The sequence below is a fragment of the Sphingobium sp. TKS genome (assembly GCF_001563265.1).
Taxonomy (GTDB): domain Bacteria; phylum Pseudomonadota; class Alphaproteobacteria; order Sphingomonadales; family Sphingomonadaceae; genus Sphingobium.
Window position 1 is genome coordinate 3959603 of the sequence record NZ_CP005083.1, and the last position, 111618, is coordinate 4071220.

Below are 111618 nucleotides of genomic sequence, written 5' to 3' on the forward strand. Positions count from 1 at the left end.
GGTGATGAAACCGATCTCGCCCGGCCCCAATTCGGCCAGTTGCTCGATCTTCGGCCGGAAACAGCCGACGCGGTCGATCAGATGCTCGGTCCCGCCGATCATGAACTTGATGTTCTGGCCCTTCTTGATGACGCCGTTCATGACGCGCACCAGAATCACGACGCCCAGATAGGGGTCGTACCAGCTATCGACCAGCATCGCCTCCAGCGGCGCCTCGCGGTCGCCCTTGGGCGCGGGAATCTTGGCGACCACCGCTTCCAATATGTCGTCGATGCCGATGCCCGACTTGGCGCTCGCCAACACCGCTTCCGACGCGTCGAGGCCGATCACTTCCTCGATCTCCGCCTTCACCTTTTCCGGTTCGGCGGCGGGCAGGTCGATCTTGTTGATGACGGGCACGATCTCATGGTCATGCTCGATCGACTGATAGACATTGGCCAGCGTCTGCGCTTCCACGCCCTGCGCCGCGTCGACCACCAGCAGCGCGCCCTCGCAGGCGGCCAGCGAGCGGCTCACCTCATAGGCGAAGTCGACATGGCCCGGCGTGTCCATCAGGTTCAGCTCATAGGTCTCGCCATTTTTCGCGACATAGTCGAGACGCACGGTCTGCGCCTTGATGGTGATGCCGCGCTCCTTCTCGATATCCATATTGTCGAGAACCTGGGCGCTCATCTCCCGGTCGGTGAGGCCTCCGGTGCGCTGGATCAGGCGGTCGGCCAGCGTCGACTTGCCATGGTCGATATGGGCGATGATCGAGAAATTACGGATGTGCGAGAGATCGGTCATGGCCCGCGCCGATAGCAGCCATTTGCGGGCGTGTCAGCAGGCACTCGCATCGGTCGCCCTTTGAAGGCGATAGCGGTGATAACCATTCGCATTACTTGCGCGCCCACGCGGTTGTGCTAGAGCTTGGGTCAAATATCGGGGCGCCACAAAAGCAAAACGACTTCAGCAACTTTCAGGGGTGCATGACAATGCGTGTATTCGCGAAATTCGTCGCTGCCGCAGCCGGCCTGGCTGTCGCGGCTTCTCCGGCGATGGCCGCCGACAAGGGCTCGTCCGCCCGGCAGCAGCAGGCCAAGAAAACCGCCGAAATTCCTCATTGCACCCGGCGCCTCGGCACGGTGGCGATCGTCGAGCCGGACAACCAGTGGTGGCGTGAGCTGAACCTGGGCAGCCCGGAGGCGATCCTCAAGGTGTTCATCCAGCAGTCGGGCTGCTTCGGCATCGTCAACCGTGGCCGCGCCATGGCCAGCCGCAACCTGGAGCGCGCCATGGCGGACTCCGGCGAATTGCAGGCGGGATCGAACCTGGGCAAGGGCCAGGTGAAGGCGGCGGATTATTATCTGCAGCCCGACATCGTTTCCTCGAACAAGAATTCGGGCGGCAATGCGCTGGGCGGCATGCTCGGCGGCTTCCTGGGCGGCCGGACCTTCGGCGCGCTCGCCGGCGGCATCTCGGTCAAGAAGAGCGAGGCCAATGTCACGCTCTCGATCGTCAACGCCCGCACGACCGAGGAAGAGGCGCTGACCGAGGGCTATGCCCGCAAATCGGACCTCAGCTTCGGCGGCGGTGGCGGCGCAGGCTGGTGGGGCGGTTTCGCGGCGGCTGGCGGCGGCGGCTATCAGAACACCGAAATCGGCCAGGTGATCGTGCTGGCCTATCTCGACGCCTATACCAAGTTGGTGACGCAACTCGGCGGCCTGCCCACCAACGCGGCAGCGGCGGCGCCCCGCGCGCAGTAACGAGCGGGATTGCACGGAAAGGGCGCTGCCGGAGCTGCCGGCGGCGCTTTTTTTGCGCTCGGCTTTCGCTTACGACTCCACAGCGGGCCCGCGTTGGGCCATTTCCGGACATTTTCGAAGTTCGTCATCCCCGCCTTCGCGGGAATGACGAAACAGGAAGCGTCCCCTATCCACCCAAATTCGGACGAGCCGACGGCTTCAAGCAAAAAGCAGGCGAGTCTCATCCCCCGTCTGCTGCAAAAACCCAACCGGCCCGCCAATCTCCACGCCCGCGGGCAAGCTCTCCACCGTCATCCCGCACAAGGCCAGCCCGCTCTGACAGGCGAGGATGACAACCCCCAAAGCCAAGGCTTCCTCAATCACCATCGCCAGCGAAGGCAGCCCCGCCGCCCGATGCGCCTCATCCTGCGGCGCCCCAATCGGCGTCCGCAGCAATCCCACCGCATCCAGTTGCAGGAAAAGCGCCGCCTTGCCGCCCAACGCAGCCTGCGCCGCCGCCATCACCAGCGACCCGCGCAGCCGCTCCGCATCCGCCGTCGCGACGACGATCCTCAGCTCGCGCATAGTTCCACGGCGCAACCCGGACAGGCCGGATCCTTCGGCACCGCCACAGTTCGAAAGCGCATCGACAGCAGATCGGCCAACAGCAGCCGCCCCGCCATATCCTCGCCAAAGGGCACCAGCGCCCGGATCACTTCCAGCGCCGCCAGGCTGCCCATTACGCCGGTCAGCGCCCCGATCACGCCCGTCTCCGAGCAGTTCCGCTCCGGCGCATCCTCCGGGGATCCGACCAGGCAGCGATAGCAAGGCTTGCCCGCTTCCCACCCGCGATAGGTGGCGAGCTGCCCCTCGAACGGCCCGACCGCCGCCGACACCAGCGGAACCCTCAACCTCTGCGTGCAATCCGCCACCGCCAGCCGCGTCGCGAAACTGTCGCAGCCGTCCAGCACCACATCCGCCTCGCGCAGCATCAGCGCGGCATTGTCCGCATCGATCCGCGCATTGATGGGGATCAGCTTCACATCGGGATTGAGCCGCGCCACCGCCGCCATCGCGCCCTCGGCCTTGGGCGCGCCGATATCCTCGGTCCCGAACAGCACCTGCCGCTGCAAATTGGAGAGGGCGACCGCATCGTCATCGATCACCCGGATCGTGCCGACACCCGCCGCCGCAAGATAGAGGATCGCCGGACTGCCTATGCCCCCGGCCCCGATCACCGCCACATCCGCCGACAGCAACCGAGCCTGTCCCGCCCCGCCGATCTCCTTCAGCACGATATGGCGGGCATAGCGTTCAAGCTGCTCGTCGGTGAGCGGGGATGGGGTCATGATTATTTCACTCCCGTCGACCCGAAACCACCGGAACCCCTGACGGTCTCGTCCAGTTCCTCGACTTCGGCAAAGGTGGCGATCTGCACCGGCGCCGCCACCAGTTGCGCGATCCGGTCGCCCCGCGAGATCACAAAGGGTTCGCCGCCCAGGTTGATCAATATGACCTTCAATTCGCCGCGATAATCGGCGTCGATCGTACCCGGCGTATTGGGCAGGCTGATCCCATGCTTGAGCGCCAGGCCCGAGCGAGGCCGCACCTGCACTTCATAGCCTTCCGGAATCGCCATAGCGAAACCCGTCGCCACCGCATGACGCCCGCCGGGCACCAGGATGACGTCCTCCGCCGCCACCACATCCATCCCCGCCGCATGCGCCGTCGCATAGGCAGGCGCAGGCAGCCCCTCGCCATGGGGCAGGCGCTTCAGACGGATTTCAATCGGAGCGAGAGGAGAGGGCATCAGCGACCTTTTCTATCAAACGAGTGGCAACAGCGTCCTTGGGCAGATTTTCCCAACTTTCGACGCCGTCCTTGGAAATAATATGCACGCTGTTGGAATCGCCGCCCATCACGTCACCAGACACATCATTGGCAACGATCCAGTCAGCCCCCTTACGCGCCAGCTTGGCCTGCGCATGCTCAGCAACCTTCTGCGTCTCGGCGGCAAAGCCCACCAGCAAGGCCGGGCGCTTGGCATGCTTTCCCAGCGTGGCGAGAATGTCCGGATTCTCGACCAGGGAAAGCGGAGCAGGCTTGCCCGAGCCATCCTTTTTGAGCTTCTGATCCGCCGCATCCGCCGTGCGCCAGTCCGCCACCGCCGCCACCATGATCGCCGCATCGACGGGCAGGGCGGCTTCCACCGCCGCCAGCATCTCCCGCGCCGTCTCGACATCGACGCGATCCACGCCGGAGGGTGTGGGCAAATGCACCGGCCCCGCGACCAACGTCACCCGCGCCCCGGCCCGCGCCGCCGCCGCCGCAATGGCAAAGCCCTGCTTGCCCGAGGACCGATTGGCGATATAGCGCACCGGATCGATCGGCTCATGCGTCGGCCCGGCCGTCACCAGCACATGCCGCCCGGTCAGCGGCGCATCCGCCGTTTCAAAATCCGGTTGGCCCGCCAGAGGATCCGCGGCCAGCGGCAAGGCCAGCAACCGCGCCACCTCCGCCGCGATCGCCTCCGGCTCGGGGAGGCGCCCCTTGCCGAACTCGCCGCATGCCATTTCGCCGCTGTCCGGTTCCATGATGTGCACGCCATCGGTCTTGAGCTGAGCAACGTTCCGCCGGGTGGCTGCATGATGCCACATCCGCACATTCATCGCGGGCACGGCCAGCACCGGCTTGTCGGTCGCGAGCAGCAACGTCGTCGCCAGATTATCGGCAATACCTGCCGCCATCTTGGCAAGGATATTCGCCGTCGCGGGGGCCACCACCACCAGATCGGCCTGGCGGCTGAGCTGGATATGCCCGATCTCGCGCTCTTCCTTGAGGTCGAACATGTCGCCATAGACATGATCCTCGGTCAGCACGCCCAGCGAGAGCGGCGTCACGAACTGGGCCGCGCTCTCGGTCAGCACCGCGCGCACGGCCAAGCCCCGCTTGCGCAGCAGTCGCACCAGCTCCAGCGACTTGTAAGCCGCGATGCCGCCGGAAATGATAAGAAGGATGCGCTTGGTCATGACAGGCCCATCATTTGGGCAAGCGGGACGCCCTTGTCCAGCCCGCACCTTGAGCTTGCCTGGTCATTCCCGCGAAAGCGAGAGTCCATCTCCGGACGTTTCCACATATTTCAACCTTCAGGAGGTCGATTTCCCAATGGGGAGGACGATAAAGGGTGGAAGACGCAACCAGCTACCCGCTAGAGTATCCGTGATGGTCAAGCGAGTGATTTGCGCCAGATGCGATCTGCCTTGAGCAGGGCATTTGCGGTGACGATGAGCTTTCTCATGACGGCAGTGATGGCGAGTTTTGGTGGTTTTCCGCCGGCGATGAGTTGTCGATATTTTGCCTTGAGATTGGGGTTGAAGCGGGCAGCGACGAGGGCAGGCATATAGAGGGCTTTGCGGACGTTTGCGCGGCCGCCTCGAATGAAGCTCTTGCCTTTCCACTGGCCGGACTGTCTGGCGACAGGAGCGAGACCGGCGAGTGATGCGGCCTGTTTGTTATCAAGGCTGCCGAGTTCGGGCATGATGGCGATGAGTTGATTGGCGGTCAGCGTTCCGAGGCCATCGATGCTGGTGAGGATGTTATGGCGGCGGACCAGAGCCGGATCAGCAGCGATGATCTGGGCGATTTCAGCATCGAGTGCTTCGATATGGCGTGCGATCTGGTCGAGGCGCTGCCTGCACTGGCGCTTCAGGAAAGGAATGGTGAGTTTCTGATCTCGGTTCTTGAGTGCAGTACGATCCCGAACTAGTCCGTCGCGGGCATTGATGAGTTCGGCCAGCAGCACCTGATTTGCACATGGCGCTGGCCTGATGGGAGGTTGCACGGTGGCTGCCATGCGGGCCAGCAGGGCGGCATCGATGCGGTCGGTCTTGGCGAGGGTGCCGGTGGCCTGAGCAAAGCGCCTGGCTCGTTCGGGATTGAGCCTGACGCAGGGTATGTGAGCGAGCGCCTGTTCTATTGCACGATGGTAAGTTCCCGTTGCTTCATAGGCGATTTGCGCGACTGTCCATTGTTCGAGCCATGCGATCAGCGCCTTGTGGCCCTTGGTGGTATTGGGGAACTGCCGGGCAGCTGAGGCAGGGTGGGCATGGCAATCGAGTGTTGCTTTGGAGATGTCGATGCCAAGGGTTTGTGGTAGATCATTGCTCATCTTTTCCGTGTCCCATGCTTGTCATCCGGGCCACAAAGCCCCGGTATCCGTTCGGGCCTGAAGGAAAAGAAAGGGGCGATCCGGGACTGTCAGGAATTTCGTGTGCGACGAGGCATAATGGGGAACAAGGAGACCCGGTATGTCACGACGCAAAGAACCCTCGATACCGAACGACATTCTCGATCAGCTGCTTGCCGGCACTGACGCGGCCGCGGCGCTCAGCCAGGGCGGCCTGCTCGATACATTGAAGAAGGCATTTGCCGAACGGGCGCTCAATGCGGAGATGGATCACCATCTTGGCCAGGAGGAGCAAGGGAACAACAGCCGGAACGGCTATGGCCGCAAGACGGTGACGACCGACGGGGGACGGATCGAGATCGAGGTGCCGCGTGATCGGGCCGGCAGTTTCGATCCGCAGCTGATCGCCAAGTACCAGCGACGCTTCCCTGGCTTTGATGACAAGATCATCTCGATGTACGCGCGTGGCATGAGTACCCGGGAGATCACCGGGCATCTGCGCGATCTGTACGGGATCGACGCCTCGCCCGATCTGATCAGCACGATCACCGACGCGGTGCTGGAAGAGGTTGCAGCCTGGCAGCAACGCCCGCTGGACCCAGCCTATCCGCTGGTTTTCTTCGATGCGATCCGGGTCAAGATCCGCGACGAAGGCATGGTCCGCAACAAGGCGATCCATATTGCCCTGGGCGTCATGGCCGACGGCACCAAGGTGGTCCTGGGGCTATGGCTGGAACAGAATGAAGGCGCCAAGTTCTGGCTGCGCGTCATGAACGAACTACGCAACCGCGGCGTCGAGGATATCATGCTGGCCGTCGTTGACGGTCTGAAGGGCTTCCCCGACGCCATCACCGCCGTCTTCCCCGAAGCGATGGTCCAGACCTGCATCGTCCATCTGCTGCGCAACTCGATGGATTTCGTGGCATGGAAAGACCGTAAGGCGCTCGGAACGGCCCTGAAGGCCATCTACCGTGCTGTCGATGCCGCGGCCGCCGAGGAAGCGCTGACGGCCTTCGAAGCGAGCTTCTGGGGGCAGCGCTATCCTGCCATCGGCCAGAGCTGGCGTCGGGCATGGCCCGAGGTCATCCCATTTTTCGCCTTCCCCGACGAAGTCAGGCGGATCGTCTACACCACCAATGCCATCGAGGCCTTGAACTCCAAGCTTCGTCGCGCTGTTCGTGCGCGGGGCCATTTCCCCAATGATGAGGCGGCCACCAAGCTGCTCTATCTGATCTTGAACCGATCGGAAAAAGAGTGGAAAATGCCGCCGCGCGAGTGGAACATGGCGAAGGCGCAATTTGCCGTTCTCTTCGGCGAACGCTTCATCAGGGCCATGACGGCCTGATGGTCAACCGCCTCGCCGCACACGAAATTCCTGACAGCCCCGGGCGATCCAACTCTAACCCGGTCCCTGATCGACCGGCATCGATGCGCGATCCGTCCCCTTCCACCCGTTCCGGGGTGGCCACCCCGGAACGGGCATCTCATCCTGACCCAAACGGACAACAATGTCATAAGACAAGCATCGTGCGCAAAAGTGGGAACCGGCTTTGCGCAAAAAACGATGCGACAACAAAAGCTTAGAGCGCGCGACCTGCATCCGATTTAACGCAGCGCGCTCTAGACTTGGCTCGGCGCCGCCTCGCTCGACACCGCCTTCTCCCGACGCCGCCGCCACCAGTCCAGGATCGCCTCCCCAGCCGGCCGCTCGACCAGACGGTTGATCAGCGTGCCCAAACCCAGCGCCACCGCAAAGGCCGTCGCAAAACCCGCCCAGGGGCTGTACCCCGCCTCGGCCATTTTCAGCATCACGACAAAGCCGACATGCTGGTGAATGAGGTAGAAGGAATAGCTGATCCCACCCATCCAGACGAGCGGCCGGAGGCTAAAAAAACGCAGCCGCCCCGCGATCAGCGCCGCAAAGACGCCCAGCAGGACAACGCCCGCCAGGGTGATGTCCGGGCTGTCGACCGTCGCGATCGAGAGCAGAGCCAGCGCGGCATAGGGCGCCTGTTGCCGCCAGCTTCGCTGCCCCGCCCAAACGCGATAGGACAACATGCCGATGATGAAAAAGGGCACATAGCGCAACACCAGCAGCATCACGATCCGCTCGGGCATGCCCGGCCACAGCGCATAGAGCCAACGCAGCGCGAGCCAGGCCAGCAGCACCAGCTCCAGCCGCTTGACGCCCGCCCATTTCCAGATCGCCACCATGCAGAAATAGAAGGCTATCTCGACCGTTAGCGTCCAATAGGCGCCATCGACCTCGGGCAAGAAGGCAAAACCCTGCAACATGGTGATATTGGCCAGGATCGCGCCCGGCCCGATCAGCAGTTGCGACACCCGCGCCAGATATTCGATCCCCAGCGTCAGCAGCATCGCGACCAGATAGGCGGGATAGAGCCGGGCAAAGCGGTTGATCACGAAATCGGCGGCGGTCCGGATTCGGTCGAGCGTGAAGAAGATCGCAAAGCCGGAAATGGTGAAGAACAGCAGCACCCGGTAATTGCCGCCCAGGAAGCTGAAGGGCACATGGGCCGCCTGCGGAAACAGTTCATGGAAGCGGGTGGAATAATGAAAAACCAGCACGCACAGGGCGCCCAGACCGCGCAACGCGTCCAGTTCCGTCAAGCGGCCAGTGGAAAGGCGCGACCCCGTCATGTCCTCGCCATAGCAACGGAACAGCAATCTTTCCGTTAATATCGTGGTTAACCGCATGGCCCGGCTGTATTTTCGGAAAGCGTGACGAATTCGGACGTAAGCGCCCCTTGGCGTTCGACAGGGCCAGGCCGGCCCCGAGCTAAGGCTGTCCCGCTTCCGCCGCGCGTTTCAGCCCCTGCAATTGCTCGGTCAGAACCCTGTCGACGAGCGGAGCGATCTTGGACGCGCCCATGCGCATATAACCGCCGACGACATAGCTCATTCCGACCCGCACGCCTTTCTCCGTCGGCGCGATGTCGAAAGTGAGCGTCCCGGTTACCGCCTCCGCCTGCAACGGCCCCAGCGCCCCGGAAAGGCGCAATTGCTTGTCCGGCGCCGCATAGATCACCCGGCCATGCTCGACGCTTCCGGCCTTCCCATCCTTGCCCGGCACCTTTTCGCAGAAGCAGCCGCCCGCAACGGGGTCCAGGCTCAGATTGGCGGGATCGCCGCTATAGCTGTGCTGTCCGTTCCACCAGCGGGCCGGTTGCCCCAACAATCGATAGACAGTCGCCGCATCGGCGGAGACATCGACACTATTCTCCGCCACGAAACCGACATCGCTGCTGCCCGTAACAGCGCAATGGGCCGGCGCGACCATCGCCGCACCAGCCCATGCCAAAATCATGATCTTGCGCATCGCCTTCCCTCCCTTGCAGGAGGGTAAATTAGCTCAGGCGCCCTTGCCGTCCAAGATGGCCGCGATCGCAACCGTCACATCGTCCATGTCGGCCATGCCGTCGACCCGCGACACGATGCCGCGCGCTTCGTAGATGGGCAGGATCGGCGCGGTCTTGGCGCGATATTCGGCCATGCGGGTCCGCACGGTTTCCTCATTGTCGTCCGGGCGGCGCTTGAACTCATGGCCACCGCATTTGTCGCAGCTACCCTCGACCTTCGGCGTCTTGAACGTGTCGTGATAGCCCTCGCCGCAGGTCGCGCAGGTGAAGCGCCCGGTGATACGCTCAACCAGCGCGTCCTCGTTCACGTCCAGCTCGATCACATGGTCGAGCGTCCGATTGCGGTCCGCCAATATGCCGTCGAGCGAATAGGCCTGCGCCTCCGTCCGCGGATAGCCGTCGAAGATCACGCCGGTTTCCGGCGACAGCGCATCGAGGGCTTCACCGATGATGCCCGACACGATCTCATCCGACACCAGTTCGCCGGCTTCCATCACGGCCTTGGCCTTAAGGCCGATGGGCGTCCCGGCCTTCACCGCCGCGCGCAGCATGTCGCCCGTCGATAGCTGCACCATGCCCCGGCTGTCCACCAGACGCGTCGCCTGCGTTCCCTTGCCGGCGCCCGGAGGGCCGAGCAGAATGATATTCATGTCGCGCATTCTCCCCTGTTCTTCGCGCTTTTCACGTGCTGCGCCCCTTCAGCGCATACGCCCCTTCAGCTTCGCCTTCTTGATCAGATCCCCATATTGATGGGCAAGCAGATGGCTCTGAATCTGCGTAACCGTGTCGACCGTAACATTGACGACGATCAACAGGCTAGTCCCACCAAGGTAGAAGGGAATTCCCGCCCGGGCGATGACGAATTCCGGCACCAGGCAGATGAAAGCCAGATAGGCCGCGCCGATCACCGTGATCCGGGTCAGCACATAGTCCAGATAATTTTCGGTGTTCTTGCCCGGACGGATGCCGGGAATGAAGCCGCCATTGCGCTTGAGATTATCGGCCGTCTCTTCCGGATTGAACACCACGGCGGTGTAGAAGAAGCAGAAGAAGACGATGCCGAGGCCATAGAGGCCCATATAAACCGGGCTGCCGTGCGACAGATACTGGTTCAGCGTCAGCACGAAATCGCCCAGCTTGCTTTCGCCCGCCACCGTCCGGCCCGCAAATTGCGAGACGGTGAGCGGCATCAGCAGCAGCGAACTGGCAAAAATCGGCGGGATCACGCCGGCGGTGTTGACCTTGAGCGGCAGATGGCTGCGGTCCGCCTGCATCAGCCCCTGGCGCGTCTGGCGCTTGGGATATTGGATCAGCACCCGGCGCTGCGCCCGCTCCATGAAGCAGATGAACGCAATCAGACCAAAGCCCAGCACGATCACCAGGAAGATCAGCAGGCCGGAAATCGCGCCCGTGCTGCTCGACTTGAACAGGTTGCTGAGCGTCACCGGCAACTGGGCGACGATGCCCGCCATGATGATGAGGCTGACGCCGTTACCAATGCCGCGCGAGGTGATCTGCTCACCCAGCCACATCAGGAACATGGTGCCGCCGATCAGCGAGATCACCGCCGCGACCCGGAACAGGATGCCCGGATCGACCACCGCCTGTACGCCCGACTGCGCGCCGAAGCTCTCAAGGCCGACGGCAATGAAATAGCCCTGCACCGCTGTCAGGCCGACCGTCCCGTAGCGGGTGTACTGATTGAGCTTCTTGCGCCCGCTTTCGCCTTCCTTCTTGATCGCCGCGAGCTGCGGCGAGAGGGAGGCGGCGAGCTGCACCACGATCGAGGCCGTGATGTACGGCATCACGCCGAGCGCGATCAGGCTCATGCGCGAGAGCGAACCGCCCGAGAAGGTGTTGAAGATGTCGAGGATGCCGCCATTGGTCTGCTTGTAGAGCTGCGACAAGGCGGTCGGATCGACGCCCGGCAGCGGCACGAAGCTCAGGAAGCGGAAGACGATCAGCGCGCCCAGCGTGAACCACAGGCGCTTCTTGAGGTCGGTCGCCTGGCTGAACTTCGCCAGGCTGAGATTGGATGCGAGCTGGTCGGCTCTCGATGCCATCGTGGCTGCCCTTCAAAACATCTTGCCGGGATTTGGATGCCCGGAGCGGAATCGCTAACCCCTTAGCGGGGTGATGGGGCGCTGTCGAACCGGGAATCGCCGCCGATGCGACAAAAACTTGCCCCGAAACACATGACCCCGCCTACCCATATCGGGCAGCGGGGTCACGCTTGCAAGCCTTGGCAGGCCGGATCAGGCCTTCGCTGCGGCCTTCTTGGCGGCGAGGGTAGTGCCCTTCTTCGCCTTAGCCTTCTCAGCCGCCGGAACGACCTCGATCACGTCGACCTTGCCGCCGGTCTTCTCGACCGCTTCAACCGCGCCCTTCGACGCGCCGGCGACCAGGAAGCTGACCTTGGCGGTCAGATCACCCTTGGCGAGCAGGCGCACGCCGTCCTTGCCACCGCGGGCAAGGGCAGCGGCCTTCAGCGCCGCATGGTCGATGGTGGCGTTGGCGTCGAGCTTGCCGGCGTCGATCGCCTTCTGCACCGCGCCCAGGTTCACGATCGCGTAATCCTTGGCGAAGATGTTGTTGAAGCCGCGCTTCGGCAGACGCATGTGGAGCGGCATCTGGCCACCCTCGAAGCCGTTGATGGCGACGCCTGAACGTGCCTTGGCACCCTTCTGGCCGCGACCGGCGGTCTTGCCCTTGCCCGAGCCGATACCACGGCCGACGCGCATCCGGCCCTTGCGGGCACCGGCATTGTCGTTGAGTTCGTTAAGCTTCGTCATCTGTGCACTCGCTTTCGCTATGTTCGCGCAAGTCCCGCCACATGATTTTTCGCGGCGGGACAACAAAGAGGGCGCGCCATTAGCGCCCTTTCCCAAAAAACGAAAGAGAGGTTTCCCCCTCTCCCGCCTTATCTCGATGAACCGAAGGGTTTAGCCTTCGACCACTGCCACCATATGGGGCAGCTTCTTGATGGCGCCGCGGACTTCCGCAGTGTCTTCCAGCTCTACCACGCGGTGCATCTTGCCAAGGCCCAGACCGATCAGAATCTTCTTCTGGTCGGCGGGACGGCGGATCGGTGAACCGATCTGCTTGATCTTGATCTTCGCCATGTCGTCTTACTCCGCAATCGCTTCGGCATCAGCCTGCGCGACTTCGGCCGAGGCGCCGCCGCGACGGAGAAGGTCAGCGACCTTCTTGCCGCGACGCTGCGCCACCGACTTCGGGCTGGTCTGTTCGCCCAGCGCCGCGAAGGTCGCACGGATCATGTTATAGGGGTTGGACGTGCCGTTCGACTTGGTCACGACGTCAGCGACGCCGAGGCTCTCGAACACGGCGCGCATCGGACCGCCTGCGATGATGCCGGTACCGGCAGGCGCCGAACGGACCGTCACCTTGCCCGCACCGAAATGGCCGAGGCCATCATGATGCAGCGTGCGGCCTTCCTTCAGCGGAACGCGAACCATCGCCTTCTTGGCCGAAGCGGTCGCCTTGCTGATGGCTTCGGGCACTTCGCGCGCCTTGCCATGGCCGAAGCCCGCGCGGCCCTTGCCGTCACCGACCACGACCAGAGCGGCGAAACCGAAGCGCTTACCGCCCTTGACGGTCTTCGAGACGCGGTTGATGTGAACCAGCTTCTCGATCAGCTCTTCGCCCTGCTCCTCGTCGCGGTTGCCGCGACGGTCATCACGACGGCCACGGCCGCCGCGCTCGCCACGGTTGCGATCGCCGCCGCGACCACGGCCACGGCCGGGACCGCGACCTTCGGTCGGTGCAGCCTCGACGCCCTCGGTGGGGGCGCCGGCTTCAATGGTGTTTTCGTCAGCCATGATCAGAACTCCAGCCCGGCTTCACGGGCCGCATCGGCCAGCGCCTTGACGCGGCCATGGAAGAGGAAGCCTCCACGGTCGAACACGACCTTGGTGACGCCGGCAGCGGTTGCCGCAGCGGCAACGCGCTTGCCGACTTCGGCTGCGGCTTCGGAAGAGGCGCCGGTCTTGCCCAGAGCCTTGGCCCCGATATCCTTGTCCAGGGTCGACGCGGCGGCCAGGGTCTTGCCCTGCGCATCGTCAATGACCTGGGCGTAGATGTGACGGCCCGAACGGTGGACGCTGAGGCGGGGCTTGTGGCCAGAAACCGCCTTGAGCGCTGTGCGAACGCGGCGACGACGCCGCGCGAAGAGGGAAAGCTTTGCCATCTTACTTCTTCTTCCCTTCCTTGCGGAAGATGAACTCGCCGGCGTATTTGATGCCCTTGCCCTTATAGGGTTCGGGCTTGCGCCAGCGACGGATCTCGGCGGCGACCTGACCGACCTTCTGCTTGTCGATGCCGCTGATCTCGACCGTGGTGTTATCCGGGGTCTTGATCTCGATCCCTTCCGGAATCTCGAAATCGACGTCGTGGCTGTAGCCGAGCTGCAACTTCAGGGTCTTGCCCTGCGAATTGGCGCGGTAGCCGACACCGGTGATCAGCAGCTTCTTGGAGAAGCCCTCGGTCACGCCAGTGACAAGGTTCTGGATCAGCGTGCGCTGCATGCCCCAGAAGGCGCGCGCCGCTTTGGTGTCGTTGGCCGGCTTCACCAAAATGCTGCCGTCCTCGATCGTGTAGCTGATCTCGTCGCGCAACTGCAACGCCAGGGTGCCCTTGGGCCCCTTGACCGACAACTGCCCGCCTTCGATCGACGCCGTCACGCCCGAAGGCACGGCGATCGGCTTCTTACCCGTGCGGCTCATCAGAACACCTCCGCCAGCACTTCGCCGCCGACATTCTGCTCGCGCGCTTCGGCGTCGGACAGAACGCCACGGGGCGTCGAGACAATGGTGATGCCCAGGCCATTGCGCACCACCGGCAGTTCCTTCGAACCCGAATAGACGCGGCGGCCAGGCTTGGACACGCGGGCGACATGCTTGATCGCCGGCTGGCCCTCGAAATATTTCAGCTCGATGCGCAGGCCGGGGTGCTTGCCGAGGGCTTCCTCGGAATAGCCACGGATGTAACCTTCGCGCTGGAGCACGTCGAGCACGCGGGCGCGCAGCTTCGAAGCGGGGGACACAACGCTGTCCTTCTTCGCCTGCTGCCCGTTGCGGATGCGGGTGAGCATATCACCCAGGGGATCGGTCAATGCCATCTCAAATGATCCTTACCAGCTCGACTTGGTGACGCCGGGGATCAGGCCCTTGTTGGCCAGATCACGCAGCTGCACGCGGCAGAGACGGAATTTGCGGTAGTAGGCCCGGGGACGGCCCGTCAGCTCGCAGCGGTTACGCACGCGGGTCGGGTTGCCGTTGCGGGGGATCTCCGCCATCTTCAGACGCGCGATCAGACGATCGCCGTCATCAGCGGTCGTATCATTCGCGATCGCCTTGAGCTTCGCATAGCGGCCGGCATATTTCTTCACCAGCTTCTTGCGGCGCTCGTTCTTGTTGATCGAACTCAGTTTCGCCATGACTTAAGTTCTCTTCCTTAGCTTAAGCGTTGGGAGAGAAGCGGGGCCAGATTAGGCCGCCTGCTTCTCTTCGAGCGGGAAGGGGAAGCCGAAGAGGCGCAGCAGTTCGCGCGCTTCCTCGTCCGTCTTCGCCGTGGTGGTCACGATGATGTCCATGCCGCGCACCTTGTCGATGCGGTCATAGTTGATCTCCGGGAAGATCAACTGCTCCTTGATGCCGAAGGCATAGTTGCCACGGCCATCGAAGCTCTTCGGATTGAGACCACGGAAGTCGCGCACGCGGGGCAGAGCGATGTTGATCAGACGATCAAGAAACTCGTACATGCGCTCGCGGCGCAGCGTGACCTTGGCGCCGATGGGCATGCCTTCACGCAGCTTGAACTGCGCGATCGACTTGCGAGCCTTGGTGATGACCGGCTTCTGGCCAGCGATCAGTTCCATTTCCTCGGCGGCCTGCGTGACCTTTTTCTTGTCCTGGGTCGCTTCGCCCACGCCCATGTTGAGCGTGATCTTCTCGATCTTCGGAACCTGCATGACGTTCTTGTAACCGAACTTCTCGGTCATCGCCTTGGCGATTTCGGCGTCATACTGCGCCTTCGAGCGCGGCGTATATTTGTCGCTCATTACAGCACCTCACCGGACTTGACGGCGACGCGGACCTTCTTGCCGTCGCGATCCTCGAAACGGACGCGGGTCGGCTTGCCATCCTTGTCAGCGACAGCGACGTTCGAAATGTGAAGCGGCGCCGGCTTACGCTCGATGCCGCCCTGCGGGTTCGCCTGGTCGGGCTTGCGGTGACGCGCATGCACATTGATGCCTTCGACGAGAACCTTGTCCTCCTTCGGCAGCACCTGCAGGACGGCGCCGGTGCGGCCCTTGTCCTTGCCGGCCAGGATGACGACCTTGTCGCCCTTCTTGATCTTCGCAGCGCTCATTACAGCACCTCGGGGGCAAGCGAGATGATCTTCATGTGCTTCTTGGCGCGCAGTTCGCGAACGACCGGGCCAAAGATACGGGTGCCGATCGGCTCCTCGTTCTTGTTGATGAGCACAGCGGCATTGCCGTCGAAGCGAATCACGCTGCCATCAGCGCGACGCACGTCCTTGGCGGTGCGCACGATGACGGCGCGATGCACGTCACCCTTCTTCACCTTGCCACGAGGCGCAGCTTCCTTGATCGAGACGACGATGATGTCGCCCACGCTCGCGAAGCGCCGCTTCGAGCCGCCCAGCACCTTGATGCACTGGACGCGCTTGGCGCCGCTGTTGTCAGCGACGTCAAGATTGGATTGCATCTGGATCATGGATCCGGTTCCTTCTTATTTGGCCTACCGGAATGATTCCCGGCGGTTCCGAATTTCGTGCCTGGACCCTTGAGTCTCTACGCGAAGCGCGGGCCTGTACCCTTTCCTTGAGGAAAAGGCCAGCCCCGCGTTGCGCATATGACTCAAAGAGTCAGTGAGCCTTCCCTCAGGCTGCCGTTTCCGGCGACTTGTGGGTGTCCACGCGCTCGATGACCTTCCAGGTCTTGAGCTTGGAAATCGGAGCGGTCTCTTCGATGCGGACCGTTTCGCCTTCCTTGTAGACATTGCCCTCATCATGGGCATGGTACTTCTTCGAACGGCGGATGATCTTGCCGTAGAGCGCATGCTTCACCTTGCGCTCCACGCGAACCACCACCGTCTTGTCGGTCTTGTCGGAAACCACCGTTCCCGTCAGCACGCGCTTGGGCATCGTGTGTTTCCTTTACTTCGCGGCCGAGCGGTTACGCTCGGTCTGCAGGGTCTTGATCTGCGCAATCGACCGGCGGACTTCCTTGACCCGGCTGGGCTTTTCCAGCTGGTTGGTGGCCGCCTGGAAACGCAGGTTGAACTGCTCGCGCTTCAGGTTGTTGAGTTCGGTCGACAGCTCGTCGTCCGTCTTGGTCTTCAGGTCTGCGACATTCGCCATGTGCTTAACCCTCCAGATGCGAGGTGTCGCCGAGGCGGGCAACGACCTTGGTCTTGATGGGCAGCTTCATCGCGGCGCGCGAGAAGGCCTCTGCTGCGAGCGGGCCGGGAACGCCGTCCAGTTCGAACAGGATGCGGCCCGGCTTGACGCGGGCGGCCCAATATTCGACCGAACCCTTGCCCTTGCCCTGACGGACTTCGGCGGGTTTCTTCGACACGGGAACGTCGGGAAACACGCGGATCCACAAACGGCCCTGCCGGCGGATGTGGCGGGTGATCGCACGACGAGCCGCTTCGATCTGACGCGCGGTGATCCGTTCAGGCTCCAGAGCCTTGAGACCATAGGAGCCAAAGTTCAGAGCGGCGCCACCCTTGGCATCGCCCTTGATCCGGCCCTTGAAGGTCTTGCGGAACTTCATTTTCTTCGGTTGCAGCATGACGCTATACCTACCTTATTCTCAGCGCGCCGGGCGCACGCCGGAGGTCTGAGCCTCCAGCATCAGCCGGTCGGTGGCCATCGGATCATGACCCAGGATCTCACCCTTGAAGATCCAGACCTTGATGCCGCAAACGCCATAAGCGGTGTGGGCTTCGGCTTCGGCATAGTCGACGTTCGCACGCAGCGTGTGCAGCGGAACGCGGCCTTCGCGATACCATTCGACGCGGGCGATCTCCGCGCCGCCCAGACGGCCGCCGCAGGTGATCTTGATGCCTTCGGCGCCCAGACGCAGAGCCGACTGCACCGCGCGCTTCATCGCGCGGCGGAACGCCACGCGGCGCTCCAACTGATCGGCAATGCCCTGCGCCACCAGCTTCGAATCGACTTCCGGCTTGCGAATTTCGACGATGTTCAGCGACACGTCCGAAGACGTGAGCGCGCCCAGCTTCTTGCGCAGCTTCTCAATGTCCGCGCCCTTCTTGCCGATGATGACACCGGGACGGGCAGCGTAGATCGACACGCGGCACAGCTTGGCGGGACGCTCGATCACCACCTTCGAAATCGCGGCCTGCGGCAGCGACTTCATGATGAACTTGCGGATCTTGAGATCTTCCAGCAGCAGACGGCCATAGTCGGCGCCTTCGGCATACCAACGGCTGTCCCAGGTACGGTTGATCTGAAGACGCAGACCGATCGGATTGCTCTTGTGACCCATGTGCTTACGCCTCCGCTTCTTCGCCAGCTTCACGCACGACAATGCGCACGCGGCTGAAGGGCTTGAGGATCCGGGTCGACTTGCCGCGGCCGCGGGCGTGGAAGCGCTTCAGGGTGAAGCTCTTGCCCACCGATGCTTCCGCGACGACCAGCGCGTCGACGTCCAGATTGTGATTATTTTCCGCATTGGCGATGGCCGAAGCCAGCACCTTGCGCACGTCGACCGCCATCGCCTTCTTGGAGAAGGCGAGGATGTTCAGCGCGTCCTCGACCTTGCGGCCGCGGATGAGCGTGGCGACCAGGTTCAGCTTCTGGGCCGAACCACGGATCTGCGTGCCAACGGCCAGCGCCTCATTGTCGGCGACGCGACGGGGAGCCTTTTCCTTGCTCATTAGCGCTTGCCCTTCTTGTCGGCGGCGTGGCCGGGGAAGTAGCGGGTCGGGGCGAATTCGCCCAGCTTGTGACCCACCATTTCCTCGTTCACCGAGACCGGCACATGCTTGCGGCCATTATAGACGTTGAACGTCAGGCCAACGAACTGCGGCAGGATGGTGGAACGGCGCGACCAAGTCTTGATCGGACCCGAACGGCCACCGGCGTCCTGCGCGGTTTCCGCCTTCTTCAGAAGGCTGAGGTCCACGAACGGACCTTTCCAGACGGAACGAGCCATCTCGCTTACCTCTTCTTCTTCGCGTGGCGGCTACGGATGATGAACTTGTCCGTCGCCTTGTTGTGGCGGGTGCGCGCACCCTTGGTCGGCTTGCCCCAGGGCGTGACCGGATGACGGCCGCCCGAGGTCCGGCCTTCACCACCGCCATGCGGGTGATCGACCGGGTTCTTCGCCACACCGCGCGTCAGCGGACGCTTGCCGAGCCAGCGGTTACGACCGGCCTTGGCGAGATTGGTGTTGGCATTGTCCGGGTTCGACACGGCACCGACGGTGCCCATGCAGTCCGAACGGATATAGCGCTGCTCGCCCGAGGACAGGCGGACCATCACCATGCCACGATCGCGACCGACCAACTGGGCATAGGTGCCCGCCGAACGGCAGAGCTGACCGCCCTTGCCGGGCTTCATCTCGATATTGTGGATGATGGTGCCGACCGGCATCTGGCCGAGTTCCATCGCATTGCCCGGCTTCACGTCGGTCTTCTTGCCCGCGATGACCTTGTCACCGGGGGCCAGACGCTGCGGCGCCAGGATATAGGCCTGGGTGCCGTCGGGATAGTTGACCAGCGCGATGAAGGCGGTGCGGTTGGGGTCATATTCCAGACGCTCGACCGTGCCCTCAACGTCCCACAAGCGACGCTTGAAGTCGATGATGCGGTAGCGCTGCTTGTGACCGCCGGCGATGCCGCGCGAGGTCACATGGCCCTTGTTGTTGCGGCCGCCGGTCTTGCGCTTGCCTTCGGTCAGCGCCTTGACGGGCTTGCCTTTGTGCAGGCCGCTGCGGTCGACGAGGATCAGGCCGCGCTGGGCCGGGCTCGTCGGGTTATATGTCTTCAGCGCCATGGTCAGCGCACTCCTTCGGTGATGTCGATCGATTGGCCATCAGCCAGGCGAACGATCGCCTTCTTCACGTCCGAGCGGGTGTAGGGCTTGCCCTTCCACTTCTTGGTCTTGCCCTTGGCGACCAGCGTGTTCACGCTCTTGACGCTCACCCCCCAGATCGCCTCGACGGCGGCCTTGATCTCCGGCTTGGACGCGTCATTGGCGACCTTGAAGACCACGGCGTTGTTCTCGGAGAGAAGGGTCGACTTCTCGGTGATCACCGGCGCGACAACGACGTCATAATGACGGTTGTCCACGGTCGCGGCTTCTTTCTTAGCCATTGAAACGGGCCTCCAGCTTTTCGACCGCGGCGCGGGTCAGCACCAGCGAGTCGGCCTTCAGGATGTCGTAAACGTTGGCGCCGACGGCCGGCAGCAGGTTCACGCCGATGATGTTGGCCGAAGCCTTCGCGAAGCTGACATTCACCGCGTCGCCGTCGATGAACAGCGCCTTGTTGAGGTTCAGCTTGGCAAGGTGCGCGACCAGAGCCTTGGTCTTGCCTTCCGCCACATCGAGATTGTCGAGAACGATCAGCGAACCGCTCTTAACCTTCGACGACAGGGCCATTTTCAGGCCGAGCGCACGAACCTTCTTGTTGAGGTCGTGACCGAAGGTGCGGGCGCGGGCGCCGTGAGCCTTACCACCGCCGATAAAGACGGGAGCGCGGCGATCGCCGTGACGAGCCGTACCGCCGCCCTTCTGGCGACCGAACTTCTTGCCGGTGCGGGCAACGTCCGAACGCTCACGGGTGGCGCGGGTCGGAGCCCGGCGCTTTTCGAGCTGCCAGGTGACGACGCGGTGCAGAATGTCGGTGCGGGGCTCGATACCGAACACGGCATCGTTCAGCTCCACATCACCAGCGGTCTGCGCGTCGAGGGTCTGTACCTTGACCTTCATGGATTAGCCCTCCTGGCCTTCGGTCGCTTCGGGAGCAGCCGCTTCAGGAGCAGGCGTCTCAGCCGGAGCAGAGTTGCTGTTGGCGGCAGCCTTGAGGCTCGCCGGATAGGGCGCATCAGCCGGACGCTTCACCTTGACGGCGTCGCTGACAGTCAGCCAGGTACCCTTGGCGCCCGGAACGCTGCCCTTGACGAACAGCAGGCCGCGCTCGACGTCCGTGCGGACGATTTCGAGATTCTGCTGGGTCCGTTCGCGATCACCCATGTGACCCGCCATCTTCTTGTTCTTGAAGACGCGGCCCGGATCCTGACGGTTACCGGTCGAACCATGGGCACGGTGGCTGATGGACACGCCGTGGGTGGCGCGCATGCCGCCGAAGCCCCAGCGCTTCATGGCGCCGGCAAAACCCTTACCCTGGGTGTGACCGGCAACGTCGACCAACTGGCCGGCAATGAAGTGATCGGCCGCGATCTCGGCGCCGACATCGAGGAGCGCATCCTCGGCGACACGGAATTCGACCAGACGCGCCTTCGGCTCCACTTCCGCCTTGGCGAAGTGGCCGCGCTGCGGCTTGGCGACATTCTTGACCTTCGCGACGCCCGCACCGAGCTGAACCGCGACATAACCGTCACGATCGACTTCCTTGCGGGCCACGACCTGATTGCCCTCAAGGGCCAGAACCGTAACCGGAATATGACGTCCATCCTCCTGGAACAGACGGGTCATCCCGACTTTCTTAGCGATCACGCCTGTGCGCATCACTGATTACTCCCATAGAGGCCCGCCTTAGCAGCGGGCGTATCCAACGAAAAAACCGCTCAGGATCTCTCCTTCGCGGCCCAACCCAAATATTAGATCACCCCGTCCGGGTTGGATGCCACCCCCTGCTCGGGAATAGCGACGGGGGACCAGAACCACGCGCCTTTCCGGTTCACCGGAAGGGCCGTGCGGTATCCCTTGTGTCGTTTGAGCTTCCGGATCTCCGGAATGCCCGATACCCTGTCCTCCTTTCGGAAAGCAGGGACTTGTTGGCTTTAGGCCAACTTGATTTCGACGTTCACGCCGGCAGCCAGGTCCAGCTTCATCAGCGCGTCGACCGTCTGCGGCGTCGGCTGCACAATGTCAAGCATGCGCTTGTAGGTGCGGACCTCGAACTGCTCGCGCGACTTCTTGTCGATGTGCGGACCACGGTTGACCGTGAACTTTTCGATGCGCGTCGGAAGGGGAATCGGACCGCGAATAAGGGCGCCGGTGCGGCGGGCGGTGTCGGCGATGTCGCCGGTCGCCTGATCAAGCACGCGATGATCGAACGCCTTGAGGCGAATGCGGATGTTGCTGTCCATTGTTCCTGTACCGATGCGAAAGAGCCAAAAACTTAGAGCATTTTCAAAAATCAGCCGGAGCAGCCAATGACTTGTGAAAATGCGCCAACAAAAATTTACCGCCCCGTTTCTGGCCCTTCTAGCTCATAGGAGCCGGAGAAAGGCGATCCGGGGCGGTTAAAATCCTCAGCGGCGCGAATCAGACGATTCGCGCCGCTGCGGTCCTATATTACTTCGAGATCGTGCCGACAACCCCTGCGCCGACGGTCCGGCCGCCTTCGCGGATCGCGAAGCGCAGACCCTGGTCCATCGCGATCGGAGCGATCAGCTTGACGCCGAGCTTCACATTGTCGCCCGGCATGACCATCTCGGTGCCCTCGGGCAGGATCACTTCGCCGGTCACGTCGGTGGTGCGGAAGTAGAACTGCGGACGATAGTTCGCAAAGAACGGGGTGTGACGGCCGCCTTCTTCCTTCGACAAAACGTAGACTTCGGCGTCGAACTCGGTGTGCGGGGTGATGGTGCCGGGCTTGGCCAGAACCTGACCGCGCTCGACTTCTTCACGGCCCACGCCACGGATCAGCGCACCGATATTGTCGCCCGCCCGACCTTCGTCGAGCAGCTTGCGGAACATTTCGACGCCGGTGACGGTGGTCTTGCGGGTGTCCTTGATGCCGACGATTTCGACTTCTTCACCAACCTTGACGATGCCGGTTTCGACACGGCCGGTCACGACGGTGCCGCGGCCCGAGATCGAGAACACGTCTTCGATCGGCATCAGGAAGGGCTTGTCGATCGGACGCTCCGGCTGCGGGATGAAGGTGTCGACCGCTTCCATCAGCTTCAGAACGGCCTGCTTGCCGATTTCGTCGTTCGTGCCGTCCAGCGCCTTCACGGCCGAGCCGGGGATGACGGGGATGTTGTCGCCGTCGAAGTCGTAAGACGACAGCAGCTCGCGGATTTCCAGCTCGACGAGCTCAAGGATTTCCGGATCGTCAACGAGGTCGACCTTGTTCATGAATACGACGAGCTGCGGCACGCCGACCTGGCGGGCGAGCAGGATGTGCTCGCGGGTCTGCGGCATCGGGCCGTCGGTGGCCGAAACGACGAGGATGGCGCCGTCCATCTGGGCCGCACCGGTGATCATGTTCTTGACGTAGTCGGCGTGACCCGGGCAGTCGACGTGCGCGTAGTGACGGGCTTCGGTCTCATATTCGACGTGGGCGGTCGAAATGGTGATGCCGCGCTCGCGCTCTTCGGGAGCCTTGTCGATGTTGGCATAGTCAACGAAGGTCGCGCCGCCGGTTTCAGCGAGCACCTTGGTGATCGCTGCGGTCAGCGAGGTCTTGCCATGGTCGACGTGACCGATGGTGCCGATGTTGCAGTGCGGCTTGGTCCGCTCAAACTTAGCCTTAGCCATTTTATCCTACCTTCTAATCAAATCAGCTTTTGTCTGACCGCTCGGCCGCGCCTCGCGAAGGCGCGTCCATAGCAGCAAATTCACAGATTACCAGCCCCTAACCGAGCCGTTTGCACGGCCCGGCCAGAGAAAAATCATCAGGCCATCTTCGCCTTGACTTCGTCCGCCACATTCTGCGGCACTTCGTCATAGTGCGAGAAGATCATCGAATAGTTCGCGCGCCCCTGGGTGAAGGAACGCAGCGAGTTCACATAGCCGAACATGTTGGCCAGCGGGACCATCGCCTCGACGACCTGCGCGTTGCCGCGGGTGTCGGTGCCCTGGATCTGACCGCGACGGCTGTTCATGTCGCCAATGACGTCGCCCAGATATTCTTCCGGGGTGACGACTTCGACCTTCATGACCGGCTCGAGCAACGTGATACCTGCCTTCTGCGCCGCTTCACGCATCGCCGCGCGACCGGTGATTTCGAACGCCAACGCCGACGAGTCGACGTCATGATAGGCGCCGTCATACAGGTTGATTTCGAAGTCGATGATCGGGAAGCCGATCAGCGAGCCGGTGGCCGCGGTTTCGCGCATGCCCTTTTCGATCGCGGGGATATATTCCTTGGGAATATTGCCGCCCTTGATCTCGTCCTTGAAGATGATGCCCGCGCCGCGTTCGCCCGGCGTCAGCTTCACCTTGATGCGGCCGAACTGGCCGGTGCCGCCCGACTGCTTCTTGTGGGTATAGTCGACGTCGACGGCCTTCTTGAGATATTCGCGATAGGCCACCTGCGGCGCGCCGACATTCGCCTCGACCTTGAACTCGCGCTTCATGCGGTCGACCAGGATTTCAAGGTGGAGTTCGCCCATGCCCTTGATGATGGTCTGGCCCGATTCGTGATCGGTCGTGACGCGGAAGGACGGATCTTCGGCGGCCAGGCGGTTGAGCGCGACGCCCATCTTTTCCTGGTCGGCCTTGGTCTTGGGCTCCACCGACAGCTCGATCACCGGCTCGGGGAATTCCATCCGCTCCAGAATGATCGGCTGGCGCTCCGCGCAAAGCGTATCGCCGGTGGTGGTTTCCTTCATGCCGGCCAGCGCGACGATGTCACCGGCATAGGCGGCATCGATGTCCTCACGCGAATTCGCGTGCATGAGGAGCATACGGCCGATCTTTTCCTTCTTGTCCTTGACCGAGTTCAGATAAGTGCCCTTCGTCAACGTGCCCGAATAGACGCGCAGGAAGGTCAGCGAACCGACGAACGGATCGTTCATGATCTTGAACGCCAGGCCCGAGAAGGGCGCGTCGTCCGCAGTCGCGCGGCTGTCGGGCTGTTCGGTGTCGGGATTGATGCCCTGCACGTCTTCGATGTCGAGCGGCGAAGGCAGATAGTCCACGACCGCGTCGAGCAGCGGCTGCACGCCCTTGTTCTTGAACGCCGAACCGCACAGGACCGGCACGAACGACTGGTTCAGCGTACCCTTGCGGATCAGCTTCTTGAGCGTCGCGGTGTCGGGCAGATTGCCTTCGAGATAGGCTTCCATCGCCTCGTCGTCCTGTTCGACGGCGAGTTCGATCAGCTTTTCGCGATATTCGGCGGCCTTGTCGGCGAGATCGGCCGGAATTTCCTCATAGGAGAATTCCGCGCCCAGATTCTCATCCTTCCAGATGATCGCGCGATTCTCGACCAGATCGACCAGACCCTTGAACTCCGATTCCGCGCCGATGGGCAGATAGAGGACGGCCGGGGTCGCGCCCAGGCGATCGATGATCGTCTGCACGCAATAATAGAAATTGGCGCCGGTGCGGTCGAGCTTGTTGATGAAGCACATCCGCGGCACCTTATACTTGTCCGCCTGGCGCCACACGGTTTCCGACTGCGGCTCAACGCCCGCAACGCCATCGAACGCGGCGACCGCGCCGTCCAGCACGCGCAGCGAACGTTCGACTTCGATGGTGAAGTCGACGTGGCCGGGAGTGTCGATGATGTTCAGGCGATGCTCGGGGCCCTTGCCCTCTTCGGCCTTCCACACGCAGGTCGTCGCAGCCGACGTGATGGTGATGCCACGCTCCTGCTCCTGCTCCATCCAGTCCATGGTGGCGGCGCCGTCATGGACTTCGCCGATCTTGTAGGACTTGCCGGTATAATAAAGGATGCGCTCGGTCGTGGTGGTCTTGCCGGCGTCGATATGCGCCATGATACCGAAATTGCGATAGCGTTCGAGCGGATGGCTGCGGGCCATGATGCTTCTCCGTTGCCGGCACGCCGGCGGTGAGTGAATGAGTCTTGCGGCTGGCCCCTAAACCAATCCGTCCGCCATGGGTAGCCCCACGGCGAACGGACCGATCTTCAAAACCAAAGGAGGGAGCGGACACCGGAGCGCCCGCAAACCCGTTACCAGCGGTAGTGCGAGAAGGCGCGGTTCGCTTCCGCCATGCGGTGCGTGTCTTCGCGCTTCTTGACCGCATTGCCGCGGTTGTTGGCGGCGTCCAACAGCTCACCCGACAGACGGGCGGCCATGGTGGTTTCGCTGCGGTTGCGCGACGCGGTGATCAGCCAGCGGATGGCCAGCGCCTGGGCGCGCTCGGGGCGCACTTCGACGGGAACCTGATAGGTCGCACCACCGACGCGGCGGCTACGGACCTCAATGCCGGGCTTCACATTGTTCAGCGCATCATGGAACATGCCGATCGGGTCCTTCTTGGACTTCGTTTCGACGGTTTCGAGCGCACCGTAAACGATGGACTCGGCGACGGCCTTCTTGCCGTCCTGCATGATGCTGTTCATGAACTTCGACAGCACGATATCACCGAACTTGGGATCGGGCAGGATAACGCGCTTTTCGGGGCGACGACGACGTGACATATTCTAGTCTCCCTTACTTCGGACGCTTCGCGCCGTACTTCGAACGGCTCTGCTTACGGTCCTTGACGCCCTGGGTATCCAGAACGCCGCGCAGCACGTGATAGCGCACACCGGGAAGGTCGCGCACGCGGCCGCCGCGGATCAGCACAACGCTGTGCTCCTGAAGGTTGTGGCCTTCACCCGGAATATAGGTGATGACTTCGCGCTGGTTGACCAGACGCACCTTCGCCACCTTGCGGAGAGCCGAGTTCGGCTTCTTCGGGGTCGTCGTGTAAACACGGGTGCAAACGCCGCGCTTTTGCGGGTTCGCTTCCATTGCAGGGACCTTCGACTTGGTCTTCTGCAGCTCGCGGCCCTTGCGGACCAGCTGGTTGATTGTTGGCATGAAGCCCTTCACCTTTTTCAGTTACTTTACCGCATGCATTCCCGCGTTCTCACCATCCGGAACGACCCGCCTCAAACGAATCGCCTCCAAATAGCAAAGACCCCGGCGGAAACCCGCCCGGAGCCGCAAGAGCACCGGCAATGTTCAGCTCTGATGCCCCCAGAACCGGATTTGGCGCGAACGAATCCGTCCATTCCGGGCCTTTGGGCAGGCGCGCCTATAGCCATGCCGGCCCCATGGGTCAAGGACGAGGCAGAGAGGCGTTGTTCCGCCTCCAGCCCGATATGGTGAAGGTGCCATTAGGAAATTGATAAGAACAGCCAATCTATCCTGACGCGATGCCGCCCTGGACAGGCGCATATGGACAGCGATGTGACCCAGCTTTCGACGATTACCGGCGAATTTCAAAATCCGGACATGGAAGCCGCTTTCCAGGCGGACCGCCTGCCCGAGTCGCAGCGCCATGCCCGAATGTTGTTCCTGCTTTCCGCATTGCTCAACCTGCTGTTCCTGCTGAGCGACTGGCGCTTCGCGGGGACGCCGCATTTCTGGGTCGCCGTGCCCGCCCGCGTCGCTGTCATACTCTGGTCGCTGGCCTGCCTGTCCTTCAGCCGCCATATGGTGAATTTCCGCGCAGTGGAGCGCATCTGCTTCGCCTGGCAGGTGGCGACCGCGATCGGCGTCGCCTTCCTCGTCTCCTCGCGCAGCGACATCGCCATCTTCGTGCTGGTGATGCTGCCGCTGATCTTCTACCTCGTCGTCCCCACCAGCTTTCGCGGCAATGTCGGCGGCGGCCTGGGCTGCGGGGTGGCGCTGCTGATCGGCTATATGGCGCCTGCCCCGCTGTCCCCGACCGCGCCGGGCATGGTCATGGCGGTCCTGATCCTGCATTGCGGCATGTGGATCGCGATCGCGCGCACCAACCGCCTGCAGCGCAAGGCATGGACAGCTAGCCAGATGGCGCAAAACGCCCGCGCCGCGCTTGCCAGCAACGGCGAGACGCTGGAGCGGATGTTCATGAGCGTGCCCATTCCCCTGCTCGTCACCCGGCCGGACGGCACGGTGGTGCGGTTCAACGATGCCGCCGCCCGCGCTTTCGGCACGGAGGACGACATATCGCGCGTCCACATGCTGGGCGAAGGCTCCACCGCCGTTTCGGGAACATGGGGAAGCCTGCGCGACTGCATCGCAAAGGGGCAGGAGATCGACAATTGCGAATGCCGCATCGTCTCCCGCGACAGCGCGGTCCATGACGTCCTGCTTTCCTCCCGCCCGATCGTGATACGCGGCGAGGATTGCATCCTCTCCAGCATCGTCGACATCACCGCCCGCAAGGAGGCCGAGCGCCACCTGGCCCATCTCGCCATGACCGACGCGCTGACCGGCCTTGCCAACCGATCGCACTTCATGGCGACGCTGACCCAGGCGGCCGGCGCCACCAGCCGCACCGGCGGACAGATGGCGGTGGTGCTGATCGACGTCGACGAATTCAAGCGGATCAACGACAGCGCCGGCCATGACGCCGGCGACGCGCTGCTCGGCGCCGTGGCCGATCGGCTGCGCGAAGCCGTGCGCCCCGGCGATCTGGTCGCGCGCATGGGCGGCGACGAATTCGCCGTGCTGCTCACCCGCCTGCGCACGGCAACGGACCTCGACACCATTCTCGCCCGCATGACCGACCAGCTCCACCGCCCGCTAAGCCACGGCACGCGCGACATAGACTGCCGCGTCTCCATGGGCGTCGCGCTCTTCCCGGAGCATGCCGGCGACATGGCCGACCTTATGAAACATGCCGACATCGCGCTGTATGAGGCGAAGAATGGCGGCCGCGGGCGAGCCTGCCTTTTCGAACCGCATCTGCTCGAACGCTGGCAGCGCGAGGCGCGGATGCTGGAGCGGGCCCGCGACGCGCTGATCCACGCGCCGCCCGCGCCCTGGTATCAGCCCAAGGTCGACCTGACGACGGGCAAGGTCATCGGTTTCGAGGCGCTGCTGCGCTGTGTCAGGCCCGACGGGTCGATCATCATGCCGGGCGAGATCGCCGCCGCCTTCGAACATTCAGAACTGGGCCGCGTCATCACCGAACGCATGCTGACGCAGGTGCTGGCCGATTGCCGCCGCTGGCAGGACGAGGGCTTGGATTTCGGCCATGTCGCGATCAACGTGCCGGGCGTCGAACTGCATGACGGCAGCTTTCCCGACCGGCTGCTGGAGCAGATGGCCGCCGCCGGCGTGCCGCCACACCGGATCGAGCTGGAGGTCACGGAATCGGTGTTCCTTGGCCGCAACGCCGAAGTGGTGGAGCGCAGTCTTCATCGCCTGAGCGCCGCCGGCCTCTCCATCGCGCTCGACGATTTCGGCACCGGCTATGCCTCGCTCTCGCACCTCAAACAATTTCCGATCGACATCATCAAGATCGACCGGCGCTTCATCCACGACGTGGAAACGGACCCCGACGACGCGGCCATCGTGCGCACGGTGCTCAACCTCGCCTACAGCCTGGGCATCCGAACCGTGGCCGAGGGCGTGGAAAATCCGCGCCAGTTGGACTATCTGCGCGCCGGCGGATGCCATTACGGCCAGGGCTTCCATTTCGGCTCCGCCACACCGGCTTGCCATGTGCCCCCTATGCTTGGTTGGAATCCCGCCTACGAAACCCTTGGTCCGGCGTAGAAAAATTTTCGGCGTCCTGGAACCGCAAGGCCGGTTCCACGTTTCAGCCCGTTCATCGTTCGACTCGTCACGAGTCCGCCCTCCCGGATTCGCGCGACTCGCTTCCTTTTGTTAGCGCCCCGTTCACTAAAAAAATACGCGGGGTCGCAATTGTCGCAACAGAGCAAGACGGGGGCAGCCGCCCTCTGGGCCAGGATGACTGCCCAGTGTTCGAAGCTGTGCCCGGAGCGGGAGATTTTCCTGCGCTCGGGCGGCCAGGTGAAGTTCATCCGCATTTCGCGCAAAGCGCAGCTTGTCGCCGCGGGCCTTGTCTCGTCCGCGCTGATCGGTTGGGCAGGCCTCACTCTGTCCATGGCCGCCAGCAGCGCGAGGATCGAGCAGGACCGCGCCGCCCTGACCGCGCAGGGCAAGGCCGTCGCCAGCACCGCCAGCCAGGTCGCAACCTACCGCAAGTCCGTCGACCAGCTCGTCCATGAGCTGGAAGAACGGCAGGATTTCATGGACGACCTCTACCGCACCCATTTCGGCAAGGAGGATGCAGCCCCCGCCCAGGATGTGGTCGGCAAGGCCGATGCCGGGACCAGAGCGCACAAGCTCGACACCAGGATCAGCAGCGCGCCCGAAGCTGCACCGCTGCTCCAGCTCGATGCGCGGCAACGGCGCTTCGCCGCCCTGCTGACCGGCGCGGTCCAGCAGCGCGCCGACAAGGCCGCCGCCGCGATCCGCAGCTTCGGCCTCAATCCCGACAGCCTCGCCCGCAACGCTGCCCGCGCACAGGGCGGCCCCTTCGTCCCGTGGGAAGGGCAGGACGCGATGCCCGGCGAGTTCGAAAAGCTGGCCAAGGCGCTGTCCCGCATGGAATTTCTCGAAGCCAGCCTGCTCGCCATCCCCTCCGGCAAACCGACCGCGACGCCGATGCTGAGCAGCAGCTATGGCTATCGCAGCGATCCGTTCAACGGCCATGCCGCCTTCCATGCGGGCCTCGATTTCCCCGGCAGCATGGGCCAGCCGATCCTGGCCGCCGCATCGGGCAAGGTCAGCTTCGTCGGCCAGCGCAGCGGCTATGGCAATGTGGTGGAGGTCACGCACGGCAATGGCCTGATGACCCGCTACGCCCATCTGTCAGCCTTCGATGCCCGCGTCGGCCAGCCCGTCACGCGGGGCGAAAAGATCGCCCGCATGGGCTCGACCGGCCGCTCCACCGGTCCGCATCTCCATTTCGAGGTGCGCGTGAACGGCAATCCCATCAACCCCCGCCGCTTCCTCGAGGCCCGCAAAGATGTTCTCCAGATCCAGCAAATCGCCACGGCGCGCCTCGCAGATGTCGGCAACCGGGGCTAAGAACACCCCCTTCTCCCTGATCGGCAGCGACGTGACGATCAGCGGCAACCTGACCGCCAGCGTCGACCTGCATATCGACGGCACGGTCGAAGGCGACATAAGCTGCGCCGCCCTGGTGCAGGGGCCGGACAGCCGCATCACCGGCCATGTCGCGGCGCAAAGCGCGCGGCTTGCGGGCCTGGTCGACGGATCGATCACGGCAGAGGAATTGGTGGTGGAAAGCAGCGCCCGCATCACCGGCGACGTGATCTATGACAATATCTCGATCGCACCGGGCAGCCGCATCGAAGGGCGCTTCACGCACAAGCAAAATGGGCCGGTCACTGTGGGCGAACTCAAGCTGATCGCCAACGACAGCGCCGGCTGAGGATTGCCCGGTCCTACGACCGCATTTGGCCAAAACCCGAACTTCCGATCTCAAAAACACATCGGGCGGAGCCTGCATCCAGACTCTGCCCGACAAGCGTAAAACTGAAACCAAAGCCTTATTTCGGCGCCAGCACCATCAGCATCTGGCGGCCTTCCATGCGCGGATAGGCTTCAACCTTGGCGATCTCGCCCACATTTTCCGCCACGCGCTGGAGAAGCTGCATGCCGAGCTGCTGGTGCGACAATTCGCGGCCACGGAAACGAAGGGTAATCTTCACCTTGTCGCCATCGCCAATGAAGTCATGGACCTTCTTCATCTTCGTATCATAGTCATGATCGTCGATGTTCGGACGCATCTTGATCTCTTTGAGTTCCTGCGTCTTCTGGGTCTTGCGGGCGATATTCGCCTTTTTCTGGGCCTCGTACTTATACTTGCCGATGTCGAGGAACTTGCAAACCGGCGGATCGGCGGTGGGCGACACTTCGACCAGGTCCAGGCCCAGTTCGTAAGCGCGCTCCATGGCCTCCTGCGTAAACATCACGCCCAGATTTTCGCCTTCGTCATCGATCACGCGCACCTTGGGCACGGTGATGAACTCATTGTAACGGGGACCGGACTTAGGCGGCGGCGCCATCGGGCGGCGCATCATTGGGGGACGTATAGCAGCTTCTCCTACGGTAGTTGATAGAACGACTCTGGCGGCGCTTTAACGCAAAGCCGAAAGGGTCGGCAAGTCCGCAGTTGCGGATTCACCGACCCCATGTGGCATCGCTGCCTCACTGCATATCGGGTGCTCGGCTCTCTTTTGCAAGACGGGCGATCACATCCTCGATGGAAAGGATACTCTGCCCCTCCTTGCCCAACTCGCGCAGCGCCACCGTGCCCTCATCGGCCTCGCGTCGGCCGACGACCAGCAAATTCGGCACTTTTGCGAGGCTATGCTCACGCACCTTGTAATTGATCTTCTCATTGCGAACGTCGGTTTCCGCCCGGATTCCAGCTGCCCGCAGCTTCTCGACCACTGCCTGCGCATAGCTATCTGCGTCCGACACGATGGTCGCCACCACCGCCTGAACCGGCGCCAGCCAGAGCGGGAATTTGCCCGCATAATGTTCGATCAATATGCCGATGAAGCGCTCATAGGAGCCGAAAATCGCCCGATGGAGCATCACCGGCCGGTGCCGCTCGCCATCTTCGGCCACATAGGAAGCGTCGAGTCGTTCGGGCAACACGCGGTCGGACTGGATGGTGCCCACCTGCCAGGTGCGGCCGATCGCGTCGGTCAGATGCCATTCCAGCTTGGGCGCGTAGAAGGCGCCTTCGCCCGGCAGCTCTTCCCAGCCATATTCCGGCGTGTTCAGCCCCGCCGCCGCAACGGCGTTGCGCAGCTCTTCCTCGGCCTTGTCCCACATTTCCTCAGTGCCGAAGCGCTTGTCTGGGCGAAGCGCCAGCTTGATCGAATAAGTGAAACCGAAATCCTTGTAGATGCGGTCGGCCAGCGCACAGAAGGCGCGGACTTCCTCCACGATCTGGTCTTCGCGGCAGAAGATATGCGCATCATCCTGCGTGAACTGACGCACGCGCATCAGCCCATGCAGCGCGCCATGCGGCTCGTTGCGATGGCAGCAGCCATTTTCGTAGAAACGCAGCGGCAGATCGCGATAGCTTTTGATCCCCTGCTTGAAGATCAGGATGTGCGCCGGACAGTTCATGGGCTTCAAGGCCATCCAGTCGGCATCGTCCGACACCAGCGGGCCTTCGTCGGCAACATTGGGCACTTCGTCGGGGATGACGAACATATTTTCGCGATATTTGCCCCAGTGGCCGGACTGCTCCCATTGGCGCGCGTCCATCACCTGCGGCGTCTTGACCTCGCGATAGCCCGCCGCATCGATAGCGCGGCGCATATAGGCCTCCAGCTCACGCCAGATCAGATAGCCCTTGGGATGCCAGAAGGCCGACCCATGCGCTTCCTGCTGGAGGTGGAACAGGTCCATCTCCGCGCCCAGCTTGCGATGGTCGCGCTTGCCCGCTTCCTCCAACCGCGTCAGGTGGGCGTCGAGTTGCTTCTTGTTGAGCCAGCCGGTGCCATAGACACGCGAAAGCATGGCATTTTTCTGGTCGCCGCGCCAATAGGCGCCGGACACGCGGGTCAGCTTGAACGCCGCCGGATCGAGCTTGCCCGTTGAGGCCAGATGCGGCCCCCGGCACATGTCGAGCCATTCATTGCCCGACCAATAGACCGTCAGTTCCTCGCCTTCGGGCAGTTCGGCGGCCCATTCGGCCTTGAACGTCTCGCCTTCGGCCTTCCAGCGGGCGATCAGCTCCTCGCGCTTCCACACTTCGCGGCGCAGCGGCTTGTCGGCGGCGATGATCTCGCGCATCTTCGCTTCGACAAGCGGGAGGTCTTCCTCGGTGAAAGGGCGGTCCTTCGGCGCGAAATCATAATAAAAGCCATCGTCGGTCGAAGGGCCAAAAGTGATCTGCGTCCCCGGAAACAGCGCCTGCACCGCTTCCGCTAGCACATGCGCGAAGTCATGCCGCGCCAGTTCCAGCGCGTCGGCCTCATCCCGCGACGTCACCAGCGCCAGTTGCGCGTCACCCTCCAGCGGCCGCATGATATCGCGCAGCTCGCCATCGACTCGCGCGGCGATGGCGGCCTTGGCCAGACCCGGCCCGATCGCCGCCGCAATGTCCGCCGGGGTAGTGCCGGGCGCGACTTCACGCACGGAACCATCGGGCAGGGTGATCTTGAGCATGGCGGACACGGGTGGTCTTTCTTTTGGAAGGAGAGATTGCGCGCGGCCCAAAAAGCCGCGCCTTCCCCATAAATGGGCCGCCCGCCCTGTCAATAGAAGCCCTCTTGCCAGCCCGTCCCATTCAAGGCATGTTTCATGTGTTGATATATCATTATTTCAACAGGAGGGATGCAAATGGCTTTGAGCTTCGCAACACCCCAATCGGGCGCAGAGGACAGGCTCCTGTCCGACATGAATAGCACGCCGCTGATCGATGTGATGCTGGTGCTGCTGATCATGTTCATCATCACCATTCCGATCCAGACGCACGCCGTCGGCGTCGACCTGCCGCAAACGCCCAAAGAGCTGCCCCGACTCCCATCGACACCGTCAAGAACAAGGTCGGCATAGACGAGAGCGGCGTCATCCGCTGGAACGGAGCAGCCGTCGACCGGCTCACGCTGCGCCAATATCTCGCCGCTTCGCTCCGCCTGCCCGTGGAGCCGGAACTTCAGTTCCAGCCCGATGCCGCCGCCCGCTACGTCATGGTGGATGAAGTGCTGGCCGACATCCGCCGCGCCGGGTCAAGAAGCTCGGTTTCATCGGCAACGAACGCTACGCCCGCTTCTGACCGGCCAAAGTCGCAAGCATTTCAGCATAATAGCTACCAAAGCGCTCCCGATCCCTCTTGACCGAAAGCCGCGGGCATAGTCTTCTCCTGCCGGGGCTACAGGGGGTTATCATGGATCAGGAACGCATTGGCGGCGACGGCTTCGCCTTTGAGGGGAATTGGCGCGACTATGCGCCGATCGCCTTCTCCAACCTGCTGCTGACGATCGTGACGCTGGGTATCTATCGCTTCTGGGCGACGACGCGGACGCGGCGCTATCTCTGGGCGAACACGCGCTTCATCGACGATCGGCTGGAATGGACCGGCACGGGCAAGGAATTGTTCCTGGGCTTCCTGATGGTGCTGGTATTGATCGGCATTCCCTTCCTCTTCCTGCAATTTGGCGCGCAAGCGCTCATTCTCCAAGGGCATGAGGGCATCGCCGCGATCCTGACGCTCGCAGCCTTTGTGACGATCTTCTACATGGTCGGTCTCGCCCGCTTCCGCGCACTGCGCTATCGCCTGAGCCGCACCTGGTGGCACGGCATTCGCGGCGGCAGCGACGACCAGGGCTTTGGCTACGGCATTTCCTATATGTGGAAGAGCTTTGTCGGCACATTGGCAGCGGGACTGATGATCCCCTGGTCGATGATGTCGCTGTGGAACGAGCGCTGGAACAAGATGAGCTTCGGCCCGCATATGTTCGAGGCAGCGGGCGATCATGGCCCGACCTTCAGGCGCTTCCTGCTTTTCTATCTCTTTCCCATCGTGGCCGTCATCGTCGGCGCCATCCTTGCCTTTGTCGCCATCCCGCTCGACGGCATGCAGCCGGGCGGGAACGCCGGGAAGGTCGCGGGCATGTTCCTGGGCATATTGTTCTTCGTGGTGGCGATCTATGCCGGTCTGGGCCTGATCGCGCTCGCCTTCTATGCCAGCTTCTTCCGGGAAGCGGTGGAGGGTCTGTCGCTCACCGGCCTCAACTTCCATTTCTATGCCCGAACCAAGGACTGGTTCCTGCTGTTCCTGGGCGACATCGCGCTGGTCATCTGCACGCTCGGCATCGGGTCGATCTTCCTGCAATATCGCCACTGGAAGTTCTTCGTGACCCATATGGGCGCGACCGGGACCATCTACACCGACGAACTGACCCAATCGCAGACGAAGACCAGCCGCCATGGCGAAGGCCTGCTCGACGCGCTCGACGTGGGGGCTTTCTGACCGATATGTCGGACTTCCGGCTCTGGCATTATGACGGCGTGACGGCGGTTCGGCGGAGCGTGCTGCTCCGTCCCGCCGGCACGGGCTTCGTGCTGGAGGAGCCGGAAAGCGGCTGGGTCGGCGCGCCGACCGACTGGAGCGATCTGACCGTCATCGGCGCCCAGGGCGACCGCCCGGCCTATGGCCACGGCGCGATTCCCGGCTGGCGCATGGGGTTTTCGGGCGAAGCACCCCCCGGCATCGCCGCGCATCTGCCCAAGGGGGAGCGCTATGGCCGCTGGATCGACCGCTTCGGCCTCTGGCCGGCGGCGGGTGTCTTCACGGCGGTCGCTGCCCTGGTCGTCTGGGGCGCGCTGGAAGCGCCCGGCATCATCGCCCCGCTCGTCCCGCAAAGCTGGGAAAACCGCATGGGCGACTCGATGGTGGGCGATTTCGGCGGCCGCTTCTTTCATATTCTTCAGCCATATCGGCGTGAATCTTACTTATGGCGGGATCGGTAGCCTCTGAGGCCAATTCACGGGCCGTCTTTGCTCGCCGAGCAAAATAAGCGCGGTCTTGATCGTCGAACATAATTCCTCCTTCCTGCTAGGTGATTCCATCAAAGGATGGCAGGTCGAGTCAAGGCCGACGACTTATGACAAGATTCAGCGTTCGATCTCACCGCGATCTGCAGGGCGGATCGGTTTCGAGATGGTCTTTTGGTGCCCCAGCTCGCGGCCTATGCCGTCGGCAAGCGCAGCAAGACGATCAAGCGCCGGAGCGCCGGGATCGTGCCGTATAGGCCCAGTCGGCCCCAAGCTGCGATTTTGGCCAAGTCGGAGAACGTTTTGGGAACGTGGCATTCGGTATTGACGATGGAAATCATAGAAGTCCCGATCCGCCGGCTCCTAGCCGAAATTCAGGCGATGCCCAATCCGGGGGTCATGCGGACGGGCGATCCCAGCGGCGCAGCGCCATGCCGATCAGCGTCACCGCACCGGCGCCCAGCATCAGCAGCGGCACCGCGACATGCGGGGGCACCGGATGCAGCGTGAAGACGAGCCCCGTCGCCGCCGCGGGCGGATGGACCGCACGGGCCGCCATCATCAGCAGCAGGCCGAGCGTGGCGGCGATGATCGCGACCAGCACCGAAGCGCCGAACATCCAGCCGGCCAGCGAACCGACGAACGCGGTCGCGGCATGCCCCGCCATGATCGGCCAGGGCCGCGCCGAGGGAGCCGAGGGGGTCGTGGCAATCAACGCGACCGAATTGACCAGCGGCATCCACATCGCAACGATCGCGAAATGATAAGCGAGCCCACCGAACAGCGCGAGGGTGGCGAGAAAGACCGAGCCTGCCAGCCCGATCCGCCGCCACGACATCGCATCGGTCGTCGCCCACTTCATCCTGCATTCCCCAAGTGGCGTGTCGTTTGAGGTGAAGATCGCCTGTATCCGAGCGCTAGACAAGGATTTTCTGCCGCAAGCGGCACCTGCGGTCGCGCAGACTGCTGGATCTGGACGGATCAGACCGCGAAGCCGCTGTTTCCTTGCCCAGGGGCGGCGTTTTTCAGCGCAGCGGACAGATCTGTCCAGCCGCTTTCGTTCAGTTTGAGCGTGGATCGCGATCATGCGCATAGCGGTGGCGCTCGCAATCGGCGGATAGCGGCGAGGATGGCGCGTACCATCGTGCCGGTGACAGCGACCTCGGCCAGCTGGAAGGTGATGGTGCGGGCGTGACGGACCACACGTGCCCCGATCTTGATCAGCTTCAGTTGCAGGCTGGTCAACGACCAGTCGGCCATGGCCTCGGGCAGCTCGATGCAGCGCAAGAAGGTGGCCAGGTTGTACGCCAGGGCGTGCAGTTGCAGCCGCACCTCATTGTCGCGGAACTTCCGGCACGACAGCCGCGTCCAGCGAAAGGCGTATTTGCCCTCTTTGATGTGCTGCTCGGCGGTGCCGCGCTGGTTGTAGAACCGCACCACCCAGTCCGGCTCCATCGGCAGGTTGGTGACGATGAAGCCGACACGCGGGAACAGTTCGCCCGGATGCCATTCGATCTTGGCGATCACCCGGCGTTCCTTGTCCCAGGACGCCGCCTGATACTCGAATTCCTCGAAGAACCGCTTGACCTTGGTCAGTGACGGCCGCCCGACAGGGCGCGTTAGCCGATGCGCGATCTTGTCCTTGAGGACCGCGTTTGCGGGCAGCCGGATGGCGTAGAAGAACCGCGCTTCTTCCAATCGCTCATAGATCGCCGGGATCGCGTAGGCAGCATCGGCCCGGAAGAACCTGCCACCAAGGTCGCGCTCCGCGTAGCGCGCAATGACGGGGTCGAGAACATCACGCCAGCCATCGGCGCTGTGGACGTTGCCATGGCGCAGGGCGCAGCGTTCCAGCATCCCGAACTGGTTGAACAGAAAGTTGGGGTGATAGCAGCTACAGTCGAAATGGCCATTCCAGGCGGACCCTTCCTGGTCGCCATGGGTCGGGCTGACCGAGCTGTCCATGTCCAGAACGATGTACTTCAGCCCGTTACGGTCATGGAACCGGTCGATCCATTGCCCGTTCAGGTCGGCCAGCGCGGCACGGTTCCCGGCCAGAGCCAGCGTCTCGGTCTCGAACCGTCCCATCTGCGATGCCGAGGCCGCTTGTGCATCGACCGCTCTGCCGCCGACAACTTGGCGCATGACCGGATCGCAGGCGAGACGGTTGGCGTCGTTGACATCCTCGTATCCGGCCAGCCGCCCAAAGACTGATTGCCGGAACAGGCCGTCGAGCCGATGGACCGTGTTCTTGCCAGAGCGAGTATCGCGCAGCGCCGCTGACGCCAAATCGGACAACCCGAGCGCGTCATCAAGCTCGCGCATCACCAGAAGGCCGCCGTCGGAACTGAGCTGCGTGCCGCGAAATTCCAGCCGCACGCGAGGGTCGAAATCCACCCGATCTGCCCGTTGCAAGCCCGCACCCTCTGGGTGATCCATGAAACGCGCCCCTCGCAGCCTTCAACACCATGTTTTATATAGGAAATATAATGGTCAGGACAGCGAAATCAGCGCCTTACTTGGGAAATGTGGGCTTCTGTCACACCCCCGCAGGCGACGCCGCGCTCAAGGCTCTGGCGGCGCAGCTTGATCCGCAGCATGAAGCCCGCGAAATCGCGCTCGCCAATATCCCGATGGTGAACGCGGTGACTTTGCCCGGCGGGCGGATCATCCTGTTCGACGGCTTGGTTCAGCAGGCCAAATCCCCCGATGAAGTGGCCGGTGTCCTTGGCCATGAACTGGGTCATGTCCGCCACCGCGACACGATGACGGGGCTTATCCGTCAGCTTGGCCTCAGCGTCGTGCTGGGCGGCGCAGGGGGCAATGCGGGCGGCTATCTGAACGGCGTGCTGTCGCTCAGCTATGGCCGGGGCGCGGAAAGTGCGGCGGACGGCGTCGCCATCGACCGGATGCGGGAGGCGCGGATTTCCCCTGCCGCCACCGCTGCCTTTTTCGAACGCCTCGGCGGCCAGGAGGGTGAAGGGACGGAAACGCAAGCCATGACCTGGCTTTCCTCCCACCCGCTCTCCGCCGCCCGCCGCCGCCGCTTCGCCGCCGCCGTCAAGCCGGGCGCATCCTACCGGCCTGCACTGGACCGGGCGGAATGGCAGGCGCTACGAACCTCCTGCGCGAGCGACCCGAAGGTCGCCAAATTCTGGGGCAAAGCTTTCTAAGGTGGAGGAATGGCCAAAGTTGGTCTTTCCGGACATTTTCGAAGTTCGTCATCCCCGCGAAGGCGGGGATCCATCTCCTGGCCTAACCGCTTGATGCAACGCTAGGAGATGGATTCCCGCCTTCGCGGGAATCACAAAACAGGAAGCGTCCACTCTCCACCCCTATCCGCCATTCGGGACGATCAGATATTTCTCTCCGGTGCGGCGGGCGTTGTAGGTCAGGACCGCGTCCCGGCTGAGCGCTTGCCTGAGGGAGATACGGGCCTTGTAATGGCTGGCGAAGGTGGTGGTGAGGCCGTCGCGGACGCGCTGGCGCAAACGTTCGACCGTTTCGGCGTCGTTCTTTTGCAGGAAGGGGAAGAGCAGCCAGCCGCCGACATTCCACATAAAGCCGAAGCTGCGCGTCAGGACGGTCGGAGACAGGTCCAGCGCGCCGTAGATATAGGCCTGTTTGAGACTGTTCGAGCCATAGCGGCTATAGGGCACATCCTTGACCTGCACCTGCTCCATGGCATGCAGGATCTTGCTGACCAGATTGCCGCCGCCGATCGCGTCGAAGGCAATGGTCGCGCCGGTGGCGGCGATCGCGGTCCGAAGCTGGGCGGGGAAGTCGTCCTTCGAACTGTCGAGCACATGTTCCGCGCCCAGATCCTTCAGAATCGCCACCTGCGCTTCGTTGCGGACGATATTTACCAGCGGAATGCCGTCCTCCTGGCAAATGCGCACCAGCATCTGGCCGAGATTGGAGGCGGCGGCGGTGTGAACGATCGCCCTGTGCCCTTCTCGTTTCATGGTTTCGACGAAGCCAAGCGCAGTCAGCGGGTTGACGAAGGCCGAAGCCCCCTGCTCCGCTGTCACATCGTCGGGCAGGACCATGCAGCCGCCAGCGCCCAAGAGGCGATATTCCGCGAACATGCCGCCCCCGATCAGCGCCACCCTCTTGCCGAGGAGCGCCTGGGCCTGCGGCGCGTCACCTGCCGCGATGACGGTGCCGGCGCCTTCATTGCCGATCGCCATGGGCTGGCCGACTCGCCCGGCCAGCGCGCGGCGGGCGGAATCTGGCATCCGGGCGACAATGCGGCCTTCCTCATAATCGGCATGTTCCACATCGGCGGAGGCGAACAGCAGGCCAAGATCGGAGGGGTTGATCGGTGCCGCTTCCACCCGGACCAGCACTTCATCGCCGTTGGGAGCGGGCAGCGCTTCTTCCGCCAGTTCGACCACCAGGCGGCCGTCTTCCTGCAACGTCGAGAGCAATTTGAGGCCTAGGGTATCGCTCATGAACACTCCGTTTCAGGCTGAGGGACGATCGCTGTAGAGCGTGGGGAACATGGTTTTGAGGGCCGTCAGCTTCGGCATGTCCCAACGCTGAATATAGGGGTGGCGCGGATTCTTGGTCAGGAAATTCTGGTGATAGCTGTCCGCATCTTGGAAACCGGTGAAGCGTTCGATGCGGGTGACGATGGGATCGCGCCAGAGGCCGGATTGGCCGAGTTGGGCAAGATAGGCTCTGGCTGCCTTGTCCTGCTCCGGGGTCAGCGGGAACAGCGCGCTGCGATATTGGGTGCCATGATCCGGACCCTGATAGTTGAGCGTGGTAGGGTCCGCGATCACCGAGAAGAAAACGCGTAGCAACGTGCCGTAGCTGACCATCTTGGGGTCGTAGGTGACACGAACGGACTCGGCAAAGCCCGTATCGCCTTCGCTGACCTGCTCATAATCGACCTTGCGGTCGCGTGGCCCCCCGGCAAAACCGGAGACGGCTAGGTGGACGCCCTTTAGGTGGGAGAAGACGCCTTCCACGCCCCAATAGCAGCCCCCCGCAAAGACGGCGGTTTCGAGCTTGCGGCTGGAAGCGGCGTCAACCACAGGAACCGGAGTGAGGACCGGGCGTTCGGCGCGCAGCGGGGATGCGACGGCCAAAGCCGCCAGAAAAGCAAGGGCTATGCCGTCAGAGCGCCGCATTGTCCGCGGCCGAAGCCGGAGCCGAAGCCGCCATGGCGGAGCCGGTCAGCGGGGGCGCATCGCCATTCGGCTGAAGCACGAAAACGCCGATGGCGCCGATCACAAACCCGCCTAGAAAACGGAGGAACAGGTCTGATTTCAAGAAGGCCACCATGGCGTTCTTCCTTTCGGTCGTCTTGGCCGCCACAAGCGGGCGGCAATGAATGTCGCGCGGCCTAGTCCCGGATGAACACTGCGCTATGGCAGTTTCGACCAACGCTCGATGCGAGACGATGGGTGACGGGCAAAGCCGGTTTCGGTTCGCAACGGGATATAGAGCCCATCGCCCCATCTGCAAGACGGCACGGGGGAAATTTTCCGTTTCCGAAATGGGGGTGATCGGATGCCTGATGTAAGCTGCTCACCCTCCCCTCTCCCACAGAGAGAGGAAAATGGCGCATTATTTGAGGGCGGCGCAGGCTTCCTGGATGCGGGTGCAGGCCTTGGCCAGCACCTCTTCGGAAGTGGCGTAGCTGATGCGGAACGCCGGGGAGAGGCCGAAGGCGGCGCCATGGACGGCAGCGACCTTCGCTTCGTCCAGGAAATAGCCGATCAGCGTTTCGTCGCTGTCGATCAGCTGGCCCTTGGGCGTCACCTTGCCGATCACGCCGCTCGCGTCGGGATAGACATAGAAGGCGCCTTCCGGCGTCGGGCAGTCGAGGCCCGGCGCGTCGTTCAGCATGGCGACGACCATGTCGCGGCGCTTCTTGAAGGCAGCGTTGCGTTCTTCGAGGAAGTCCTGGTCGCCGGTCAATGCGGCGACGGCGGCAGCCTGGCTGATCGAACAAGGGTTGCTGGTCGACTGCGACTGAAGCTTGCCCATCGCCTTGATGATCCATTCCGGGCCACCGGCGAAACCGATGCGCCAGCCGGTCATGGAGAAGGCCTTGGAGCAGCCATTGACGGTCAGCGTGCGGTCGTAGAGGTCGGGGCAGACCTGCGCGATGGTGGCGAAAGGGGTCGGCGCGTACCAGACATGCTCATACATGTCGTCCGTCATCACCAGCACATGCGGATGGCGCAGCAGCACTTCGCCCAGCGCCTTCAACTCGTCGGCCGAATAAGCCGCGCCCGAAGGGTTGGAGGGCGAGTTCAGCATGACCCACTTGGTCTTCGGCGTGATCGCCGCTTCGAGCTGAGCCGCGGTGATCTTGTAGCCCTGACTGGCCGGGCCTTCGATGAAGACCGGGGTGCCCCCCGCGAAGTTCACGATGTCCGGATAGCTGACCCAATAAGGCGCCGGAATGATGACTTCATCGCCCACGTCGACGGTCGCGACCAGCGCGTTGAACAAGGTATGCTTGCCGCCCGAGTTCACGCTGATCTGGCTGCGCTTGTAGATCAGGCCATTGTCGCGCTTGAACTTGAAGGCGACGGCTTCCTTGACGTCGGCGGTGCCGTCGACATCGGTGTAGCGGGTCAGATTGTTGCGAATCGCGGCAATACCCGCCTCTTTGACGAAATCGGGCGTGTCGAAGTCCGGTTCACCGGCAGAGAGGCCAATAACGTCCACGCCTTCGGCTTTGAGGGCATTCACGCGCGCGCTCATCGCCAGAGTGGCGGAGGGCTGGATGCGACCGAGGGCAGCGGAAGTCTGGCTCATTGCAATAGTCTTTCTCTAGAGCGATTTCAAAGCGGGCGGGATAGCCCGCTGGCTTAAGAAATCGCGGCACAATAAAGAATCCCCAAGGCCCGCAATAAGGCGGACGCGAGGCTCCTTAGTGCGCAACGAAAGAAGGGGCAACCGCCAGTTGGCCTCGGCTGGCCGTAACGGCAGATTATGACGTCAGCGCGCCAGCGACGCGGCCACCATGCCACGCGCCGCATTGCCGATGAAGAAGCCATTTTCCAGATCATGCGGTCGCAGATCGGCCTCCACCGCCTCCCCCATTTCGATCAGGCTGCGGCGCAGCACGCCAGGCAGCAGGCCGCGGGAGAGCGGCGGGGTCAGCAGCTTGTCGCCGCGCTCGACGAAGAGGGAGGAGAAGCAACCTTCGGTCAGATAACCCTGTTCGTCCTTCATCACCACTTCATAGGTGCCGCCACGCCGCAATGCGTCGTGGTACAGCGCGCGGTCGGTGGTTTTGTGCATCAGGCGCGGGTCGGCGGCCGGCGCGTTGCGGGGGACGAGCGCCACCTGCATGATCGCCTGCGGCCAAGTGTGATGCTCACGCACCTCGATGGCGACCGAACCGCGGCGGGAGACGAGCAGGCGCAGACGGCTGCGTTCGCGCAGGCGGAAGGTCGCGGCTTGCAGCTCATTGCGCACATCATGGCGGTCGAAGGCAAAGTCGAGGGCGTCCGCGCTGGCCTTCAGCCGTTCCAGATGCAATTCCAGCAATCTGATGCCATCGACCGGATCGAAGGCCATGGTTTCCAGCAGATCGAACCGTCCGTCAGCCAATGCCATGAAAATCCCGCAAACTCCCTGGAGCATTCTGAAATCGGCTGGACCAGCCGACGGCATGCAGAATGCGGACAATAAACACGCCCTTCAAGCCGGTGTGAGGAAGCGCCCCTTGGCCAGACATTCCGCCCATTCGGACGCGACATCCGAATCCGCGACGATGCCCGATCCCAGACCCAGGCGCCCCTCCCTGCTGCCTTCTTCAACACAAATGGTGCGGATGGCAACATTGAAGGCAGCATCGCCCGACGGATCGATCCAGCCCATCGAGCCGGTATAGACACCGCGCGGGAAGGCTTCGACCGCGTCGATAATCTCCATGGCGCGGACCTTGGGCGCGCCGGTGATCGATCCGCAAGGGAAGAGGACGCGCAGCACATCGACCGGCGAAAGGCCCGGCAGCAGGCGGGCGCGGACGGTCGACACCATCTGATGGACGGTGGGATAGGTTTCGACCTTGAACAGGTCGGGCACCGTGACCGTGCCGGCGCGGGAGACGCGCGAAAGATCGTTGCGCAGCAGGTCGACGATCATCAGATTTTCCGCGCGCTGCTTGGCATCCTGTTCCAGCCAGTGGATGAGGTCTGCGTCGCGGGCGAGATCGGGATCGCGGGGGGCGGTGCCCTTCATCGGGCGGGCGGTCAGTTGGCCCCGCACATTGGTGAAGAACAGCTCGGGGGAGAAGGAGAGGATGGCGTGATCGCCAGTGCGGAGCACGCCGCCATAGCCCGCCTGCTGGCGTGGGCGGAGCGCGGCGTAGAGCGCCATGAGATCGCCCGTGAAATGCGCCGCGCAGGGAAAGGTCAGATTGACCTGATAGATGTCGCCGGCACGGATGAAATCCTGAACCTGCGCGAAGGCGGCGTGATAGGCAGCCTCATCGATGAGCGGCTGGAGCCGGTTGACTCTCGCGGCGGTCGGATCGGGCAGGAGGCCGGGCATGGCCCCGGGTTCGATCAGGCGCACGCCTTCGAACAGGCCGAACCAGAGCAGCGGGGTTTTCGGCCGGTCCTCCCTGTGCCGCTCGGCCAGCGGGTGGAGGCGGTTCTCCAGCGCGAGACCCGCTTCATAGGCGATGAAACCGGCTGCATGCAGTCCGGCCTCCGCCGCTTCGGCCAGGCGATCGAGCGCGGGCTGCACCTCCGTCAGGCGGTGCGCGGCGATGACCGACACCGGATCGCGATAGAGGCGCGCGGGCGCAGCACCCCGCGTACGGGCGTCATCGAACAGGACAAAGGTTTCGGTCGGTCCCGGGAGGCGCATGGCCGCTCTCTTAACAGGCTTTGCACCGGGCGGAAGCTCTAACAGGGACACCGCATTGTTGCATGGACCGGGCATTGACCATAGGGAAGGACGCCATGACCCAAGGATTGCCCCGGAATGATGCGGCACGACCGCTGCGGCCAGCGCTGGCGCTTGCCCTGCGGGGCCGCTGCCCGGCCTGCGGCGAAGGCCGGATGTTTGCGCGCTTCCTGAAGCCCAGTCCGGCCTGCGAGGCTTGCGGCCAGGGCTGGGACCAGTCGCGGGCGGACGATTTCCCGGCCTATATCGTCATATTGCTGCTGGGGCACTTGCTCGTGCCGCTGATGATAGAGGTGAATGCGGCGCTGGACATTCCGATGGGACTGCAGGCGCTGCTGTGGCCGGCACTCGCGATCCTGCTGGCGGTGGCGATGATTCAGCCGGCCAAGGCGGCGGTCATCGCCTTCCAATGGAGCCGCCGCATGGACGGCTTCCGCTAAGGCCGCCTCAAAATATCAGCGCGGCAACATCATTCCGGGCGAATGATGAAATTGCGTTCCATCGCTTCACGCAGGCTTTCATCGATGCTGCGGCGTCCTTCGGAACCATGGGTGACGACCGTGGTGTCGGCGGTGGCGACACACACGCCCTTCTGAAAGCCCGCCGAGCTGATCGTCCAGCTCGTGCGGCCGATATGGCCGATCGCGCAATGCACTTCAAACGGATAGGGAAAGTGCGATTCCTCGACGAAATTGAGGTTCACATTGGCGACCAGCCAGCGCACGCCCTGTTCCTGCGGGTGACGGCCCAGATGATGGTGGAAGCGGATGCGGGCCGTTTCGAAAATCCCGGAGATGGCCACATTGTTGACGTGGCCCATCGTGTCGATGTCCTGGAAGCGGGTGTCGATGCTGGTGACGAAACGATAAGCTTCCGGGCGGAGACGCCAGGATTCGGGTTTGGCCATGTCCTGCTTGTCCTATGTCCTGTTTATCCTTTGCTCTTAACCCCTGACGGCCGGGATGCAATCTTCGGGTCGAAATTGGTCGGACTGCGACCTTTATGACACAGGCGCGAAGGCCATCGTTCCGAGCCGGTAACGGATCGTTTCCAGGTGCAGCGATGGACTTCCGCGCAGGTGCAGCATAGCTTTCGCACCGGATTTTCGCGCACGGGGTATTCATGCAACGCTATAGTCGGATTGCCATTTTCCTGCATTGGGCGATCGCTGCCCTGCTGGCCTTCCAGATCGCCGTGGGATGGGCGCTGGAAGATCTGGGCGCGCGCGGATTTGCGCTGTTCCAGCTCCACAAGTCGATCGGCATTTCGATCCTGCTGCTGACCTTGGCGCGGATCGCCGTACGTTATTGGAAGCCGCGTCCGGCGCCGGCCGAGCGCGGCTGGCAGGGCGCGCTGGCAAAGGCAGTGCATGCGAGCCTTTACCTGTTCATGCTGGGCGCGCCGCTGACCGGATGGGCGCTGGTGTCGACTGCCAAGGTGAAAGTGCCGACGCTGATCTTCGGGACCATCCCCCTGCCCCATCTGCCCCTGCCCATGGGGGCGCATGAACTGGCCGAGGGCGGACACAGCCTGATCGCCTGGATCGGCATCGCCTTGTTCGCGCTGCATGTGGCGGGTGCGCTGCGGCATCATTTCCTGATGGGCGACGGGCTGCTGTGGCGGATGATCCCGGCGCGCTCGCCGGTGTTGCTGGCGGCTTTGCCCGCACTGATCGCGGTGGGCTTCGTCCTGGGCCGCGTCGTGCTGCCGGAGCCTGCGCCGCAGGTGGCGGTCGCGCCCGTTACGCTGGCTGCGGTCGAGAAGGAGGCGCCTGCCAATGTCGCTGAGGCGATGGACAATGCGGCCAATGCGGCGGCTCCCGCCGAAGCGGACAATGCGATGGCGGCGGAAGAGCCGGTAGGGCCGCCGCCTTCCTGGGCGGTGCAGCCGGGCGGCACGATCGGCTTTTCCGTCGGGAACAGCGGCGAGACGATCAGCGGCGGCTTTTCCAAATGGACGGCGAAGATCGCGATGGATCCGGACCATCCCGATAGCGCCGACATTCGCGTCGAGATCGATCTGGCGAGCGCCAGCGTGGGCGACAGCTATAAGGACGGAATGCTGGCCGGGGACGAATTTTTCGGCGTGGCGGCCCATCCCAAGGCCGTCTTCACCGCCAAGGGCGCGGAAAAGACGGGGGCGAACAGCTACCGCGCCGCGGGCACGCTGACGCTGAAGGGGGTGAGCAAGCCGCAGAGCATCCGCTTCACCCTGTCGGGCACGGGCAAGGCGCGGAAGGTTTCGGGATCGGCCATCATCGCCCGCGCACCCTTTGGCGTCGGCAATGGCGAGAGCAGCACGGGACTTGATCCCAAGGTGGCGGTCAGCTTCGGCTTCAGTGCGCAGGCGGAATGACCGGCGGATAGATTTACATCCCGACTTCTGCCAAAGCGGCGTCATGGACAGCAAACAGTCGCCAGCCGCGCATATAGAGGACGGGGTCTTCCTGGGCTTCGTCCTCATCGTCTCGATCGCCTTCGCTCTGGTGATCGAGCCGTTTTTCGCCGCGATCCTGTGGGGCGTAATCGCCGCCATCCTGTTCGCGCCGGTCAACCAGGCATTGATCGGCATGATGCCCCGGCGGCGGAACAGTTCGGCGGCCTTGACGCTGTTGCTGATCATCGCTGTGGTGATCGTGCCGGCCATCATCCTGGCCATGGCGCTGGTGCAGGAAGCGACGATCTTCACCGCCAGGGTGCAATCGGGGGAGATCAACTTCGCCCGCATGTTCGCGCAGTTCCAGGCGAGCCTGCCCGGTTGGGCGGCGGCCTTTCTGGAGCGATTGGGCATCACCAATTTCGCCGCCGTGCGCGAGATGCTGAGCGAAGGCATCACCTCCAGCTTCCGCACGGTCGCGACGCAGGCGCTGCAGATCGGGCAGAGCGCATTCAGCTTCCTGATGGCGCTGGGCGTGATGCTGTACCTCACTTTCTTCCTGTTGCGCGACGGGCCGAAGCTGGCCGCGATGGTGGACCGGGCTGCACCGATGCGGACCGCCTATCGCCGGGCCTTGATGGAGCAGTTCGTCATCGTCACCCGCGCGACGATCAAGGGCAGCATCGTCGTCGCCATCGTGCAGGGGGTGATCGGCGGAGTCGTGTTCTGGGCGCTGGGGTTGCCGGGCGCGCTGTTGTGGGGCGTGCTGATGGGGGCATTCTCGCTGATCCCGGCGGTTGGGACGGGGCTGATCTGGGTGCCGGTCGCGATCTATCTGTTTGTCACCGGGGCGGTGGTGAAGGGATTGATCCTCGCCTTTTGCGGGATGTTCGTGATCGGGATGGTCGACAATATCCTGCGCCCGGTGCTGGTCGGGCGGGATACGCGGATTCCGGATTATGTGGTGCTGATCACGACCTTGGGCGGGATCGATCTCTTCGGGTTCAACGGCATCGTGATCGGGCCGGTCATCGCGGCGCTGTTCATCGCCACCTGGAATATCGTGACACGAATGCGCAGTGGGGTCGACGGGCTGGAAGGGCCGCTGACGGAGGAGCCTTCTGGGGGATGAGCCGCCGTATTCCTGCGAAGGCAGGAACCCAGTGCAGACGTTGCCTTATCCATTGAGGGCAGAACTGGGCTCCTATAGCTCTTCCAGCGCCGCGCTGGCTTCCATCCAGACTTCTTCCACCGATTCCAGCTTCTTCTCGACATCCGCGCGCTTTACCATGAGCTGCGTCATGGTCATCTTCGCCTCCGCGCCGCTGGCGGATTTGGGATCGAACAGCGCCTGATCGATCCGGCTGCGCTCGGCGTTGAGCGTCGCCATTTCCTTTTCGGCCTTGCTGAGGGCGTTCTTCGCCGCCTTCTGCTTCTCGCGCCATTCGGCGGCGTTGCGCTTTTCCGCCTTGCGGTCGGCCTTGGGCGCGTCGCCGCCCCCATTGCTGCCGTTCCCGTCGGCCTTGCGCAGGATGATGTCGGTATAATCCTCCAGACTGCCGTCGAAGGGCTGGGCCGTGCCGCCGTCGACCAGCACCAGCCGATCGGCCACCAGCTCGATCATGTGGCGGTCGTGGGAAACGATCACCACCGCGCCCGAATAGTCGTTGAGCGCCTGCACCAGCGCCTCGCGACTGTCGACGTCGAGGTGGTTGGTCGGCTCGTCGAGGATCAGCAGATGGGGCGCGTCGCGGGTGATGAGCGCCAGCGCCAGCCGCGCCCTCTCCCCGCCTGACATGGAGCCGACCTTCTGCGTGGCGCGCTCGCCGGTGAAGCCGAAGCGGCCGAGCTGGGCGCGGACGGCGGCGGGAGTCGCGCCCTTCATCACGCGGCTCATATGTTCGAGCGGCGTGTCAGTGATATCGAGTTCTTCCACCTGATATTGGGTGAAATAGCCGACATTCATCTTGGCCGAGGCGTTCATCGCGCCTTCCATCGGCTTTAGCTGCGCGGCGATCAGGCGAGCGAGCGTGGTCTTGCCATTGCCGTTGCGGCCGAGCAGCGCCAGCCGATCGTCGGGATCGATGCGCAGGTTCACCCGGCGCAGGACCGGCGTGTCGTTATAGCCGACCGCCGCCATGTCCATGGTGATCAGCGGCGGGCGCAGTTCGGGCGGGCTGGGGAAACCGAAATGCAGCGTCGGGTCTTCGATGGCGGCGGCGATGGGCTGCATCCTCGCCAGCGCCTTGGCGCGCGATTGCGCCTGTTTCGCGGTCGAGGCGCGGGCCGAGTTGCGGGCGACATAGTCCTGCAACTTCTCCCGTTCCGCCTGCTGCTTGGCGCGGGCGGCTTCCTGCTGGGCGAGCCGTTCGGCGCGCTGACGCTCGAAAGCGTCGTAGCCGCCGGGGTAGAGCATGATCTTTCCGCCCTCCAGATGGAGGATATAGTCGACCACATTATTGAGCAGATCGCGCTCATGGCTGATGACGACCACGGTGCCGCGATAGGCCTTCAGGAAATTTTCCAGCCAGAGCGTCGCTTCAAGGTCGAGATGGTTCGACGGTTCGTCGAGCAGCAGCAGTTCGGGGTTGGAAAAAAGCAGCGAGGCCAGCGCCACGCGCATCTTCCAGCCGCCCGAATAGCTGTCGAGCGGACGGCCCTGCATTTCCTCGTCAAAGCCGAGGCCGACGAGGATGCGCGCTGCGCGGGCGGGCGCGGTATAGGCGTCGATGGCGTTCAGGCGTTCGTAGATATGGCCGAGGCGGTCGGGGTCTTCGGTATGCTCCGCCTCCGCCATCAGGGCTGCGCGTTCCTTGTCGGCGGCCAACACAGTGTCGAAAGGCGTGGCGGTGCCGGAGGGCGCCTCCTGCGCGATATAGCCAAGGCGCGTGTCGCGGGGCATGTCGCAACTGCCCTCGTCGGGGTCGAGCTGGCCGATCATCACCTTCATCAGCGTCGATTTGCCCGCGCCGTTGCGGCCGATCAGGCCCACGCGGCTGCGCGGCGGCAGCGAGGCGCTGGCGCGGTCGAGGATGGTGCGGCCGCCAAGGCGCACGGTGATGCCGTTCAGGGTAAGCATGGCCGCGCCCTCTAGCAGAGCCGCGCCACGTGGTGAAGGCGCTGGGATGGAGTTTTACAGTCAGCCATGCGCTTGCGAAGTACACAGCGTTGTGGGGAACGCATTTGCGTGGATGCGGACGGGTGGCGTTGATTTCGCAACAGGAGAATTTTTGCGAAATGGCGTACGGACGGCGCCCGGACGGCGCGGAGCGCAAAGGGTTGACGGTGGGAAAGAGCCATCGGGGTTATGGCATGGGTTTGGCGGTGTAGGACAGGATTTTGAGCGCCCTCCGATTATCCCTACCCCTCCGCATAGAGGGTGAACGTCCCCCTCAATCCCCCGGCGCTCGACTGGCCGACCCACAGGTCGAACGCGCCCGGCTCCGCGATGATCCTGTTCCCCGCGCCCACAAATTGGAGGTCTGTGCGGGAGAGGGAGAAGCGGACCGTCCTGCTTTCTCCTGCCCCCAGAGTGACGCGCTCGATGCGCTTCAACTCGCGGATCGGGCGGGTGCGGCTGGCCACCCGGTCGCGGATATACAGCTGCACGACCTCGCTGCCCTTGCGGGTGCCTTTGTTGGTGAGGCGCGCCGTCACTTCGATGGCACGGTCCCAGCGCAGCGCGCTGTCGGAGAGCTTCAGATCCTCCAGCACGAAATCGCTGTAACTGAGGCCATGGCCGAAGGGATAGCGCGCGCTGTTGTCGGTGGTGGCGTAGCGCGAGCGATATTCGGTGCGGTTGTCGATCACCGGGCGGCCAGTCGATTTGCGATCGTAGAAGAAAGGCTCCTGCCCCGATTCCCACGGGAAGCTGACCGGCAGCTTGGCCGACGGATTTTCCTTGCCGAAGAGGATGTCGGCAATGGCGTGGCCGGATTCGGAGCCGAGAAACCATGTAGCCAGGATCGCCTGCGCATTGGCGACGCCATCATGCAGCGCCAGCGCGCGGCCATGGCGCAGGAGGACGACCACGGGCTTGCCGGTGGCGGCGACGGCATTGGCCAGCGCCTGTTGCACGACGGGGATTTCGATGGCGGTGCGCGATTGCGCTTCGCCCGACATGTCCTGCGATTCCCCCAAGGCGAGAATGACGATGTCGGCCGCCCTGGCGGTTTCCACCGCCGTGGCCACGCCGCCGTCGATCGGGGTCAGGATGCCGCTGCCCGGCGCGATCAGCAATTTGCCGGGGTCCGGCATGGCGGCGCGCAGGCCGGTGGCGATGTCGACGCCCTTGCCCTTGTCGCCGTAAAAGGCCCAGGGGCCGTAGATGTTCGCCTTGTCCTCGCCAAAGGGGCCGATCAGGGCGATGCTCTGCCCCTTGGCCGGATCAAGCGGGAGGACACCGCTATTTTGCAGCAGCACGATCGAACGGGTAGCGGCTTCGCGGGCCAATGCGCGATGGGCCGGGGTGAAGATGCGGGTCTTTTCCACCTCCTCGTTCAGCGAGCGGTACGGATTTTCGAACAGGCCGATGGCGGTCTTCACATAAAGGATGCGGCGCACGGCGACGTCGACCGTCTCCATCGGCACGGCGCCGCTTTTCACCAGATCGGGGATGTGGCGGATATAAAGGCCGCTCTGCATCGACATGTCGACGCCCGCGAGAATGGCAAGGCGGGTGGCGTCGCGCTCATCCTCCGCATAGCCGTGGGCGATGAGTTCCTCGTCAGCCGTATAGTCGGAAAAGACGAAGCCCCGGAACTTCATCTCGCCCCGCAGCGTGTCGGTCAGGAGATCGCGGTCGGCGGTGGCGGGCACGCCGTTGATCTCGCTGAAGGCCGCCATGGTGGTGAGCGCCCCCGCCGCGAAGGCCGCGCCGAAGGGCGGAAGATGGGTTTCGCGCAAGGTCTCGTCGCTGATGTCGACGCTGCCATATTCCAGGCCGCCTGAAACAGCGCCATAGGCGGCGAAATGCTTGGGGCAGGCAAGCAGACTGTCGTCGCGGCGCAGATCGCGCCCCTGAAAACCGCGCACCCGCGCGGCGGCGAACAGGCCGCCAAGATAGACATCCTCCCCCGCCCCTTCGACCACGCGCCCCCAGCGTTGATCGCGGGCGACATCGACCATCGGCGCGAAGGTCAGGTGCAGCCCCGATGCGGTGGCCTCGACCGCCATGGCGCGGGCGGTGCGTTCGGCCAGCGAAGGATCGAAACTGGCCGATTCGCCCAAAGTCACCGGGAAGATCGTCTTGATGCCATGGATCACATCGCCCGCGAACAGCAGCGGAATCCGCAAGCGGCTTTGCTTGAGCGCGATGTCCTGGGCGCGGCGGGCGCCAGCTACGCCGATGCCGTTGAACAGGCAGCCGACACGGCCCTTGCGGATTTCGTCGGCTAGATCCTTTTCATTCTGGATGCCAACCTGCGGATTGGGCGGATTATAGGGGCGGAAACTGTCGGCCAGACAGGTCATCTGGCCCGCCTTTTCCTCTATCGTCATGCGCGCGATCAGCTCGTCCACGCGCTCCACCTCGCTCGCGGCGAAAGCGCGGCGGGGAAGCGGAAGAGTGAGAAAGCCGGCTAGGGCGGCGGTCAGAACGGCGCGGCGATCGATGGTCATCGAGGGGAGTGTAGCAGATGTCGGATGAACCGCACTTGTCCCGTCAGCGCATGCAGGAAAGCAACTGGCGGAGCGGTGGGCTGAGCCGTAAGGCCGATCAATATCAGCCTGAAACCTGGCGATGGTGGCAGGGCTTGTATCGAACCTACCATATACTTAATTGTAATTGCTATGTTTTTACGTACACATTATTCATTCCCCCACATCCACCCCCACATTTTTAGCTGCGGGGCCCAGGCACCGCGCGTGGCCTCGACCCATGCCGGTCGTGCTACCGCAGCACTTCGAACGCGCAGCGATACTTCCCGAAGTGAACGCCAAGCAACCGACTTCTGTGCTGGCATGGGGCAGTAAGCCAGGCCAGAAAAAGAATCCCTTCCCCGGCCATACCCCAAAGGGGGTTATGATCTCGCCCAAGGGGGAGGGGGGACTTAATGATGCCTCGCAAAAATTTTGCCGGATTTTTTCAGCTATCCAAACATTGGGCATACCACTGAATTTGCCGCTAATGGATAGGCGTATCGGCGTCCGTCCGGCGAATTAGCGGCAGGTCGATAGTCAGGGCCGCTACGTCACGACCAAGCGCGCGTGCGATCTTCACAAGCGAGACAAATGTAAGGTTATGTTCGCCCCGCTCTACGCGGCCGACATAGCTGCGGTCCAGCCCAGATTCATGCGCCAAACGCTCCTGCGACATTCCAAGCTCGCGTCGTGTAGCGCGAATTCTCTGCCCAAGAATGTCCAAGTAGGGGTCCACCCGCCCAACTCGCGGGAAGGAGGACTATTCGTCCACGGAGTATGAATCCCCCTGTTAACCTTTGGCGATTTTTAAGATATGACATACTGCGGGATAAGCATGAAGGGGGCATGCGATGAACAAGTGGACGCTCATCATTTGCGGTATTGTTGCTGTGGGTTTTGTGCCCATCAGCCCGAACGAATTCGCGAAGGGGTTTTGGGGCCTTGATTCAACCCCTCGGCCAGCATCCTCCAACTCAGGCACTGCGACTACCCTCAACCAGGATGCACGATTAGTGGCAGCTTCTGCACTCATGGCAAAAGGCCAGATGAAGCAGGGAGTCTTTCTGATCAAGCAACTCGCGTCGGAAGGGCACGCAGCCTCGCAGACTAAGCTGGGCGACCTTTATGTCTGGGGGAACGGCATCGCTCGCAACCCCCAAGAAGCGGTTCGATTGTGGAGGCTGGCCGCTCGCCGTGGCAACAAGGAAGCTGTACTCCGAGTTGCCGCTGCTTACGACCAAGGCATCGGCGTAGGTCGGAACTTGGGAGTGGCATTTCTCTGGGGCAAAGTCGCAGCAATAGCAGGCGATCCGGAGGCGCAATTCAACGTAGCGTCCAGATACATTTTTGGCATCGGAACTGCTCCTGATTTGGCTGAGGGCGAACGGTGGCTTACAACTGCCGCAAACAACGGAAATGAAAGAGCTCGTAAGGCACTAGCTGAGAAAGAGCGGCAGGCCGCCCTTAGTCCGGCACAGCGTGCCGCAGAACGTATTCTGGCGAGTGGTGAGCCGCTCACGATACAAGAATTGACTAATTTATCCCGCATAATCAACGGAGAGCAGGCTCCGGACCTTGCCAGTCCTGTCTATGGTGCACTTCCGGACTATGCCGCGCAGCCGGATTACGGGGCTCGATCTGCTTATTCTGCCGCTGACGCCGCGAATATTTTACCACAAATAGGGGCGCCTATAGGCACAGGCGATGTCCCGAGTCGTGCCCGGGCATTGCTTGATGAGCAGCATGAGGCACCGGCAATCAGCGAGCAATCTGCCGCCCCTCTTGCGCGCAACAACCGCAGCGCCTCCCCCGCTACCGCGCCCAATAACGGTGCCGTAGATGTTCGAACAGGGCGCTATTACGCCCCGGCAGGGGCCGGATACGTCAATACCCAAAACGGCACCTACTATGCTCCGGCGGGTCCAAACGGAGTGATTGACACTAGGACGGGCGCATTCATTCCGATTTCGCGCTAGACTTCGGCACGCCTCTGGCTCGGCTGGGGCGATCGGCGTTCGGACGGGGCAATATTATGCTCCGGCCGCTGGAGGGTATGTGAATCCTCACGACGGCACCTTCTACGCACGCTCTGGCCCCAACGGCGTGGTCCAATACGCGCACCGGAGAGTACATCCCCACCTCTCCATAGCGCCGATGATAGCCATTTCAGTGTGGAGGTATCCAGTATCGGTGATTCTGGCCTTTGCTGGACCAGTTGCGACGCCGCTCCCAGCCGAGGCTCAAGAGGACCGAACTTAGCAACCTGCCTTGCGTGCCAAGCGCCCGTTCCAGTTCGACCATACTGTACGGGCGGATACGGCTGATCGTCGGCTGACTATCAAACCATGCAGAAAATCGTTGTTTCAGGTCCGGCTTGGATAGCTGGGCCGCGCCCGCTTCCTCCAACAGTTCCCTACCCCAGATAGCAGTCATAGCGCTTCGCATCGTGGATCTCCGCCCGCTGTGTGATGGTGGTGGTAGTGGTTTTGTGGCTAGGGGCGTTAAATTCGGTATTGGAAGGGCGAGCAGGGCGGACAGTGCGCCCTTTTTGGTAAAATCCCCTCGTGAAGCTCGATTTGAAGAACTTCACAGAAAATGGCGCTGCCTCCGCCCTCTCCGCCCTGCGCCACACGATCACTGCACCGCCCGCAGGCCCGAATAGAAACGCTGCCCGTTGCTTCGACAGATTGGAAAGCCCCGCTCTGCGAGCCGCTGAGTGAAAGTCGCCTTGCTCCCGGCTTTGTGCCCATTGCCATCACACCAGCCACACCATTTGACGAACAACTCCCTGTCCGCTGCGCGACCGGCGGGGTCGGCCACCGTGCAGTCGGCCAGGAATTCGCCCAGCAAGTCGCTCTCGCGCCGATACTGGCGCTGCTCGGCAAGGATCGCCGGGCTGAGGGCGAGGGCGCCTTTGGTCAGATATTGGCGCGCACCTTCGATCATCCACCGCAGGATTCCATTGCGTTCTGCCCAGAGCTTCGGTTCAAGGTGTGGATCGCGCTGTGCACCCTCAAATTTCTGCCGGAAGGGCAGGACCACGATCCTACGCCAGATGCCATCGTCATCGCCTTTGACGATAGGCCGATGATTCGTCCGCACCCAGACCGTGAAGCGCGGGTCGAAGGTAAAGAACTCGCCATAGAGTGGTCGGGCCGATATGGACTCGCGCCCTGCCAATGCCTTCACCGCCTGTTCGTCCAGATGCATCCCACCGGGAAGTTCGTTGACCGACACCAGCCGCGCGCCTTCCAACATGACGATGTCGCCCCTTGCGCTGTGATCGTCACCGCGCCGCGCGGCAAGCAGGGAATGGGGAGCGACCTTGCTGTAGCCGCCAATAATTCTGTTGACGATGTTGCCGAAGATCGACTTACCATTGGCCCCAAAACCGATGCAGAAAACGATGATTTCCTCGATATTCAGGCCAGTAAGCGCGTACCCCAGCAGTCGCTGCACTGAGTCTATGGTCGCCTGATCGGCGGCGAACACCTCATCCATAAACTGGAGCCAGCGCGGACAGGTCGCCGCCATGTCATGGTCAGCCACACAATGCCGCGTGATAAGCATGTCCGGGCGATTGGAGATCAGCGCGCTAGATTTCAGATCGACGACACCATTGCCCACGCCAAGCAGTGTCGGATTGGCGTCTAGGTCCGCCTGCCCGGCTGACATGCCCGGCTCTGACCGCGCGAGTTCCAAAGTGGCCTTAATGCGGGAAATATGATGCGCTGCCACTGCCTCTTTGACGCGCCATTTGGCCCGATCCTGATCGCTAGAAAGACCAGCCATGGCATCGGCCATCATAGCTTGCGCGGCTTGTTTTGCAGCCTCGATTTCCTGACCCTGATCACACAACACCCAGCGATCATCGGACCAACGCAACCATTTCTTGATCCCGCGGATATAGAGCAAACTTCCACCGAATATCGCCGCGAAATGCCGGGCGTTGCGAATGTCGCCATGCACCGACCAGTCAACCGGATGATACGGGCCTACATGGCCGGGAATGGGCGGCGCCTGGGGCACCGAGGAGACAACAGCAAAGGGATATTGCTGGGGCATGGTCCAGCCGTTTTGCTTCGCGTAGTGGAAAAGGGTGGCAATCTTGATACCCTTCGTCGGGTCGAACTCCCGGATCAGGGCATCTACCGCAGCCTGGTCATAGCGATGTGGCGCCAGCTTGCTCCATCCGTGAGCGATTTGCGGCGCGCACCTCCACCCCGTGGACATGATGGCCCAGACGATGTTGCGCCACTCGTCATACGCGACATCCGGCGAGACGTGATCGAGCGCCGTCTCTATCACGGTCATGCCGAAAAGGCCCTCCTCCAGCGGCGCGAAGCCTGGCTGGGGCGCGAAGCTCTGGGGCGCGAAACCAGGCGGCGGCGGCAAGAACGCTGCTGGTGCGCTGTTTCTTGCCCGCTTCGCTAGTTCGTCCTGCCATACCTGCAACAGCGCGTCGGGGATCACAGACAGCTTGCGCCAATCCCCAGAACCGCCCCACTGGTAAGGCCGACCCGTGTCGGGATGGATAGATGGCGGCAGAACGTCCTGCACGGAATTGCCGCCTTTATCGGTACAACGAAACTCCAGGATCATCTCCCCGTCATCGCCCTTAATCTGTAAGGTTTGGAAAGATGCACCAAGGCTTGTAGGCAGCCGAAAGAGCAGCTTACCGCGACCCGCACGCCCGGAGACAATCTCCACGCGATCCGACGCAGCGAACAACTGCCCAAGGTTCACACCGCGCGCCAGCAACCATTCAGAGGCCCGGCCCCAGTCATCCACGTCCAGCGCCATTGTGCCGGACCAGGCGTGAAGCAGGCCAACGTTGCCCGTCAGCGTGGCGGCCGTGGCGGGGCTGGTAATAGCGTTCTCAAGCAGGTTCCAACCATTCGCGGTCGGGCCTTTACGCCCGTGCGGGATCGCGCACACGGCCAAGCGGTGGCGGACATATTCCACCGCCTGGGTGCCGGTGTTCGTGCCAGACTTAGCTGTCATGACCTGTCTCCCATGAGATGGTGAGGGGAGCGCTTTTGTCGCCGGACCGCCTCTGCATGGCCATGAAGGCGCCACCATGCAAAAGGCCACGCGGGGTAGCCTTGGCGTCTGCGATGGCCGCCAAGGCGGACATGGTGGCGCTGACATGACGGTGCCGGGCGGCTTCGATGCGGGCGTGCATTTCTAGCAAGGCGTTGGTTATGAGAGAGCGCTTCAAGAACTCTCTTTGCGCCTGCATGGCGTCGATCTCGGCAGCCAGCGCCACACGCTCTAACTGCTCACAGAACAAATATTCTGCGACCAACCCCCCGACTGGCAAAGTACCGCTCATGAGAGCGGCGGCCGCCGCGACAGTGTCGAGCGCGCCAGCGGATTTATCGAAAGGGTCAGCCGAGACGACAACCCAGATGTCACCGTCGGGATAACCGATGATCCGGGCAGTTTTCCAGGTGAGCATATCCATCAGGGACGCTCCCGCTGCTCAGGCGTGACGCCCGCAAGCTTGAAAACACTCTCGATTTTCACCAGGTGGCGGGTGCCGATACGGACAGATTCAAGCTCACCGCGAGCGATCAGCTCGCCCAATTTGGTCTTGCCGATTGAAAGCATCTTCCCGGCCTCGGCTTGTGAACACAATATTGCTTCCATGTTGATGGACTCCACCACCCGGCACCGGCAGGAGACGCACGGGCCTTCACGGGCGAACCACCAGCTAGCTCGTAGAAAATGGCGAACCTAAATGGCGCGACGGCATTGTTTTGCCATTTCCTGCACCGTCATCGAACGGCGGGGCGGCCGACGCGGTTCTGCCTGATGGCATTCCATCGAGCCTCAAAGGTTGCGGATAGCCCCTTTGAGCGCGGCGCTGTCATGAACTCTTTGCGCGCCTTCTTCACACTGGTGTGGGGCGTTGCCCTAATCCAAGAGTCAATCTCAGCAATGGTGAAAGGCGCCGCACTGGCCGTCAGCGCGACCGCTGCAGTGCCGGTTCCACCGTGCGTTGCTAGGAGCCTTGATAGATCGGCTAGATCAACCCGGACATGGTCTAGTCCTTCGGACCTTGTGTGCGCGGTGAAAGTGTCTGCATACTCGTCACCTTGATTTTCGCCCTTCCACAACATGTCATAGCCTGGAACGAATAGACGATAGTCTAGACATTCGCCCTTCGTCAGACGCCGAAGCGAATCGTTTGGAGCGCCCTCCAGTGAGCCGGGTACAGTCCTTCCCCAAAGCGCAACGTCATCCCTGTACCCGGCGTCACACAGAGCGTGCAGGGCTTCAACAAGCTGCGCCAGTGCAACATTTGGAGGACACCTCCACCGTCTTTTTTTCAGGGCTACAGGCATCACTGAAGCAGGCACTTCCTCGTTGAATGCCAGCATGGTGATTGCTTCAGAGAGGGAGCGGGTTGATTGCCCCTTCATTTTCCGTCCCTCGCCCTCTTGATTGACACGACCTTCCCGCCCCCAGCCGCACCGCTAGCACAGTAACGCCCCCAATCCGCCATGAGCTTCACACGCTGGCCCGGTTGGGCGGGTGTGCCGAGATACGTCGTGCGGCGATATGCGGCCTGCACCGCGTCGGGTGTTTTGTGCGCCAGGACGGCTTCCACCACAGCATCGGGATACCCCTCGTTCGCTGCCCAGTCCGTGAGGGCGGAACGAAACCCGTGGACATGGTATGGCTCGCTCATGTCCCGCAACACCTTCAGCAACGTCATGTCGGACATGGGCCCGCTGTCAGCACCCGGAAAGACCTGATCGGTCCCCTCCAGCTTCAAGGCCGCCGCTTTCGCCAGCACTGCCAGCGCCGCGTCGGATAAGGGGACCATATGAGCCTTGTTTCGCTTCATGTGCCCGGCTGGGATCGTCCACAAGCGGCCTTCAAGATCAAACTCGTCCCATGTTGCAAACCGGACCTCCTGGCTTCGCACCCCCGTCAGTATCAGCAATTCTAGCGCGAGCCGTCCATATGAGGGCTTGCGGCGCAATGCGGTGAGGAAGCCCGGCACAGCGACATAGGGCATAGCCTTGCGATTCTCCCGCCCCTTCACTTGCCGGGGCAGGCCGCGCCCGGCTTTCAGGCTGCCATTGCCAGAGGGCGCTTCGGTGGAGCGCCAGCCCTTAGCGTGGGCATAATCCAGCACCGCGCAAATCCGATTGCGCACCTGACGCGCCGTTTCGGGGATTTCCTGCCAGATTGGCGTCAACACCGTGATGATGTCCGCCGCTGTGATACCGCCGGTCGGCACGTTGCCCAGCTTGGGAAAGGCGTAGTTCTCCAGGCTGGCGAGCCACTGACGAGTGTAGATCGCGCTTTTCCAGCCAGCCTCATTCTCGGTGTGATATTGGCGCGCTGCTTCACGGAACGTCACCTTAGCAGCAGCCTCGCATTTCTTTTCCGCCAGAACATCGCGCCGCTCTACCTTGACCGCCTTACGGAGCCCGCTGGCCTTGTCGCGGGCATCGGCAAGCGTGAGGAGCCGTGCGGAGCCAAGTCCGATGTCCTGCCGCTTGCCATCGCGCTGAAGTCGCAAGGTCCATGACGCGCCGCCGCGTTTATCAACTTTCAGGAATAGCCCTTCGCCGTCCTGATAGGTGCCGGGATTCGCCAAAGCTGCCTTAACAGCCACCGCCGTCAGCTTGCCCATGTATTCCCCCACATCCGAGAATTGCAGTGTGGGGGAAGATCTATTTTACCCCCACATCTCCCCCACACTTCCGCCCGGTTGCAGGCAGGCAGAGGCGGGCACAGGCGAGCCTGCGCGGGTAGAATAAACCAATGTTTTCCGGATTTCTACGGGAATTGCCGTGCCTCGACGGGCACGGCGATGGTGGACAGGGCTGGATTCGAACCAGCGTACGGGAAACCCGGGCAGATTTACAGTCTGCTGCCTTTAACCACTCGGCCACCTGTCCAGTCGCCTAACCGTGTCGAAGAATGCCCCGATCGGCTGGAGGGCGCTCCAATGGCGAATGGAGACTTGCCTGTCAATGGTGCAATGTGAAAAGAGCGCGTCATGAAAAGAGGAAATCGCACCGGAAAGTCCAAAGGGACCTTTCCCCGCTTTTATGGACGGCATGCCGTCATCGCCGCGCTCGCCAATCCGGACCGGATCGTGCGCAAGATCTGGGGGACGCGGGAGGCGCTGAATGCGCTCGACCTGCCGCCGGTCTTGCCCATCGTCTATGCCGATGTGGCGGACCTTGGCCGCATGGTGCCGTCGGACGCGCCGCATCAGGGCATCGTGGCCGAGGTCGAGCCGCTGGACGATGTCTGGCTGGGCGACGCGCTGGAGGCGGGGCAGGACGACGGACCGGGTTATGGGCGCCCCGTGCTGGTGCTGGATCAGGTGACGGACCCGCATAATGTCGGCGCGATCCTGCGGTCGGCGGCGGCGTTCGATGCGCTGTGCATCGTGACGCAGGACCGGCATGCGCCGCCCGAATCAGGGGTGCTGGCGCGGTCCGCTTCGGGGGCGCTGGAAATCGTGCCCTGGGTGCGGGTGGTGAACCTGGCCCGCGCGCTCGATGAGATTGCGGAAGCCGGTTACTGGCGCATCGGGCTGGATGGCGAAGCGGATCAGACGCTGGGCGAGGCCATCGGCACGTCGCGGGTCGCGCTGGTGCTGGGGGCCGAGGGCGAAGGGTTGCGCCACAACAGCATGGCGCATTGCGACATTTTGGCTAAACTGCCGATCAGCCCGCGCATGGAAAGCCTCAATGTTTCCAATGCCGCGGCGATCGCCCTTTATGCGGCTGCCAGCCGGTAAACGCATAAAGGCTGAACGACAGGGGGTTTGACATGGCCGCTTTTCTGCGCGCTGCCACAGCTTTGGCGGCCTGTCTGCTGCTCTCTGCCTGCCTGGTGACGCCTGGCAAGTTCGAATCGACGCTCGACATCCGCGCCGACCGGAGCTTCAGCTTCACCTATAAGGGCGAGATATTGGCGACCGATATGGGCAAGGGTCTCGGTTCGATGCCCTCAGGCGACGATCCGATCGACGACGCTGCGCCCAAGGAGCAGCAGAGCACGCTGCGCACTGCCCTCCAGCCCAAGGAACAGGGCAAGGCAGAGGAGCGGTTCGACGGCCCCGACAGCAAAAGCGGGAACGACAAGAGCGACGAGCAGCAGATGCAGGCGATCGCGGCGGCGCTTTCGAAGGAAAAGGGCTTTCGGTCAGCCCGCTACATGGGCAATCACAAGTTCGAGATCGACTATGCGATCAGCGGCAAGCTGACCCACGCCTTCCTCTTCCCCTTCAACAGCGACGCACAGATCGTGCTGCCTTTCGTCGCGGTGGAACTGCGCGGAGAGGATCGGGCGCGGATGAAGGCGCCCGGCTATTCCAACGGCTATGACAAGAGCCAGAACCCGATGGGTGGCAGCAGCTCGGGCGAGGACGCGGCCAAGGCGCTGGACGGCACCTTCACCCTCACCACCAATACCGAAATCGTCAGCCAGAATCAGGAAGACGGCGCCCAGAATGTGCCGCAGGGCAAGCGGATCGTCTGGAAAGTAACGCCGCTGACCAGCGAGGCGCCCGCCGCCACGCTAAGGTTCAAGCCTTAGCGCGGCGGGCGGCGCTCAATCAATCTTCCGGCGCGATGGTGATGCGCAGGCCGTCCAGCGAATCGCTGAAGGTGAGCTGGCAGGACAGGCGGCTCGTCCCGTTGCGATGGTCGGAGCTGTCGAGCAGGTCGTTCTCATCTTCGCTGACCGCCGGCAGGCTGTCGGCAAAGGCCGGGTCGACATAGACGTGGCAGGTCGCGCAGGAGCAGCAGCCGCCGCACAGAGCCAGCAGTTCGTCAAAGCCGTTGTCGCGGATGATTTCCATCACGGAAAGGCCGCTCTGTGCCTCCACCGCCTGTTCTTCGCCCGAACGGTTGACCACAATCAGTTTCGCCATGTACCCAGGTCCCTCAAAATTTTTTCCCGCCGCTCATGTCGGACGGGCAGCGGGAAATCAAGGGCCGGACTGCAATTCTATGGTGAGCACAGCAGAACAATTGCGGATCGGCCTGGATAATATCGCCGCGATGGAGCCCGGTTTCGCCGCCGCGATCGGCCGGGTCGGCTATCCCCTGCCCCGTGTCCGCGAGCCGGGCTATGAAACATTGCTGCGCACCATCGTCGGCCAGCAGGTGAGCGTCGCGGCGGCGGCGGCGGTCTGGCGCAAGCTGGAGGCGGAACTGGGCGAGGGCTGCGCGCCGGACGCGCTGCTCGCCCGCGACTTCGATGCCTTGCGCGCCTGCGGCCTGTCGCGGCAGAAGCAAGGCTATGCCCGCAGCCTGGCCGAATTGGTGATGGACGGCGGCATCGACCTGCACAAGCTGCCCGCCGACGATGAAGAAGCCATCGCCCAATTGGTGCGGATCAAGGGGATCGGACGCTGGTCGGCGGAAATCTACCTGTTGTTCGCGGAAGGGCGACCGGACATCTGGCCCGCGGGCGACCTGGCCGTGCAGATCGAGATTGGGCGGATATTGGGCTTGCCCGAACGGCCCAGCGAGAAGCTGACGCGCGACCTGGCCGAGCGCTGGCGCCCGCATCGCGGCGCGGCGGCGATCATGGCCTGGCACCATTATAATATGGAGGTTTTGTAGGTGTCTCTGCCCCATGCCCGCTACATCGTCCTGGAACATGAGGGCGTGTGGAAGATCAATCTCGACAACCGCTATTATGGTCCGTTCGCGACATGCGAAGCCGCTGTGGAAAACGCCACGGCGACAGCGCGCAAGGCTGGCGAGGCGGGTTATCCGGCCTCTGTCCTGCTGATGCGGGGGACCGATTTCGAGACGCTCTGGAGCAGCGTGCCGGAAAATAGCGGGTAAAAGTTTTTCGCACCTGCGGGAACCGGCTCGCCCTTTGCGCATTTATTGCCTCCAGTTGCGTGGGCTTTGGGATGAGCAAAAAGGTTCTGATCGTAGAAGACGAGATTTTCGTCGCGCTGGAAATCGAACATATCGTCGAGGATGCGGGCTTCACGGTCGGCGCGATCGCGGCTGACCGTCAGGCTGCGCTCGACGCCGCCGATGATTGCGACATCGCGCTGGTCGACCTCAATCTGCGCGATGGGCCGACGGGACCGGGCATCGGCGTCGAACTGGCCAGCCAATATGGCATCCGCGTCATCTATGTGACGGCCAATCCCGCGCAGATCGGCGCGGCGTCCGCCGCCGCGCTGGGCGTCATCACCAAGCCGTTCCGGGCGCACAGCATCGCTGAGACGCTGCACCTGGCCGCGACCGACCAGCCAAAGCTGGAAGCCGCTGAAATTGTGGGCTTTACGCCTTTCCTGCCGTCGTCCGGCTCATGGACCGCACTGGAATCCAGAGGCTGAGGCGCAGGCCTTCGGGCCGCCAGTCGCGCATCATGCGTCCCCCCAATTGCCGTTCGATGCTAAGTTGCATCAGCCGGCTGCCAAAACCTTCGCTGGTCGCGGGGACGGCAGGTGGACCGCCCTCCTCCCGCCAGTCGATGCGGATATCCCGGTCCTCGCCCTTCACCTCTATCGTGACCCGGCCCTCAGGCACCGACAGCGCGCCATATTTGGCGGCGTTGGTCGCCAGTTCATGGAACAACAGCGCCAGCGGCGTGGCGGAACGGTCGTCGACCGGCGGATTGTCGCCCGAAAACCGGATGCGCGGGCCCATCGCATCGCGATAGGGCGCGAAAATCTGCTCCAATATGCCCCAGAGCAGACCCTCGCCATGATCCGGCTGGGAATGGGGGCCATGGGGCCGCACGAAATCATGGGCGCGGCCCAGCGCCATGATGCGGTCGCGCAGATCGTCGGCGGCGGCACGGATTTCGGGATGCTCGCGCGCCGACAGGCCGATCAGACCGGAAATCACCGAAAAGATGTTCTTGATGCGGTGGGACAGCTCATGGGCGATGACCTCCCGCTCCTCCACCATCGCGATCTGGTCGTTGATGTCGGTGCAGGTGCCGATCCAGCGGATGATCGTCCCTTCCGCATCCCGGATCGGCAGCGCGCGGCCCAGCGTCCAGCGATAGTCGCCGCCGTGGTGCCGCATGCGATATTCGATCTCATAGGGGTCGCCGGTTGCAAGGCTGTGGCGCCAACGTTCCCAGGCCCGCGGCTGATCCTCCGGATGGAAGATGGCGCTCCATCCCTCGCCATCGGTGGCGCCCTGCGCGACGCCGGTAAATTCGTACCAGCGGGCGTTGAAATAATCATTATAGCCATCGGGCAGAGCCGACCAGACCATTTGCGGCATGGTGTCGGCCAGGGTGCGGAACATGCGGTCGCTTTCGGCCACCGCCTGCGCATCCCTTTCCTGCTGGGCAATGACGTCGCGGTCGCGGCGGCGCCCCTCCAGTTCCACCATCACCTGCCGGGCGAGCAGGGTCAGACCCTGCCGCTGGAGATCGGTAAGGTCCGCGCGCGGCTGATCATCGATGACGCAGAGCGCGCCGAGAGACGCGCCTTCGCTGTCGATCAGCGGCGCTCCGGCATAGAAACGGATGAAGGGCGCGTCCGTAACCAGGGGGTTATCGGCAAAATGCGGGTCCAGCGTGGCGTCGGGCACCACGAAGATCGCCTCCCCCAACATGGCGTGGGCGCAAAAGGAAATGTCGCGCGGCGTTTCCTCCGCATCGAGGCCGGAGCGGGCGAGGAAGCGCTGACGGTCTTCCTCGACGATGCTGACGAGCGCGATCGGCGTTTCGCAGAGCGCGGCGGCGAAGGCGGTAATCTGATCGAGCGTGGCAAAGCCACCGGTATCGAGATCGTAGCGCGCCAGCAGCGCCGCGCGATCCGTCTCGAGCCCGCGCCCTTCAGCCATCGCTGACGCGCTCTATGTCGGCGCCGACGGCGGAGAGCTTCTCCTCCAGCCGTTCATAGCCCCGATCGAGATGATAGACGCGGTTAACCTGGGTCTCTCCCTCCGCGGCCAATCCCGCCAGGATGAGGCTCATCGAGGCGCGCAGGTCGGTCGCCATGACAGGCGCGCCGACCAGCCGGTCTACGCCGCGCACCACCGCCGTGCGGCCATTGACGCCTATGTCCGCGCCCATGCGCGCCAGTTCGGGCACGTGCATGTAGCGGTTCTCAAAGATCGTCTCGGTCAGCACCGACGCGCCGTCCGCCAGCGTCAGCATCGCCATGAACTGCGCCTGCATGTCGGTCGGGAAGGCCGGGAAAGGCGCGGTCGAGATGGTGAGCGGGCGCAGCCTGCCGTCCGCCGACACCTTGATGCCGTCCTTCAATTCCTCGACATGGACACCCGCGTCGCGCAGCGCGGCGAGGATGGCGTGCATGTCGTCGGCGCAGGCGCCCGCCAGTTCCAGCGAACCGCCGGTGATCGCGGCGGCGCAGGCATAGCTGCCCGCCTCGATCCGGTCGGGCATGACGCTGTAGGTTGCGCCATGCAGCCGGTCGCGGCCGTGGATGATCAGCTTGTCGGAACCGACGCCCTCTATATCGGCGCCCATGGCGATCAGCAGCTTGCAGAGATCGACGATCTCCGGCTCCCGCGCCGCATTTTCCAGGATGCAGGTGCCCTTGGCCAGCACCGCCGCCATCACCGCATTTTCGGTCGCGCCGACCGACACCACCGGGAAGGTGTAGATGCCGCCGGGCAGGCCGCCATCGGGCGCGCTGGCGCGGACATAGCCGGCATTGATCTCGATGATCGCGCCAAAGGCTTCCAACGCCTTCAGGTGCAGATCGATCGGGCGGTTGCCGATGGCGCAGCCGCCCGGCAGCGACACCCGCGCCTCGCCCGCGCGGGCGAGCAGGGGGCCAAGCACCAGGATCGACGCGCGCATCTTGCGCACGATGTCATAGGGCGCTTCGGTCGAGGTGACGCGGCCTGCGCGCAGCGTCATGACGCGGCCGAAATCCTCCGGCCGGGCGCCTTCGATCATGGTCGACGCGCCTAGCTGGTTGAGCAGATGGCCGAAGCTGTCGACATCGGCCAGGCGCGGCAGGTTGCGCAGGGTCACCGGCTCGTCGGTCAGCAAGGCGCAAGGAAGCAGCGTCAGAGCGGCGTTTTTCGCGCCGGAAATGGGAAGGCGGCCATTGAGCGCTTTGCCGCCGCGAATGTGAATGCGGTCCATCGCTGGGTTCTTACCGTTAATTGCGTTTTTCGCAAGGCGGGTCGGCTCGACATTGCGCGCGCCGCGCCTCTTTGTGACGCCGCCATGAAACATTTGTGCGTTCGCCCGCGCATTATTGATCGAGTTTAGTGCAACTTGCGGAAATGCAGCCAAAAGACGCGTGGGGCGTTTTGCCATCGTAACGACAATGTAAGCAAAAAGGTGTTTTTGGTGGCAACAAGTTGTTTCGCGGACAGGTTGGCGAAGCATGTGCCTCTGTCCGATGCAGAAAAGAAAGCGCTTGCCCGGCTTGAGGAAAATCCCCGCAAGGTAAAGCGCGGCGCGATGATCCAGCGGGTCAATGATACGGTCACGGAACTGTTCGTCCTGCGCGAAGGACGGGTGATGAGCTTCGTCATCCTGCCCGACGGCAGCCGACAGATATTGCGCGTCTATTTTCCGGGCGATTTCATCGGGTCGGCCAGCACCATCTACAGCAAGGCGCCGGAATCGCTGGTGGCCCTGTCCGATGCGATCATCTGTCCGTTCGACAAACATGCCTTGCGGCGTCTGCTGGAGGAATATCCGCGGGTCGCGGCGCTGCTGTTCCTGCTGTCCAATGCGGAGCGCGTCGCGCTGACGGACCGGCTCGCCTCATTGGGGCGGACCTCGGCCAAGGCGCGGGTCGCGTCCTTCCTGCTCGATATTTTCGATCGATTGCGCGTGACGGACGACGGCATCGTCGACAGCTTCGACCTCAAACTGACGCAGGAGGAGATTGGCGACGCGATCGGCCTCACCTCCGTCCATGTGAACCGGATGATCCGGCAGATGGAGCAGGAAGGGCTGATCGGGCGGGCCAATGGTCGGATCACCCTGCTCGACATGGCGCGGCTGGAGGAGATCGGCCACTATACCAACCGGCACAAGGATATGGATCTGGACTGGATTCCGGCAATGTCGTGAAAACGGCCATCTCCCTTCCCTTTCAAGGAAGGGGGATTGTCACGCCAGCAGTTCCACATCCCAATAAAGCCAGTCGTGCCAGCTTTCGTGCAGATAATTGGGCGGGAAGGCGCGGCCATGCTCCTGCAATTGCCAGCTTGTCGGGCGGATCGGCGTCACGTGCAATTGCATATGCGCTTCCTTGGGCGTGCGGCCGCCTTTCTTGAGGTTGCAGGGGGAGCAGGCCGTGGCGACATTTTCCCAGGTCGTGCGCCCGCCGGCGCGGCGCGGTATGACATGGTCGAAGGTCAGGTCGCTTTGCGAACCGCAATATTGGCAGGCGAACTTGTCGCGCAGGAACAGGTTGAACCGGGTGAAGGCGGGATGTTCCGACGGCTTCACATATTGCTTCAGCGCGATCACCGAGGGAATCTGCATCTGGATGCTGGGGCTGTGCACCTGCCGCTCATAGCTGGCGACGATGTCCACCCGATCCAAAAAAACCGCCTTGATAGCGGTTTGCCAAGGCCAGAGGCTCAACGGATAATAGCTTAACGGCGTGTAGTCTGCATTCAAGACCAGGGCCGGACAGTTTTCCGGATGTCGTATCAGGTCGGGATGGTACATATATTACCCTTCAACCCCCTTTGCCTCCGCTCTGATTGACCAGAAACGTGACGGGAGCATGACAGCATTAACGACCCCATCCCGTCAAGGGCCAGTATGATTCAATCCCCCAGACCACAGTATATGGTGACTCGCTTCGCACCGAGCCCAACCGGTAGGTTGCATGTCGGACACGCCTGGTCGGCATTGCTGGCCATGGACATGGCCCGCGCGCAAGGCGGATCATTCCGCCTCCGGATCGAGGATATCGACGGCACCCGCAGCCGGCCGGAACATGTCGCCGGGATCGTCGAGGATCTGCACTGGCTGGGCGTCGCATGGGACGGCGAGATCGTCTTTCAGTCGGCGCGTCTGGACCATTATGAAGCGGCGTTGCGGCGGCTGGAGGCGATGGGATTGCTCTATCCCTGCTTCTGCACCCGCGCCGATATCGCGGCAAGCGCCATGGCGCCGCATGGACCGGAAGGGCCGGTCTATCCGGGGACGTGCAGAGGGTTAGCCGAGGGGGAACGGGCGCGGCGGATCGCGGCGGGCGAGCCGCATGCGTGGCGGATCGATATGGCGCAGGCAGTGGAACGAGTGGGGTCTGTGAGCTGGAACGCGCTGCCCTTTCCGCTGGAAGATGGGTTACAGGCGCAGGTGATCGGAGCCAGACCGATCGCGGCAGGCGACGTCGTGCTGGCGCGCAAGGATGCCCCCGCCAGCTACCACCTGTCCTGCACGCTGGACGATGCGGCGATGGGCGTGACCCATGTGCTGCGCGGCGACGATCTGCGGGACGCGACGGATATTCACCGGCTGATTCAGGCACTGCTCGACCTGCCCTCACCCGCCTATATCCACCATCCCTTGCTATTGGGGCCGGACGGCAGGCGGTTGGCCAAGCGCGACGGGTCGATCGCGCTGGCCGATCTGCGGGCGCAAGGCGCCGATCCACGGCGTCTGGCCGACGACCTTCGCCATATGCGCTTTCCGATTGGCATTTCTCTGGCGACAGCCTAGATTCATGACATGAACACCCTTCTCGTCATCGCCCTGATCCTGGCCATGGGCGCCACCCTGTTCGCGCTGATCCGGGGGATCGTCGCCTTTCTGCAGGCAAGCAAGGAACAGTTGAACTCGCCCGAGGGCGGGCCAAGCCAATCCAGCCTCAAGCAGAACAGGATGATGATGAACCGCATCCTGTTCCAGGCGGTGGCCGTGATCATCGTTGCCATCCTGCTGCTGATGAAGGGCAACGGTTGACGGGGGTTGGCCGGTCATGGTGAAGCTCAACAAGATATACACCCGTACCGGCGATACGGGCACCACCGGCCTTGTCGACGGATCGCGCCTGCCCAAACATGCCCCGCGCATGCAGGCGGTGGGCGACGTCGATGAGGCGAACAGCGCCATCGGCCTTGCCATCGTCGCGATCGGCGCCGCGCCGGATGCTGGCTGGCTGACCACCATCCAGAACGATCTGTTCGATCTGGGCGCCGACCTCGCCACACCCATTCCCGAAGGGGAGGATGAGCCCTGGGCGCTGCGCATCGTCGCGTCCCAGGTCGAGCGGCTGGAAAAGCAGATCGATGCTATGAACGCCGAACTGGCGCCACTGGACAGCTTCATCCTGCCGGGCGGATCGGCAGCCGCCGCAGCAGTGCACCTCGCCCGCGCCGTCACCCGACGCGCGGAACGGAGCGCGACCGCCGCCGCAGCAGAGGTGGCGCTCAATCCCCAGGCGCTGGCCTATCTCAACCGGCTGTCCGACCTGCTGTTCGTGCTGGCCCGGCGCCTCAACGGCAATGGCGCGGGCGACGTAAAATGGGTGCCGGGCGCCTCCCGCTGACCATTCGACTCTTGAAGGGCACGATTCGTCCATGGAACAGGCATTAACCCTGTTCCTTCATTCCCCCTTTACACGCCGCACCAATTTTGGGCCTCGATTTCAACGACAGGGTCCAGGGATGCAGTTCTACCTCGCAACTTCCTTCCTCTTTCCCCGCGCCCTGCGGTTCCGGCTCTTCGCGCTCTGCTTCGCCACCACGCACCTGCCACTGCTGGCCTATATCGGCTGGGGCGCGGCAACGGGGCGGTTCGCATGGGCGGAGTTCATCATCCTGATGCTCGCCACCTTGGCGGCCGCCGCAGGAGCATTGCTGGGCATCGGCGCCTTGCTGGACCCGATCCATGAGCGGGAAGGGATGGTGGAAGAACCCGTAAGGAAACGAAGCGCGCTGGCCCTGCCTGAAATCAGCGACATCATCTCCAGACTCTTTTCCGGAATGCGCCGGGCGGCCGTAATGACGCAGGAACAGGTCGACGAACTGAACATCGCCGCGCATGAGGATGCCCTGACGGGCATCGCCAACCAGCGCGGCTTCCTGGCGCAGCTCGACGCGCTGCCGCTCGCCAGGCGCCGGGGATGCATCGCGATCATCGACATCGACCATTTCGAGCAGGTCAACGGCCAACTGGGCCATGATGCCGGCGATCGCCTGTTGGCGGACTTCGCCACGCGCCTGTCGTCGCAGACCCGCCGCATCGACATCGTCGCCCGCTGGGGAGGCCAGGAATTCGCCATCTTCTATCAGGACGCGATCGAGGATGAGGCGAGCTGGTCGCTGGCCCGCATCGCGGAACGGATGCGGCAGGAGCCGGTCGGCGCGGTAAACGGCCAGCCGATCACCTTTTCTGCCGGGCTTTGCGCCTGGCGCGGCGGCCCGGTGACGGCGGCGATCGACCAGGCCGACGAAGCGCTCCACCGCGCCAAGCGGTCCGGGCGCGATCAGATCCGGCGGGCCGAAAAGCCCTCTGCTTCCGTTTATAGTTAGGGGATTTGGGTCACATTCGGGGGTGGGGCCGGCTTGGGTGGAAGCGGACGGTCTGCTTAGCGCTTTTTCTTGAAGCGCATCGTGCTCCTGCGAAGGCAGGAGCCCAGTTCCCTACGGTGCGATGATCCACAAACGGCGGAACTGGGTTCCTGCCTTCGCAGGAACACGGATGCGCTCAATGGCTTGCATTGGCCAATCCTAGCCCTCCCCAATATCCACGCACCCCGGTCGGAACCTAACCGCCCCTTCATGCGATTGTCCCGCGAGAGCGGCGCAACCGTATCGGAGGGGCATGCATGGCCAGAAGCCGGACAGCACCGAGCCAGATCGATCTTATCACCCGCTATCGCGAGGTCAGGGCGCTGAGCGAAGCGCTGGCCGCGCCGCTGTCCGACGCCGATGCGACCGTCCAGTCCATGCCCGACGCATCGCCCGCCAAATGGCATCTGGCGCATGTAAGCTGGTTCTTCGAAAGCTTCGTCCTGCGCGATCATATGGCGGGCTACAAGCCCTTCGACCCGCATTACGCCTATCTCTTCAACAGCTATTATGAGGCCGAGGGGCCGCGCCATGCCCGGCCGATGCGGGGCGTGCTGACCCGGCCGACACTCAAGGAAATCCGCGCCTATCGCGCGCATGTCGACAAGGCGCTGATCACCGCCCTGCCGATGCTGATGCCCGATGCGCAGGCGCTGGTGCTGCTGGGCCTCCACCATGAGCAGCAGCATCAGGAATTGCTGCTGACCGACATGCAGCATCTGCTGTCGCTCAATCCGCTGGAGCCCGCATTGTTCGACGCGCCCAATGCGCTGCCTGCGCCGGTCCCCGGCCCGCTGCACTGGATAGAGGGGCGGCAGGGGCTGGTCGAGATCGGTGACGACGGCAAGAGCGATTTCGCCTTCGATTGCGAAACGCCCCGTCACAAGACGGTGCTCCACCCGCACGCCCTGGCGCACCGGCTTATCACCAACGGCGAATGGATCAACTTCATCGAGGATGGAGCCTATGACGATCCCGCCCACTGGCTATCGGATGGCTGGGCCTGGGTCCGGGCCGAGGGGATAGACGCGCCGCTTTACTGGCGGCGCGGCGATCAGGGCTGGACGCGCTTCGGGCTGGATGGCCGCAAGCCGGTCAATCCCGCCGCGCCCGTCAGCCATATCAGCCTGTATGAGGCGGACGCCTATGCGAGCTGGGCCGGTGCGCGATTACCGACCGAGGCGGAATGGGAAAGCGCCGCGCTGAACGTCGCGCCGACCAGCGGCAACCAGTTGGACGGCCCCGCCTGCCCCCGCCCCCGCGCGCCGGAGGGCGGATCGGCGCTGACCCAAATGTACGGCGATGTGTGGGAATGGACCGGCAGCGCCTTTCGCCCGCATCCCGGCTTTCGGGCGGCGGAAGGCGCCGTGGGCGAATATAATGGCAAGTTCATGTCGGGCCAGTTCGTGCTGAAGGGCGGCAGTTGTGCCACCCCACGCGGCCATATGCGGGCGAGTTACCGCAATTTCTTCTACCCCCATCAACGCTGGCAGTTCACCGGGCTGCGGCTGGCAAAGGATTTGTGAGGCGATGCTGCTGACTAAGGACGCTACGCTGCCGCTGCGCGCGCCCGATCCGGCTTTTCGGAGGGACATTATCGAGGGGCTGTCGCGCCACCCCAAGGCGACGCCGCCCATCTGGTTCTACGACCGGCGCGGGTCGGAACTGTTCGAGGCGATCACCGACCTGCCCGAATATTATCCGACGCGCACCGAAACCGCGCTGCTGGAACGGCATGGCCCGGATTTCGCCCAAGCCATCGGCACCGGCCGGGCAGTGGTGGAATTCGGCGCGGGCAGTTCGCGCAAGACCCCGCATCTGCTGCGCGCCGTCGACCCCGCCGCCTATGTGCCGATCGACATCAGCGGCGATTTTCTTCGCGCTGCGAGCGCCGAACTGGCATCGGCCTTTCCCGGTCTGCCCGTGTTGCCGGTGGTGGGCGATTTCAACGGCGAACTGGCCTTGCCCGCCGCGATCGATGGCTTGCCGCGCCTCGGCTTTTTCCCCGGATCGACCATCGGCAATATGGAACCCGATGCGGCGGTCGACCTGCTTCGGGCGATGCGGCGGCTGTTGGGGGAAGAGTCGATGCTGCTGATCGGCATGGACCGGATCAAGGACCGCGATCTGCTGGTCGCCGCCTATGACGATGCGGCCGGGGTGACGGCGGCGTTCAACCTCAACCTGATCGCCCGCATCAATCGCGAGCTGGAGGGTGACCTGCCGCTGGATGGCTTCGTCCATCGCGCCGTCTGGAACGATGACAAGGCGCGGATCGAAATGCATCTGGAGGCGGTGCGGCCCTTGCACTTCCACGTCGCGGGACAATGTTTCCGCATGGCGGCGGGCGAGACGATCCATACCGAAAGCAGCCATAAATATGGCGCACGCGACGAAAGGCTGCTGCTGCGCGCAGGCGGATGGGAGCCGGTGCGAGAATGGAGCGATGCGGACGGGCTGTTTTCGCTGATCCTCGCCCAGACATGAGAAAGGATCACAGCTCGCGGTCCTATTCGGTGACCTTCGCGGACCAGGTGGTGATCCAGTGCCAGGCGCCACGGCATTCTCCCATGGCGCTAGCCTCGACCAAACGGAAACGCGTTCCGTCCCACACATAGGATTCGCTGCCGCCGCAATCGCCCAAGCCCCGGCCCTTGGCATAGCTTTGTAGGGTGGACGTCTCCGGCGCCCAGCTTGCATTGACCAGCATCGGATGGCCGGCATCCTCGCTCCAGCCCGGCTGATAATCGAAACTGGCGAAGCGGAAGATCCGGCGCCCCGCTATGCCGGTGGCGATCACCGGGGCGGACGTGAAATTATAGGCTCCAGCGCCGCAGGGCACCAATACCAGCGTCTCCGTCTTCGAGAGGCGATACAGATCGGGGGGAGAGGATGCGTCCTTCATCTCATCGGCGCAGCCGGTGAATGTGCCAAGCGAGGTCAATTCCTCGCGCCAGAGCGCAGGCGGTTCCGCGCCGCCGGGCACGGCGACGCGCCGGATCGACGGGATGGCAGGCGCGGGGCGCACGGCGCTGCGGGCGAGCGGGCCGGTCGCAACCAGAGCCGCCACCGTTCCTGCCCGACCCTGTTTCGCATCCATATAGCGCAGCGCGGCGGCGGACCCGGCCAGCGATGGCCGATCGATCCGCTTGGCGCCGGAGCGGATTTCCATGCCCCCGCCCTTCGCCATGGCGATGGCCAGCGCGGACGCCTGCGGCCCCTGCACGCTGGCTTCGCCATCCACGCTCGCCGCGCTGGCGATCTTGCGGCCATCGATCAGGAAGTCCAGCGTCTCGCGCCCCTTGGCGTCGCGGCTGACCCAGATTTCGGGATCGGTAGTTGCACCGGCATCCCGGCTGATGCCCAGCATGACCGGCGTATCGGGCCAATCGCCGCCCTCGGGCAACAGCGACACGGCCTCGCACCGGTTGCGATTGTCGCAGCCGATGGTCCAGTCCTTATAGCTTTCCAATGTGCCGGGCTTTGGCGCCTGCGCGATGGCCGGCGCCATTCCCATGACCGCCGACAGCATGACTGCCAGCCCGAATATGCGTTTCGCCCCCATGGGTTAACCATAACCGATTCTACCGGCAGCGGGTAGAACTTTCGTTATAGAATCGGAACGATCAGCGCAGGCTGAGCATCAGGCCCGCCAGCGCCGCGCTCATGAGATTGGCGAGGCTGCCCGCCACCAGCGCCTTCAACCCCAGCCGCGCGATCACTGGCCGCTGGTTGGGCGCGAGATTGCCGGTGACGGCCATCTGGATCGCGATCGAGCTGAAATTGGCGAAGCCGCAAAGCGCGAAGGTGACGATGGCGATGGTCGCGGGCGACAGCGCGCCCTGCACCTGGCCCAGATTGATATAGGCGACGAACTCGTTCAGCACGACCTTGGTACCGAACAGGCCGCCCGCGATCTGCGCTTCGTTCCAGGGGATGTTGAGCAGATACATGACCGGCGAAAACACATAGCCGAGCAGTTGCTGGAAGCTGAGGTTCGAATAGCCGAACCAGCCGCCGATCCCGCCCAATATGCCATTGGCCAGCGCCACCAGCGCCACGAAGGCCAGTACCATGGCACCGACCGCGACGGCCAGCTTCACGCCGGTCTGCGCGCCCTGCGCCGCCGCCATGATCAGATTGGCGGGCTTTTCCTCGTCATGGGTCGCGGGCGGCATCGGCTCGCCGGGCGTCGCTTCGGGCAGCAGCGCGGCGGGACCGGCGCCGCTGATGCGTGTTTCGGGCAGGGCGATGTCGGGATGGTCGCCCAAGGGCAGTTCCGGTTCGCGTTCCGGCTCGTCGGGCATCATGATCTTCGCCATCAGCAGACCGCCGGGCGCGGACATGAAGCTCGCGGCAAGCAGATAGTCGATCTTGATCCCCATGGAGGCATAGGCCGCCAGGATGGTGCCCGCCACGCCCGCCATCCCGCTGGTCATGACGGCGAAGAGCTGCGGCGGGGTGAGGCCCGCCAGATAGGGGCGGATGACGAGCGGGCTCTCGCTCTGGCCGACGAAGATATTGGCGGCGGCGCACAGGCTTTCGACCTTGGACACGCCCGTCACCTTCTCGATCGCGCCGCCGACCCAGCGGACGATCTGCTGCATGATGCCCAGATAATAGAGGATCGACACCAGGCTGGCGAAGAAGATGATCACCGGCAGCGCGGCGATGGCGAAGCTGGCCCCGCCGATTTCCGGCTTGGCGAGCGGGCCGAAGATGAAATCCGTCCCCGCCTGCGCATAGCCGAGCAGATTCGACACGCCATGCGACATGCCCGCGATCACCGCACGTCCGGCAGGCACATAAAGCACCAGCAGGGCGATGCCTGCCTGCAACAGGAATGCCGCGCCCACGACCCGCGGCCGGACGGCGCGGCGGTCGGAGGACAAGGCGAAGGCAATGGCAAGGATCAGCGCGATGCCGGCTAGGCCAATGAGAAGATGCATGAAAAGCTTTCGCGGAAGAGCAGACGGCGCGACCATAAAGAGGGCGCAGCGGGGAGGCCAGCAGCTTTACGAGGGTGCAAATAGGTTTGAGGGATGTTTGGGTGGAAGGCGAACATCATTTCCGTCATCCCGGCGAAAGCCGGGATCTTAGGCGATAGCGCACGACCTAGCCTCAAGAGATCCCAGCTTTCGCTGGGATGACGATATTATCAACATCCGCAAATGGCCCTTCCGGACCATCCCAAAGCAAAAGGGGCCGGCGTCTCGCGACACCGGCCCCTTTTTTTCCTCTCAAAACTCAATCAGGCGGCAGCTTTGGCCCGCGACATGCGCTTGCGCTCGTTCGGGTCGAGATAGCGCTTGCGCAGGCGGATGTTCTTGGGCGTCACTTCGACCATTTCATCGTCATCGATATAGGCGATGGCCTGCTCCAGCGTCAGCTTGCGCGGCGGGGTCAGGCGGATGCTGTCATCCTTGCCGCTGGCGCGGAAGTTGGTCAGCGCCTTCGACTTCATCGGGTTGACTTCCAGGTCTTCCGGCTTGGCGTTTTCACCGATGATCATGCCTTCGTAGAGCGCCTCGCCCACGCCGACCATCAGGATACCGCGCTCTTCCAGCGGGCCGAGCGCATAGGCATTGGCCTCACCCGCGCCGTTGGAGATCAGCACGCCGTTCTTGCGGCCTTCGATCTTGCCCTTGTGGGGGCCATATTTCTCGAACAGGCGGTTCATGATGCCGGTGCCGCGCGTGTCGGACAGGAATTCGCCATGATAGCCGATCAGGCCGCGCGACGGCGCGGAGAAGGTGATGCGGGTCTTGCCGCCGCCCGAAGGACGCATGTCGGTCATCTCGGCCTTGCGGATGTTCATCTTGTCGACGACCGTGCCGGAAAATTCATCGTCCACGTCGATGACGACGATTTCATAAGGCTCGGTCCTGTTGCCGTTCTCATCCTCCCCGAACAGCACGCGGGGGCGCGAGATGCCGAGTTCAAAGCCTTCGCGGCGCATGGTTTCGATGAGCACGCCCAGCTGCAATTCGCCACGGCCGGCGACTTCGAAGCTGTCCTTGTCGTCGCTCTCCGTCACCTTGATGGCGACGTTCGATTCGGCTTCGCGGGCCAGACGGTCGCGGATCATGCGGCTCGTCACCTTGCTGCCTTCGCGGCCCGCCATCGGCGAATCGTTCACCGCAAAGCGCATCGACAGGGTCGGCGGATCGATCGGCTGCGCCTTGATCGGCACGCTGACCGAGGTGTCGCAGATGGTGTTGGCCACGGTCGCGACGGTCAGACCGGCGAGCGAGATGATGTCGCCCGCCTTCGCCTCATCCACCGGAACGCGATCCAGGCCGCGGAAGGACATGATCTTCGACGCGCGGCCGGTTTCGATCACATTGCCGTCCATGTCGAGCGCGTGGATCGGCTGGTTGACCTTGACCGTGCCCGACTGGACGCGGCCGGTCAGGATGCGGCCGAGGAAATTGTCGCGATCGAGCAGCGTCACGAGGAAGCTGAACGGCGCGTCCTGATCCAGCGACGGCGGCGGCACATGATCGACGATCTTCTGGAACATCGGCTCCAGCGTGCCCTCGCGGCGGCTGGGGTTATCGCTGGCATAGCCGTTGCGGCCCGAGGCATAGAGGACCGGGAAATCGAGCTGCTCGTCAGTGGCGTCCAGCGTCACGAACAGGTCGAACACTTCGTCCAGCACTTCCTGGATGCGCTCGTCGGGGCGGTCGACCTTGTTGACGACGACGATCGGGCGCAGGCCCAACGCCAGCGCCTTGCCAGTCACGAACTTGGTCTGCGGCATCGCGCCCTCCGACGAGTCGACCAGCAGGATCACGCCGTCGACCATGGAGAGGATGCGCTCCACCTCGCCGCCGAAGTCGGCGTGGCCGGGCGTGTCGACGATGTTGATGCGGATTCCGTTCCACTCGACCGAGGTCGGCTTCGCCAGGATGGTGATGCCCCGTTCCTTTTCGAGGTCGTTCGAGTCCATCGCGCGTTCCTCGACGCGCTGATTGTCGCGGAAGGTGCCGGACTGGCGGAAAAGCTGGTCGACGAGCGTGGTCTTGCCATGGTCGACGTGCGCGATGATCGCGATATTACGCAGGGACATGTCTTGCCTTTGGGATTTAAGGTTTCCCGGCGGGCACCACGCCTGTCCAGGACTATCGGGCGCGCCCCTACAGGAAATGACGCGCTGCGGCAAGCTTTGCGGGTAGGGCAGGAGCGATTGCAATGGCGGGGGCAGGCCTTTAGCGTGCGGCACAGGCTTGCAGCCGGACTGTTCTATATACATATAACAGTGCAAACGCTTGATGGCCCCTGGGAGATGACATGGCTTCGACCGCGCCGACCGCCACCGCTGACACGCTGAACCTCACTCCGCCCGATCCGGTGCCGCCGATCGCGCCCGAAAAAGCGGCGGGGCTGGTGCCCTTGGAAGACGAGAAAAGGTCGAAGCTGGACGAGAAGGTCGATGCCTTCATCGACGATCTGGTCGCGCAGGACGCCAATTCGCCCGAATTCGGGCAGCGCGTCGACCAGCTCACCAATATGGGGCGCAAGGAAATCGCGGAGGCTGCGGGACATTCCAACCGTTTTCTCGACCGCCCGGTGCGCGCCATGGACAGCGACAACAAGGTCGGCGTCGATCTGGCCGAACTGCGCCGAACCATCGAGGATCTCGATCCCGGCAAGCGCGGCAGCCTGACCGCGCCCAAGAAGCTGTTCGGCCTGATCCCCTTCGGCAACCGGATGCGCGATTATTTCGACAGCTATAAAAGCGCGCAGAGCCACATCAATTCGATCCTGGGCAGCCTGGCCAGCGGCAAGGACGTGCTGATCAAGGACAATGCCGCCATCGATGTCGAGCGGCAGAATATGTGGCAGACCATGGGCCGTCTGGAGCAGATGATCCATATCTCCAAGACGCTGGACGCCCGGCTGGAGGCGAAGGCGCTGGAGCTGGATTCAGCGGACCCGGCCAAGGCCAAGGCGATCCGCGAGAGCGCGCTTTTCTACATCCGCCAGCGCACGCAGGACCTGCTGACGCAGATGGCGGTGACGGTGCAGGGCTATCTGGCGCTGGACCTCGTCAAGAAGAACAATGTCGAACTGGTGAAGGGCGTGGACCGCGCCGGCACCACCACTGTCGCCGCGCTGCGCACCGCCGTCACCGTGGCGCAGGCGCTGGTCGGGCAGCGCCTGGTGCTGGAACAGATCACCGCGCTCAACACGACGACCGCGAACATGATCGATTCGACCGGCGAGATGCTGAAGACCCAGACTGCGCAGATCCATGAACAGGCGGCGTCCAGCACCATCCCGATCGAGACGCTGCAACGCGCCTTCCAGAATATCTACGATACGATGGACAGTATCGACACGTTCAAGCTGAAGGCGCTGGAGAATATGAAGACAACGGTGTCCACGCTGTCGAACGAGGTCGAGAAATCCAAGGGCTATATCGCCCGCGCCGAGGGACAGGCGCAGGCCGCGCAACAGGCACGCGTCGACAATCCGTTGCTGAGTTCGATCGAGGCCTGACAGGATGAGCCGGTCCGAACGCGTCCTGGCCGATGCCGAAGCGGTGCTCCGCCGCCATAGCGAGCGCGGGCAGAGCCTGTCGGCACGTGCGCGGCAAAGGCGCAATGCCGCGCTGATGCGCAAGGTCAAATATGCCTTCTGGGCAGTGATCGCGGTGCTGATCGGCAGCGCGGTGGCGGGCTTTGTGGCGCCGATCGGGACAAGCGGGGTCATGATCGCGCTGGGCGTCATGCTGGCGGCGGTGCTCCTGATCGCGGCGCTGCCGGGAGAAAAGCGCGTCAGGACAGAGGCGCTGGCGGAGACCGCGCTCACCGCCCTGCCGCTCCAGACCGAGATTTGGCTGGAAAATCAGCGCAAAGCCCTGCCCGCCCCCGCCGTCACCCTAGTCGACAGCATCGGCGTGAAGCTGGAGACCCTGTCGCCGCAACTTGAAAGGCTGGGCGAGCAGGATCCGGCGGCGCAGGAAATCCGCAAATTGCTGGCCGATCATCTGCCTGAACTCGTCACCGGCTATCAATCCATCCCCGAACCGCTGCGGCGCGAGGAGCGCAATGGCCGCGTCCCGGAAAAGCAGTTGATCGACGGACTTGGCGTCATCGACGCGGAAATCGCCCGGATGAGCGAGACGCTGGCGAGCGGCGATCTCGACAAGCTGGCGGTGCAGAACCGCTTCCTGGAGCTGAAATATCAGGAGGCGAAGGAACTTGGGCAGGAATAACGTCTTCCTAGCGTAATGATTCACCTTACGCTGATCATCGTCGATTTCCTGACTGGCTTGCTGGCTGCCGGCGCCTGGGCGCTGGCGAGCGCGGGCGGAGCGATCGCAGCGCTGGTCGGCGGCGGACTGCTGGGCGTATCGCTATTTCGGAAGTGGCGGCAGAAGGGATGAAGGAACGGCTATTCAGGCGCCTTCGATCCACACGGTCAAGGCATGCTGGGTCAAGGGCTGGTTGAACTGAATGCCGAAACGCTTGCCATTGGACCACATGACCCGGCCGCTCGCCTGCATGCCCAGCGCCTCGACGATGAGATAGGTGCCGGTCCTGGGCGGCGTTTCGCAATGGGCCAACGCGCCCGAGCAGGACAGGTCCAGAAAATGCGCCCGGGCCGCCGTGCCGCCGAAACGCAAGGCGACGGGTCCGAACATCTTGTGGCGCGGATCGTGCCGCCGCTGCCCGGCGGCGCCAGTCAGGTCAGCCATATCCTGCCCTCCCCCCAAGGCATATGATCATAAAATGGTCAAAAGCGTCCATCGAATCATGGTTGGCCGCCCATTAACCATAATATGCGCAAAGGAAAGCGTTAGCCGGCCGTAACGGATCAGGACCGCAAGGCGCAGGGGACGATGGAGGATGGTTCGGGCCGTGCGGCAATGCGCTTGAACCGGGCGAAATAGCCGCCCGCCGTCGGCTTGGGAATCAGTTCCTCCAGACGGAAGCCCATGGCCGCCAATTCGCAGGCCAGCAGGCGCGGCGGCGTGCCGTGCTGGTCGGTCGGACGATCGGCGTCCACCACGATCAGCTCGCCACCCGGCTTGAGCGCTGGACTGAGGTTCCACAGAAAGGCGTAGGGTTCGGCAATCTCATGATACATATGGACCATGAGGATGCGGTCGAAGCTGTTTTCAGGCAGCCTGGGGTTCTCCGGCGCGCCCAGCCGGACGCTGACATTGCGCCAGTCCTCCCGCGTGATGCGGCGGCTCAAGGCGTCGATCACCTCGGGCATGATGTCTTCGGCCAGGACGCGGCCCCTGTCGCCCACCCTTTTCGCGAGGCGCACGGTGTAATAGCCCTCGCCCGCGCCAATGTCCGCCACCGTCATGCCGGAACGGATGCCGGCGCGGTTCATGATGTCTTCGGCTTCGTTCACCCGGTCGCGGGCTTCCTCGCTCGACCAGCGGGTGGAGACGATCGGCGCCACCGGGCGGTCGGCGCGCGGAAAGGCGCGGGCGGCGGCCGGGCGATCGCTATTCTTGTCCGACGAGAATGGGCCGCAGCCCGCCAGCAAAGCCAAGCAGCCCGCCAGCGCCGCGAGCGCTCCAGCCCCGGCCGCCGGCAGGCGCTTCATCAGTCGACATCCTCCACGTCGACCTTCTCTCCGGTCACCTTCTGGCTGAGCGCGGCCGCCATGAAGGGATCGAGCGCGCCGTCCAACACATCGTCGGGCGCGGTGGAGGTGACGCCGGTGCGCAAATCCTTCACGAGCTGATAGGGCTGAAGCACATAGGAGCGGATCTGGTGGCCCCAGCCGATCTCGGTCTTGGCCTGATAGTCGGTCGATGCCGCTTCCTCGCGACGGCGCAGTTCCGCTTCATAGAGGCGCGCCTTCAGCATGTTCATGGCCGTTGCGCGGTTCTTGTGCTGCGAACGGTCGTTCTGGCTGGCGACGATGATGCCCGACGGCACGTGAGTGATGCGGACCGCCGAGTCCGTAGTGTTGACGTGCTGACCGCCTGCGCCGCTGGCGCGGTAGGTGTCGATCTTGAGGTCGCTTTCCTTCACCTCGATATCGATATCGTCGTCGATCACCGGATAGACCCAGACCGACGAGAAGCTGGTGTGGCGGCGGGCCGAGCTGTCATAGGGGCTGATGCGGACCAGGCGATGCACGCCGCTTTCCGTCTTCGCATAGCCATAGGCATTCTCGCCCTTGAACAGGAAGGTGGCGGACTTGATGCCCGCCTGGTCGCCCGCCTGATAGTCGACCAGCTCGACCTTATAGCCGCGCCGTTCGGCCCAGCGGCGGTACATGCGGCTGAGCATTTCCGCCCAATCCTGGCTTTCCGTGCCGCCCGCGCCCGCGTGGATTTCCAGATAGGTGTCGCTGGCATCGGCCTCGCCAGCGAGCAACGCCTTGATCTTGTCCTCGTCGGCGCGATCGGCCAGCGCCTTCAGCGAGGCGATGGCTTCGGCCACCATATCCTCATCGCCTTCGGCATCGGCCATGTCGATAAGTTCCGCGGTGTCGGTCTTTTCGCTGTCGATGGCGCGGGTCGCGCCGATCGCGGCGTCGAGCCTTGTGCGCTCCCGCATCACTTCCTGCGCCTGTTTCTGATTGTCCCAAAGCGTCGGGTCCTCGACGCGGGCGTTCAGTTCGTCGAGGCGGCGAAGGGCGCGGTCCCAGTCGAGGAAGCGGCGCAGCAGGTCCAGCGCGGCGTCGATGCGGTCTATATATTGCTGCGCTTCGGCGCGCATGGGAGGTCTCCAGACATTCGCATGTTTCCTGTTCGTGCAGGAAACGCATCATGCGCCCGGCCCTATCCGAGCGCGGAGAGTTTGGGAAGATTCAATCCTTGCGGGGGAAGAGCTCAAATCCTCCCGACGCTTCGCGCAGGGAGAATTTAGTAAATCCCGCCCTGATCCTGCAGGAAGTCGCTGTCGGTGCGCTGGTGGCGCTGGACCGTCGCTTCGATGCGGGCGGCGGCCTTGTCTTGCGCGGCCACCTCTTCCTTGCGGATCGATCGGCGGGGTTCGGATTCGGGCTTGAACGCTTCCCAGATCACGGCGGGCTTGGGCTCGTCGGTCGGCCAGACGCCATAGACGCGCTTGCCCGAGCGGCGGTCGATCGTGACCATGCGGATGCCCGCCGGGGCGATGAACGGGGTCTTGGGCATCGCCTCCAGCACCGGCGTCATCGCCGCTTTCCAGATCGGCGCGGCGACGCGGCCGCCCTGCGCCCAGCCGCCCAGGCTCCTCGGCTGGTCATAGCCGATATAGACGCCCGCCACGATGTCCGGCGATCCGCCGACGAACCAGACGTTGGTCGGGCCGTTGGTGGTGCCGGTCTTGCCGAACAGCGGGCGTTTCAGGTCCGCCAGCACGGTGGCCGTGCCGCGCTGGATCACGCCCTCGGCAATGTGCACGACCTGATAGGCGGTCATCGGGTTCATCACCTGCCGCCCCTCGAAACCGAAGCGGGGCATGGACTTGCCGTCCCAATTGGCCATGTTGCAGCCGTCACAGGCGCGCCAGCGCAGCGGCCAGATCACCTTGCCGCGCCGGTCCTGCACATAGTCCATCAGCTTGGGGCTAAGCTGCCGCCCCTGATTGGCGAGCATGGCATAGGCGTTCACTATCCGCTCGACCGTGGTTTCGCCCGCGCCCAACGCAAAGGAGAGATAGGGCTGGTAATCACCGATCCCCATCGCCTTGATGGTGCGCACGACGCGGTCCATGCCGGTCTGGCTGGCGGCGCGCACGGTCATCAGGTTGCGCGACTGCTCGACGCCCCAGCGCATGGTCTGCGGCCCGGCGCTGCCGCCGGTGAAGTTGCGGAAGCATTTCTGGCCAAGGCCCGCGCCCTGATAGACGCAGAGCGGTCCGTCGACGATGATCGAGGCCGGGGTCATGCCATTGTCCAGCGCGGCGGCATAGACGAAGGGCTTGATGGTCGATCCGGGCTGGCGCATCGCCTGGGTGGCGCGGTTGTAGGAGGAGAGGCGGTTGTCGAAGCCGCCCTGCATGGCGCGGACGCGGCCCGAATGGGTTTCCTCCACCACCATGCCGCCGGAGACTTCGGGCACGTTGCGCAGTGCCCATGACGAGCCGTTGCGCGCCACCACGATCAGGTCGCCGGGCTTCATCGCCGCGAAGGCCGGGCCGCCGCTCTTGCGATAGGGCAATTGCGCCGCATCGGCGGACAGCGTGCCCGTCGATCCGTCGGAAAAGCCGATCTGCGCGGCGCCGCTGTTCCGGCTGACGATCACGGCGACGCGCCATCCGGCATAGTCGACGTCGATATAGCTTGCCGCCAGTTCACGATGCCAGCCGCGATCCATGTCGATCCTGCCGATCGGCCCGGACCAGCCCTTGCCCGCATCGAAGCGCAGCAGGCCATTGCGCAGCGCCGTGGTCGTCAGATCCTGAATCTTCGGGTCATAGGGGCTGCGCACCCAGAGGCCGCCGGCATAGACGCTGTTCGGACCGTCCGATGCCTTTTCCCCGAATTGCTGGATCAGGCGGCGGCGCACTTCCTCCATATAATAGCCGCCTGCGCGGGCATCGAAGCTGGAGCCATGGGCAGCCACGGTGCCGAGCGGCTGGGCCTGCGCCTCATCGCGCTGGGCCTGGGTGATCCAGCCATTCTTGACCATTTCGCCAAGCGCCCAGTTGCGGCGCTCCAGTGCGCGTTCATGGCCGGTGGGGCTTTCCGGGCGATAATTGGCCGGACCTTTGGGCAGGATCGCCAGATAGGCCATTTCATGCAGCTTGAGGTCGCCCACATCCTTGTCGAAATAGGCGCGCGCAGCCGCCTGCACGCCATAGGCGTTGCGGCCGAGGAATATCTGGTTGAGATAGAGTTCGAGGATCTGCTGCTTGGTCAGCACCCCCTCCATGCGATAGGCGAGGATCATTTCCTTCACCTTGCGCGTGGGGGAATATTCGTCACCGATCAGCAGGTTCTTCGCCACCTGCTGGGTGATGGTGGAGCCGCCACGGGCGCGCTGGCCCGAGCCGATCTTGGTCGCATAGTCGAACACCGCGCCGAAGAAGCCGGGAATGTCGACGCCATGATGTTCGAAGAAGGTCTTGTCCTCCGCCGACAGATAGGCGCGGATCAGCAGCGGTGGATAATCGCTATATTGCAGTTGGACGCGGCGTTCGCGGGCATAGCTGTGGACGGGTTGGCCGTCGGTGTCCCGCACGATTGTCGGCAGCGGCGGCTCATATTCCAGCAGCGTCGCCGCATCGGGCAAGCCGCGCGCGAAGATCAGCCAGAAAAGCGCATAAGCGAGGATGAGGCCGCCAAGGCCAACCGCGATCCAGCGGAACCAGCGCTTGTCCCAATGGGGTGCGAGCCTTTCCCGAAGTCCGCTCGCGCCGCTACGCAGGCGATGGATGAAGGACGATGCGGCGTTTTTGGGGCGAGCCTCTTCCATGATGGTCGAGGCTGTACGGTCAAAATGGGTGAAGCGCCAGAGTGGAATGCTTTGAACGGAATGTCGGCCGGTCCGGACGTTCTCAGCCGCCCGCCCCATCCCCGCGCATCGTCAGTTTGCGGGCGAAATGCACTTCGATCGCGCGGGCGACGCCCTTGGCGATATTCGCCTGACCTTCCTTCGACGCCAGGAAAGCCGCATCGGCCGTATTGGAAATATAGCCCGTTTCGAACAGCACCGACGGGGTATCCGGAGCTTTGAGCACCATCAGCGAGGCGAAGCGATGCGCCGCGCTGCGGAACGGGACATAGGGCGCGGCCTCGCGTTGGAGCAGCCGGGCGAAGCTCACCGAAATGTTCATCGATTCCCGCTGCGTCAGGTCGATCAGGATCGAGGAAACATCGTTCGACTGGCCACCGAGGTTAACGCCGTTCAGAAAGTCGGCCTTGTTCTCGCGCGCGGCAAGGCGGGCGGCTTCGCGGTCGGAGGCGGTCTCGGACAGGGTATAGACGGTCGCGCCCCGCGCCGTGTCATTGTCCGCCGAATCGGCGTGGATGGAAATGAACAGGTCCGCGTTCAGCTTGCGCGCAATGCCATAGCGCTCCTGAAGTACCAGGAAACGGTCAGCGTTGCGGGTCAGCGCCACGCGGACGCGGCCTGACTTCAGCAGTTGGTCGCGTACCGCCTGCGCGATGGCGAGCGTCACATCCTTCTCCCGCTCGCCATTTTCGCGGTTGACCGCGCCTGGATCATGGCCGCCATGGCCGGCGTCGATCACCACCAGCGGGCGGGACGCGTCGCGCGGCCCCTCCACCGGCGGCAGCGACAGGCCGCGCGCCACAGGCGGGATCGGCACGGTGATGCTGTGGAGACGCCTGGCCGGGCGCGAGGCCATATGCGCGGGCGCGTCAAAGCGCATGCCCGCCCGGCCGCCATCGGGGATGACGGCGGAAAGCGGCGCGCCGGAGAGGATCATGCTTGCGAGCGCAAGACTTTGGAACATGCGCCGCTTGTGCAACGTACGGGCCTTGGCCGTCCAGCCGAATTTCATGACGCCCGTCCACCGATCGTCCCGGCGCTATCCCGGCGATATGAAGCATAGCCGCTTTTCGCGCATCGAAACGGCAAGGTTAACCCCATCTTCACCATGATCGCGATAGACTGCCGGGCGAAGTTCCGCCGGAAGCGCAAGCCGCGAAACAATATTTCGAGTGGCCGTTGCTCCTTGCCATTTTGACTGCTACCCATTCACATTCCCAAAAGACGCGCCATATTCGGCGGCAGTCCTTTCGGGGATATTCACGATGGCACCGGCGGGCGACAACGCCCGGCACGGATGCACGAACAGGTTGACGCTGCATGAGGCATGATTTCCAATCCACGCTGGCCCCGGTTCCGGGCGATGCGGCGTGGTTGGTGGTGTCCGGCACATGGTCCGGCCCTGCCCCGGCAGCAGACACGCGTTTTTTCCTTCAAAACCGGACGATGCAGCAACTCGCGCCGTCCCCTTACTATCGCGTGGCAGCCCGGCCCAGCGCCGCTGGCCGCCAACGCCGGAGATTCATAAATGACAATGCGTATGCTGATCGATGCGCGCCACCGGGAAGAGACCCGGGTCGCGGTCGTCAAAGGTAACCGGATCGAGGAATTCGACTTCGAATCGGCCGAGCACAAGCAGCTCAAGGGCAATATCTATCTCGCCAAGGTTACTCGTGTAGAGCCTTCGCTCCAGGCGGCCTTCGTCGATTATGGCGGCAATCGCCATGGTTTCCTCGCTTTCAGCGAAATCCATCCCGACTATTATCAGATCCCCCGGGAGGACCGCGAAGCGCTGCTGCGCGAGGAACGCGAGCATGCCGAGGAAGAGGCCGCGCTGCGCGCCGATTTCGATGATGATGAGGAACATGGCGGCGCGTCCGACGGTGGCCTGGAAGTCGTCGAGGCCACCCATCATCATGACGATGAAGATCATGAAGGCGAAGCTGCGGCCAGCGAAGGCGCCGAGGGCGGCCGCAATGGCCGTGGCCGTCGCGGCAAGGGCGACGAGGCCGCCGACGAGCTGCGCCGCAAGCGCATGGCGCTGCGCCGCCGCTACAAGATTCAGGACGTCATCAAGCGCCGCCAGGTGCTGCTGGTGCAGGTCGTCAAGGAAGAGCGCGGCAACAAGGGCGCGGCGCTGACCACCTATTTGTCGCTCGCGGGCCGTTATTGCGTGCTGATGCCGAACACCAGCCATGGCGGCGGGATTTCGCGCAAGATCAGCAACGCTGCCGACCGCAAGCGCCTGAAGTCGATCATCGCGGAAATGGCGCTGCCCTCCACCATGGGCTGCATCGTCCGCACCGCCGGTCTCCAGCGCACCAAGCCGGAGATCAAGCGCGACTTCGACTATCTTGCCCGCCTGTGGGACGAGATCCGCGAAAACACACTGAAATCTGACGCCCCCGCGCTGATCCACAATGACAGCGACCTCATCAAGCGGGCGATCCGCGATATCTACAACAAGGATATTGAAGAGGTCATCGTCGAGGGCGAATATGGCTATAAGGCCGCCAAGGATTTCATGAAGCTGCTGATGCCCAGCCATGCGCGCCGGGTGAAGCAATATGCCGATCCGATCTCGCTGTTCCAGCGCGCCAGCGTCGAGGATCAGCTCGCCGGGATGTACAATCCGGTCGTACAGCTCAAATCCGGCGGCTATCTGGTCATCAACCCGACCGAGGCGCTGGTGTCGATCGACATCAACTCGGGCCGGTCGACCCGCGAGCATGGCATCGAGCAGACCGCCGTCGCCACCAATCTGGAAGCCGCCCGCGAGATTGCCCGGCAGCTCCGCCTGCGCGACATGGCGGGCCTGGTCGTCATCGACTTCATCGACATGGAGATGAACTCCAACATCCGCAAGGTCGAGAAGGCGATGAAGGAGGCGCTGAAGGACGATCGCGCCCGCATCCAGGTCGGCCGCATCTCGGGCTTCGGCCTGATGGAAATGAGCCGCCAGCGTCTGCGCACCGGCGTGCTTGAAGCGTCGACCCGCCAGTGCCCGCATTGCGAAGGCACGGGGCTGGTGCGGACGGCCTCGTCGGCGGGTCTGTCGGCGCTTCGCATGCTGGAAGAGGAAGCGGCGCGTGGTCGCGGCAGCCTGATCACCCTGCGCGCCAGCCAGGAAGCGGCTTTCTACGTCCTCAACAACAAGCGCCGCGAACTGGACGAGATCGAGCAGCGCTATGGCGTGCGCATCGCGATCCTGCCCGATGGCGAGGTCGAGGGCGCGCGCATGTCGGTCGAGGCCAGCGGGCCGCGTCCAGAGCGCGTGGTCGACTATACGCCGATAATCGAGGAAGAGGATGATCTCGAAATCGTCGAGGAACTGGACGAGGAAGAGGTCGAGGAAGTCGAAGCCGCGCATGAGGAGCATGGCGACCGTGGCGAGGATCGCGAGGGTGGCCGTCGCCGCCGTCGTCGCCGTCGCCGCCGGGGCGGGCAGCGCGATGAGCATCGCGCCGAGCCTGCGGCTGAAGGCGATGCTGGCGAGGACGCCGACATTTCCGACGAGGCAGAGGAAGTCGAGGGTGAAGCCGAAGCCGAAGCTGCACCGGTCGAAGCCGCTGTCGAGGGTGAGGGCGAAGGCCGTCGCCGCGGCCGCCGCGGCCGTCGGGGTGGACGGCGCCGTCGTGAGGCAGGCGAGGAAGGGTTGAGCGAAGGTTCGGCCGCCAGTGAGGAGTCCGTCGAGGCTGAGGCCGCTCCGGAACCGGTAGTGGAAACGGCTCCCGAAGCGCCTGCCGAGGAGGAAGCGCCCAAGACCCGCCGCCGTCCGCGTGCGCGCAAGGCGAAGGAAGCTGCTGCGCCTGCCGCCGAAGCCGAAGCGGTCGAAGCTCCGGTGGAAGTCGTGCGGGAGGAGCCGGTTGCCGAAGAGGCGCCTGCCAAGCCCAAGCGCACCCGTCGCAAGAAGGTGGAGCCGGTCGCTGAGGAAGCCGTTGCTGCCGAACCTGCTCCGGTTGCCGAAGAGGCGCCTGCCAAACCCAAGCGCACTCGCCGCAAGAAGGCCGATCCGGTGGTCGAGGAAACCGCTGCCGCAGAGGCCGCACCGGCTATCCAGGCGCCCGTCGAAGCCGCCTCCCCCGCGGAAACCGCCGAAGCGGTTACGGTGAATGGCGAGGCCGGTGACGAAGGTGAAAATGAAGACGGCACGCCGCGCCGCGGCTGGTGGCAGCGCACTTTCGGTCAATAAACGGACACTCGATAATGCAAAACGCCGCTGCCTCGCCGGTTCAACCGGCCAGGTGGCGGCGTTTTCTTTTCGGTTGGAAATCAGGGAAATTGGAAAAACAGTGCTGAGGGCATCAGTGCTTTTTGGCTAATTGCGGTTATGAACAATCGTGAGGCCCGCTCTGCCCCCATTCAGGACACTAGCTCGAACATCAGCTGCATGCCCGTCCTCGGCCGGATCGTCAGGCGGCTGATCGGCTCCGGCTTGAACCCTTGCGGCACCGACAAGCGATAGCGGCGCACCACGGTGGCGATCACCGTCATCACCTCCTGCTGGGCGAAACCGGCGCCGACGCAGACGCGGGGGCCGCGGCCGAAGGGGAACCAGGCCTGCTTCACCATCTCCGCATTGGCGGGGTCTTCGAAGCGAGCGGGGTCGAAGCTGTGGGGGCAGGCCCAATTATCCTTGTTGCGCTGAGTGAGCCAGGGGGCGACGACCAGCATCGCGCCTTCCTCCAACTGCTTGTCGCGCATCGGCATCGGGCAGGTGACTTCGCGGGGGAAAAAGGCGACCGGCGGATAGAGGCGCAGCGTTTCGCGGAAGATGTTGCGGATCGCGCCCATATCCTTGAGCATGGCGGCATCGAGCGGGACGGTTCCGGCGATTTCCGTCACCTCGGCGCGGGCGGCGGTCTGAATATGGGCGCATTCGGCCAGCATGTAGAGCGCCCAGGTCATGGTGCTGGCCGAGGTTTCATGGCCTGCGAGGAAGACGGTCGAGACCTGATCCATCACCTGCTGCAAGGTGAAGGGTTCGCCGGTTTCCGGATGCTTCGCCTCGATCAGCGACTGAAGGATGTCCTTGTGGGGAGCCTCGCCACGCTGGTGGAAGCCCGCGTAGCGCGCTTCGACGATGGGGCGGAAGACATCGTGGATCGCCTTTGCCGGGGTCAGCGACCGCTTCTCGAACCAGCGCGCAGGGAAGCCGTAGAGGCGCAGCATCGAGGCGCTGTGGGCGAGGCGCTGGAACTTGCCGAAGGCGGTGTGGATGATGTTGGAGCGCCGCTCGTCCAGCGCTTCGGAAAAGAGCGTGCGGAAGATGATGTCGGCCGCGACATGGGTCATCATCGGGTCGATATCGACCGGCTTGCTGCGGTCCGCCTCGCCCAGGCGAGCGAGCAGGTCATCGGCGGCCGCGACCATCAGCGGCATCGAACGGTTGAGCGCGGTGTGGGCGAAGGCCGGGTTCACCATGGCGCGCTGGCTTTCCCAATCCTCGCCATTGGCGGAAAAGACCGAATTGCCGATCAGCGGCGAGAGGTTGCGCACCAGCTCGCGATGCTTGGGATAGGCCGTGCCGCCCCGCAATATCTGGTCCACCAGCGGCAGTTCATTGGCGATGTACATGGTCTGGCCGGGCATGCGGATTTCGCCCAGCTTCATCGTGTAGCTCTTTTCGAACAACACATGAATCCAACTATGCCAGCCGCGCAGGAAGCGCTTCATCAGGCCGCGCTTGGTGCGGGGCGGCTCTGGATAAGGCGGCGTGAAGGGCTGCGTCACTTGATCGTCCTGAACTGCGCTATCGCTTCGTCGATGGTCCGGCGGCCGGCGGTGAGGCTGACATAGTCGACCGGCGAGAGGCGGTCGCCCACGCGCAGATAGTCGAAATGCGCCTCATATTTGTTCGACCAGCCGCTGTGATAATTTTCCGGATCATAGAAGAGGTGGAAGCGCGGCGAGAGAAGGTCCACGCGGGCGGCGCACCGGTCTGAGACAAGGCGGATCGGGTGCACGTCATAATAGGCCGCGCCGTCCGGCGGGGCGGAGAAGTCGACCAGGCGGAAAGGCTTGTCGTCCAGCGCTTTCAGATCGGCATGATACCAGCTTGCGTCCTTGCGGAGCGCGATGACGGGGACGACCTGCCCCAGCGTCAGGACGGTGAAATTGTCGGGCAGCGGCCTGTCCCCGCGCAGTTCGAGGATGCGGCGCAGGACGCTCATCGCATAGATGGTGCCGTTGCTGTGGGAGGCAAAGATCACCTCGTCATGGGAGCCGTCCATTTCCTCGACAATGCGGGTGGCGAACTGGTCGAGGCGCTCGTCCATCTCCGCGCCGGGGCCGTCGGCGGCGACCGAATGGTTATAATACATGAAGCGCAGCAGCCAGGGCACGATCAGCTTGTTGAGCAGGCGGCCCGACAGAGCCACGCTGATGCCGATGCTGATGAGCGCGGCGGCCCAGAAGGGCAGCAGCAGCGTCAGCAGCAAAGCGGGAAGCAGCGCGAGGGCGAGCGGGATCAGCACCGCCAGCAGCGGCGGGTAGAGGATGGTGATGACGGGCCCCGGACGCAGCTTGCGCATGCGCAGGAACTGCATGTGCCGGGCATGGGCGCTGTAGGTGGCGATGGAGCGCCATGCCAGCAGCAGCGGATTGCGAATCCAGACCTTGCCGACCAAATCCTCCCAGCGGAGGAATTCATAGTCGGTCTCGACCCCGGCGCTGTGGTTGGTGACGGTCCAGAGGGCGGACGAGGCCGGGCCGGAACGGCGGGCGCTGACCTCCACCTGTTCGCCCGACAGGCGCGCGTAATTTTCCGCCTGCTCGCGATACATCTGGTGATAGAAACGCACCCCGCGCGGATCGAAACCGCCAAGGTAGAAGAGTTTACGCTTGAACTTTTCCATGGCCCCTGTTCCACATCGGGCCATGACGACACCCGAACGCGACTACTGCTATTTCATAGACCACCGCAAATACAACCGAAACATCGGCTGTCGGCGCCATGACAATGCCTATGGCATCAATGGTGGCGGCAGCGAGCGGGACCGGTGGCGGGCGGACTTCGCCTTCTACCGGCACATGAAGGGGGAAGGCGATCCGATGGCGCTGCCGTCGTTGCTCGCTTGTCTGGTCTTCGGCTGGTTTTGCTGGAATTATCACCCCGGCAAGGGGCTGTGGCGGGGGCAGCTCTTGCGCCGCTTCGCCAAAGCGCCGAAGTGAGCGGCATGACAAAGCATGTTTCCATTGGGCCGGTGATGGTCGGCAACGACTTGCCCTTCGTCCTGATTTCCGGCCCCTGTCAGATCGAGAGCCGCGATCATGCGATGATGATGGCGGAAAGACTATCGGGCATCGCCGCGAAAGCGGGCGTGCCGTTCGTGTTCAAATCGTCGTTCGACAAGGCGAACCGGACCTCAGTGTCAGGACAGCGAGGCGTCGGGATCGATGCGGGGCTGGCAATTCTGGCGGAGGTGAGGGCCAGCTTCGGCTGTCCGGTGCTGACCGATGTGCATGAGGCGGGGCAGGTCGAGGCGGCGGCTCAGGCTGTGGATATCTTGCAAATCCCCGCCTTTCTGTGCCGCCAGACTGACCTGCTGCTGGCGGCGGGAAAGACCGGCGCGGTCGTCAATGTGAAGAAGGGGCAATTCCTCGCGCCCTGGGACATGGCGGCGGTGGCGCAGAAGGTCGCCTCGACCGGCAATGAGCGTATCCTGCTGACCGAGCGCGGGGCGAGTTTCGGCTACAACACGCTGGTTAGCGACATGCGGTCGCTGCCGGTGATGGCGCAGACCGGCTATCCGGTGGTGTTCGACGCTACCCATTCGGTGCAGCAGCCGGGCGGGCTGGGTTCAGCCTCGGGCGGGCAGCGCGAATTTGCGCCGGTGCTGGCGCGGAGCGCTATCGCGGCGGGGATCGCGGCGGTCTTTGCCGAGGCGCATGACGATCCGGACAGCGCGCCTTCGGATGGGCCGGTGATGCTGCCGGTCGAATGGGTCGGACCGTTGCTGGAGAAGCTGAAGGCGATCGATGGAGTGGTGAAGGGGTAAAACACCCCTACCCGTTCGGGCTGAGCGAAGTCGAAGCCCTTGCCTGAGCGCAGCGAAGGCTTCGACTTCGCTCAGCCTTGCCCTTCGACAAGCTCAGGGCGAACGGGGAAGAGATTGGCGGATTTACGGCCGGGTCTGGCCCGTTCCGCGCACCAGCCATTTATAGGTCGTCAGACCTTCCAGAGCGACCGGACCGCGAGCGTGGAGGCGCCCGGTCGAAATGCCGATCTCCGCGCCCAGCCCGAACTCGCCGCCGTCCGCAAACTGGGTGGAGGCGTTCCACATCACGATCGCGCTGTCGACGGCGTTCAGGAAGCGCTCGGCTTTGGTCGCGTCCTCGGTGATGATCGCGTCGGTGTGGTGGCTGGCATGGGCAGCGATATGGGCGAGCGCCTCGTCCAGCCCATCCACGACCCGGACCGAGACGATGGCGTCGAGATATTCCGTATCCCAATCCTCATCCGACGCGGCGATCACGCGGCTGTCCATCGCCTGCACAGCTTCATCGCCGCGCACTTCGCATTTGGCGTCGAGCAGCGCCTTCACGATGGCGGGCGCCTGAGGATAGGCCTTGTCGATCAGCACTGTCTCGGTCGCGCCGCAAATGCCGGTGCGGCGCATCTTGGCGTTCACCACCAGCTTTTGCGCCATGTCCGGATCGGCGGCACCGTCGACATAGCTGTGGTTGATGCCGTCGAGATGCGCGAGCACGGGCACGCGCGCCTCTTCCTGCACGCGGGCGACCAGGCTCTTGCCGCCACGCGGGACGATCAGGTCGATGAACTCGGCGGCCTTGAGCAGCGCGCCCACGGCGGCGCGGTCCGTGGTGGGGACCAGTTGCACCGCGTCGGCGGGCAGGCCGGCAGCGGCGATCCCTTCGGCCATGGCCGCGTGGATGGCGCGGTTGCTTTCCTTCGCCTCGCTGCCGCCGCGCAGGATCACGGCGTTGCCGGCGCGCAGGCAGAGCGCGGCGGCGTCGGCGGTCACATTGGGGCGGCTTTCGTAGATGATGCCGATCACGCCCAGCGGCACGCGGACGCGGCTCAACTCCATGCCGTTAGGGCGAACCTGCTTGTCGATCACGCTGCCCAGCGGATTGACCAAAGTGGCGACCTGATCAACGCCCGCCGCCGTCGCGAGAACGCGATCCTCGTCCAGCCGGAGCCGGTCGAGCATGGCGGGCGAAAGGCCGTTGGCGGCGGCATTTTCCATGTCGCGAGCATTGGCGGCGATGATCTGCGGCGCCTGATCCCGCAGCGCCTGCGCGGCGCGGCGCAATGCGTCGATCTTCTGCGCATCGCTCGCGGCGGAAAGGACCGCTGCCGCAGCGCGCGCGCGCGCGCCCATGGTCGCGATCAGCATTTCGGGGGTCTGGGTAAGGTCGTTCATGAAATATCTCGCCGTGTTTCGCGCCGGGCCTTATCATGAAAGCGGGCCAAAGCGAAACCACCGTTGCGGATGCGGCAGGGCCAAAGCCGACAGCCGGACCATGGGTCGCAAAATGGCCCGGCTGTCAGCAGGCAGAAGGAACTGCCTATTTCGCACGCCTAGCGATCAGGTCAGGCCAGCGCATACCCAAAACAGGGTATAGACCAAGCCAAGCCGAAAAATTCGCTCAAAATGCCGCAAATTCAATATTAAAGCGGATCGATCAGGCCGCCTGGGCCAGAATCTCCTGCTCCATGGCGGTGAACATCCGGCAGGGCGGGATATTGCGCCATTCGACCCGTTCCCGAATCTCTTCGAACAGGGGGGAGAGCAGGCGGCGCACATAGCCGGAATATTGATAGACCATGAAAGCCCCCCCAGCCTTCAACACCGACCGGGTTTCGGCGCAGATCGCCTCGCCCACGCCTTCTGGCAAGGTCGAGAAAGGGATGCCGGACAGCACGTAATCCGCCTGGGCATAGCCCGCTTCCTTGATGAAGCGGCGGACATCGGCGGCAGAACCATGGACGATGCGCAGCCGGGGATCATCGATCTCCGCCTCCAGATAAGCGACGAAATCGAGATTGAGGTCGATCGCGAGCAGGGTCGCGTCCGGATGCAGCCTGTCGAGAATGGGGCGCGTGAACGTGCCGACGCCCGGCCCGAATTCCACGAACAGCCGGGTCCGCTGCCAGTCCACGCCCTCCAGCATGCTGTCGACCAGCATCTGGGAAGAGGGAATGACCGACCCGATCATGCCTGGATGCTTGATGAACTGCCGGAGGAACATGCTCCATTGACCCAGGAAGGTGGAGGATTGCTTTCCGGGAAAGACCCGATTTTTCTTCTTCAAAGAAATGGAGGCCATTCATTCTCGCCTGTCTGCCTTGACCTGACCGACTCGCAAAAATCGCACCGGCATGCAAGCGCCTTCACGGCGGAAGGGGTAAAAGCATGGGCGGGTAAAGGGATTTCCCCTCCCCCGCCCGATGATCGAGTCAGTCCCGGTTGCGGGGGCGCAACATGCCGGGCGCGACAAAGCCGATGGGATCGACCTGCATCACGCTTTGCTTGAGCGTGGCCTGGATCTGCTCATATTCACGCTCCATTTCGGGCGTGACGGAGGCACGGGTGTCCTCCAGCGCCGCTTCGAAATGGGCCTGCGTCACCTTGTCCACCGAGAGCGACTGGCGCAGCGCGACCAGCCCCGCCCGGCGAACCAGATCCTCCAGATCGGCGCCGGTGAAGCGTTCGGTGCGCTCGGCCAGCACATCAAGATCAACGTCCTGCGCCAGCGGCATCTTGCCGGTATGAATGGACAGGATGCGCCTGCGCCCGGCCCGATCCGGCACGGGGACATAGATCAGTTCATCGAACCGCCCTGGCCGCAGCAGCGCCGGATCGATCAGCGTCGGCCGGTTGGTCGCGCCGATGACGACCACCGATTGCAGCTCCTCCAGCCCGTCCATCTCGGCCAGGATGGTGTTCACCACCCGCTCCGTCACTTGTGGTTCGCCCAGGCCGCCGCCCCGCGCGGGGACCAGGCTGTCCAGTTCGTCGATGAAGATGACCGTCGGCGCCACCTGCCTTGCGCGGGCGAAGAGGCGGGCGATCTGCTGTTCGCTCTCCCCATACCATTTGCTCAGCAGGTCGGACGATTTGGTCGCGATGAAATTGGCCTGCGCTTCCCGCGCCACCGCCTTCGCCAGCAGCGTCTTGCCGGTGCCGGGCGGGCCATAGAGCAGGAAACCCTTGGCCGGGCGGATACCGATCCGGCGGAAGGCGTCCGGATCCTTGAGCGGCAGTTCCACCCCTTCCTTGAGGCGCATCTGCGCATCGTCCAGCCCGCCGATATCGGCCCAGCCGATGTTCGGCGCCTGCACCATCACCTCGCGCATGGCGGAGGGCTGGACGCGCTTGATCGCCGCCATGAAATCCTCCCGCGTGACGGAGAGTTCCTCCAGCACATCGGGCGGGATCGTCCCTTCCTCCAGATTGAGGCGCGGCATGAAACGGCGCACCGTCTCGATCGCCGCCTCGCGGGTGAGCGCGGCGAGGTCAGCGCCGACAAAGCCATAGGTCATGCGGGCGAGTTCGCTGAGGTCGACCTTGTCGCCCAACGGCATGCCGCGGGTGTGGATGCCCAATATTTCCCGCCGCCCGCGCTCGTCCGGAACGCCTACGATGATTTCGCGGTCGAACCGGCCGGGACGGCGCAGCGCCTCGTCAATCGCCTCGGGCCGGTTGGTCGCGGCGATGACGACCAGGTTGGTGCGCGGCTCCAGCCCGTCCATCAGCGTCAGCAATTGCGCGACGAGGCGCTTTTCCGTCTCGCCGGTCACATTGCCCCGCTTGGGCGCGATCGAATCGATCTCGTCGATGAAGAGAATCGACGGCACAGCCTTGGCGGCGGCCTCGAAAATCTCGCGGAGCTGCTTTTCCGACTCGCCATAGGCCGAACCCATGATCTCCGGGCCGTTGATCAGGAAGAATTCCGCTTCCGATTCATTGGCGACGGCGCGGGCGAGCCGGGTCTTGCCGGTTCCCGGCGGGCCGTGGAGCAGAACGCCCTTGGGCGGATCGACTCCCAGCCGCTCGAACAGTTCGGGATAGCGCAGCGGCAGCTCCACCATCTCGCGCAACTGGTCGATCGCCTCCGCCATGCCGCCGACATCGTCATAGGTGACGTCGGCGCGGCGGGATTCGCGCGGCTCCTCATATTCGGCGCGCAGTTCGACTTCGGTGTCGGCGTCGAGCATCACGAAGCCCTTGGGCACCGTCGACACCACCACCAGCCGGATTTCCTGCAGGGCGTAGGCGGGCGCGGCCAGCATCTGGCGCAATTGGGGCGGCATGTCGCCGGGCGGAACCTGTTGCTGTCCCGCCGTGGCGACGATATCGCCGGAGGCGAGCGGCCGTTGGAAGAAAACCCGCTTCAACGCTTCGGGATTGCCCTGCAACCGCAAATTATTTTGTGCAGGCGCGAAGACGACGCGCTGGGCAGGGCGTGGTTCGACCTTGCTGATCAGGACGAAGTCGCCCGATCCGACCCCGGCATTCGCGCGCTGAAGCCCGTCGAGGCGCAGGACGTCAAGCCCCTCATCCTCCTTATAGGGCCGCACCACCCGCGCGGGGGTGGAGCGCTTGCCCGCGATCTCGATCACATCGCCTTCGGCCAGATGGAGTTCCGCCATCACCGCCACCGGCAGGCGCGCAAGCCCGCGCCCCGCATCTTCCGGCCGGGCGTTGGCCACCTGTATCCTGCGTCCTGCGGTTTCTTCTTCGGCCACGTCGGCTTCCCCGTTCTTGTCGCTGCGTAACGAGATAGGGAACGTCGCGGCCGAGGAAAAGGGGCCATAAGGAACCCCGGAAGGAATAAAAAAAGGGCCGGCCCGAAGGCCAGCCCGTAAAGTTTATAGGAGAGGATGCCTGAAAGGCCTTTCCTATGTGCAGTGCGGGATGTATTTTCGCAAGTGCGAAAAGAATCGAGGAGTTGCATTTTTTGCATCTTGCCAACCGCCCTTTTTTCCTGCTCAGTGGCCCAGTCTTTGGATTGAGGATGCTTGAGAGCCGGTTTGCGCGCCGTTTGAGAAGAAGCAATGACGCGTCGCAGCGGATCGGCCGAATGAACATGACGGTTTATGCGTAGATTGCCGCCTCTTACGGCCCTGGAGGCCTTTGTTCAGGTCGCCCGCCTTGGTTCGGTCAAGGCGGCAGCGGAGGAGCTTGCGCTCTCGACTCCGGCGCTGAGCCGCCGGGTTCAGGCGCTGGAGCGGTTCATCGGCCGCCCCCTGTTCGACCGCAAGCATCAGGCGCTGGAAATCAACGCCGACGGGCAAAGATTGCTGGACGACATAGCTCCGACGCTGGATTCATTGAGCCAGGCGCTGGAGAATATCCAGAGCGGCGGCAACCAGTTACGCCTCAGGCTCGCGGTCATGCCGCTGTTTGCGACGCAGCGGCTGTTCCCGCATCTGGGCGCGCTGCGGCAACGCCATCCGCAGCTCCATATCGATATCGAAACCACCCCCTATGCCGTCGCCCGGCTGGGCGAAGGGCTGGACGCCGCGATCGTGCTGGCGAAGGACATCGACCCGGCGCTCTATGCCCATGAGCTGGACCATGACGAGGTCTATCTGATCGGACGCAAGGCCATGCTGGAGGCGCCGAACGCGCTGACATCCCCGCAGGAGCTGGCCAATCATACGGTGTTGCTGCACCGCGACATGGCGCTGGCGTTCGAGGCGTGGAAGGAGGCGGTCAACCTGCCCGACCTGCAGCCGCTGGCGATCGACAATTATGATTCCGGCCAGTTGATGCTGGAGGCCGCCGCCCAGGGGCTGGGCGTCGCGGTGATGCATGCCAGCCATTATAATGAAGCGCAGGATCCCCGGCTGGCAAGGCTGTTTCCGGAGAACCGGGTCGAGAGCCCCTATCGCTATTATTTCGTCTGCCGCCCCCGCGCGTTGCAGACCCGGGCCGTGCGGATCTTCCGCGACTGGCTGATCGGCGCGGATATATAATCGATGTCGATCAACGCCTTGCCGATTTTCGCTTGGCGTGTCCTTAACCTTGTTTATCCCCCGTCGTTATAGCGGACATGACTGGGGCATCATCTTCCGCAAACGCGCAACATGGTCTGACCGACCGGCTGGCCCGCTGGGCCCGCGGCTTTTCGGGCAAGGCTGCTGACGAGGACATGGACGAGCCGGAGGAGGCGCAGCGCGCCCGGGCGGGCAGCGCGGCCAACCGGGAAATCACCCGGCGGCGCAAGCTGTACGAGGATATTGGCGACTTCCTTTTCGCCCATGACCTGGACCTGACGCCGCTCAATTTCGGCGTGGCCCATGACTATCTGACCGGATCGCATATCGGCGTGGAAAAGGCCGTGAAGGCCGTGCTGGCCGAACGCGGCAAGATCACCAACGGCTGGGTCGAAAATGTCGCCGCCGAACAGCGCAATGATGAGGTGACGCCTGAAGCGCTTGCCTCGATGCTTGACAAGGTCGAGGAAAATCTGTCGCAATTCACTGGCCTGATGACCGAATCGCGCAATTCGGCCAAGGATTATGGCGCCGCGCTGCAGGAAGAGGTGAAAGGCCTGTCCGCCGGTGCCGATAATCAGCCGGTGCTGGCGCGCCTGGTGGCGCTGACCCGATCGATGGTCGAAAAGACCCGGCAGGTCGAAAGCCAGCTACGCAACAACCAGAAGCAGACGCAGCTCCTGAAATCCAATCTGGAAAGCGCGCGCCGCGCGGCCGAGCATGACCATCTGACCGGCCTGCCCAATCGCCGCGCCTTTGAAGCGGTGCTGCGCGACGAACTGAAAGTGGCGCAGAATCAGGGGGAGCCGCTCGCGGTGGCCTTTTGCGACATCGACCATTTCAAGCTGATCAACGATGCCCATGGCCATGATACCGGCGATCGGGTGCTGAAATTCGTGGCGGGCCTGCTGTCCAAGGCGAGCAACGATCAATGCCATGTCGCGCGCCATGGTGGGGAGGAATTCGTCATGCTGTTCCGCGGCAAGACGGCGGCCGAAGCCTGCGAGGCAGTGGACAGCGTGCGGCAGGATCTGTCCACCCGCAGCCTCGTCAACCGGGCCAATGGCGAACGGATGGAACGGGTGAGCTTTTCCGCCGGCGTCGCCAATGTGCTGGCCTATGAAGACCCCCGCGCCGCGTTGAAGGCGGCGGACCGGGCGCTGTATCTGGCCAAGGAGCATGGGCGCAACCGGGTGTATCTGGCGGCGGAGCTGGATTAGGGATTGCACCTCCCCACCCGCGAGCGGGAGGGGGCCGGGGGGCGGGCTAGCATCAGCGGCGGTTTCAACTGCCAGGCCTGAAGCTCGCTGCGCTCGCGCCCACCCCTGACCCCTCCCGCCTGCGGGAGGGGAATGCCTGCTTCAGAAATCCGGCTTTTCATAATGCGGCGGCGGGGTGATCACCTCCATCCGCTCGGAGAGCAGCGGGCGGAAGGACGGGCGCGACTTGAAACCCGCATACCAGCGCTTCACCGTCTCATGCCCGGCCCAGTCGATGCCGCCCAGATAATCGGCCACCGACAGATGCGCGGCGGCGGCGATATCCGCCAGGCTGAGCGTCGGACCCGCCATCCAGCTTCGGTGATCGAGCAGATAGTCCATATAATCCATATGGACATTGGCGCGCTTCATCGCCTCGCGCAGCACGCGGGCGTCAGGCGGGGCGCGCTCGATCAGCCGCTTCTTCATCCGCTCGTGCAGCAATGGGCCGACGACATCGCCGTAGAAATTCTGGTCGAAAAAGGCGGTCAGCCGACGCACTTCGGCCCGCCCCGCCGCCGTGCCGGAGATGAGCGGGAATTTTTCGACCGTTTCCTCGAAATATTCGCAGATCGCCTGGCTGTCGATCAGGGTGATGCCCTTTTCCTCGTCCACCATCACCGGCGTCGTGCCGGCGGGGTTGAGGTCGAGAAATTCGTCGCGCCCCTCCCAGGGCGATTCGCGCACGAGATCGTAGCCCACGCCCTTTTCACCGAGCAGCAGACGAACCTTGCGCGAGAATGGACAGAGCGGAAATTGGAAAAGTTGCCACATATTCCCTTCCTGTTAGGCCCAGCAAGCCCATGCGAAAAGCGGCAAATGGCATGATCCTGCTTAATTCCCGGCCGATAATGGTGGAAACTGTGGCGGAAGGAGAACGATCCTGTCTTCCGGCCATCGCGCCTTGGCTCTAGGAGGGGCCATAAGCGAGGATTTCGCAAAGGAAAGGATGCCGCATGTCTGACGATTTTTTCCCGGTCCCAGCAGAATGGGCGGCCTCCGCGCTTCTCGACCGGGATGGGCGCGCGGCGGATTATGCGCGGTCGATCGGGGATGCCGACGCCTATTGGCTGGAACAGGCCAGGCGGCTCGATTGGGAGAATTTTCCCACGAAAGCCGATGAGAGCAGCTTCCACGAGGCCGATTTCGGGGTGAAATGGTTTGCCGACGGCGTACTGAACGTCAGCGCCAACTGCATCGACCGGCATCTGACGGCAAGGGGAGATCAGACCGCGATCATCTGGGAACCGGATGCGCCGGAGGAAGAACCGCGCCGCTTCACCTATGCTGAGGTGCATGAGGAGGTCTGCCGCTTCGCCAATGTGCTGAAGGGCGCGGGCGCGAAGAAGGGCGACCGGATCACCGTCTATATGCCGATGATCCCGGAGGCTGCCTTCGCCCTGCTCGCCTGCGCGCGGATCGGGGCGATCCACTCGGTGGTCTTTGGCGGTTTCTCGCCCGAGGCGCTGGCGGGGCGGATCACCGATTGCGATTCGACGCTGGTGATCACCGCCGATGAGGGACGTCGCGCGGGCAGACAAGTGCCGCTCAAGGCCAATGTCGACGCGGCGTTGAAGCTATGCACCAGCGTCCGCACAGTGATCGTCGTCAAGGCGACCGGCGGCGCCATCGCCATGGAGGAAGGCCGCGACCTGTGGCTGCATGAGGAAGCGGCCAAGGTTTCCGCCGACTGCCCCGCCGAGCCGATGCAGGCGGAAGACCCGCTGTTCATCCTCTACACTTCGGGTTCGACGGGCAAGCCCAAGGGCGTGCTGCACACGACCGGCGGCTATCTGCTCTGGGCCAGCCTGACGCATGAGCTGTGCTTCGATTACCGGCCCGGCGACATCTACTGGTGCGCGGCGGATATCGGCTGGGTCACGGGGCATAGCTATATCGTCTATGGCCCGCTGGCGAACGGGGCGACGACACTGATGTATGAGGGTGTGCCGAACTATCCGACGCCCAGCCGCATCTGGGAAGTGGTCGACCGGCATCAGGTGCAGACCATCTTCACCGCCCCCACGGCGCTGCGCGCGCTGATGAAGGAGGGGGATGATTTCGTGACCCGCACGAGCCGCAAGTCGCTGCGCCTGCTGGGCACGGTGGGCGAGCCGATCAATCCCGAAGCCTGGCGCTGGTATCATCATGTCGTGGGCGAGGATCGCTGCCCGATTATCGACACCTGGTGGCAGACCGAAACCGGCGCCGCGATGATCGCGCCGATGCCCGGCGCGACCGATCTGAAGCCCGGTTCCGCGACCTTCCCCATGCCCGGCGTGGTGCCGCAGATCGTCGATGCCGAGGGCAAAGTGCTGGAAGGGGCGACCGAAGGCAATCTCGTCATCGCGCAGAGCTGGCCGGGGCAGATGCGCACCGTCTGGGGCGATCATGAGCGTTTCTTCCAGACCTATTTCACCACCTTCCCCGGCAAATATACGACCGGGGACGGGGCGCGGCGGGACGCGGACGGCTATTATTGGATCACCGGGCGCGTCGATGACGTGATCAACGTGTCGGGCCATCGCATGGGCACGGCCGAGGTCGAAAGCGCGCTGGTGCTGCATGAGGCGGTGGCCGAGGCGGCGGTGGTCGGCTTCCCGCACGATATCAAGGGTCAGGGCATCTACGCCTATGTGACGCTCAACAGCGGCGAGGAAGCGACCGACGAACTGCGCAAGGCGCTGGTCGCCTGGGTCCGCAGCGAGATCGGGCCGATCGCCACGCCCGACGTGATCCAATTCGCGCCGGGCCTGCCCAAGACGCGTTCCGGCAAGATCATGCGCCGCATCCTGCGCAAGATCGCGGAAGGGGAGGTCTCGCCCCAGGCGCTGGGGGACATTAGTACACTTGCCGATCCCTCGGTTGTGGATAATCTGGTCGCCAATCGTCAGGGGTAAGAAATCAAGCAGGAGTATTTGATGGATCGCTACAGCTCCGTTGCCCGCGCGCTGCACTGGATCCTGGCGATCCTCATTATCTTCAATCTCTTCCTGGGCTTCGCGCATGATGCGCTGCCCAAGGAGTGGAAGGTGATGCCCGTCCACAAGTCGATCGGGCTGACCGTGTTGGCCCTGACGGTTCTGCGCATCCTGTGGCGGTTCATGCACAAGGCGCCGCCGCTACCCGCCGCAATGCCGGCCTGGGAAAAGGGTGCCGCGCATGTCACGCATTTCGCCTTTTACGCGTTCATGCTGGTCATGCCGCTGACCGGATGGATCATGTCCTCCGCCGGGGATCGGCCCCTGAACTGGTTCTTCCTGTTCGACGTGCCCAAATTCGCCGTGTCGAAGGGCGATGCGATCGTCGGGATTTCAGGCGAGACGCATGAGATTATGGGCTTTGCCTGGGCGGCGTTGATCATCGTGCATGTGCTGGCGGCGCTGCGGCATCATTTCATCCTGAAAGACAATGTGCTGCGGCGGATGATTTGATCGGTGCCTGGAAGGGTGGAGGGTGGACGGTCTGCTTCGCGCTGCTTTCCTTGAAGTACACCGTGCTCCTGCGAAGGCAGGAGTCCAGTCCCGCCCTCTGTGGATCATCGCACCGTAGGAACTGGACTCCTGCCGTCGCAGGAGCACATATCGCTTGGTGACGGCAAATGGCCGAAAACAGCCTAAGACCTAAACCATCTCGCCCGTCAGCAGCCGCGGCAGCGCGCCGGATTTTCCCCGCGCTTCGGCCATGAAGCGGTTCTTGAGCAGGGACGTGCGCTGCACCGTCGCCAGTCCCGCACGGCGGACAAGCGAGGGAATGCGCCCCGGCACATCGAACAGCCGGACCAGCCCGTCCATCGCCACGCTGGTCATCATCGCGTCAAGACCCCGCCAGCGCTGATAGCGCGTCAGCAATTGCGCATCGCCCGGATCGAGGCCGAGCCGCATGCCCTCCACCAGAACCTCCACCAGCGCGGCGACATCGCGGAAGCCGAGGTTGAGACCCTGCCCTGCAATCGGGTGGATCGCATGGGCGCTATCCCCGACGAGGGCCAGGCGCGTGTCGGTGATCCGCGCCGCATGGTGGAAACCGAGCGGATAGCTGGAGCGCGGCCCGGCCAGCGAGATTTCACCCAGGAAGCCGCCCATTCGCTTCTGCGCCTCCGCCAGCCAGGCGCGTTCGGAGAGTTTGAGCATGGCCGGAGCCTGTTCCGTGGGCACCGTCCAGACGATGGCGGAGCGGGTGCCCGGCAGCATCGGCAGCAGCGCGAAAGGGCCGCCGGGATAGAATATCTCATAAGCCGTGTTGGCGTGCGGCACTTCATGATCGATGGCGGTCACCATCGCGACATGCTTGTAGTTCCAGCGCGTGGTGCGGATGCCCGCAGCCTCGCGGGTCGGGCTGTTGCGCCCCTCAGCCGCGACCAGCAGCGCGCCGTGAATGGTTTCGCCGCTGGCGAGGGTCAGCGTCACGCCGTCGGCATTGCGCTCGACATGCAGTGCCCGGTCGGGCTGGAAGCGGGTGAGATTTTCCGCCTTGCTCCCCGTCTGCGCCAGGGCGACGCGCAGGTCGCGATTGGGGAACATGATCCCCATCACGCCGTCATCCGCATCCGGCGCGAAGTCGAGCGCGCCCGGTTCCAGACCGTCGCTGACCCAGATGCGATCGATTGGGCAACCCTTGCCTTCCAGATGGTCTGCCACGCCTATGGCCGACAGCATGGCGAAACTGGTGGAGCTGATGGCCGAAACCCGCCCGTCGAAACCGGCGGCGGTGGTCTCCACCGGATTGGCCGGATCGATCACGGCGCAGCGCACGCCATGGCCGGAAAGCGCGATGCCAAGGGTCAGGCCGACCAGGCCACCACCCAAAATGACGACGTCGAAGCGTTGCATGAGGGCGGTTCTAGGCGGTTGGGACGGGATTGGGAAGCGACCAGTTACTCCGTGCTCCTGCCTGCGCAGGAGCACGATCTCATTTTTTAAAGCTTGCGCACCCAGTTCGCCGGATCGGCCACCGTGCCGCGCTGGATGCCGGTGAGGTCGGCGCGCAGCGCTTCGGTGACGATGCCGCCGTCGCCATTGCCGATGGTGAAGGCGCCATCGACGCTCTTCACCGTGCCGATCGCGGTCACGACCGCCGCCGTGCCGCAGGCGAAGGCTTCGCGCAGCTTGCCGCTGGCGGCGTCGGCCCTCCACTGGGCGAAACTATATAGTTCCTCGCGCACGTCATGCCCCTTGGCGCGGGCGAGCGAAATGATGCTGTTGCGGGTGATGCCCGGCAGGATCGTGCCGGAAAGCGGCGGGGTGACGATCGATCCGTCATCCATCACGAAGAAGACGTTCATGCCGCCCAATTCCTCGACCCACTTGTTCTCGGCGGCATCGAGGAACACGACCTGATCGCAGCCGTGGCCGATCGCCTCCTTCTGCGCGACCAGCGAAGCGGCATAGTTGCCGCCGCATTTGGCGGCGCCGGTGCCGCCACGCGCCGCGCGGGTGAAATGCTCCGACACCCAAAGCGTGACCGCCTTCTTGCCGCCCTTGAAATAGGCGCCGGCGGGCGAGGCGATGACGCAGAAAATATATTCGTTCGCCGGGCGCACGCCCAGGAAGGTCTCGCTCGCGAACATGAAGGGGCGCAGGTACAGGCTGCCCTCGCCGCCCGGAATCCAGTCGGCGTCGATCTTCACCAGTTCCTCGACTGCTTCCATGAACAGGTCTTCGGGCAGGACCGGCATGGCCATGCGCTCGGCCGATTCAGCGAAACGGCGGGCATTTTCCTCCGGCCGGAACATGGCGATGCTGCCATCCTCCAGGCGATAGGCCTTCATCCCTTCGAAGATTTCCTGCGCATAGTGCAGCACGGCGCAGGCGGGATCGAGCTGGAACGGTTCGCGCGGGCCGATGCTGTGGCTGTGCCAGCCCTGCCCCTCGGTATAGCGAATCGTGACCATATGGTCGGTGAAGAGTTTTCCGAAACCGGGGTCCGCCAGCAATACCGCGCGCTGGTCAGCCGATACAGCCTTGCTGCTGCGGGTGACGGTGAAGCGCGATGTCTGCTGGACGTCCATGATGAAAGCTCCTTTGGGTTGGACGGGCCGCCTATGTCACAGATGGCGGCGCGAAACAATCGGTCAATATTACTGACCCATATAGCTGCCCATAGCCGATCCGATCAGGGTGGCATCTTGGCGCTGGGGCGTGGCGCGGCTATCGCTGGGCCATGCACTTTTTTTCCGACAATGCGACGCCGGTCTGCCCGGAGGTGATGGCGGCCATCGCGGCGGCCGACCACGCCGACCATGGCTATGACGGCGATGCCTGGAGCGGGCGGCTGAACGGTGCCTTTTCCGCGCTGTTCGACACGGAAGCGGTGGCGCTGTGGATCGCGACCGGCACGGCGGCGAACAGCATCGCGCTGGCCTGCCTCTGTCCGCCCTATGGCGGGGTGCTGTGCCATGAGGAAGCGCATATCGTCGTCGACGAATGCGGCGCGCCCGGTTTCTACACCCATGGCGCGACCCTGATGGCCTTGCCAGGCGAGGGCGCCAAATTGTCGCCCGAGGCAGTGACCGAACGGTTGAAGGCGATCCGGCCCGATGTGCATCAGGTGCCGGCGCGGGCGATCAGCATCACGCAGGCGACCGAATATGGGCTGGCCTATACGCCCGATGAGGTGGCGGCGCTGAGCGCGGTGGCGCATGAGCATGGGTTGGGCTTCCATATGGACGGAGCGCGCTTCGCCAATGCGGTGGCGCATCTGGGTTGCCATCCGGGCGATGTAACCTGGCGGGCGGGGGTCGACATACTCTCCTTCGGCTGCGTCAAGAATGGCGGGATGATCGGGGAGGCTTTGGTCTTTTTCGGAGATCAGGCGCCAGCGCGTGCGGCCGAGGCGGCGCGCTGGCGCAAACGGGCGGGGCATCTCTTTTCCAAGGGACGCTATCTGGCCGCGCAGTTGCTGGCGATGGTCGAGGGCGATCTCTGGCTCCGCAATGCGCACGCGGCCAATGCGGCGGCGCAGGCTTTGGCGGAAGGCGCGGCCGGACGACTGATGCATCCGGTCGAGGCCAATGAACTGTTCGTGCGGCTCACCTCCGCCGAAAGGGCGCAGTTGCGTGCCCAGGGCTTCGATTTCTACGACTGGGGCGAGGATGCGGCGCGGCTCGTCACCAACTGGTCGCAGGATGCCGCGAGCGTGAAGCCTTTGGCCGATGCGCTCGGAGCCCTGAAGGGATGAGCGAGGGCAAGGGCGTCGCCTTGCCCTTCATCCTGGTCACGCTGATCTGGAGTTCCACCTGGATCGTGATCCGCGACCAGATCGGCAATGTCCCCGCGAGCTGGTCGGTCTGCTATCGCTTCCTGCTGGCCGGGGTGGCCATGGCGATCTTCGCCAGGGTGCGGCGCGTGCCGCTCAATATCGGCGGCAAGGGGCTGGTCTTCGCCGGGTTGCTGGGCGTGGCGCAGTTCGTGATGAACTTCAATTTCGTCTATCGCGCCGAGCATTATCTGACATCCGGCGTGGTGGCGGTGGTCTATGCGATGCTGCTGATCCCAAACAGCATCCTTGCCTTCCTCTTCTTCCGCCAGCCGGTGAGCCGGGCCTTTGTCGCCGGATCGGTGGTGGCGGTGACGGGCATCGCGCTGATGCTGGCGCATGAAGCGGCGAGCGTCAGGCCGGACATGGTACTGCTGGGCACCGCTTTCTCGGTCGCCGGGCTGCTAAGCGCTTCGGCCGCCAATGTGATGCAGGGGATGGAGATTGCCCGGCGGCTGCCGATGGTGGCGGTGCTGGCCTGGGCGATGCTGATCGGCGCGGCGGTGGATGCGCTGTTTGCATGGATCACCACCGGGCCGCCGGTTTTCGAACCGCGAATCGGCTATGTGCTGGGGATAGGCTGGCTGGGACTGGCGGGGTCGGTCGTGACCTTCCCGCTTTATTTCCGGCTGATCCAGAGGATGGGTGCGGGGCGCGCGGCCTATAGCAGCGTGCTGATCCCGGTGATCGCCATGCTGATCTCCACGCTGGTCGAGGGTTATCGCTGGACGGCGCTGGCGGGTGCGGGCGCTTTGCTCGCCATCATCGGGATGGTCATCGCTCTACGGACGAAACAGGCCTAGCGGCGGACGCCTGGCTGATAGAACCGCTTGGCGGCGTTGACCTTGTCGATCAGGCTGGCGAGCGGGACTGGCGCGGACGTGGCGCGTTCGGGCAGGGTCAGGCCGTTGATGCGCTGGCCCAGGGCAGTGAAGGCGTGATCGAAGCGGTCCATCTGACTCAAGTCCCATGCAAAGCTGACAGGACCGTCATCGGGCCAGCATGGTTAAGAAGGCGTTAGCAATGACCTGTCCTTGCGACGGGCCGAGTCAAAGGCAGGCGGGCAGCCCTTCGCGATAGGTCGGATAGCGGGGGGACCAGCCCAGCAGGCGCTTGGCCCGCCCGTTCGCGACGCGGCGGTTTTCGGCATAAAAGGATTGCGCCATGGGCGTGAGCTGGGCTTCCTCCAGCGTCAATAGCGGCGGAACCGGCAGGCCCAGCATGGCGCAGGCCGTTTCGATCAGCCGGTTCTGCGCACAGGGCAGGTCGTCCGAAAGATTGTAGATGCCGGGCGACCCCTGGTGGAGCGAGGCGATGATGCCCGCGACGATGTCATCGACATGGGCGCGGCTGAAGACCTGATCGGGCAGGTCGATGCGATGCGCCCGCCCTTCCCGCACGCGGTCGAGCACCGAACGTCCGGGGCCGTAAATGCCGGGCAGGCGGAAACGGCGCAGATCGGGGCGAAGCGCGCCCCAACCGGCATCGGCCTGCGCCCGGGCGGCGCGGCGGCCCAGGCGCAGCGGGGTGGCTTCATCCACCCATGCGCCCGCCGCATCGCCATAGACGCCGGTGGAGGAGAGATAGCCGGTCCAGATCGCGGGCGCGGCGGCGATGGCGGCGCCGTAGCGGGTCAAGACAGGATCGGCGTCACCCTCGGGCGGGACGGAGGAGAGGATGTGGGTGGCCTGCGCGATGGCCGCACGGACGGCGCTTTCGTCATCGAAGGCGAGCGCGTCGGCATCGGCGGTGCGGCGGACGCCGGTGACGTGCCAGCCATCGGCGCGCAAGCGGGCAGCAAGACGCGATGCGGTATAGCCCAGCCCCAGGATCAGCATATGGGGCATAAACAGCTATCCTCAGACCGTGAAGCTCTCGCCGCAGCCGCAGCTGCCCTTGGCATTGGGGTTGTTGAAGACGAAACCGGCGGTGAAGTCGTCTTCCACCCAGTCCATGGTCGATCCAACCAGATAGAGCACCGACGCGCCGTCGATGTAGAAGGTGCCGCCGGGGGTTTCGATCTTCTCGTCGAACCTGGCTTCCTCGCTCACATAATCGACCGAATAGGCAAGGCCCGAGCAGCCGCGGCGCGGGGTGGAGAGCTTGACGCCGATCGCGTCTTCGGGGGCATCGGCCATCAGGTCAGCGATGCGCTGCTCGGCGGCGGGCGTCAGGATGACGGCGGCGGGGCGAGCGCGGATTTTGGTGTCGCCATTGGGAGTAGGGGTCATCAGAGCATTCCCAGTTCGAGCTTGGCTTCGTCCGACATTTTCTGCGGATCCCATGGCGGATCCCAGACGAGGTTCACCTGCGCATCGCCCACGCCCGGCACCGCGCCGACGCGCAGTTCGACTTCGCCCGGCATGGATTCGGCCACCGGGCAATGCGGCGTGGTCAGCGTCATGGTGACGACGGCATGGCCGTCCTCCGTGACGTCGACGCCGTAGACCAAGCCCAGATCATAGATATTGACCGGGATTTCCGGGTCGTAGATTTCCTTGAGCGCATCGATGATCGCATCGTAAAGGCTGCCGCCCGGCTCGCCCTTGGGCGTTTCAATGGGCTTGGCGCTCAGGAATCCGTCGAGATAGTCGCGCTGGCGCTGGCCAGAATCAGAAGCTTCCTCGACACGCGCCTTGGGCGGGGTGTTCACCGCCTCGACCTCTTCCATCAATATCTTCCGCTCTTCGCTCATCCGAAGATTTTCCTCACTCGTTCTATGCCTTTGACCAGCGCATCCACATCGCTTTCGTCGCTGTAGATGCCGAAGCTGGCCCGTGCCGTAGCCTCGACGCCGAGATGACGCATCAGCGGCTGCGCGCAATGATGCCCCGCCCGGATCGCCACGCCCGTTTCGTCCAATATGGTGCCGACATCATGCGGATGCACCCCCTCAACCTCGAAGGAGAGGATGCCCGCCGAATCCTCCGGCCCGAAGACGCGCACGCTGTTGAGGCTTTCCAGCGCCACCCGCGCCTTGGCGACCAGCGCGCATTCATGGGCGTGGATCGCGTCAAGGCCGATGGCCTGCACATAATCGATCGCCGCCGACAGGCCGACGACGCCGGTGATATGCGGCGTCCCCGCCTCGAACCGGGTCGGCGCGGGCGCGTAGGTGGTTTTCTCGAACGTCACCTTGTCGATCATCGATCCGCCGCCCTGATAGGGCGGCATGGCGTCGAGCAGATCCTTGCGCGCCCAGAGCGCGCCGATGCCGGTAGGACCGTAGAGCTTGTGCGCGGAAAAGACGTAGAAATCGCAGTCCAACGCCTGCACATCGACGGCAAGGCGCGGGACGGCCTGGCAGCCGTCAATCAGGATCTTCGCGCCAACGCTGTGGGCAATGTCGGCGGCGCGGCGCACATCGAGGACGCTGCCCAGCACGTTCGACACATGGGCCAACGCGACCAGCTTGTGTTGCGGCGTGATCATCGCCTGCATGGCGTCGAGATCGATCTTGCCGTCCGCCGTGAGCGGCACGACGTCGATCTGCGCGCCTTGCCTTTCGGCCACGATCTGCCAGGGGACGATATTGCTGTGATGCTCCAGCATCGAGAGCA

Annotated in this window: 114 protein-coding genes, 1 tRNA gene and 1 pseudogene (2 of these 116 only partly in view); 37 read left to right on the forward strand and 79 right to left on the reverse strand. The window is 63.6% G+C overall.

The annotated features are described in order from the left end of the window. On the reverse strand, nt 1–786 hold the 5' portion of the coding sequence (gene lepA / locus K426_RS19550; RefSeq protein ID WP_066560489.1) for a translation elongation factor 4. It extends 1020 nt beyond the left edge of the window; only the first 786 of its 1806 coding nucleotides appear in the window; it begins with the start codon at nt 784–786; the stop codon falls past the left edge of the window. 188 nt (nt 787–974) lie between these two features. Here lepA and K426_RS19555 point away from each other — a divergent pair, with 188 nt between their 5' ends. After that, nucleotides 975–1745, forward strand: a complete 771-nt coding sequence (locus tag K426_RS19555) for a CsgG/HfaB family protein (protein WP_066560491.1) — start codon at nt 975–977, stop codon at nt 1743–1745. A gap of 198 nt (nt 1746–1943) precedes the next feature. Here the strand turns inward: K426_RS19555 and K426_RS19560 are convergent, their stop codons facing one another. From K426_RS19560 to K426_RS19580, 5 genes are all read right to left on the reverse strand, one after another. Continuing rightward, nucleotides 1944–2309 (reverse strand): DsrE family protein, encoded by a 366-nt coding sequence (locus K426_RS19560; RefSeq protein ID WP_066560494.1) that lies wholly within the window; start codon nt 2307–2309, stop codon nt 1944–1946. Next, entirely contained in the window at nt 2297–3073 is a 777-nt protein-coding gene (locus K426_RS19565; protein WP_066560497.1) for a HesA/MoeB/ThiF family protein, read from the reverse strand. Before K426_RS19565 ends, K426_RS19560 begins: the two co-directional genes overlap by 13 nt. Before the next feature lie 2 nt (nt 3074–3075). Beyond that, on the reverse strand, nt 3076–3534 hold the full coding sequence (gene dut / locus K426_RS19570; RefSeq protein WP_066560499.1) for a dUTP diphosphatase: 459 nt from the start codon (nt 3532–3534) through the stop codon (nt 3076–3078). Continuing rightward, on the reverse strand, nt 3509–4753 hold the full coding sequence (gene coaBC / locus K426_RS19575; RefSeq protein WP_066560501.1) for a bifunctional phosphopantothenoylcysteine decarboxylase/phosphopantothenate--cysteine ligase CoaBC: 1245 nt from the start codon (nt 4751–4753) through the stop codon (nt 3509–3511). Before coaBC ends, dut begins: the two co-directional genes overlap by 26 nt. Nucleotides 4754–4950: 197 nt before the next feature. Continuing rightward, a complete protein-coding gene (locus K426_RS19580; RefSeq protein WP_066554315.1) occupies nt 4951–5892 on the reverse strand; it encodes an IS110 family transposase in 942 nt (313 codons plus the stop codon). A gap of 139 nt (nt 5893–6031) precedes the next feature. On the opposite strand from K426_RS19580, the gene K426_RS19585 reads away from it, so the two are divergent. Next, nucleotides 6032–7255: an IS256 family transposase gene (locus tag K426_RS19585; RefSeq protein ID WP_066559295.1), complete on the forward strand. Its 1224-nt coding sequence runs from the start codon at nt 6032–6034 to the stop codon at nt 7253–7255. A 275-nt stretch (nt 7256–7530) separates the two neighbouring features. Here the strand turns inward: K426_RS19585 and K426_RS19590 are convergent, their stop codons facing one another. The 29 genes from K426_RS19590 to rpsL form a co-directional block, all read right to left on the reverse strand. Next, on the reverse strand, nt 7531–8571 hold the full coding sequence (locus tag K426_RS19590; RefSeq protein WP_066562045.1) for an acyltransferase family protein: 1041 nt from the start codon (nt 8569–8571) through the stop codon (nt 7531–7533). Nucleotides 8572–8710: 139 nt separating this feature from the next. Then, nucleotides 8711–9250, reverse strand: a complete 540-nt coding sequence (locus K426_RS19595) for an ATPase (RefSeq protein WP_066560503.1) — start codon at nt 9248–9250, stop codon at nt 8711–8713. A gap of 33 nt (nt 9251–9283) precedes the next feature. Then, nucleotides 9284–9940, reverse strand: a complete 657-nt coding sequence (locus tag K426_RS19600; protein ID WP_066560505.1) for an adenylate kinase — start codon at nt 9938–9940, stop codon at nt 9284–9286. 48 nt (nt 9941–9988) lie between these two features. Next, the gene (secY, locus tag K426_RS19605) at nt 9989–11353 is read right to left on the reverse strand and encodes a preprotein translocase subunit SecY (protein ID WP_066560516.1); all 1365 of its coding nucleotides are present in this window, start codon (nt 11351–11353) and stop codon (nt 9989–9991) included. A gap of 192 nt (nt 11354–11545) precedes the next feature. Continuing rightward, entirely contained in the window at nt 11546–12082 is a 537-nt protein-coding gene (gene rplO / locus K426_RS19610) for a 50S ribosomal protein L15 (protein ID WP_066560518.1), read from the reverse strand. A 150-nt stretch (nt 12083–12232) separates the two neighbouring features. Further along, nucleotides 12233–12412 (reverse strand): 50S ribosomal protein L30, encoded by a 180-nt coding sequence (gene rpmD / locus K426_RS19615; RefSeq protein WP_066560520.1) that lies wholly within the window; start codon nt 12410–12412, stop codon nt 12233–12235. A gap of 6 nt (nt 12413–12418) precedes the next feature. Continuing rightward, complete coding sequence (rpsE, locus tag K426_RS19620) at nt 12419–13129, reverse strand: 30S ribosomal protein S5 (RefSeq protein ID WP_082748715.1); 711 nt, start codon at nt 13127–13129, stop codon at nt 12419–12421. Nucleotides 13130–13131: 2 nt separating this feature from the next. Continuing rightward, nucleotides 13132–13497: a 50S ribosomal protein L18 gene (rplR, locus tag K426_RS19625; RefSeq protein ID WP_066560522.1), complete on the reverse strand. Its 366-nt coding sequence runs from the start codon at nt 13495–13497 to the stop codon at nt 13132–13134. Between the two features lies 1 nt (nt 13498). Further along, nucleotides 13499–14032 carry a 50S ribosomal protein L6 gene (rplF, locus tag K426_RS19630; protein ID WP_066560523.1) on the reverse strand — a complete coding sequence of 178 codons (534 nt, stop codon included), beginning with the start codon at nt 14030–14032 and terminating at the stop codon, nt 13499–13501. Continuing rightward, nucleotides 14032–14427 carry a 30S ribosomal protein S8 gene (rpsH, locus tag K426_RS19635; protein ID WP_021239751.1) on the reverse strand — a complete coding sequence of 132 codons (396 nt, stop codon included), beginning with the start codon at nt 14425–14427 and terminating at the stop codon, nt 14032–14034. The genes rplF and rpsH overlap by 1 nt, the downstream gene beginning before the upstream one ends. 12 nt (nt 14428–14439) lie before the next feature. Continuing rightward, complete coding sequence (rpsN, locus tag K426_RS19640) at nt 14440–14745, reverse strand: 30S ribosomal protein S14 (RefSeq protein ID WP_066560526.1); 306 nt, start codon at nt 14743–14745, stop codon at nt 14440–14442. A gap of 51 nt (nt 14746–14796) precedes the next feature. After that, a complete protein-coding gene (rplE, locus tag K426_RS19645; RefSeq protein ID WP_066560528.1) occupies nt 14797–15369 on the reverse strand; it encodes a 50S ribosomal protein L5 in 573 nt (190 codons plus the stop codon). Further along, a complete protein-coding gene (rplX, locus tag K426_RS19650; protein ID WP_025547274.1) occupies nt 15369–15680 on the reverse strand; it encodes a 50S ribosomal protein L24 in 312 nt (103 codons plus the stop codon). The genes rplE and rplX overlap by 1 nt, the downstream gene beginning before the upstream one ends. After that, on the reverse strand, nt 15680–16048 hold the full coding sequence (gene rplN, locus K426_RS19655; protein ID WP_007686569.1) for a 50S ribosomal protein L14: 369 nt from the start codon (nt 16046–16048) through the stop codon (nt 15680–15682). Before rplN ends, rplX begins: the two co-directional genes overlap by 1 nt. 166 nt (nt 16049–16214) lie before the next feature. After that, entirely contained in the window at nt 16215–16478 is a 264-nt protein-coding gene (gene rpsQ / locus K426_RS19660; RefSeq protein WP_006960320.1) for a 30S ribosomal protein S17, read from the reverse strand. 12 nt (nt 16479–16490) lie between these two features. Further along, nucleotides 16491–16694: a 50S ribosomal protein L29 gene (gene rpmC / locus K426_RS19665; protein ID WP_007707894.1), complete on the reverse strand. Its 204-nt coding sequence runs from the start codon at nt 16692–16694 to the stop codon at nt 16491–16493. A 4-nt stretch (nt 16695–16698) separates the two neighbouring features. Next, nucleotides 16699–17130, reverse strand: a complete 432-nt coding sequence (gene rplP, locus K426_RS19670; RefSeq protein WP_066560530.1) for a 50S ribosomal protein L16 — start codon at nt 17128–17130, stop codon at nt 16699–16701. Between the two features lie 21 nt (nt 17131–17151). Further along, entirely contained in the window at nt 17152–17847 is a 696-nt protein-coding gene (rpsC, locus tag K426_RS19675) for a 30S ribosomal protein S3 (RefSeq protein WP_066560532.1), read from the reverse strand. A gap of 4 nt (nt 17848–17851) precedes the next feature. After that, nucleotides 17852–18238, reverse strand: a complete 387-nt coding sequence (gene rplV / locus K426_RS19680; protein ID WP_004208717.1) for a 50S ribosomal protein L22 — start codon at nt 18236–18238, stop codon at nt 17852–17854. Continuing rightward, nucleotides 18238–18516: a 30S ribosomal protein S19 gene (gene rpsS / locus K426_RS19685; protein WP_046761676.1), complete on the reverse strand. Its 279-nt coding sequence runs from the start codon at nt 18514–18516 to the stop codon at nt 18238–18240. The genes rplV and rpsS overlap by 1 nt, the downstream gene beginning before the upstream one ends. A gap of 5 nt (nt 18517–18521) precedes the next feature. Then, the gene (gene rplB / locus K426_RS19690; protein WP_066560540.1) at nt 18522–19358 is read right to left on the reverse strand and encodes a 50S ribosomal protein L2; all 837 of its coding nucleotides are present in this window, start codon (nt 19356–19358) and stop codon (nt 18522–18524) included. A 2-nt stretch (nt 19359–19360) separates the two neighbouring features. After that, nucleotides 19361–19678 carry a 50S ribosomal protein L23 gene (locus tag K426_RS19695; protein ID WP_066560542.1) on the reverse strand — a complete coding sequence of 106 codons (318 nt, stop codon included), beginning with the start codon at nt 19676–19678 and terminating at the stop codon, nt 19361–19363. After that, a complete protein-coding gene (rplD, locus tag K426_RS19700; RefSeq protein WP_066560544.1) occupies nt 19671–20294 on the reverse strand; it encodes a 50S ribosomal protein L4 in 624 nt (207 codons plus the stop codon). The genes K426_RS19695 and rplD overlap by 8 nt, the downstream gene beginning before the upstream one ends. Nucleotides 20295–20297: 3 nt before the next feature. Beyond that, nucleotides 20298–21053 carry a 50S ribosomal protein L3 gene (rplC, locus tag K426_RS19705; protein WP_066560547.1) on the reverse strand — a complete coding sequence of 252 codons (756 nt, stop codon included), beginning with the start codon at nt 21051–21053 and terminating at the stop codon, nt 20298–20300. 275 nt (nt 21054–21328) lie between these two features. Next, nucleotides 21329–21637 (reverse strand): 30S ribosomal protein S10, encoded by a 309-nt coding sequence (gene rpsJ, locus K426_RS19710; RefSeq protein ID WP_007686587.1) that lies wholly within the window; start codon nt 21635–21637, stop codon nt 21329–21331. A 208-nt stretch (nt 21638–21845) separates the two neighbouring features. Then, on the reverse strand, nt 21846–23036 hold the full coding sequence (gene tuf / locus K426_RS19715; RefSeq protein WP_066560553.1) for an elongation factor Tu: 1191 nt from the start codon (nt 23034–23036) through the stop codon (nt 21846–21848). A 137-nt stretch (nt 23037–23173) separates the two neighbouring features. Beyond that, nucleotides 23174–25267: an elongation factor G gene (gene fusA / locus K426_RS19720; protein ID WP_066560554.1), complete on the reverse strand. Its 2094-nt coding sequence runs from the start codon at nt 25265–25267 to the stop codon at nt 23174–23176. A 152-nt stretch (nt 25268–25419) separates the two neighbouring features. Further along, nucleotides 25420–25890 carry a 30S ribosomal protein S7 gene (rpsG, locus tag K426_RS19725; protein WP_066560556.1) on the reverse strand — a complete coding sequence of 157 codons (471 nt, stop codon included), beginning with the start codon at nt 25888–25890 and terminating at the stop codon, nt 25420–25422. A gap of 13 nt (nt 25891–25903) precedes the next feature. Continuing rightward, a complete protein-coding gene (rpsL, locus tag K426_RS19730; protein WP_007686591.1) occupies nt 25904–26275 on the reverse strand; it encodes a 30S ribosomal protein S12 in 372 nt (123 codons plus the stop codon). A gap of 372 nt (nt 26276–26647) precedes the next feature. On the opposite strand from rpsL, the gene K426_RS19735 reads away from it, so the two are divergent. From K426_RS19735 to K426_RS19745, 3 genes are all read left to right on the forward strand, one after another. Beyond that, the gene (locus K426_RS19735; RefSeq protein ID WP_145907524.1) at nt 26648–28948 is read left to right on the forward strand and encodes an EAL domain-containing protein; all 2301 of its coding nucleotides are present in this window, start codon (nt 26648–26650) and stop codon (nt 28946–28948) included. 150 nt (nt 28949–29098) lie between these two features. Further along, nucleotides 29099–30289, forward strand: coding sequence for a M23 family metallopeptidase (locus K426_RS19740; protein ID WP_066560564.1), 1191 nt, complete (start codon nt 29099–29101; stop codon nt 30287–30289). Then, nucleotides 30270–30656, forward strand: a complete 387-nt coding sequence (locus K426_RS19745; protein ID WP_082748717.1) for a bactofilin family protein — start codon at nt 30270–30272, stop codon at nt 30654–30656. The genes K426_RS19740 and K426_RS19745 overlap by 20 nt, the downstream gene beginning before the upstream one ends. Before the next feature lie 118 nt (nt 30657–30774). Here K426_RS19745 and infC read toward each other — a convergent pair whose 3' ends face one another. Further along, complete coding sequence (gene infC / locus K426_RS19750) at nt 30775–31308, reverse strand: translation initiation factor IF-3 (protein WP_013847538.1); 534 nt, start codon at nt 31306–31308, stop codon at nt 30775–30777. 127 nt (nt 31309–31435) lie between these two features. Further along, nucleotides 31436–33418 (reverse strand): threonine--tRNA ligase, encoded by a 1983-nt coding sequence (thrS, locus tag K426_RS19755; RefSeq protein WP_066560569.1) that lies wholly within the window; start codon nt 33416–33418, stop codon nt 31436–31438. 174 nt (nt 33419–33592) lie between these two features. Between thrS and K426_RS19760 the strand changes: the two are divergent. The 3 genes and pseudogenes from K426_RS19760 to K426_RS19770 all read left to right on the forward strand — a co-directional run bounded on the left by K426_RS19760 (nt 33593) and on the right by K426_RS19770 (nt 35725). Beyond that, nucleotides 33593–34028, forward strand: a pseudogene (locus tag K426_RS19760) (ExbD/TolR family protein). Between the two features lie 111 nt (nt 34029–34139). Beyond that, nucleotides 34140–35225, forward strand: coding sequence for a YjgN family protein (locus K426_RS19765; protein WP_066560572.1), 1086 nt, complete (start codon nt 34140–34142; stop codon nt 35223–35225). A gap of 5 nt (nt 35226–35230) precedes the next feature. Further along, on the forward strand, nt 35231–35725 hold the full coding sequence (locus K426_RS19770) for a hypothetical protein (protein ID WP_237229848.1): 495 nt from the start codon (nt 35231–35233) through the stop codon (nt 35723–35725). Between the two features lie 421 nt (nt 35726–36146). On the opposite strand, the gene K426_RS19775 is transcribed toward K426_RS19770, so the two are convergent. Together K426_RS19775 and K426_RS19780 are read right to left on the reverse strand one after the other, a co-directional pair. Then, nucleotides 36147–36611 (reverse strand): HPP family protein, encoded by a 465-nt coding sequence (locus K426_RS19775; RefSeq protein ID WP_020817765.1) that lies wholly within the window; start codon nt 36609–36611, stop codon nt 36147–36149. 221 nt (nt 36612–36832) lie between these two features. After that, nucleotides 36833–38188, reverse strand: coding sequence for an IS1380-like element IS1247 family transposase (locus K426_RS19780; RefSeq protein ID WP_006473457.1), 1356 nt, complete (start codon nt 38186–38188; stop codon nt 36833–36835). 50 nt (nt 38189–38238) lie between these two features. On the opposite strand from K426_RS19780, the gene K426_RS19785 reads away from it, so the two are divergent. Further along, nucleotides 38239–38922 carry a M48 family metallopeptidase gene (locus K426_RS19785; protein ID WP_237229849.1) on the forward strand — a complete coding sequence of 228 codons (684 nt, stop codon included), beginning with the start codon at nt 38239–38241 and terminating at the stop codon, nt 38920–38922. 162 nt (nt 38923–39084) lie between these two features. Here the strand turns inward: K426_RS19785 and K426_RS19790 are convergent, their stop codons facing one another. The 6 genes from K426_RS19790 to pabB form a co-directional block, all read right to left on the reverse strand. Continuing rightward, nucleotides 39085–40203 (reverse strand): zinc-binding dehydrogenase, encoded by a 1119-nt coding sequence (locus tag K426_RS19790; RefSeq protein WP_066560580.1) that lies wholly within the window; start codon nt 40201–40203, stop codon nt 39085–39087. Nucleotides 40204–40215: 12 nt separating this feature from the next. Further along, nucleotides 40216–40887: a peptide-methionine (S)-S-oxide reductase MsrA gene (gene msrA, locus K426_RS19795; protein WP_066560583.1), complete on the reverse strand. Its 672-nt coding sequence runs from the start codon at nt 40885–40887 to the stop codon at nt 40216–40218. Further along, nucleotides 40874–41041 (reverse strand): hypothetical protein, encoded by a 168-nt coding sequence (locus K426_RS32195; RefSeq protein ID WP_169576124.1) that lies wholly within the window; start codon nt 41039–41041, stop codon nt 40874–40876. The genes msrA and K426_RS32195 overlap by 14 nt, the downstream gene beginning before the upstream one ends. Nucleotides 41042–41326: 285 nt before the next feature. Further along, nucleotides 41327–42529, reverse strand: a complete 1203-nt coding sequence (locus K426_RS19805; protein WP_066560588.1) for a pyridoxal phosphate-dependent aminotransferase — start codon at nt 42527–42529, stop codon at nt 41327–41329. 183 nt (nt 42530–42712) lie between these two features. Beyond that, on the reverse strand, nt 42713–43336 hold the full coding sequence (locus K426_RS32590; protein ID WP_066560590.1) for an aminotransferase class IV: 624 nt from the start codon (nt 43334–43336) through the stop codon (nt 42713–42715). Nucleotides 43337–43420: 84 nt separating this feature from the next. Further along, a complete protein-coding gene (pabB, locus tag K426_RS32595) occupies nt 43421–44596 on the reverse strand; it encodes an aminodeoxychorismate synthase component I (RefSeq protein ID WP_066560593.1) in 1176 nt (391 codons plus the stop codon). A gap of 95 nt (nt 44597–44691) precedes the next feature. Between pabB and K426_RS19820 the strand changes: the two genes are divergently transcribed. Next, complete coding sequence (locus K426_RS19820; RefSeq protein WP_066562053.1) at nt 44692–45075, forward strand: DUF983 domain-containing protein; 384 nt, start codon at nt 44692–44694, stop codon at nt 45073–45075. Nucleotides 45076–45104: 29 nt separating this feature from the next. Here K426_RS19820 and K426_RS19825 read toward each other — a convergent pair whose 3' ends face one another. Then, nucleotides 45105–45542, reverse strand: a complete 438-nt coding sequence (locus K426_RS19825; RefSeq protein ID WP_066560595.1) for an acyl-CoA thioesterase — start codon at nt 45540–45542, stop codon at nt 45105–45107. Nucleotides 45543–45757: 215 nt separating this feature from the next. Between K426_RS19825 and K426_RS19830 the strand changes: the two genes are divergently transcribed. Both K426_RS19830 and K426_RS19835 read left to right on the forward strand, forming a co-directional pair. After that, nucleotides 45758–46990 carry a cytochrome b/b6 domain-containing protein gene (locus K426_RS19830; RefSeq protein ID WP_066560597.1) on the forward strand — a complete coding sequence of 411 codons (1233 nt, stop codon included), beginning with the start codon at nt 45758–45760 and terminating at the stop codon, nt 46988–46990. A 43-nt stretch (nt 46991–47033) separates the two neighbouring features. Next, nucleotides 47034–48143, forward strand: a complete 1110-nt coding sequence (locus tag K426_RS19835) for an AI-2E family transporter (RefSeq protein WP_066560598.1) — start codon at nt 47034–47036, stop codon at nt 48141–48143. Between the two features lie 72 nt (nt 48144–48215). Here K426_RS19835 and K426_RS19840 read toward each other — a convergent pair whose 3' ends face one another. The 3 genes from K426_RS19840 to K426_RS19850 all read right to left on the reverse strand — a co-directional run bounded on the left by K426_RS19840 (nt 48216) and on the right by K426_RS19850 (nt 53387). Then, nucleotides 48216–50090 carry an ABC-F family ATP-binding cassette domain-containing protein gene (locus K426_RS19840; RefSeq protein WP_066560601.1) on the reverse strand — a complete coding sequence of 625 codons (1875 nt, stop codon included), beginning with the start codon at nt 50088–50090 and terminating at the stop codon, nt 48216–48218. A gap of 281 nt (nt 50091–50371) precedes the next feature. After that, nucleotides 50372–52630, reverse strand: coding sequence for a glycoside hydrolase family 3 N-terminal domain-containing protein (locus tag K426_RS19845; RefSeq protein WP_066560604.1), 2259 nt, complete (start codon nt 52628–52630; stop codon nt 50372–50374). 505 nt (nt 52631–53135) lie between these two features. Continuing rightward, the gene (locus K426_RS19850) at nt 53136–53387 is read right to left on the reverse strand and encodes a helix-turn-helix domain-containing protein (RefSeq protein WP_066560606.1); all 252 of its coding nucleotides are present in this window, start codon (nt 53385–53387) and stop codon (nt 53136–53138) included. Between the two features lie 115 nt (nt 53388–53502). Here K426_RS19850 and K426_RS19855 point away from each other — a divergent pair, with 115 nt between their 5' ends. Beyond that, nucleotides 53503–54627, forward strand: coding sequence for a tetratricopeptide repeat protein (locus K426_RS19855; RefSeq protein ID WP_082748721.1), 1125 nt, complete (start codon nt 53503–53505; stop codon nt 54625–54627). A gap of 658 nt (nt 54628–55285) precedes the next feature. Here the strand turns inward: K426_RS19855 and K426_RS19860 are convergent. From K426_RS19860 to K426_RS19880, 5 genes are all read right to left on the reverse strand, one after another. Further along, entirely contained in the window at nt 55286–57655 is a 2370-nt protein-coding gene (locus tag K426_RS19860; protein ID WP_066560610.1) for a phage/plasmid primase, P4 family, read from the reverse strand. Next, nucleotides 57645–58118, reverse strand: coding sequence for a hypothetical protein (locus K426_RS31845; protein WP_066560612.1), 474 nt, complete (start codon nt 58116–58118; stop codon nt 57645–57647). The genes K426_RS19860 and K426_RS31845 overlap by 11 nt, the downstream gene beginning before the upstream one ends. Then, complete coding sequence (locus K426_RS30465; protein WP_082748949.1) at nt 58118–58303, reverse strand: hypothetical protein; 186 nt, start codon at nt 58301–58303, stop codon at nt 58118–58120. Before K426_RS30465 ends, K426_RS31845 begins: the two co-directional genes overlap by 1 nt. Nucleotides 58304–59075: 772 nt before the next feature. After that, a complete protein-coding gene (locus K426_RS19875; protein WP_066560617.1) occupies nt 59076–60305 on the reverse strand; it encodes a tyrosine-type recombinase/integrase in 1230 nt (409 codons plus the stop codon). Nucleotides 60306–60486: 181 nt separating this feature from the next. Beyond that, nucleotides 60487–60573: transfer RNA gene (locus tag K426_RS19880), tRNA-Tyr, on the reverse strand. Nucleotides 60574–60674: 101 nt separating this feature from the next. Between K426_RS19880 and K426_RS19885 the strand changes: the two genes are divergently transcribed. Further along, nucleotides 60675–61427 carry a TrmH family RNA methyltransferase gene (locus K426_RS19885; RefSeq protein WP_066560622.1) on the forward strand — a complete coding sequence of 251 codons (753 nt, stop codon included), beginning with the start codon at nt 60675–60677 and terminating at the stop codon, nt 61425–61427. 32 nt (nt 61428–61459) lie between these two features. Beyond that, nucleotides 61460–62227, forward strand: a complete 768-nt coding sequence (locus K426_RS19890) for a hypothetical protein (RefSeq protein WP_066560625.1) — start codon at nt 61460–61462, stop codon at nt 62225–62227. Between the two features lie 19 nt (nt 62228–62246). On the opposite strand, the gene K426_RS19895 is transcribed toward K426_RS19890, so the two are convergent. After that, nucleotides 62247–62564, reverse strand: coding sequence for a 2Fe-2S iron-sulfur cluster-binding protein (locus K426_RS19895; protein ID WP_066560627.1), 318 nt, complete (start codon nt 62562–62564; stop codon nt 62247–62249). 79 nt (nt 62565–62643) lie between these two features. Here K426_RS19895 and K426_RS19900 point away from each other — a divergent pair, with 79 nt between their 5' ends. The 3 genes from K426_RS19900 to K426_RS19910 all read left to right on the forward strand — a co-directional run bounded on the left by K426_RS19900 (nt 62644) and on the right by K426_RS19910 (nt 63998). Beyond that, nucleotides 62644–63261, forward strand: a complete 618-nt coding sequence (locus tag K426_RS19900) for a DNA-3-methyladenine glycosylase family protein (RefSeq protein ID WP_066560629.1) — start codon at nt 62644–62646, stop codon at nt 63259–63261. Beyond that, nucleotides 63262–63489, forward strand: a complete 228-nt coding sequence (locus K426_RS19905) for a hypothetical protein (protein ID WP_066560636.1) — start codon at nt 63262–63264, stop codon at nt 63487–63489. Nucleotides 63490–63560: 71 nt separating this feature from the next. Next, entirely contained in the window at nt 63561–63998 is a 438-nt protein-coding gene (locus K426_RS19910) for a response regulator (RefSeq protein ID WP_066560639.1), read from the forward strand. On the opposite strand, the gene K426_RS19915 is transcribed toward K426_RS19910, so the two are convergent. Beyond that, nucleotides 63943–65466, reverse strand: coding sequence for a sensor histidine kinase (locus tag K426_RS19915; RefSeq protein ID WP_066560641.1), 1524 nt, complete (start codon nt 65464–65466; stop codon nt 63943–63945). The genes K426_RS19910 and K426_RS19915 overlap by 56 nt on opposite strands. Next, complete coding sequence (murA, locus tag K426_RS19920; protein WP_066562055.1) at nt 65459–66742, reverse strand: UDP-N-acetylglucosamine 1-carboxyvinyltransferase; 1284 nt, start codon at nt 66740–66742, stop codon at nt 65459–65461. The genes K426_RS19915 and murA overlap by 8 nt, the downstream gene beginning before the upstream one ends. Nucleotides 66743–66949: 207 nt before the next feature. On the opposite strand from murA, the gene K426_RS19925 reads away from it, so the two are divergent. Beyond that, the gene (locus tag K426_RS19925; protein WP_066562060.1) at nt 66950–67687 is read left to right on the forward strand and encodes a Crp/Fnr family transcriptional regulator; all 738 of its coding nucleotides are present in this window, start codon (nt 66950–66952) and stop codon (nt 67685–67687) included. Nucleotides 67688–67726: 39 nt separating this feature from the next. Here the strand turns inward: K426_RS19925 and K426_RS19930 are convergent, their stop codons facing one another. After that, nucleotides 67727–68293, reverse strand: a complete 567-nt coding sequence (locus K426_RS19930; protein ID WP_066560643.1) for an HNH endonuclease — start codon at nt 68291–68293, stop codon at nt 67727–67729. Between the two features lie 123 nt (nt 68294–68416). Between K426_RS19930 and gluQRS the strand changes: the two genes are divergently transcribed. From gluQRS to egtD, 6 genes are all read left to right on the forward strand, one after another. Continuing rightward, nucleotides 68417–69295, forward strand: coding sequence for a tRNA glutamyl-Q(34) synthetase GluQRS (gene gluQRS, locus K426_RS19935; RefSeq protein WP_237229850.1), 879 nt, complete (start codon nt 68417–68419; stop codon nt 69293–69295). 9 nt (nt 69296–69304) lie between these two features. Further along, nucleotides 69305–69538 carry a twin transmembrane helix small protein gene (locus K426_RS19940; RefSeq protein WP_066560645.1) on the forward strand — a complete coding sequence of 78 codons (234 nt, stop codon included), beginning with the start codon at nt 69305–69307 and terminating at the stop codon, nt 69536–69538. Nucleotides 69539–69554: 16 nt separating this feature from the next. Then, nucleotides 69555–70124, forward strand: coding sequence for a cob(I)yrinic acid a,c-diamide adenosyltransferase (locus K426_RS19945; protein WP_066560646.1), 570 nt, complete (start codon nt 69555–69557; stop codon nt 70122–70124). A gap of 118 nt (nt 70125–70242) precedes the next feature. Then, entirely contained in the window at nt 70243–71109 is an 867-nt protein-coding gene (locus K426_RS19950) for a GGDEF domain-containing protein (protein ID WP_066560652.1), read from the forward strand. Between the two features lie 296 nt (nt 71110–71405). Further along, nucleotides 71406–72674: an ergothioneine biosynthesis protein EgtB gene (gene egtB / locus K426_RS19955; RefSeq protein ID WP_066560653.1), complete on the forward strand. Its 1269-nt coding sequence runs from the start codon at nt 71406–71408 to the stop codon at nt 72672–72674. 4 nt (nt 72675–72678) lie between these two features. Continuing rightward, on the forward strand, nt 72679–73635 hold the full coding sequence (egtD, locus tag K426_RS19960; protein WP_066560654.1) for an L-histidine N(alpha)-methyltransferase: 957 nt from the start codon (nt 72679–72681) through the stop codon (nt 73633–73635). A gap of 22 nt (nt 73636–73657) precedes the next feature. Here the strand turns inward: egtD and K426_RS19965 are convergent, their stop codons facing one another. The 3 genes from K426_RS19965 to typA form a co-directional block, all read right to left on the reverse strand. Further along, the gene (locus tag K426_RS19965) at nt 73658–74713 is read right to left on the reverse strand and encodes a DUF1176 domain-containing protein (protein ID WP_066560656.1); all 1056 of its coding nucleotides are present in this window, start codon (nt 74711–74713) and stop codon (nt 73658–73660) included. 61 nt (nt 74714–74774) lie between these two features. Beyond that, nucleotides 74775–76097 (reverse strand): NupC/NupG family nucleoside CNT transporter, encoded by a 1323-nt coding sequence (locus K426_RS19970; RefSeq protein ID WP_066560663.1) that lies wholly within the window; start codon nt 76095–76097, stop codon nt 74775–74777. 302 nt (nt 76098–76399) lie between these two features. Further along, nucleotides 76400–78220 carry a translational GTPase TypA gene (gene typA, locus K426_RS19975; RefSeq protein WP_066560665.1) on the reverse strand — a complete coding sequence of 607 codons (1821 nt, stop codon included), beginning with the start codon at nt 78218–78220 and terminating at the stop codon, nt 76400–76402. Between the two features lie 221 nt (nt 78221–78441). Between typA and K426_RS19980 the strand changes: the two genes are divergently transcribed. Genes K426_RS19980 through K426_RS32205 form a run of 3 tightly spaced genes read left to right on the forward strand, consistent with a single transcriptional unit; the run spans nt 78442 to nt 80542 of the window. After that, nucleotides 78442–79653, forward strand: coding sequence for a toxic anion resistance protein (locus K426_RS19980; protein ID WP_066560667.1), 1212 nt, complete (start codon nt 78442–78444; stop codon nt 79651–79653). Between the two features lie 4 nt (nt 79654–79657). Then, a complete protein-coding gene (locus K426_RS19985; RefSeq protein WP_066560669.1) occupies nt 79658–80371 on the forward strand; it encodes a hypothetical protein in 714 nt (237 codons plus the stop codon). Nucleotides 80372–80386: 15 nt separating this feature from the next. Beyond that, entirely contained in the window at nt 80387–80542 is a 156-nt protein-coding gene (locus K426_RS32205) for a hypothetical protein (RefSeq protein ID WP_169576123.1), read from the forward strand. Nucleotides 80543–80554: 12 nt separating this feature from the next. Here the strand turns inward: K426_RS32205 and K426_RS19990 are convergent, their stop codons facing one another. From K426_RS19990 to K426_RS20010, 5 genes are all read right to left on the reverse strand, one after another. Then, nucleotides 80555–80854, reverse strand: coding sequence for a PilZ domain-containing protein (locus K426_RS19990; RefSeq protein ID WP_066560671.1), 300 nt, complete (start codon nt 80852–80854; stop codon nt 80555–80557). A gap of 119 nt (nt 80855–80973) precedes the next feature. Beyond that, a complete protein-coding gene (locus tag K426_RS19995; RefSeq protein ID WP_066560673.1) occupies nt 80974–81720 on the reverse strand; it encodes a class I SAM-dependent methyltransferase in 747 nt (248 codons plus the stop codon). Beyond that, nucleotides 81720–82847, reverse strand: a complete 1128-nt coding sequence (gene prfB, locus K426_RS20000; RefSeq protein WP_066560674.1) for a peptide chain release factor 2 — start codon at nt 82845–82847, stop codon at nt 81720–81722. Before prfB ends, K426_RS19995 begins: the two co-directional genes overlap by 1 nt. A gap of 146 nt (nt 82848–82993) precedes the next feature. Continuing rightward, nucleotides 82994–85531 carry a penicillin-binding protein 1A gene (locus K426_RS20005; RefSeq protein ID WP_066562061.1) on the reverse strand — a complete coding sequence of 846 codons (2538 nt, stop codon included), beginning with the start codon at nt 85529–85531 and terminating at the stop codon, nt 82994–82996. A gap of 82 nt (nt 85532–85613) precedes the next feature. Next, nucleotides 85614–86582, reverse strand: coding sequence for an N-acetylmuramoyl-L-alanine amidase family protein (locus K426_RS20010; RefSeq protein WP_066560676.1), 969 nt, complete (start codon nt 86580–86582; stop codon nt 85614–85616). A 516-nt stretch (nt 86583–87098) separates the two neighbouring features. Between K426_RS20010 and K426_RS20015 the strand changes: the two genes are divergently transcribed. Then, the gene (locus K426_RS20015; protein WP_237229851.1) at nt 87099–89762 is read left to right on the forward strand and encodes an Rne/Rng family ribonuclease; all 2664 of its coding nucleotides are present in this window, start codon (nt 87099–87101) and stop codon (nt 89760–89762) included. A gap of 170 nt (nt 89763–89932) precedes the next feature. On the opposite strand, the gene K426_RS20020 is transcribed toward K426_RS20015, so the two are convergent. Together K426_RS20020 and K426_RS20025 are read right to left on the reverse strand one after the other, a co-directional pair. After that, nucleotides 89933–91303, reverse strand: coding sequence for a cytochrome P450 (locus tag K426_RS20020; protein ID WP_066560686.1), 1371 nt, complete (start codon nt 91301–91303; stop codon nt 89933–89935). Then, the gene (locus K426_RS20025) at nt 91300–92427 is read right to left on the reverse strand and encodes a hypothetical protein (protein ID WP_066560687.1); all 1128 of its coding nucleotides are present in this window, start codon (nt 92425–92427) and stop codon (nt 91300–91302) included. Before K426_RS20025 ends, K426_RS20020 begins: the two co-directional genes overlap by 4 nt. A 22-nt stretch (nt 92428–92449) precedes the next feature. On the opposite strand from K426_RS20025, the gene K426_RS20030 reads away from it, so the two are divergent. Beyond that, the gene (locus K426_RS20030) at nt 92450–92743 is read left to right on the forward strand and encodes a hypothetical protein (RefSeq protein ID WP_066560688.1); all 294 of its coding nucleotides are present in this window, start codon (nt 92450–92452) and stop codon (nt 92741–92743) included. Nucleotides 92744–92748: 5 nt separating this feature from the next. After that, on the forward strand, nt 92749–93570 hold the full coding sequence (kdsA, locus tag K426_RS20035; protein WP_066560691.1) for a 3-deoxy-8-phosphooctulonate synthase: 822 nt from the start codon (nt 92749–92751) through the stop codon (nt 93568–93570). Nucleotides 93571–93693: 123 nt separating this feature from the next. On the opposite strand, the gene K426_RS20040 is transcribed toward kdsA, so the two are convergent. From K426_RS20040 to K426_RS20050, 3 genes are all read right to left on the reverse strand, one after another. After that, nucleotides 93694–94959 carry a glutamate-5-semialdehyde dehydrogenase gene (locus K426_RS20040; RefSeq protein ID WP_066560693.1) on the reverse strand — a complete coding sequence of 422 codons (1266 nt, stop codon included), beginning with the start codon at nt 94957–94959 and terminating at the stop codon, nt 93694–93696. Between the two features lie 262 nt (nt 94960–95221). After that, entirely contained in the window at nt 95222–95866 is a 645-nt protein-coding gene (locus K426_RS20045; protein WP_066560700.1) for a class I SAM-dependent methyltransferase, read from the reverse strand. A 130-nt stretch (nt 95867–95996) separates the two neighbouring features. Continuing rightward, nucleotides 95997–98288 carry a CDC48 family AAA ATPase gene (locus K426_RS20050; RefSeq protein WP_082748727.1) on the reverse strand — a complete coding sequence of 764 codons (2292 nt, stop codon included), beginning with the start codon at nt 98286–98288 and terminating at the stop codon, nt 95997–95999. Between the two features lie 351 nt (nt 98289–98639). Between K426_RS20050 and K426_RS20055 the strand changes: the two genes are divergently transcribed. Both K426_RS20055 and K426_RS20060 read left to right on the forward strand, forming a co-directional pair. Then, on the forward strand, nt 98640–99521 hold the full coding sequence (locus K426_RS20055) for a LysR substrate-binding domain-containing protein (RefSeq protein ID WP_066560703.1): 882 nt from the start codon (nt 98640–98642) through the stop codon (nt 99519–99521). A 77-nt stretch (nt 99522–99598) separates the two neighbouring features. Further along, complete coding sequence (locus K426_RS20060) at nt 99599–100762, forward strand: GGDEF domain-containing protein (RefSeq protein WP_066560710.1); 1164 nt, start codon at nt 99599–99601, stop codon at nt 100760–100762. A 141-nt stretch (nt 100763–100903) separates the two neighbouring features. Here K426_RS20060 and K426_RS20065 read toward each other — a convergent pair whose 3' ends face one another. After that, nucleotides 100904–101575 (reverse strand): glutathione S-transferase family protein, encoded by a 672-nt coding sequence (locus K426_RS20065; protein WP_066560711.1) that lies wholly within the window; start codon nt 101573–101575, stop codon nt 100904–100906. A gap of 182 nt (nt 101576–101757) precedes the next feature. Here K426_RS20065 and acs point away from each other — a divergent pair, with 182 nt between their 5' ends. After that, nucleotides 101758–103701, forward strand: a complete 1944-nt coding sequence (gene acs / locus K426_RS20070; protein ID WP_066560712.1) for an acetate--CoA ligase — start codon at nt 101758–101760, stop codon at nt 103699–103701. Nucleotides 103702–103722: 21 nt separating this feature from the next. Further along, on the forward strand, nt 103723–104235 hold the full coding sequence (locus tag K426_RS20075) for a cytochrome b (RefSeq protein WP_066560714.1): 513 nt from the start codon (nt 103723–103725) through the stop codon (nt 104233–104235). A gap of 189 nt (nt 104236–104424) precedes the next feature. Here K426_RS20075 and K426_RS20080 read toward each other — a convergent pair whose 3' ends face one another. Next, nucleotides 104425–105633 (reverse strand): UbiH/UbiF/VisC/COQ6 family ubiquinone biosynthesis hydroxylase, encoded by a 1209-nt coding sequence (locus K426_RS20080; protein WP_066560721.1) that lies wholly within the window; start codon nt 105631–105633, stop codon nt 104425–104427. An 86-nt stretch (nt 105634–105719) separates the two neighbouring features. Further along, nucleotides 105720–106811, reverse strand: coding sequence for a branched-chain amino acid aminotransferase (locus K426_RS20085; RefSeq protein ID WP_066560724.1), 1092 nt, complete (start codon nt 106809–106811; stop codon nt 105720–105722). A 152-nt stretch (nt 106812–106963) separates the two neighbouring features. On the opposite strand from K426_RS20085, the gene K426_RS20090 reads away from it, so the two are divergent. Both K426_RS20090 and K426_RS20095 read left to right on the forward strand, forming a co-directional pair. Continuing rightward, complete coding sequence (locus K426_RS20090; protein WP_066560727.1) at nt 106964–107980, forward strand: threonine aldolase family protein; 1017 nt, start codon at nt 106964–106966, stop codon at nt 107978–107980. Next, nucleotides 107977–108861, forward strand: coding sequence for a DMT family transporter (locus tag K426_RS20095; RefSeq protein ID WP_066560735.1), 885 nt, complete (start codon nt 107977–107979; stop codon nt 108859–108861). The genes K426_RS20090 and K426_RS20095 overlap by 4 nt, the downstream gene beginning before the upstream one ends. Here K426_RS20095 and K426_RS32210 read toward each other — a convergent pair. The 5 genes from K426_RS32210 to K426_RS20115 form a co-directional block, all read right to left on the reverse strand. Beyond that, nucleotides 108858–109013, reverse strand: a complete 156-nt coding sequence (locus tag K426_RS32210; protein WP_169576122.1) for a hypothetical protein — start codon at nt 109011–109013, stop codon at nt 108858–108860. The genes K426_RS20095 and K426_RS32210 overlap by 4 nt on opposite strands. A 94-nt stretch (nt 109014–109107) precedes the next feature. Next, nucleotides 109108–109905 carry an NAD(P)-dependent oxidoreductase gene (locus K426_RS20100; RefSeq protein WP_066560742.1) on the reverse strand — a complete coding sequence of 266 codons (798 nt, stop codon included), beginning with the start codon at nt 109903–109905 and terminating at the stop codon, nt 109108–109110. 12 nt (nt 109906–109917) lie between these two features. Then, nucleotides 109918–110289: a HesB/IscA family protein gene (locus K426_RS20105; RefSeq protein WP_066560745.1), complete on the reverse strand. Its 372-nt coding sequence runs from the start codon at nt 110287–110289 to the stop codon at nt 109918–109920. Next, nucleotides 110289–110753 carry an SUF system Fe-S cluster assembly protein gene (locus K426_RS20110; protein WP_066560748.1) on the reverse strand — a complete coding sequence of 155 codons (465 nt, stop codon included), beginning with the start codon at nt 110751–110753 and terminating at the stop codon, nt 110289–110291. The genes K426_RS20105 and K426_RS20110 overlap by 1 nt, the downstream gene beginning before the upstream one ends. Next, nucleotides 110750–111618: the 3' portion of a cysteine desulfurase gene (locus K426_RS20115; RefSeq protein ID WP_066560751.1), read on the reverse strand. 337 nt of this gene lie beyond the right edge of the window; 869 of the gene's 1206 nt are visible here — the last part of the coding sequence; the start codon falls outside the window, past its right edge; it ends in the stop codon at nt 110750–110752. Before K426_RS20115 ends, K426_RS20110 begins: the two co-directional genes overlap by 4 nt.

Bases quoted from the DNA above. Each gene is read 5' to 3' on its own strand.
- K426_RS19875 (WP_066560617.1), bottom strand. From the start codon at position 60,305: ATGGGCAAGCTGACGGCGGTGGCTGTTAAGGCAGCTTTGGCGAATCCC.
- K426_RS20030 (WP_066560688.1), top strand. From the start codon at position 92,450: ATGACGACACCCGAACGCGACTACTGCTATTTCATAGACCACCGCAAA.
- K426_RS19970 (WP_066560663.1), bottom strand. From the start codon at position 76,097: ATGCATCTTCTCATTGGCCTAGCCGGCATCGCGCTGATCCTTGCCATT.
- K426_RS20055 (WP_066560703.1), top strand. From the start codon at position 98,640: ATGCGTAGATTGCCGCCTCTTACGGCCCTGGAGGCCTTTGTTCAGGTC.
- K426_RS32195 (WP_169576124.1), bottom strand. From the start codon at position 41,041: ATGGTGGCCTTCTTGAAATCAGACCTGTTCCTCCGTTTTCTAGGCGGG.
- rplD (WP_066560544.1), bottom strand. From the start codon at position 20,294: ATGAAGGTCAAGGTACAGACCCTCGACGCGCAGACCGCTGGTGATGTG.
- K426_RS32205 (WP_169576123.1), top strand. From the start codon at position 80,387: ATGATTCACCTTACGCTGATCATCGTCGATTTCCTGACTGGCTTGCTG.
- K426_RS19945 (WP_066560646.1), top strand. From the start codon at position 69,555: ATGGTGAAGCTCAACAAGATATACACCCGTACCGGCGATACGGGCACC.
- rpsS (WP_046761676.1), bottom strand. From the start codon at position 18,516: ATGGCTCGTTCCGTCTGGAAAGGTCCGTTCGTGGACCTCAGCCTTCTG.
- K426_RS20075 (WP_066560714.1), top strand. From the start codon at position 103,723: ATGGATCGCTACAGCTCCGTTGCCCGCGCGCTGCACTGGATCCTGGCG.
- K426_RS19780 (WP_006473457.1), bottom strand. From the start codon at position 38,188: ATGGATCACCCAGAGGGTGCGGGCTTGCAACGGGCAGATCGGGTGGAT.
- K426_RS20060 (WP_066560710.1), top strand. From the start codon at position 99,599: ATGACTGGGGCATCATCTTCCGCAAACGCGCAACATGGTCTGACCGAC.
- K426_RS20045 (WP_066560700.1), bottom strand. From the start codon at position 95,866: ATGGCCTCCATTTCTTTGAAGAAGAAAAATCGGGTCTTTCCCGGAAAG.
- K426_RS19560 (WP_066560494.1), bottom strand. From the start codon at position 2,309: ATGCGCGAGCTGAGGATCGTCGTCGCGACGGCGGATGCGGAGCGGCTG.
- rpsQ (WP_006960320.1), bottom strand. From the start codon at position 16,478: ATGCCCAAGCGCGTGCTGACGGGAACGGTGGTTTCCGACAAGACCGAC.
- K426_RS20080 (WP_066560721.1), bottom strand. From the start codon at position 105,633: ATGCAACGCTTCGACGTCGTCATTTTGGGTGGTGGCCTGGTCGGCCTG.
- rplX (WP_025547274.1), bottom strand. From the start codon at position 15,680: ATGAGCGCTGCGAAGATCAAGAAGGGCGACAAGGTCGTCATCCTGGCC.
- K426_RS19895 (WP_066560627.1), bottom strand. From the start codon at position 62,564: ATGGCGAAACTGATTGTGGTCAACCGTTCGGGCGAAGAACAGGCGGTG.
- K426_RS19950 (WP_066560652.1), top strand. From the start codon at position 70,243: ATGCAGTTCTACCTCGCAACTTCCTTCCTCTTTCCCCGCGCCCTGCGG.
- K426_RS19825 (WP_066560595.1), bottom strand. From the start codon at position 45,542: ATGGCCAAACCCGAATCCTGGCGTCTCCGCCCGGAAGCTTATCGTTTC.
- K426_RS20005 (WP_066562061.1), bottom strand. From the start codon at position 85,531: ATGGAAGAGGCTCGCCCCAAAAACGCCGCATCGTCCTTCATCCATCGC.
- K426_RS20040 (WP_066560693.1), bottom strand. From the start codon at position 94,959: ATGAACGACCTTACCCAGACCCCCGAAATGCTGATCGCGACCATGGGC.
- K426_RS19990 (WP_066560671.1), bottom strand. From the start codon at position 80,854: ATGGCTGACCTGACTGGCGCCGCCGGGCAGCGGCGGCACGATCCGCGC.
- rplP (WP_066560530.1), bottom strand. From the start codon at position 17,130: ATGCTGCAACCGAAGAAAATGAAGTTCCGCAAGACCTTCAAGGGCCGG.
- K426_RS20025 (WP_066560687.1), bottom strand. From the start codon at position 92,427: ATGGAAAAGTTCAAGCGTAAACTCTTCTACCTTGGCGGTTTCGATCCG.
- rpsN (WP_066560526.1), bottom strand. From the start codon at position 14,745: ATGGCGAAACTGAGTTCGATCAACAAGAACGAGCGCCGCAAGAAGCTG.
- rpsE (WP_082748715.1), bottom strand. From the start codon at position 13,129: ATGGCTGACGAAAACACCATTGAAGCCGGCGCCCCCACCGAGGGCGTC.
- infC (WP_013847538.1), bottom strand. From the start codon at position 31,308: ATGATGCGCCGCCCGATGGCGCCGCCGCCTAAGTCCGGTCCCCGTTAC.
- msrA (WP_066560583.1), bottom strand. From the start codon at position 40,887: ATGCGGCGCTCTGACGGCATAGCCCTTGCTTTTCTGGCGGCTTTGGCC.
- K426_RS19555 (WP_066560491.1), top strand. From the start codon at position 975: ATGCGTGTATTCGCGAAATTCGTCGCTGCCGCAGCCGGCCTGGCTGTC.
- rpsG (WP_066560556.1), bottom strand. From the start codon at position 25,890: ATGTCACGTCGTCGTCGCCCCGAAAAGCGCGTTATCCTGCCCGATCCC.
- K426_RS20065 (WP_066560711.1), bottom strand. From the start codon at position 101,575: ATGTGGCAACTTTTCCAATTTCCGCTCTGTCCATTCTCGCGCAAGGTT.
- K426_RS19745 (WP_082748717.1), top strand. From the start codon at position 30,270: ATGTCGGCAACCGGGGCTAAGAACACCCCCTTCTCCCTGATCGGCAGC.
- K426_RS19965 (WP_066560656.1), bottom strand. From the start codon at position 74,713: ATGGGGGCGAAACGCATATTCGGGCTGGCAGTCATGCTGTCGGCGGTC.
- K426_RS19695 (WP_066560542.1), bottom strand. From the start codon at position 19,678: ATGGCTAAGAAAGAAGCCGCGACCGTGGACAACCGTCATTATGACGTC.
- K426_RS19860 (WP_066560610.1), bottom strand. From the start codon at position 57,655: ATGACAGCTAAGTCTGGCACGAACACCGGCACCCAGGCGGTGGAATAT.
- K426_RS19830 (WP_066560597.1), top strand. From the start codon at position 45,758: ATGCAACGCTATAGTCGGATTGCCATTTTCCTGCATTGGGCGATCGCT.
- kdsA (WP_066560691.1), top strand. From the start codon at position 92,749: ATGACAAAGCATGTTTCCATTGGGCCGGTGATGGTCGGCAACGACTTG.
- K426_RS19910 (WP_066560639.1), top strand. From the start codon at position 63,561: ATGAGCAAAAAGGTTCTGATCGTAGAAGACGAGATTTTCGTCGCGCTG.
- K426_RS19845 (WP_066560604.1), bottom strand. From the start codon at position 52,630: ATGACCATCGATCGCCGCGCCGTTCTGACCGCCGCCCTAGCCGGCTTT.
- K426_RS19820 (WP_066562053.1), top strand. From the start codon at position 44,692: ATGACCCAAGGATTGCCCCGGAATGATGCGGCACGACCGCTGCGGCCA.
- K426_RS32210 (WP_169576122.1), bottom strand. From the start codon at position 109,013: ATGGACCGCTTCGATCACGCCTTCACTGCCCTGGGCCAGCGCATCAAC.
- K426_RS19595 (WP_066560503.1), bottom strand. From the start codon at position 9,250: ATGCGCAAGATCATGATTTTGGCATGGGCTGGTGCGGCGATGGTCGCG.
- thrS (WP_066560569.1), bottom strand. From the start codon at position 33,418: ATGCTCAAGATCACCCTGCCCGATGGTTCCGTGCGTGAAGTCGCGCCC.
- prfB (WP_066560674.1), bottom strand. From the start codon at position 82,847: ATGCGCGCCGAAGCGCAGCAATATATAGACCGCATCGACGCCGCGCTG.
- egtD (WP_066560654.1), top strand. From the start codon at position 72,679: ATGCTGCTGACTAAGGACGCTACGCTGCCGCTGCGCGCGCCCGATCCG.
- rplB (WP_066560540.1), bottom strand. From the start codon at position 19,358: ATGGCGCTGAAGACATATAACCCGACGAGCCCGGCCCAGCGCGGCCTG.
- K426_RS19840 (WP_066560601.1), bottom strand. From the start codon at position 50,090: ATGCTTACCCTGAACGGCATCACCGTGCGCCTTGGCGGCCGCACCATC.
- K426_RS19995 (WP_066560673.1), bottom strand. From the start codon at position 81,720: ATGAAGCGCCTGCCGGCGGCCGGGGCTGGAGCGCTCGCGGCGCTGGCG.
- gluQRS (WP_237229850.1), top strand. From the start codon at position 68,417: ATGGTGACTCGCTTCGCACCGAGCCCAACCGGTAGGTTGCATGTCGGA.
- K426_RS19775 (WP_020817765.1), bottom strand. From the start codon at position 36,611: ATGAAGTGGGCGACGACCGATGCGATGTCGTGGCGGCGGATCGGGCTG.
- K426_RS19785 (WP_237229849.1), top strand. From the start codon at position 38,239: ATGGTCAGGACAGCGAAATCAGCGCCTTACTTGGGAAATGTGGGCTTC.
- rpsC (WP_066560532.1), bottom strand. From the start codon at position 17,847: ATGGGTCACAAGAGCAATCCGATCGGTCTGCGTCTTCAGATCAACCGT.
- rpmC (WP_007707894.1), bottom strand. From the start codon at position 16,694: ATGGCGAATGTCGCAGACCTGAAGACCAAGACGGACGACGAGCTGTCG.
- rplF (WP_066560523.1), bottom strand. From the start codon at position 14,032: ATGAGCCGCACGGGTAAGAAGCCGATCGCCGTGCCTTCGGGCGTGACG.
- K426_RS19980 (WP_066560667.1), top strand. From the start codon at position 78,442: ATGGCTTCGACCGCGCCGACCGCCACCGCTGACACGCTGAACCTCACT.
- rplR (WP_066560522.1), bottom strand. From the start codon at position 13,497: ATGGCAAAGCTTTCCCTCTTCGCGCGGCGTCGTCGCCGCGTTCGCACA.
- K426_RS19900 (WP_066560629.1), top strand. From the start codon at position 62,644: ATGGTGAGCACAGCAGAACAATTGCGGATCGGCCTGGATAATATCGCC.
- K426_RS19590 (WP_066562045.1), bottom strand. From the start codon at position 8,571: ATGACGGGGTCGCGCCTTTCCACTGGCCGCTTGACGGAACTGGACGCG.
- rpsL (WP_007686591.1), bottom strand. From the start codon at position 26,275: ATGCCAACAATCAACCAGCTGGTCCGCAAGGGCCGCGAGCTGCAGAAG.
- coaBC (WP_066560501.1), bottom strand. From the start codon at position 4,753: ATGACCAAGCGCATCCTTCTTATCATTTCCGGCGGCATCGCGGCTTAC.
- K426_RS19890 (WP_066560625.1), top strand. From the start codon at position 61,460: ATGGCCGCTTTTCTGCGCGCTGCCACAGCTTTGGCGGCCTGTCTGCTG.
- secY (WP_066560516.1), bottom strand. From the start codon at position 11,353: ATGGCATCGAGAGCCGACCAGCTCGCATCCAATCTCAGCCTGGCGAAG.
- K426_RS20015 (WP_237229851.1), top strand. From the start codon at position 87,099: ATGACAATGCGTATGCTGATCGATGCGCGCCACCGGGAAGAGACCCGG.
- K426_RS19930 (WP_066560643.1), bottom strand. From the start codon at position 68,293: ATGTACCATCCCGACCTGATACGACATCCGGAAAACTGTCCGGCCCTG.
- K426_RS19770 (WP_237229848.1), top strand. From the start codon at position 35,231: ATGTCGGACTTCCGGCTCTGGCATTATGACGGCGTGACGGCGGTTCGG.
- K426_RS20100 (WP_066560742.1), bottom strand. From the start codon at position 109,905: ATGCCCCATATGCTGATCCTGGGGCTGGGCTATACCGCATCGCGTCTT.
- rplV (WP_004208717.1), bottom strand. From the start codon at position 18,238: ATGAGCAAGGAAAAGGCTCCCCGTCGCGTCGCCGACAATGAGGCGCTG.
- fusA (WP_066560554.1), bottom strand. From the start codon at position 25,267: ATGGCCCGCAGCCATCCGCTCGAACGCTATCGCAATTTCGGTATCATG.
- rpsJ (WP_007686587.1), bottom strand. From the start codon at position 21,637: ATGGACAGCAACATCCGCATTCGCCTCAAGGCGTTCGATCATCGCGTG.
- K426_RS20085 (WP_066560724.1), bottom strand. From the start codon at position 106,811: ATGGACGTCCAGCAGACATCGCGCTTCACCGTCACCCGCAGCAGCAAG.
- K426_RS32590 (WP_066560590.1), bottom strand. From the start codon at position 43,336: ATGGCATTGGCTGACGGACGGTTCGATCTGCTGGAAACCATGGCCTTC.
- typA (WP_066560665.1), bottom strand. From the start codon at position 78,220: ATGTCCCTGCGTAATATCGCGATCATCGCGCACGTCGACCATGGCAAG.
- K426_RS19565 (WP_066560497.1), bottom strand. From the start codon at position 3,073: ATGACCCCATCCCCGCTCACCGACGAGCAGCTTGAACGCTATGCCCGC.
- dut (WP_066560499.1), bottom strand. From the start codon at position 3,534: ATGCCCTCTCCTCTCGCTCCGATTGAAATCCGTCTGAAGCGCCTGCCC.
- K426_RS19585 (WP_066559295.1), top strand. From the start codon at position 6,032: ATGTCACGACGCAAAGAACCCTCGATACCGAACGACATTCTCGATCAG.
- K426_RS20095 (WP_066560735.1), top strand. From the start codon at position 107,977: ATGAGCGAGGGCAAGGGCGTCGCCTTGCCCTTCATCCTGGTCACGCTG.
- acs (WP_066560712.1), top strand. From the start codon at position 101,758: ATGTCTGACGATTTTTTCCCGGTCCCAGCAGAATGGGCGGCCTCCGCG.
- K426_RS19765 (WP_066560572.1), top strand. From the start codon at position 34,140: ATGGATCAGGAACGCATTGGCGGCGACGGCTTCGCCTTTGAGGGGAAT.
- K426_RS31845 (WP_066560612.1), bottom strand. From the start codon at position 58,118: ATGGATATGCTCACCTGGAAAACTGCCCGGATCATCGGTTATCCCGAC.
- K426_RS19855 (WP_082748721.1), top strand. From the start codon at position 53,503: ATGAACAAGTGGACGCTCATCATTTGCGGTATTGTTGCTGTGGGTTTT.
- rpsH (WP_021239751.1), bottom strand. From the start codon at position 14,427: ATGGCATTGACCGATCCCCTGGGTGATATGCTCACCCGCATCCGCAAC.
- K426_RS19805 (WP_066560588.1), bottom strand. From the start codon at position 42,529: ATGAGCCAGACTTCCGCTGCCCTCGGTCGCATCCAGCCCTCCGCCACT.
- rplO (WP_066560518.1), bottom strand. From the start codon at position 12,082: ATGACGAAGCTTAACGAACTCAACGACAATGCCGGTGCCCGCAAGGGC.
- K426_RS19835 (WP_066560598.1), top strand. From the start codon at position 47,034: ATGGACAGCAAACAGTCGCCAGCCGCGCATATAGAGGACGGGGTCTTC.
- rpmD (WP_066560520.1), bottom strand. From the start codon at position 12,412: ATGGCGAAGATCAAGATCAAGCAGATCGGTTCACCGATCCGCCGTCCC.
- K426_RS19915 (WP_066560641.1), bottom strand. From the start codon at position 65,466: ATGGCTGAAGGGCGCGGGCTCGAGACGGATCGCGCGGCGCTGCTGGCG.
- rplC (WP_066560547.1), bottom strand. From the start codon at position 21,053: ATGCGCACAGGCGTGATCGCTAAGAAAGTCGGGATGACCCGTCTGTTC.
- egtB (WP_066560653.1), top strand. From the start codon at position 71,406: ATGGCCAGAAGCCGGACAGCACCGAGCCAGATCGATCTTATCACCCGC.
- K426_RS19885 (WP_066560622.1), top strand. From the start codon at position 60,675: ATGAAAAGAGGAAATCGCACCGGAAAGTCCAAAGGGACCTTTCCCCGC.
- K426_RS19580 (WP_066554315.1), bottom strand. From the start codon at position 5,892: ATGAGCAATGATCTACCACAAACCCTTGGCATCGACATCTCCAAAGCA.
- K426_RS30465 (WP_082748949.1), bottom strand. From the start codon at position 58,303: ATGGAAGCAATATTGTGTTCACAAGCCGAGGCCGGGAAGATGCTTTCA.
- K426_RS20105 (WP_066560745.1), bottom strand. From the start codon at position 110,289: ATGACCCCTACTCCCAATGGCGACACCAAAATCCGCGCTCGCCCCGCC.
- K426_RS19985 (WP_066560669.1), top strand. From the start codon at position 79,658: ATGAGCCGGTCCGAACGCGTCCTGGCCGATGCCGAAGCGGTGCTCCGC.
- murA (WP_066562055.1), bottom strand. From the start codon at position 66,742: ATGGACCGCATTCACATTCGCGGCGGCAAAGCGCTCAATGGCCGCCTT.
- K426_RS20090 (WP_066560727.1), top strand. From the start codon at position 106,964: ATGCACTTTTTTTCCGACAATGCGACGCCGGTCTGCCCGGAGGTGATG.
- K426_RS19600 (WP_066560505.1), bottom strand. From the start codon at position 9,940: ATGAATATCATTCTGCTCGGCCCTCCGGGCGCCGGCAAGGGAACGCAG.
- rplE (WP_066560528.1), bottom strand. From the start codon at position 15,369: ATGAGCGACAAATATACGCCGCGCTCGAAGGCGCAGTATGACGCCGAA.
- K426_RS19790 (WP_066560580.1), bottom strand. From the start codon at position 40,203: ATGAGCGATACCCTAGGCCTCAAATTGCTCTCGACGTTGCAGGAAGAC.
- pabB (WP_066560593.1), bottom strand. From the start codon at position 44,596: ATGCGCCTCCCGGGACCGACCGAAACCTTTGTCCTGTTCGATGACGCC.
- K426_RS20110 (WP_066560748.1), bottom strand. From the start codon at position 110,753: ATGAGCGAAGAGCGGAAGATATTGATGGAAGAGGTCGAGGCGGTGAAC.
- rplN (WP_007686569.1), bottom strand. From the start codon at position 16,048: ATGATCCAGATGCAATCCAATCTTGACGTCGCTGACAACAGCGGCGCC.
- tuf (WP_066560553.1), bottom strand. From the start codon at position 23,036: ATGGCTAAGGCTAAGTTTGAGCGGACCAAGCCGCACTGCAACATCGGC.
- K426_RS19940 (WP_066560645.1), top strand. From the start codon at position 69,305: ATGAACACCCTTCTCGTCATCGCCCTGATCCTGGCCATGGGCGCCACC.
- K426_RS20010 (WP_066560676.1), bottom strand. From the start codon at position 86,582: ATGAAATTCGGCTGGACGGCCAAGGCCCGTACGTTGCACAAGCGGCGC.